The 91,221-nt window shown below is 34.4% G+C and carries 80 protein-coding genes, 2 pseudogenes, 2 CRISPR repeat arrays and 1 riboswitch; of the genes and pseudogenes, 15 read left to right on the forward strand and 67 right to left on the reverse strand.

Annotation, left to right across the window (positions count from 1 at the left end):
- Positions 1-279: 279 nt before the first annotated feature.
- Positions 280-414, reverse strand: a complete 135-nt coding sequence (locus tag CP370_RS01965; protein WP_232457440.1) for an alpha/beta hydrolase — start codon at positions 412-414, stop codon at positions 280-282.
- Positions 415-427: 13 nt separating this feature from the next.
- Between CP370_RS01965 and CP370_RS09940 the strand changes: the two genes are divergently transcribed.
- Positions 428-751 carry a hypothetical protein gene (locus CP370_RS09940; protein WP_232457439.1) on the forward strand — a complete coding sequence of 108 codons (324 nt, stop codon included), beginning with the start codon at positions 428-430 and terminating at the stop codon, positions 749-751.
- Between the two features lie 206 nt (positions 752-957).
- Here the strand turns inward: CP370_RS09940 and CP370_RS01975 are convergent, their stop codons facing one another.
- The 17 genes from CP370_RS01975 to CP370_RS02055 all read right to left on the reverse strand — a co-directional run bounded on the left by CP370_RS01975 (position 958) and on the right by CP370_RS02055 (position 18,162).
- Complete coding sequence (locus CP370_RS01975) at positions 958-1,989, reverse strand: YeiH family protein (protein ID WP_087712960.1); 1,032 nt, start codon at positions 1,987-1,989, stop codon at positions 958-960.
- Positions 1,990-2,183: 194 nt separating this feature from the next.
- A complete protein-coding gene (locus tag CP370_RS01980; protein WP_012846242.1) occupies positions 2,184-3,341 on the reverse strand; it encodes an RNA-guided endonuclease TnpB family protein in 1,158 nt (385 codons plus the stop codon).
- A 346-nt stretch (positions 3,342-3,687) separates the two neighbouring features.
- Entirely contained in the window at positions 3,688-4,149 is a 462-nt protein-coding gene (locus CP370_RS01985; protein WP_012846243.1) for a hypothetical protein, read from the reverse strand.
- Between the two features lie 267 nt (positions 4,150-4,416).
- Positions 4,417-4,980: a metal-dependent hydrolase gene (locus CP370_RS01990; protein ID WP_011161954.1), complete on the reverse strand. Its 564-nt coding sequence runs from the start codon at positions 4,978-4,980 to the stop codon at positions 4,417-4,419.
- Between the two features lie 151 nt (positions 4,981-5,131).
- Entirely contained in the window at positions 5,132-5,734 is a 603-nt protein-coding gene (locus CP370_RS01995) for a LysR substrate-binding domain-containing protein (protein ID WP_087713449.1), read from the reverse strand.
- A 60-nt stretch (positions 5,735-5,794) separates the two neighbouring features.
- Entirely contained in the window at positions 5,795-6,682 is an 888-nt protein-coding gene (locus tag CP370_RS02000; RefSeq protein ID WP_004894577.1) for an aldose 1-epimerase family protein, read from the reverse strand.
- A gap of 27 nt (positions 6,683-6,709) precedes the next feature.
- Positions 6,710-8,104, reverse strand: a complete 1,395-nt coding sequence (gene hslU, locus CP370_RS02005) for an ATP-dependent protease ATPase subunit HslU (RefSeq protein WP_004894575.1) — start codon at positions 8,102-8,104, stop codon at positions 6,710-6,712.
- A 10-nt stretch (positions 8,105-8,114) separates the two neighbouring features.
- Complete coding sequence (gene hslV, locus CP370_RS02010; RefSeq protein ID WP_004894572.1) at positions 8,115-8,639, reverse strand: ATP-dependent protease subunit HslV; 525 nt, start codon at positions 8,637-8,639, stop codon at positions 8,115-8,117.
- Positions 8,640-8,643: 4 nt separating this feature from the next.
- Positions 8,644-9,567, reverse strand: coding sequence for a tyrosine recombinase XerC (gene xerC, locus CP370_RS02015; protein ID WP_087712959.1), 924 nt, complete (start codon positions 9,565-9,567; stop codon positions 8,644-8,646).
- A gap of 2 nt (positions 9,568-9,569) precedes the next feature.
- Positions 9,570-10,886 (reverse strand): methylenetetrahydrofolate--tRNA-(uracil(54)-C(5))-methyltransferase (FADH(2)-oxidizing) TrmFO, encoded by a 1,317-nt coding sequence (gene trmFO, locus CP370_RS02020; RefSeq protein WP_004894568.1) that lies wholly within the window; start codon positions 10,884-10,886, stop codon positions 9,570-9,572.
- Between the two features lie 97 nt (positions 10,887-10,983).
- The gene (topA, locus tag CP370_RS02025; RefSeq protein ID WP_087712958.1) at positions 10,984-13,065 is read right to left on the reverse strand and encodes a type I DNA topoisomerase; all 2,082 of its coding nucleotides are present in this window, start codon (positions 13,063-13,065) and stop codon (positions 10,984-10,986) included.
- 65 nt (positions 13,066-13,130) lie between these two features.
- Positions 13,131-13,976 (reverse strand): DNA-processing protein DprA, encoded by an 846-nt coding sequence (gene dprA, locus CP370_RS02030; protein ID WP_004894562.1) that lies wholly within the window; start codon positions 13,974-13,976, stop codon positions 13,131-13,133.
- Positions 13,977-14,028: 52 nt separating this feature from the next.
- A complete protein-coding gene (locus CP370_RS02035; protein WP_087712957.1) occupies positions 14,029-14,781 on the reverse strand; it encodes a ribonuclease HII in 753 nt (250 codons plus the stop codon).
- Positions 14,778-15,617 (reverse strand): ribosome biogenesis GTPase YlqF, encoded by an 840-nt coding sequence (ylqF, locus tag CP370_RS02040; RefSeq protein ID WP_004894556.1) that lies wholly within the window; start codon positions 15,615-15,617, stop codon positions 14,778-14,780. The genes CP370_RS02035 and ylqF overlap by 4 nt, the downstream gene beginning before the upstream one ends.
- A 1-nt stretch (position 15,618) precedes the next feature.
- The gene (locus CP370_RS02045) at positions 15,619-17,070 is read right to left on the reverse strand and encodes a S41 family peptidase (protein WP_087712956.1); all 1,452 of its coding nucleotides are present in this window, start codon (positions 17,068-17,070) and stop codon (positions 15,619-15,621) included.
- A 7-nt stretch (positions 17,071-17,077) separates the two neighbouring features.
- On the reverse strand, positions 17,078-17,305 hold the full coding sequence (locus tag CP370_RS02050) for a YozE family protein (RefSeq protein WP_004894551.1): 228 nt from the start codon (positions 17,303-17,305) through the stop codon (positions 17,078-17,080).
- Positions 17,305-18,162, reverse strand: a complete 858-nt coding sequence (locus CP370_RS02055) for a DegV family protein (RefSeq protein WP_087712955.1) — start codon at positions 18,160-18,162, stop codon at positions 17,305-17,307. The genes CP370_RS02050 and CP370_RS02055 overlap by 1 nt, the downstream gene beginning before the upstream one ends.
- Positions 18,163-18,306: 144 nt before the next feature.
- On the opposite strand from CP370_RS02055, the gene CP370_RS02060 reads away from it, so the two are divergent.
- On the forward strand, positions 18,307-18,972 hold the full coding sequence (locus tag CP370_RS02060; protein WP_011161942.1) for a hemolysin III family protein: 666 nt from the start codon (positions 18,307-18,309) through the stop codon (positions 18,970-18,972).
- A gap of 46 nt (positions 18,973-19,018) precedes the next feature.
- On the opposite strand, the gene CP370_RS02065 is transcribed toward CP370_RS02060, so the two are convergent.
- The gene (locus tag CP370_RS02065; RefSeq protein WP_087712954.1) at positions 19,019-20,215 is read right to left on the reverse strand and encodes a CCA tRNA nucleotidyltransferase; all 1,197 of its coding nucleotides are present in this window, start codon (positions 20,213-20,215) and stop codon (positions 19,019-19,021) included.
- A 56-nt stretch (positions 20,216-20,271) separates the two neighbouring features.
- Here CP370_RS02065 and CP370_RS02070 point away from each other — a divergent pair, with 56 nt between their 5' ends.
- On the forward strand, positions 20,272-21,162 hold the full coding sequence (locus CP370_RS02070; RefSeq protein ID WP_087712953.1) for a YitT family protein: 891 nt from the start codon (positions 20,272-20,274) through the stop codon (positions 21,160-21,162).
- 169 nt (positions 21,163-21,331) lie between these two features.
- Positions 21,332-22,249, forward strand: a complete 918-nt coding sequence (locus CP370_RS02075) for a prenyltransferase (protein WP_087712952.1) — start codon at positions 21,332-21,334, stop codon at positions 22,247-22,249.
- A gap of 117 nt (positions 22,250-22,366) precedes the next feature.
- Here CP370_RS02075 and CP370_RS02080 read toward each other — a convergent pair whose 3' ends face one another.
- From CP370_RS02080 to CP370_RS02200, 24 genes are all read right to left on the reverse strand, one after another.
- A complete protein-coding gene (locus tag CP370_RS02080; protein ID WP_087712951.1) occupies positions 22,367-25,279 on the reverse strand; it encodes a DEAD/DEAH box helicase in 2,913 nt (970 codons plus the stop codon).
- Positions 25,269-25,694, reverse strand: a complete 426-nt coding sequence (locus tag CP370_RS02085) for a (deoxy)nucleoside triphosphate pyrophosphohydrolase (RefSeq protein WP_004894537.1) — start codon at positions 25,692-25,694, stop codon at positions 25,269-25,271. Before CP370_RS02085 ends, CP370_RS02080 begins: the two co-directional genes overlap by 11 nt.
- Positions 25,695-25,908: 214 nt before the next feature.
- Complete coding sequence (locus CP370_RS02090) at positions 25,909-26,601, reverse strand: hypothetical protein (protein WP_087712950.1); 693 nt, start codon at positions 26,599-26,601, stop codon at positions 25,909-25,911.
- Between the two features lie 356 nt (positions 26,602-26,957).
- Complete coding sequence (locus CP370_RS02095) at positions 26,958-29,858, reverse strand: SIR2 family protein (RefSeq protein ID WP_087712949.1); 2,901 nt, start codon at positions 29,856-29,858, stop codon at positions 26,958-26,960.
- Positions 29,859-30,116: 258 nt separating this feature from the next.
- Positions 30,117-31,622: a restriction endonuclease subunit S gene (locus tag CP370_RS02100; protein WP_087712948.1), complete on the reverse strand. Its 1,506-nt coding sequence runs from the start codon at positions 31,620-31,622 to the stop codon at positions 30,117-30,119.
- Positions 31,612-33,060, reverse strand: a complete 1,449-nt coding sequence (locus tag CP370_RS02105; protein ID WP_087712947.1) for an N-6 DNA methylase — start codon at positions 33,058-33,060, stop codon at positions 31,612-31,614. Before CP370_RS02105 ends, CP370_RS02100 begins: the two co-directional genes overlap by 11 nt.
- Positions 33,061-33,065: 5 nt before the next feature.
- Positions 33,066-33,482, reverse strand: a complete 417-nt coding sequence (locus CP370_RS02110; RefSeq protein ID WP_087730861.1) for a hypothetical protein — start codon at positions 33,480-33,482, stop codon at positions 33,066-33,068.
- Between the two features lie 36 nt (positions 33,483-33,518).
- Positions 33,519-36,725, reverse strand: a complete 3,207-nt coding sequence (gene hsdR / locus CP370_RS02115; RefSeq protein ID WP_087712945.1) for a type I restriction-modification system endonuclease — start codon at positions 36,723-36,725, stop codon at positions 33,519-33,521.
- Positions 36,726-36,876: 151 nt separating this feature from the next.
- Positions 36,877-38,136, reverse strand: coding sequence for a tetratricopeptide repeat protein (locus CP370_RS02120; protein WP_087712944.1), 1,260 nt, complete (start codon positions 38,134-38,136; stop codon positions 36,877-36,879).
- 100 nt (positions 38,137-38,236) lie between these two features.
- On the reverse strand, positions 38,237-38,512 hold the full coding sequence (locus tag CP370_RS02125) for an HU family DNA-binding protein (RefSeq protein WP_004894504.1): 276 nt from the start codon (positions 38,510-38,512) through the stop codon (positions 38,237-38,239).
- A gap of 165 nt (positions 38,513-38,677) precedes the next feature.
- Positions 38,678-39,985, reverse strand: a complete 1,308-nt coding sequence (der, locus tag CP370_RS02130) for a ribosome biogenesis GTPase Der (protein WP_004897434.1) — start codon at positions 39,983-39,985, stop codon at positions 38,678-38,680.
- A gap of 74 nt (positions 39,986-40,059) precedes the next feature.
- Positions 40,060-41,262: a 30S ribosomal protein S1 gene (rpsA, locus tag CP370_RS02135; RefSeq protein ID WP_012846263.1), complete on the reverse strand. Its 1,203-nt coding sequence runs from the start codon at positions 41,260-41,262 to the stop codon at positions 40,060-40,062.
- 62 nt (positions 41,263-41,324) lie between these two features.
- Positions 41,325-41,990, reverse strand: coding sequence for a (d)CMP kinase (gene cmk, locus CP370_RS02140; RefSeq protein WP_162879035.1), 666 nt, complete (start codon positions 41,988-41,990; stop codon positions 41,325-41,327).
- Between the two features lie 108 nt (positions 41,991-42,098).
- Positions 42,099-42,692: an ECF transporter S component gene (locus CP370_RS02145; RefSeq protein WP_087712942.1), complete on the reverse strand. Its 594-nt coding sequence runs from the start codon at positions 42,690-42,692 to the stop codon at positions 42,099-42,101.
- Between the two features lie 73 nt (positions 42,693-42,765).
- Positions 42,766-42,877: riboswitch (FMN riboswitch) on the reverse strand.
- Positions 42,878-42,947: 70 nt separating this feature from the next.
- Positions 42,948-43,715, reverse strand: a complete 768-nt coding sequence (locus CP370_RS02150) for a LysM domain-containing protein (RefSeq protein ID WP_012846266.1) — start codon at positions 43,713-43,715, stop codon at positions 42,948-42,950.
- Positions 43,716-43,775: 60 nt separating this feature from the next.
- Entirely contained in the window at positions 43,776-44,495 is a 720-nt protein-coding gene (locus tag CP370_RS02155) for a pseudouridine synthase (RefSeq protein ID WP_011161931.1), read from the reverse strand.
- 1 nt (position 44,496) lies between these two features.
- Positions 44,497-45,087 (reverse strand): SMC-Scp complex subunit ScpB, encoded by a 591-nt coding sequence (scpB, locus tag CP370_RS02160; protein ID WP_087712941.1) that lies wholly within the window; start codon positions 45,085-45,087, stop codon positions 44,497-44,499.
- A complete protein-coding gene (locus CP370_RS02165; RefSeq protein ID WP_087285229.1) occupies positions 45,077-45,820 on the reverse strand; it encodes a ScpA family protein in 744 nt (247 codons plus the stop codon). The genes scpB and CP370_RS02165 overlap by 11 nt, the downstream gene beginning before the upstream one ends.
- Entirely contained in the window at positions 45,813-46,175 is a 363-nt protein-coding gene (locus tag CP370_RS02170) for a reductase (protein WP_087712940.1), read from the reverse strand. Before CP370_RS02170 ends, CP370_RS02165 begins: the two co-directional genes overlap by 8 nt.
- Before the next feature lie 5 nt (positions 46,176-46,180).
- Positions 46,181-47,071 (reverse strand): site-specific tyrosine recombinase XerD, encoded by an 891-nt coding sequence (gene xerD, locus CP370_RS02175; RefSeq protein ID WP_004897449.1) that lies wholly within the window; start codon positions 47,069-47,071, stop codon positions 46,181-46,183.
- Positions 47,061-47,954, reverse strand: a complete 894-nt coding sequence (locus CP370_RS02180; protein WP_087712939.1) for a S1 RNA-binding domain-containing protein — start codon at positions 47,952-47,954, stop codon at positions 47,061-47,063. Before CP370_RS02180 ends, xerD begins: the two co-directional genes overlap by 11 nt.
- 112 nt (positions 47,955-48,066) lie before the next feature.
- Complete coding sequence (gene pyk, locus CP370_RS02185) at positions 48,067-49,836, reverse strand: pyruvate kinase (RefSeq protein ID WP_087712938.1); 1,770 nt, start codon at positions 49,834-49,836, stop codon at positions 48,067-48,069.
- Between the two features lie 34 nt (positions 49,837-49,870).
- A complete protein-coding gene (pfkA, locus tag CP370_RS02190; protein ID WP_004894473.1) occupies positions 49,871-50,830 on the reverse strand; it encodes a 6-phosphofructokinase in 960 nt (319 codons plus the stop codon).
- Positions 50,831-51,003: 173 nt separating this feature from the next.
- A complete protein-coding gene (locus CP370_RS02200; protein ID WP_087712937.1) occupies positions 51,004-54,120 on the reverse strand; it encodes a DNA polymerase III subunit alpha in 3,117 nt (1,038 codons plus the stop codon).
- Positions 54,121-54,222: 102 nt separating this feature from the next.
- Here CP370_RS02200 and CP370_RS02205 point away from each other — a divergent pair, with 102 nt between their 5' ends.
- Positions 54,223-54,423 carry a YjzD family protein gene (locus CP370_RS02205; protein ID WP_012846275.1) on the forward strand — a complete coding sequence of 67 codons (201 nt, stop codon included), beginning with the start codon at positions 54,223-54,225 and terminating at the stop codon, positions 54,421-54,423.
- Between the two features lie 57 nt (positions 54,424-54,480).
- Here CP370_RS02205 and CP370_RS02210 read toward each other — a convergent pair whose 3' ends face one another.
- The 8 genes from CP370_RS02210 to uvrC all read right to left on the reverse strand — a co-directional run bounded on the left by CP370_RS02210 (position 54,481) and on the right by uvrC (position 63,643).
- Complete coding sequence (locus CP370_RS02210; RefSeq protein WP_012846277.1) at positions 54,481-56,046, reverse strand: bifunctional UDP-sugar hydrolase/5'-nucleotidase; 1,566 nt, start codon at positions 56,044-56,046, stop codon at positions 54,481-54,483.
- A 59-nt stretch (positions 56,047-56,105) separates the two neighbouring features.
- Positions 56,106-56,297 (reverse strand): 50S ribosomal protein L32, encoded by a 192-nt coding sequence (gene rpmF / locus CP370_RS02215; protein WP_004894461.1) that lies wholly within the window; start codon positions 56,295-56,297, stop codon positions 56,106-56,108.
- A gap of 116 nt (positions 56,298-56,413) precedes the next feature.
- Positions 56,414-56,740, reverse strand: a complete 327-nt coding sequence (locus CP370_RS02220) for a lipopolysaccharide assembly protein LapA domain-containing protein (RefSeq protein ID WP_004897460.1) — start codon at positions 56,738-56,740, stop codon at positions 56,414-56,416.
- Positions 56,741-56,749: 9 nt separating this feature from the next.
- On the reverse strand, positions 56,750-57,544 hold the full coding sequence (locus CP370_RS02225; RefSeq protein WP_012846278.1) for an SDR family oxidoreductase: 795 nt from the start codon (positions 57,542-57,544) through the stop codon (positions 56,750-56,752).
- A gap of 4 nt (positions 57,545-57,548) precedes the next feature.
- Positions 57,549-58,478: a ribonuclease Z gene (gene rnz, locus CP370_RS02230; protein WP_012846279.1), complete on the reverse strand. Its 930-nt coding sequence runs from the start codon at positions 58,476-58,478 to the stop codon at positions 57,549-57,551.
- Between the two features lie 13 nt (positions 58,479-58,491).
- Entirely contained in the window at positions 58,492-60,417 is a 1,926-nt protein-coding gene (locus tag CP370_RS02235; RefSeq protein ID WP_087713448.1) for an acyltransferase family protein, read from the reverse strand.
- A gap of 29 nt (positions 60,418-60,446) precedes the next feature.
- Entirely contained in the window at positions 60,447-61,733 is a 1,287-nt protein-coding gene (obgE, locus tag CP370_RS02240) for a GTPase ObgE (protein WP_087285232.1), read from the reverse strand.
- A 107-nt stretch (positions 61,734-61,840) separates the two neighbouring features.
- Positions 61,841-63,643, reverse strand: a complete 1,803-nt coding sequence (gene uvrC, locus CP370_RS02245; protein WP_012846282.1) for an excinuclease ABC subunit UvrC — start codon at positions 63,641-63,643, stop codon at positions 61,841-61,843.
- A gap of 141 nt (positions 63,644-63,784) precedes the next feature.
- Between uvrC and CP370_RS02250 the strand changes: the two genes are divergently transcribed.
- The 3 genes from CP370_RS02250 (at position 63,785) to CP370_RS02260 (ending at position 66,235) form a co-directional block, all read left to right on the forward strand.
- Positions 63,785-64,711: a nucleoside hydrolase gene (locus tag CP370_RS02250; RefSeq protein WP_087712936.1), complete on the forward strand. Its 927-nt coding sequence runs from the start codon at positions 63,785-63,787 to the stop codon at positions 64,709-64,711.
- A gap of 8 nt (positions 64,712-64,719) precedes the next feature.
- A complete protein-coding gene (locus tag CP370_RS02255; RefSeq protein WP_087712935.1) occupies positions 64,720-65,331 on the forward strand; it encodes a DedA family protein in 612 nt (203 codons plus the stop codon).
- A gap of 106 nt (positions 65,332-65,437) precedes the next feature.
- Positions 65,438-66,235 (forward strand): site-specific integrase, encoded by a 798-nt coding sequence (locus CP370_RS02260; protein WP_012846285.1) that lies wholly within the window; start codon positions 65,438-65,440, stop codon positions 66,233-66,235.
- Between the two features lie 28 nt (positions 66,236-66,263).
- Here CP370_RS02260 and CP370_RS02265 read toward each other — a convergent pair whose 3' ends face one another.
- Positions 66,264-66,905 (reverse strand): SDR family oxidoreductase, encoded by a 642-nt coding sequence (locus CP370_RS02265; RefSeq protein ID WP_087712934.1) that lies wholly within the window; start codon positions 66,903-66,905, stop codon positions 66,264-66,266.
- Between the two features lie 75 nt (positions 66,906-66,980).
- On the opposite strand from CP370_RS02265, the pseudogene CP370_RS02270 reads away from it, so the two are divergent.
- Positions 66,981-68,206 (forward strand): annotated as a pseudogene (locus CP370_RS02270) (APC family permease); the annotation flags it as partial.
- Positions 68,207-68,301: 95 nt separating this feature from the next.
- Entirely contained in the window at positions 68,302-68,430 is a 129-nt protein-coding gene (locus CP370_RS10180; protein ID WP_004894434.1) for an SPJ_0845 family protein, read from the forward strand.
- Positions 68,431-68,474: 44 nt separating this feature from the next.
- On the opposite strand, the gene CP370_RS02275 is transcribed toward CP370_RS10180, so the two are convergent.
- From CP370_RS02275 to CP370_RS02285, 3 genes are all read right to left on the reverse strand, one after another.
- Positions 68,475-69,296, reverse strand: coding sequence for a Rib/alpha-like domain-containing protein (locus CP370_RS02275; RefSeq protein ID WP_087712933.1), 822 nt, complete (start codon positions 69,294-69,296; stop codon positions 68,475-68,477).
- Positions 69,297-69,518: 222 nt separating this feature from the next.
- Positions 69,519-69,899 (reverse strand): DUF1828 domain-containing protein, encoded by a 381-nt coding sequence (locus CP370_RS02280; RefSeq protein WP_004894431.1) that lies wholly within the window; start codon positions 69,897-69,899, stop codon positions 69,519-69,521.
- Positions 69,900-69,988: 89 nt separating this feature from the next.
- Positions 69,989-70,390 (reverse strand): hypothetical protein, encoded by a 402-nt coding sequence (locus CP370_RS02285; protein WP_012846291.1) that lies wholly within the window; start codon positions 70,388-70,390, stop codon positions 69,989-69,991.
- 204 nt (positions 70,391-70,594) lie between these two features.
- On the opposite strand from CP370_RS02285, the gene CP370_RS02290 reads away from it, so the two are divergent.
- Positions 70,595-71,254 (forward strand): hypothetical protein, encoded by a 660-nt coding sequence (locus CP370_RS02290; protein ID WP_087712932.1) that lies wholly within the window; start codon positions 70,595-70,597, stop codon positions 71,252-71,254.
- Between the two features lie 29 nt (positions 71,255-71,283).
- Here the strand turns inward: CP370_RS02290 and CP370_RS02295 are convergent, their stop codons facing one another.
- On the reverse strand, positions 71,284-71,724 hold the full coding sequence (locus CP370_RS02295; protein WP_087712931.1) for an 8-oxo-dGTP diphosphatase: 441 nt from the start codon (positions 71,722-71,724) through the stop codon (positions 71,284-71,286).
- Positions 71,725-71,875: 151 nt separating this feature from the next.
- Between CP370_RS02295 and CP370_RS02300 the strand changes: the two genes are divergently transcribed.
- Positions 71,876-72,721 carry a hypothetical protein gene (locus CP370_RS02300; protein ID WP_087712930.1) on the forward strand — a complete coding sequence of 282 codons (846 nt, stop codon included), beginning with the start codon at positions 71,876-71,878 and terminating at the stop codon, positions 72,719-72,721.
- A 64-nt stretch (positions 72,722-72,785) separates the two neighbouring features.
- Here CP370_RS02300 and CP370_RS02305 read toward each other — a convergent pair whose 3' ends face one another.
- The 4 genes from CP370_RS02305 to cas6e all read right to left on the reverse strand — a co-directional run bounded on the left by CP370_RS02305 (position 72,786) and on the right by cas6e (position 79,206).
- Entirely contained in the window at positions 72,786-73,556 is a 771-nt protein-coding gene (locus CP370_RS02305; RefSeq protein WP_087712929.1) for a hypothetical protein, read from the reverse strand.
- Between the two features lie 693 nt (positions 73,557-74,249).
- A CRISPR array of direct repeats spans positions 74,250-76,662; the repeat unit is 28 nt; unit sequence GGATCATCTCCACATACGTGGAGAATAC.
- A 71-nt stretch (positions 76,663-76,733) separates the two neighbouring features.
- The gene (gene cas2e / locus CP370_RS02315) at positions 76,734-77,612 is read right to left on the reverse strand and encodes a type I-E CRISPR-associated endoribonuclease Cas2e (protein ID WP_087712927.1); all 879 of its coding nucleotides are present in this window, start codon (positions 77,610-77,612) and stop codon (positions 76,734-76,736) included.
- Between the two features lie 5 nt (positions 77,613-77,617).
- Complete coding sequence (gene cas1e / locus CP370_RS02320; protein WP_087712926.1) at positions 77,618-78,556, reverse strand: type I-E CRISPR-associated endonuclease Cas1e; 939 nt, start codon at positions 78,554-78,556, stop codon at positions 77,618-77,620.
- Between the two features lie 2 nt (positions 78,557-78,558).
- The gene (gene cas6e, locus CP370_RS02325; protein ID WP_087712925.1) at positions 78,559-79,206 is read right to left on the reverse strand and encodes a type I-E CRISPR-associated protein Cas6/Cse3/CasE; all 648 of its coding nucleotides are present in this window, start codon (positions 79,204-79,206) and stop codon (positions 78,559-78,561) included.
- 79 nt (positions 79,207-79,285) lie between these two features.
- On the opposite strand from cas6e, the gene CP370_RS10265 reads away from it, so the two are divergent.
- On the forward strand, positions 79,286-79,414 hold the full coding sequence (locus CP370_RS10265; protein ID WP_369821748.1) for a hypothetical protein: 129 nt from the start codon (positions 79,286-79,288) through the stop codon (positions 79,412-79,414).
- Here the strand turns inward: CP370_RS10265 and cas5e are convergent.
- The 7 genes and pseudogenes from cas5e to CP370_RS02360 form a co-directional block, all read right to left on the reverse strand.
- A pseudogene (gene cas5e / locus CP370_RS02330) lies at positions 79,353-79,928 on the reverse strand (type I-E CRISPR-associated protein Cas5/CasD); the annotation flags it as partial. The gene CP370_RS10265 and the pseudogene cas5e sit on opposite strands and share 62 nt — an antisense overlap.
- Positions 79,909-81,030 (reverse strand): type I-E CRISPR-associated protein Cas7/Cse4/CasC, encoded by a 1,122-nt coding sequence (gene cas7e / locus CP370_RS02335; RefSeq protein WP_087712923.1) that lies wholly within the window; start codon positions 81,028-81,030, stop codon positions 79,909-79,911. The pseudogene cas5e and the gene cas7e, both read right to left, overlap by 20 nt.
- A gap of 2 nt (positions 81,031-81,032) precedes the next feature.
- Positions 81,033-81,620: a type I-E CRISPR-associated protein Cse2/CasB gene (gene casB, locus CP370_RS02340; RefSeq protein ID WP_157662328.1), complete on the reverse strand. Its 588-nt coding sequence runs from the start codon at positions 81,618-81,620 to the stop codon at positions 81,033-81,035.
- Positions 81,621-81,648: 28 nt separating this feature from the next.
- Complete coding sequence (locus CP370_RS02345) at positions 81,649-83,334, reverse strand: type I-E CRISPR-associated protein Cse1/CasA (protein ID WP_157662329.1); 1,686 nt, start codon at positions 83,332-83,334, stop codon at positions 81,649-81,651.
- The gene (locus CP370_RS02350; RefSeq protein WP_087712920.1) at positions 83,327-86,077 is read right to left on the reverse strand and encodes a CRISPR-associated helicase/endonuclease Cas3; all 2,751 of its coding nucleotides are present in this window, start codon (positions 86,075-86,077) and stop codon (positions 83,327-83,329) included. Before CP370_RS02350 ends, CP370_RS02345 begins: the two co-directional genes overlap by 8 nt.
- A 746-nt stretch (positions 86,078-86,823) precedes the next feature.
- Positions 86,824-88,622: a CRISPR direct-repeat array (repeat unit 28 nt; unit sequence GGATCATCTCCACATACGTGGAGATCAC).
- 147 nt (positions 88,623-88,769) lie between these two features.
- Entirely contained in the window at positions 88,770-89,687 is a 918-nt protein-coding gene (locus CP370_RS02355; protein ID WP_087712919.1) for a M48 family metallopeptidase, read from the reverse strand.
- A 213-nt stretch (positions 89,688-89,900) separates the two neighbouring features.
- Positions 89,901-90,326 carry an HIRAN domain-containing protein gene (locus CP370_RS02360; RefSeq protein ID WP_087712918.1) on the reverse strand — a complete coding sequence of 142 codons (426 nt, stop codon included), beginning with the start codon at positions 90,324-90,326 and terminating at the stop codon, positions 89,901-89,903.
- Between the two features lie 428 nt (positions 90,327-90,754).
- On the opposite strand from CP370_RS02360, the gene CP370_RS02365 reads away from it, so the two are divergent.
- Both CP370_RS02365 and CP370_RS02370 read left to right on the forward strand, forming a co-directional pair.
- Positions 90,755-90,940 (forward strand): hypothetical protein, encoded by a 186-nt coding sequence (locus CP370_RS02365; protein ID WP_087712917.1) that lies wholly within the window; start codon positions 90,755-90,757, stop codon positions 90,938-90,940.
- A 2-nt stretch (positions 90,941-90,942) separates the two neighbouring features.
- A complete protein-coding gene (locus CP370_RS02370; protein WP_087712916.1) occupies positions 90,943-91,200 on the forward strand; it encodes a hypothetical protein in 258 nt (85 codons plus the stop codon).
- Positions 91,201-91,221: the final 21 nt, after the last annotated feature.

A 91,221-nucleotide genomic window follows, 5' to 3' on the forward strand; every position in this document is an offset into this window, starting at 1 on the left:
ATTTGGTCATAAGAAAACCCCCGAAATCCGTGTCCGAATTTCGAGGGTCACTACACCTACTTAGACCACCGTACTCACCCTATTTTTACAAGAAAATTTGAATTTTAATTAATCATTTTTTTCACATAACTAAATAAAAATGGATAGGTTTCTTTCCCCTATCCATTTTTTAATATGGTTTAGTTTGCTAATTTAATTCTTTTATCGGCAACTTGTTCAATAAAATACTGGTCATGGTCAATTAAAAGCATTGCTGGTTTTATTGCTTGTATAAACACATCACTTATTCCACACAAACTTAATGAGAGCTTTATCAACTTGCGAATTTTCATGGAGCTTTGAATACTGTGCATTTTTGCCGTTAATCTTCAAAACACGACAAGTACTGTTACACCCACTAACAAGATACTGCAATGAAAGGTATGACTTGTTATCAACCCTACCATCACTACCATTTAATTTTCCTATTGAAGATCGTGATATTACCTCTACTTATTTAGGTACAGAATCCATGTCAGTTAACTTACCTACCGAATGTAAGCTTAATGAAAATTCAGAATTATCATTTAGAATGCTAAAAGGAAAAATGATTTTAAGCCCTGCTAACATCGGTTTTTGGACCCAGATTTATCATGATGAAATTCCTGATAGCAAAATAATCTTCCAAGATGAGTCAACAGATTATAGCGAAATCTTACAGTATTCCGTCCTCCCCTTCTTTACTATTAATTTAACTAGTTTAGATTCATAATGGGGTAATAATCTTCCTAATAACCGTTCCGCTCGTCCCTTATCAGATGAGGTGGCTCATCAAAAGTTCTATGCTTGCTACTTAAAGCAAAACCAAACTTGTCTTATGCCTTTAATTGAAAAATTGCAGGATCAATGGAGTAAATATGATCAAATGTAAAAAAGCCGATTGCTTGGTAGAGAAGCAATCGGCTTTTTATCATTAATTTAAAAGAATAACTTACTCATAATAATCATGAAGATCATCAAGCAAGTAGAACTAATTGCAGCAGCCCCAAATACGGTACCACCACGTTTGAAGATAACACTGAAGTTAACTGAAATACCTAAAGCGGCCATTGCCATCCCCAAAAAGACATATGCTGCTTGAACTAAGCCATCTAAAACTACTGGTGGGAATGGTAAGAAAGTACCTAAAATACTGGTTAAAACAAATCCGCCTAAGAACCAAGGAATTGGTAATTTCTTAGGTGCTTGTGTATGATCTTGCGCACTTTCTTTTACCAGTCTTCTTTGGTACCAGTATCCAATTATTAAAGCAACTGGTGCTAACAGTAAAACACGTGATAATTTCATAATTAACGCACTATCTAAACTTGCTTCACCAAAAGCACTACCAGCTGCAATAGCATGGGCAATTTCATGAAGAGATCCACCAGCAACAATACCAAATTGTGAATCTGTTAACCCAAGCATTGGTTTAATCACAATTTCTAAGAGTGTAAATACTGTTCCCATCACACAAACTACAGCAACAGCAAGTACCTCGTTTTCTCTTTTACGTTCTTCATCTCTACTCTCAATTTGAGGGGAAACGCCCATTACAGCAGCTGCTCCACAAATTCCGCAGCCACAAGCTGATAACACTGCTAGTTCATCTTCTGCCCCAAATTTTTTACTAAGCCAGTAAGTCAAAACAATCGTTCCACTTACCCCTAGCATTGCAACTAAAATTGTTTTAATACCAGCATCAGCTAGCTTAGTAAGATTAAGTCTAAAACCCAGTAAAATGATTCCTAATCTCAAAAACTTATTAGAAATAAAACCAATCCCTGGTGCTGCTTCTTCTCTTACCCCAACTGGTAAAACCTGCAGTGAAATTCCCAATAAAAGTGCAATTACCAACGCACCAATCAAGTTAACATAGGGTAATTTTGCTATAAAAATACCTGCCACGGAACAAATTAAAGTCATTGCAGCTGCAAGACCAAATGATTTACTCTTAACAATACTTATCAATAAAAATACCTGCTATACAAAACATGGAAATATGTAGAAGAATACGAATTTTCTACATATCAGAAAGATATATTTTTTCCTTTCTTTGTTTCATTTACTGTCGTCTTCACTAGTATTCTGATATTCCAATCTAGGAGTAATCACATTGACTAGCTCGTACAGCTTAAGGGCCTAGCCAGCCCTGTTTATTTTCTTTATTTTGCTAAAGCTAAAAGGTTTAAAACCGCATTTTCATCTCGATCATTACTATAGCCACACTCATAACAAATATACTCATTATGTTTTGTACCATGCTTTTTATTGCCTTGCAAAGTGATTTTTTCATCACCTTTTTTGACATAGCCGCACTCAGCACATCTTTGAGTTGATGGGTATGTTTTATCAGCCAAGATTAATTCTTTGCTATACCAATCACACTTATAAGTTAATATCTGCCTGAATTTGCTAAATAATGATCGTTGCATACCTTTTGAAGCTACATGCGTCATCATCATTTCTTTAACTGCTAAATCTTCAATTACAATTTGGTCGTAATCATCTACGAGGTTAGTAGTAAACTTCTGTAAAAGATCATTTTGAATATTAGCTACTTTGCGATAATCTCTTTGCAGTTTGGTTCTCACTACATAGTAATTATATGATTTTGTAGCTAACTTACCGTTAACTTCTCTTTTACGTGCTAACATTCTTTGATAATGTTTGATACGCTTATAAAGCTTTTGCAATTTAGCTGGCAAAACATTGATTTGTCCATCTGTGTAATTAAAGTGACCGACATTGACATCAACTGCTGTCTTTTGATGAGTTTTAGATTTATATTCAATCTTTTCTTCATAGGGAAGAGCCGCATAATAAGCGTTTTTTTCTTTGAAGATACTTACTACTTTAACTTCACTCATCTTTAAGGCCTCATAACTAGACAAATCAAACCAATCTTCTTTTGAGACACTTCTAGGTTTATCAAGTCGAAGTTTACCGTTCACAATCTTAGCTCTGTCAGTTTTAAAGCCTTGTCTGGGATCTTTCTTAGATTTAAAACTAGGCATTCCCCAATCAGGTTGTGACTTATTAAAGAAGTTCTTCCAAGCATTGGCTAAATCTTTAACAGTTAATTGCAAACATCTAGCAGATAAACCATATTGCCAATCTGCTTTATAAGCAACTAGTTCATCACGGACTCTGCGTTCATTGGGACTTGGATTATCTTGCTTGTTCAAGGTATATGCTTCATACATTAATTGCCAAGTTTCGAGCCCTTTATTCCAGCAATATCTGCGATAGTCGCATAAAGCATCGAGATGCTTTTGCATGGTCTTATTAACTTTTAGCTTAACTACTTGAGTTTTAATCATTGCTTCACCTCCTAAAATACAAACATAAGTTTATCTAAGGAAGGAAAGCAAAACAAGTAAGTATTGAATTAAAGCTTATTTTCCATGTTTAGCTTTCTAAATAAGCTAATTTTTCCATCTTCTTCTATAAATTTCTATATTTTGGTTAACAGTTAATCAGCTCCAGTTTAATTGCTTATTCCCACCCAGGAAAATTTACAGAATAAGCAATCATATAGTGTTTTAAAGTGATTCTTTCTCGAAAGCAAAATTCTTATATTACTATAATATCCAATCCAATAATTAAAGTAAAATAATATGCTCATAAAATCACAAATATTTTTATTGATATAAAAAGGATGAAAGCCTAAATTGTACTTTCATCCTTCAATTTTGTGATATTATTCATAAAATCTTTAAAATCAATTACAGTCTCAAATGTTAAGAAAAACAATAAAGCTTTAATCCAAGATCGACTAAGTAAAAAGAAAAAGCAAATTGCTAATGCTATCAGACCTATTCCCACAAACAAAGCTAAGGCAGTTAACTTTGCTCCAAATAAATTAACGACCTCCTTAAAACTGCTTGGCTCATTTTTAACTAATAAAGATAGGTCATGATATTGCTTACTAGTCCTTACTCGAAATGATAAAAAAGTAAATACGGTTCCAATAATAATTAAGCCGGCTCCAAGTAATTGAAATAAAAGACTCATTGGAGGCTGTCTAAACATTAAAATGCCTCCAAGAATTAGCAAGATGTCCGCAAGCAAATTATAACGTAAACGTTTATTTTCTAATTTAGTAAAAATTAATTCATTCGAATCCATACTTCATATCCTTTAATATTCTTCTTTCTACCAGTATACTGGTTAAACTAAAAATGACCAAGAGCAATTTTAACTCTTGGTCATCTAGGTCAATTAACGTCCTTTATGAACTGTGTCATTTTCAACTGGAATTGGCTGGGCTTTAAGCTCAACTGCACCATACAAAATACCGATTAAACCGGCTATTACTAATAATTGGGACATATTCAGGACTCCTCTCTTGGAATCTTCCCCCCAGTACCTATCTTACAGGCTTAAGTCTACTTTTCAAAACAAAAAGACTTGTGTCGCAGGTGTCAAAGAAAGCCAAATCCAATAAAAAGTCATCATAATTACTGCTAAATAAGACATCATAGTTAAAAAGTTCTCAAAGCAACCTCCAACCTTATAATGAATTGGTGATTTTCTCTTTTTCTTATAGAATGGCGCTAGCCACTCTACTCCTTGCTTACTGAAACTATCTTCAACTAGATGCAAAAAATAGCCAATTACTAGCCCAAACCAAAGCGCACTCCAATAATTCTGAGAAGTTAAGTTGTTGATATGAATAGGAATAAATTTATTCATTAAATAATATAGACCACCAGAAAAAATGGCCCAGCCAAGGAAAGAATGAGTAATCCCACGATGTTTAAGAAAAAGACTAAAATTGATCACTGACTTCTTGCTTGCAGAACTGTTATATTCATCAATATCAGGTAAAGAAGCGCCAATCGCAGTCGCAGCCAGAATAATAATGTTGTTAACTGGATCGATCAATAGACGATTAGTTAATAATAAGCTTAGTTCCACGATTGCAATACTGCAAATTCGATGTGACCTAGTTAGCACTTCTTTTCACCCTCTCTAGAACATATATTCTATTTTAACAAAATTCCCACCATAATGGGAACTTGTATACGCCAAGGTATAAAAAAACTCTAGTTTTGCACTAGAGTTTTTAAGTAATATTATTTCATAGCTTTACATAATTATTTTACTTTTAATTGCTATCTTCTTTTAATATTTTGCTCAATTCTTCTACTCGCTGATCTTCTGGTTTAGCAATAAAAGCATATTCTTCAGTGAATTGTTTTCCATCTCGCAACAAGAACAACTTTTGTACTTGGTCATTCTCAATATGGGTGGCTGTTTTTTCATTCATAATTAAGTAGCCAGATCCAGATTCAACCATTAAAATTGCTTCTCCTAAGGTTTCAACCGCAAGTAAATCACTATCAACTTGAAGAACATCTTTTAAATAGTGGTATTCACTCTTTTCTTCCTCTACTCCTGCTACCATAATGCAAGGCAAATTCTTTAAATCACTCACTTCAACAGTTTGTTGATATTTATTAAAATTACCCGCTTGCACCAGGGCCACTAAAGCAACCTCATCAACCGGATAAGTAGCTAGTTGCTGATAGATAGTATGCCTTGAATTAACTAAGACTGCATCTAACTCATTGTTTTGAATCTTAACTTCAATCTCATCATATGAAACAGGCTCTAAACTCACCTTTTCGTCTTTATGTAAAGTTTGCCATTTACCTGCTGCCTGTTCCAACTCATGTCTACCTAAATTTTTTAAATATCCAATCTTCATTTTTTCACCTGTATACAAAATAAGACTTTGATCTTTCAACCAAAGTCTTATTTATCTTAATTACTTAGCTTTATCATGAAACGCAATTGTAAAACCATTCTCCCAAACTTCACTTGGAGCAAGATGGTTCATGCCACGTTTATGTTCTAGTTTACCATCACTATCTAAAGTATCTGCAATGCCCCACCATGGTTCAATACAGATATAGTTGCCAGTCTTAGGATATTGTGACCACAAACCCACAAATGGTGCATTTTCCATTTTGACATTAATGTGATAGTCACTCTTATCAGTTCTAATAGAAATCTTGTTAGGTTGCTTTAATTCAAAGACCCAGGCATCATCCTTAAATAATTCATCACTAATTTCAAACATCGAATCAGTTGCGAGCAAAGAACGATTTTCCCAGTCAAGGTATGGTGCCTTTAAAGGAATCTTCACATGGTCCATTGAAGGATCAAACTTAAAGTAGTAATCATTCTTATTCAACCCATTATCAGTTGGTAAATTAAAACCTGGGTGGCCACCAATACCAAAGATCATTTCTTTAGTATCAGTATTAGTTACTGTAAAGTGTTCTTCCAGCAAATTATTCATTAAACTGTAAGATACTCTCAGTTCAAAATCAAATGGATACATTTTTTTAGTATCTTCATTAGAAGTTAGAAGAAAAACAATGTGCTTATCATCTTGTTCTTCAACAGTAAATTGTGCATCCCGAGCAAAACCATGTTGTCCCATATGGTAAGTTTTACCATCATAAGTATATTGATCATCCTTTAAACGTCCAACTACTGGGAATAAAACCGGAGCATGCCGTCCCCAAATTTCGGGATCTGCCTGCCACATGTATTCTCGACCACTATTTACATCTTTAACACTTTGAATTTCAGCACCCTTATCAGAAAGTGTTACTGTTAAAAAATTATTCTTTAATTGATAATCCATAATTTAACTTCTCTTTATCTACTAAAATTACAAAATAAATTTTGTTAAGTCTTTATTAATAATTATATCACTCAATTTTTGATCAACATACTTCTGAGTAATAGTGATTTCACCCATATTCATGTCTGGTCCTTCGTAAAGAACATCTTCAAGTAATTTTTCTAAAATAGTTGCTAAACGACGTGCACCAATATTGTCAGTTCCCTGATTTACTTCAAAAGCTATTTGAGCAATTCGATCAATTGCTTCTTGAGTAAAGACTAATTTAATACCATCAGCCTTAAGAAGTGCAATATATTGCTTCAAAAGTGAGTTTTGTGGATCCTTTAAGATCTTAACAAAGTCTTCTTGAGTCAAGGCATTTAATTCAACACGAATTGGGAAACGTCCTTGCAATTCTGGAATTAAATCGCTTGGCTTACTTTCGGCAAAAGCACCCGCTGCAATGAAGAGGATGTGGTCAGTAGATACAGGACCATACTTAGTTGAAACAGTTGAACCTTCAACAATTGGTAAGATATCTCTTTGTACACCTTCACGAGAAACTTCACCAGAGGTCTTCTTGTTACCAGCAGTGATCTTGTCAATTTCGTCGATAAAGATAATACCATTTTGTTGAGTACGCTCAATTGCACGTTGGTAGAGAGAATCGTAGTTAATTAACTTCTTTGATTCTTCTTGAATTAAAACTTCACGTGCATCTGATACTTTTAATGTACGCTTAACAGTCTTCTTAGGCATTAGGTCACCCATCAAACTTGACATGTCAATTCCCATTTGGCCCATCATATCGCCCATTGGGTTTACCTTTGGAGCTTGTTCTACTTCGATGGTAACTTCACGATTCTCAAGTAATCCCTTATTAAGTTGATCAGCTACGCTAAGACGTTCATTACGAATATCATCAGTTACTTCTTCATTATCTTGAGGTTGATTCATGTTGAAGTTACCGGAAAGCATTTGCATCATTTGTTGCATGGAATTTTCACGGTTTTCACGCTTAATTCCGGGCACAATTAACTTCACTAGACGATTATTAGCTTTCTTAGTAGCTTGCATTTTAACATGTTCAAATTGATCTTTTTCTTCCATTCGAACTGCTTCTTCAACTAGGTCACGAACCATTGATTCAACATCACGTCCAACGTAACCAACCTCAGTAAACTTAGTTGCTTCAACCTTTACAAAAGGTGCATCGACAATTTTAGCAAGTCGACGTGCAATTTCGGTCTTACCTACACCAGTAGGCCCTGCCATTAACATGTTTTTTGGCGTAATATCTTGTTGCATTTGTTTTGGTAGTTGCAATCTACGATAGCGATTATATAATGCAACAGCAACAGACTTTTTAGCTTCGTTTTGGCCAATAATATATTTATCAAGTAATTCTACAATTTGTTTTGGAGTTTTTTTCTCAGTCAAAATATTTCACCTAGATTTCATCAGTAGTAATGTGGTCATCTGTAAACACATCAATTCCAGAAGCAATCTTAACAGCTTCTTTAGCAATTTCACTTGCGCTCATCCCATTACTGTGGCGAGTCATGGCAATTGCAGCTGCTTGGGCAAAGTTACCACCAGAACCAATAGCTACCACGTCTTCATCTGGTTCAAGTACTTCACCATTACCAGAAATTAATAATAAGTCTTTATCATTAAAAGCAATTACCATAGCTTGTAATTTAGCTAAAGTTGGATCTTTACGCCAGCTTTGCGCCATTTCAACGGCAGCTCTACGTAAGTCACCAGAATAAGTTTCAAGCTTTCCTTCAAGCATATCTTGCAAGCTAACTGCATCTGCAACACCGCCAGCAAAGCCGATTACTACTTGATCATGATAAATTCTTCTAATCTTTTTAGCAGTTGCCTTAGCAATAACTTTTTCACCTAAGGTAACTTGACCATCACCAGCGATGGCGGTTTTATTGTTATATCTAACAGAACAAATTGTTGTCATATTATTATGCCTCGTCTTTCTTATCTTTTCTTGGGAAAAATTTTTGATAATCAGCTTGTAAATGCTTCATTGTGACATGAGTATAGATTTGCGTCGTTGACAAAGATTCATGGCCTAAAAGCTCCTGCACACTCCTTAGGTCTGCTCCATTATTAAGCATTTCAGTTGCAAAAGAGTGTCTAAGCATATGGGGATGAACCTTTCCACCAACTCCCGCTTTAATAAAAACTTGCTGCATAATGTATTCAATTCCGCGGCCAGTTAACTTTTGTCCCCGGTTATTTAAAAATACATAGCCTAGATCTTCATTTTTACCTAGTAGATCTAGTCGACTTTCATCACAATATTCTTTTAAAGCATTGGCCGCATCTTTTCCAAAGGGAACATAGCGGTCTTTATTACCCTTCCCATGAGCTAAGATAATCTTTAAATCAAAATCAATCTGATCTAGCTTTAAAGATGCTATCTCACTTAAACGCATCCCAGTCGCATAAAAAAGTTCAAACATTGCACGATTTCTTACTACCAACTTTTCATGACCAGCAAGACTATCAAAGACCTGCCGCATTTCTTTTTCATAGAAAAATTGTGGTAATTTCTTTTCGCCTAATCTTAAACTAATTGTCTGCATTGGATCATTATCTAGCACTTCTCGCTTAACGAGAAAGCGATAAAAAGATCTTAAACTAGACATTTTACGCGCTTGAGTAGTTCTTGACCTATTTTGAGTCGCTAAGTTTTGTAAGAAAATTTCAACATCGCGACTTTTGACTTGATCCCAGCCGCTAAAGCCTCCATTTTCTTTAAAAAACTCCTTAACTTCATTTAGGTCATTTAAGTAAGAGCTTACAGTATTTTTACTATAATTACGTTCATAGTTCAAGTAATCTTGAAATTGTTTGACTAATTTATCATTTTCTTTAGACATTATTAATCAAGCTTCTTCTCTTCCTTAAAGGCTTCAAGATCTTTCAATGCTCGCTTTGAAATTTCTAAGTGTCGTTCTTGTTTGTTTCTTACCTTGTAATCTAATTTTGGCAAGAGTGCATAGGAAGCATTCATTGGTTGGAAATGCTTTGCGCTAGTGGTTGTGATGTAGTTGGCCATAGAACCCAAGGCAGTTGACTTAGGAAAGACTAGCGTTTCTTCTCCTAAAGCTTCTCTAGCCGCATTAATTCCGGCAACTAACCCAGAACCGGCACTTTCAACATAACCTTCTACCCCTGTCATTTGTCCCGCAAAGAAGAGACCAGTTTGCTTTCTGGCTTCATAATTTGCATTCAAAACTTCAGGGCTAGCAATATAGGTGTTGCGGTGCATTTTACCATAGCGAACAAATTTTGCATTTTCAAGACCTGGAATCATTGAAAAGACTCTCTTTTGCTCACCATATTTTAGATGAGTTTGGAAACCAACGATGTTATACATTGTGCTAGCTGCATTATCTTGACGCAATTGCACAACTGCATAAGGAGTTTTTCCAGTCTTAGGATCTTCTAAACCAACTGGCTTGAGTGGACCAAAGAGCATTGTCTTTTCTCCTCTTTTGGCCATTACTTCAATTGGCATACATCCTTCAAAAACATTCTTATCTTCAAAGCCATGTAAGGTAGCTGTCTCGGCCCCAACTAAATTTTTGTAGAAATTATAAAACTCTTCTTTAGTCATTGGACAATTCAAATATGCAGCTTCACCCTTGTCATAACGTGATTTTTTATACACAATATCACGATTAATGGAACTAGCTGCCACAATTGGAGCAGCCGCATCAAAGAAATGAAGTGAGTCAGTACCACAAAACTCCTTAATTTGTTCTGCGAGTGTATCTGAGGTTAATGGACCAGTCGCAATGATCGTGATACCATCTTTTGGAATCTCAGTGATTTCTTCCTCATGAACATGAACATTTGGCAAGTCCTTCAAAGTTTTAGTTACAACTGCACTAAACTTATCTCTATCAACAGCTAGAGCTCCACCAGCAGGTACTGCAGTTTCATCCGCTGCTTTCATAATTAAGGAATCCAGCTGTCGCATTTCTTCTTTTAATAAACCAACAGCATTTGACAGTTGGTTAGATCTCATTGAGTTAGTACATACTAATTCTGCAAAGTTTGCAGTTTCATGAGCAGGCGTATTTTTCTTAGGTCGCATTTCATATAAATCTACTTCAATGCCACGCTTAGCTAATTGCCATGCAGCTTCACTCCCTGCAAGACCTCCGCCGATTACGGTTACATTCTTTACCATGCAATCTTTCCTTTCTGCTCGACTCTTTCAAGTCTATATAAAAATGATATCATTAAACCGCTTTCGTTTTAATGATATCATTGATTTTTATTATAATTTAATTTTCTTCTGGTTCTTCACGGTAATCACCATTTGGACAAAGGATTACTAGTCCTTTCTTGTTCTTCTTTTGAACTAAGAAATGACCATCGTTTGGACAATTACGACCAATTGGTTGATCCCATGAAACAAAGTCACAATCTGGGTAGCGTGAACAGCCGTAGAATTTACGGTTACGTTTTGATTTCTTTTCGATAACTTCGCCCTTACCACACTTAGGACAAGTTATGCCAATCTTCTTAACGATTGGTTTAGTATTACGACAATCTGGGAAGCGTGAGCAAGCATAGAACTTACCATAGCGTCCCATTTTGATAACCATTGGAGCTCCACAAATATCACAGTTAAAGCCTGCAGGTTCATCTTTAATTTGAACCTTTTCAATTTGTTGATCTGCTTTATCTAATTCTTTAGAAAATGGCTTGTAGTATTCATCAACTACTTTAATCCAATTCTTCTTCCCTACTTCAACCCCATCTAGGTCATTTTCAAGTTGAGCTGTAAAGTCAACATTAACAATATCAGGGAAAAATTCTTCAATTAACTTATCTACGATTTCACCTAATTCTGTAGGTACAATTGATCTACCTTCAAGTTTTACATAGTAACGTTTCTGAATGGTATCAATTGTTGGTGCATAAGTTGATGGACGACCAACGCCGTTTTCTTCAAGAGCACGAACTAAACTAGCTTCTGTATAACGTGCAGGTGGTTGAGTAAAGTGTTGACGATCATCAGTCTTCTTAAGCTTAACCTTATCGCCTTCATTTAACTCAGGAAGTTCATTACTCTTTTCTTTTTGGTTATCGTATACCTTCGTAAATCCAGCAAATTTAAGTTTTGAGCCAGTTGTTCTGAAGGTTACATCATTTTGCTCAATATCAGCTCTAACTGTATCGTAAACAGCTGGAGTCATTTGACTAGCAATAAATCTTGACCAAATTAAAGTATATAGTCGATATTCTTCGGTTGTTAAATACTCTTTTACAGAAGCTGGAGTTCTAAAAGCTGAAGTAGGACGAATTGCTTCATGGGCATCTTGAGCATCTGCATCATTTTTAAAATGTTGTGGCTTAACTGCTGCGTAATTTTCACCATATTCTTCATGAATAAATTTTGAAGCTTCGTGCTTTGCAACATTGGCAATACGCTTTGAGTCAGTACGCATGTAAGTGATCAAACCGACAGATCCCTTACCAAGGTTCACACCTTCATAAAGAGATTGAGCAATTCTCATTGTTCGACGAGTTCTGTAGCCTAAGCGCTTGTTTGCTTCTTGTTGCATAGTTGAAGTGGTAAAAGGAGCAGCCGGTTGACGTCTTCTTTCCTTTTTAACTACTTTTGTAACTTCAAAGTTTTTCCGCTTATCAATTCGCTTTAAAACATCTTGAACTGCTTCGTTATTTGGCAACTCTTGCTTTTTGCCCTTAATGCCATAAAAAGCACCTTTGAACTTTTCTGTGCCTTTTTCGAAATCAGCATCAATAGTCCAGTACTCTTCTGGCTTAAAGTTCTTGATTTCATTTTCACGATCAATTACTAACTTCAAGGCAATGGATTGAACACGTCCAGCTGACAAGCCTTTCTTTACCTTTTGCCACAAGATCGGACTAATTGAATAACCAACCAAACGATCTAGGACACGACGAGCTTGTTGAGCATCAACAATATCCATATCAATAGTTCTTGGATTCTTAAAGGCATTCTTAACAGCATCTTTAGTAATTTCGTTAAAAGCAACGCGGTTATGTTCTTTTGGATCTAAATTTAATGCATGAGCGACATGCCAAGCAATTGCTTCTCCTTCTCGATCCGGGTCGGAAGCAAGATAAACATATTTTGCTTTTTTAGCTTCGCTCTTTAATTCTTTAATCGTATCGCCTTTTCCACGAATGGAGATATATTTTGGTTCATAGCCATGTTCTACATCAACTCCCATTTGAGACTTGGGTAAATCACGAATATGGCCTTTTGAAGCGATAACATGATAATTTCTTCCTAAATATTTTTCAATTGTCTTAGCCTTATGAGGAGACTCAACAATAACTAAATTCTTTTTATTTTTTCGTTTAGTAGGCATAGAATGCCCCTTCCTTGCACAATTTTTACCAAATTCTAAAATACCAAAAATTTTACTCTTGTCAACTAAAGCAAATTTTTAAAATCAGCATTAACCAATGGATAAGCACCAGCGGCAATTAGCTCATTAGGGCCTTCTGACAGGGGACTTGAGACTGGTCCCGGAACTGCAAAAATATTGCGATTTTCTTCTAAAGCAATATTTGCAGTAATTAAAGAGCCCGATCTTTTTCTAGCTTCAGTCACAATAATATTTTTGCTTAAGCCCGCAAGTATTCTATTGCGCTCAGGAAATCTATAAGGTCTTGGAGGAGTATCCGGTAAATATTCACTGATCAATAGTCCCTTGGCCATAATTTCTTCCTGGAGCATTTTGTTTTCTTGCGGATAAAAATGGTTGAGTCCATTTCCAATTACGGCAATTGTCTTACCATTATTTTTTAATGTTTCTTGATGAGCAATTCCATCCACTCCGCGTGCTAAGCCACTAGCAATAACAAAATCTTGCTGTATCAGCTGTGGAATTAATTGTTTTAAGACAAAACGACTATAATTTGTCGGCTGTCTTGCGCCAACTATAACTGTAATCTCCTTTTTAAGCAAGGATAAATCCCCTCTAGTAAAAAGAAGTGTTGGTGCATTATACATTTCACGGAGTGCATTTGGATAGATTGTATCAAAAATAGTGATAACATCACACTGTAATTCAATTCTTTCAATCCAAGAATTAAACTTATCATTTTTCATTGCAGCTAAAACAAGATTTTGGATATTTGATTTTAATGATAAACTCTCTATTTTGTCAACTGTTACTTCTTCACCAGCAGTAAAATTTGCTACAATTTTTCCTATAGTAGTAATGCCAAGACCTTGCTGTAATTTTAACCTTAAACAAAATTCTTTCAAATTCATATAAATAAAACCTCCACTATCATGTACGCAAAAGTGAAGGTTTATTTTTTAATTATTTTTCGTATTCACTAACTGGAGCAAAAGATCTCCGATGAATCGGGGTTGGACCGTATTTTTTAAGAGCCTCCATGTGCTCACGGGTTCCGTAGCCTGCATTATGTTTAAAATCATATTCTGGATAGAGCTCACCATAAGCATCCATTAAGTTATCCCGAAACACCTTAGCTACAATACTAGCGGCAGCAATTGAGTTAGACTTAGCATCCCCATGAATTAATTTAACTTGGGGAATGTTTAAAGGTACATTCATCGCATCAACTAATAAGGCATCCGGCTTTACTTTTAGACCTTGAACAGCATGAGCCATTGCCACACGATCTGCTTCATAAATATTAATCTGATCAATTACATCATTATTAGCTAAGCCGACACTAACACTGACAGCTTTTTCTAGAATCTTTGGAAAAAGCGCCTGTCTCTTCTTAGGTGATAATTTTTTTGAGTCATTAACATCAATTAAGTCAAAATCATGTGGCAAAATAACCGCAGCTGTAACTACAGGGCCAGCAAGCGGTCCACGCCCTACTTCATCAACCCCAGCAACAAGTCGATCCTTTTGCCAAAATTCTTTTTCATAAGAAAAACGGGATTGAAATTGAGCTAATGCTTTAGCATATTTAGCTTGTCTTTTTTCATAGCTAATTAAGAGCTTTTGGACACCCTTTCGTTCATCAGCTTTTAATTCTTCTAACTGCTCTTTACTTACTTCTCCTTGAAGTAAGTTTTTTATTTCAGTAATCGTCATCTAAGATCGAACGTAATCCTTCCCAATTTTCCCTTGCGTAAACGTTGAAGCATAAAGAGTGAAAACTTATCATAGTCATCTCGCATACCGTATTTATTGGTCATTGCTAACAATAAATCTGGATTAGACATACTGTCCATCTCTTCACTTGAAATTCGTGCAAATTTAACAAGATCATCGCGATAATTTTGCTTCAAAAATTCAATCACAAATAAGGCAACGTCATCGGGATGAAAAATATCCGCCTTAATTGCCCCGCAAGCTGCTAATTTGTAACCTACTTCTTGATCAGAAAACTTAGGCCACAAAATCCCTGGTGTATCTAAAATCTGAACATTAGTCTTTGTCTTTAACCAACTCTGTCCACGTGTTACACCAGGCTTATCACCAACAATTGCAGCATTTCTACCAACCATACGATTAATAATAGTAGATTTACCACAGTTTGGAATTCCTGCAATAGCTACTCGAATCATTGGATTTGATGCACCTTTTGCAATTAATTTATCTGTCTTTTCCTTACCAGCCAACTTAATAATTTTAAATAGACTAGTCATATTTGTAGTATGCTGGGCATCCATCGAAATCACGAAGTTACCCTCATCTTGATAATAACGGGTCCATTTTTTAGTTTGAATTGGATCAGCCAAATCAGCCTTATTTAAAACAATAATATGCGGTTTCTTCTTTGTTAATTGTCCAATCATTGGGTTACGAGAAGAAACTGGTAAACGCGCATCTAAAACTTCAATTAAGACATCAATCAGGTCTAGATTATCTTCTAACTGATTTTTAGCCTTATTCATATGTCCTGGATACCATTGAATAGTTGCCATTTTAATCCTCCATATCCTTTAGATTCAAACTCATTGCCTTCTTTAAAGCAGAATTATCATCTTGCAGTTTTTGTGCAACTGCTAAATAAAGTTGAGCTTGTACTTGCCCATTTACTATACCATCTGCTGTCAAGCCATGGGCTTTTTGAAACTCAATAACCGCATTCTTAGTTTCATCATCAAAAACTCCTGTAACATACTTTGGCATATAACCTAAGGCAGTCAAGTATTGCTGCAGAGTTGCCACATCAACACCAGTCATCGATTTCTTCAAAATACTCATACTTTGGAATTGAGGTAGTTTAGCTAAAGAAGATTCAGGAACAGGATAGGTTGGCTTTAGCCCCTTTTGGTTGATCCAAGTTCCATTTGGAGTAAGCCACTTAGCAATTGTATATTTATATTCAGAATCTTGCGTCTGCCCTACTTCCTGCACTGTTCCCTTACCATAGCTTGTTTGACCGACAGAAACTGCCCGGTGATTTTGAACAAGAGCTGCGGTAAAGATTTCACTAGCACTAGCTGTATTTGCATTAATTAAAATAATTGGCTTTAGGTTTGTATGGTAGCCCCCAGAAAGTTTTTTATCAGAGCGAATAACTTCTTTTTGCTTGCGGTCCTGATATTGCATAATAATTTTATTATTTGGCAAGAAATATGATGCAGACTTCAAAGCAGCATCCATTGCGCCACCAGGATTATCCTGTAAGTCAATAATTAACTTAGGATATTTTTTAGTATTAATTGACTTTAAAGCACTCTTTAAATCTTTAGCGGTATTAACGTCAAATTGTGTAATTGTAATAATTGTTGCGTTACCTTCAGTTCGCTTAGTTAAGCTGGATTGGGAGATTTTAGCGCGCTTTAAGGTAACGTTGAAAGTAGAATTAGCACGTCTAAGTTTCAAGGTAACTTTTGTACCAATTTTTCCTCTAACTAAAGGAGCTATTTTACTAAACTGAGCTGCACTTACTTTTTTATTATTAACAGCAACAATCTCATCGCCAGGTTTAATAGTACTTTTTGAAGCTGGAGAATCAGCAACAATAGAGTCCACAACAACTTTATTGTTGCGTACTGCCATCTGAATACCTACTCCGCCAAAGCTCGAACCCTCTAAAATATTATTAACTTGTTCTTGGTTTGCCCCACTTAATCCCTCAGAAAAAGGATCATTAAGACTATTAAGCATCCCGTTAATTGCCCCTTGGCGCAACGTTTGCGGTGAGACTTTTTTATAATATGAACCTTGTAATTGCTCATACACTTTTTCAACTTGATAAAAAGGTGACTTTAGTTCCTTAACTTCCATAATTCCAAAGGTCAAACCTGCACCAATTGCCGCACCAGCTATACCAGTTAACAAAAATTGAGCATATTTGGGAAGATGCTTCTTTTTATTATTTGAAATTTCCTTATTTTGATGAGAATTATTTGGTTCTACTTCTGCCATATTAGCCTCAGTTCATATTATCTAAATATAATTGATATGCCTTGTCAAAAACGCTCATGCTTGGTAAATAGCCAGCATTTAATTCTAAATATTCTGACAATTTTTCATAGTCTTCTTCTTGTTTTGGAAAAGAACTGTCATGTTGAGCATTGTTAGCAAATTCAGCAATATCATCTAAAGAATCAGGATTTCTTTGAGTCATTAAAAAACGATAAAAGCTCTCACGATAAGCCATTAAAAGTCCTCCGTTGTGTAGAATACTGCATAAGCACCACTACCAGCATGAGTTGCAATAATTGGACTAGTAACACGAGTTAACACTTTAATATCAGGGTTAATTTCTTTAATTTTATTAGTCCAAACTTCCATATCTTCAGGCGTATCAACATAAGAAATTGCTACTTCTTTGATATCTTGTTTATGTTCTTCAATATCTTTTAAAATACGTTTATCAAAGTTCTTAGAAAACTTCTTTCCGCGGCCTTTCTTAGCAACGTCTAAATTTCCACCTGGCATATGCAATTCAATTCTAATATTTAGTAAAGTAGCAATTTTACCAGCTAATGGGCCAAGACGTCCACCTTTAATCAAGTTATTTAGGTTAACTACCATCATCTGTAATTTTTGCTTCTTTTTAAGGTCTTCAACATGATTTACAATTTCTTCAAGACTCTTGCCTGCTTGCGCATCCTTAGCAGCGGCCAGCACTTGATAAGCTTCTGCACGATCAGTTAGTTCAGAATCAATTAAAGTTACTTCTTTAGTCTTTCCAATTATGTCAGCAGCCTGTCTAGCAGCTTCAATTGTTCCGCTTAAAGAACGAGCAAGAAAAATTCCTACTACTTGGCTTCCATCGGCAGTTAATTCTTTAAATACTTTTTCAAAAATTCCAATTGATGGTTGACTTGTCTTTGGTAATTCTTCAGACGCATCCATCTTCTTTACAAATTCTTCTCGACTGATGTCAATGCCATCTGTGTAAGTCTTACCATCGATAGTAATAGTTAATGGAACGACTGTAATATCGTATTTATCAATTTCTTCAGGAGTTAATTGAACTGAGGAATCAGTTACTACTTTAATCTTAGCCATTCTAAGTGCTATCCCCTATTCTTCTATAATTATTATTCTATGTTAGAATTTATTAAGTACAATCTCAAGTATATCAAAAATACAAAAATGAGTTAAAATTTATTAAATAGATTATAAAGTTATTATATAAGGCGGAATAAATGAATGTCTTTTAAACAATTGTGGCAAGAACCTAAAAATCGGTCTAAAACCTATAACATTTTGAACAACATTTTTAGTGCTATTACTCATGGAATTGGCTTTGGACTGGCTGTTGCAGGATTGGTAGTTCTAATTGTGAAAGCTGCCCATACAGGAAGTGCCCTGAGGGTAACAGCCTTTACTCTTTATGGCTCTAGTTTGGTTATCCTTTATCTTTTTTCAACACTCTATCATAGTTTGATTTTTACTCGAGCTAGGCGAGTGTTTCAAATATTCGATCACTCTTCCATCTTTATTTTAATTACTGGAACCTACACTCCTTATACCTTAGTCGCAATTGGCGGGGTAAAGGGATGGGTAATGTTTGGTATTATTTTAGCCCTGGCCATTTTTGGTATTTTATTTTATATCTTTAATCAGGGAAAACATGTTGTTTTAGATACTATCCTTTACGTATTAATGGGCTGGATTGTAATTATTGCTTCCAGTACCCTTTACCCAGTTCTTGGGCCAACTGGATTTTGGCTCTTAGTCTGGGGCGGAATTGCCTATACTGTCGGTGCCATCTTATTTTCAATGCGCGGCGTCCCCTACATTCACGTGATTTGGCACATGTTTGTTTTATTAGGTTCAATCCTGATGTATTTTTCAATTCTATTTTATGTTTAAAAAAGAAGCAGACAGTGAAAACAATTATCACTGTCTGCTTTTTTAGTTAATGATTTAAAGAAATAAATTCAGTAATCGCTGCCTTGTTATTACTAATTACTCCCTCTAAAACGGCTTTTTTAATTTCTTCTAATAAAAGCCCAACTCTTGGTCCAGCTGGAATACCATTTTTTAATAAAAAGTGGCCATCTACTACTAGGTCACGATTATTCTTAATTGGTAATGCTTCGTAACTATCAACCAATGCACTCCCATTGATTGGTTGGCCCAAAATATGAGCTAAATCGATTGTTGAAACAATTGTTTCTAAACCAGCTTTATACAGATCATAATTATTTGGAGCATGCGAACTAATTAAGTCAAAGAAAGCAACAATATCAGCTACTTGACGCTCCATTGCATTAGAATTCTTCCACATCCGCATAAAGTGAGGAATCTTGTCATTTGGTAATTTTAGTAAAATAATCATCAAAGCCCATAGATTAGCTTCATTAGTAGGGCTAAAATTAAGTTGAGGATAAAGAGCTAAATTCTCTTTTTTACCCCTAAAACCAGGTACTTCTTCTGATAAACCAGTATCTAAAAAGATTTGGAATGCCTTTTGGCTGCCAAGAGCAATACCCATTTTTACGAATTCATCTCTGATACGTTCAACAGAAATTTTACTTAGTAACTCATGATTGTCACTAATTGCCTGTTCTGTTTCTGGTTCAAGCGTAAATTGCAATTGACTCATGAATCGAACTGCACGCATCATTCTTAAGGCATCTTCATGAAAACGATTCTCAGCTTTTCCAACGGCACGAATCAAATGCTTTTCTAAGTCACCTAGTCCGTCAAAGTGATCAATAATATTTCCATCCACGTCCATTGCTAGAGCATTAATAGTGAAATCACGCCGCTTTAAATCTTCTGATAAGTTTTGGACAAAAGTTACATGGTCGGGTCTACGGAAATCTTGGTAGCCAGATTCAGTTCTGAAAGTTGTAATCTCATAGCTTTCACCCTCATAAAGAACAGTGACGGTTCCGTGCTTAATTCCAGTATCAATTGTTTTCTTAAAAATTTGCTTAATTTCTATCGGATAGGCGCTAGTTGCAATATCGACATCATGAATGTGCCGATTTAAAAGCAAGTCCCGCACACTCCCGCCGACAAAATAGGCCTCATACCCCGCCTCATTAATCTCTTTTAAAACTGGAAGCGCGGCAGTAAAAACTTTCGGTAAATTATTAATCTTCATATATTCCCTATTCCCCTTAATTTTCACACTTCTTAATATAGAAAGAAGGAAGTAACATGACTAAATTATTCAATAAACAACTCTTTAAACAAATCTTCTTCATTACTCTAGGCTGCAGCATATATGCCTTTAGCTTAGATGCCATCAGCATCCCTAACAAACTTGCTGATGGCGGGATTAGTGGTATTGCCCTTTTACTTCGGTATTGGTTCCACATCAATCCAGGTTTATCTACGTTACTTCTAAATATCCCCCTAATTATAATCGGATATCGCTTTATGGGCAAACGGCTCCTTGCCTTGACAATCTGGGGTACACTTTGTCTATCCTTCTTCTTATCCTTTTGGCTTCATCTTCCTATTATAAACCAATTAAATTTAGACCATGATCTTTTTATTGCTGGTGTATTAGCAGGTTTATTTTCTGGTGTTGGGATCGGTATTGTATTTAAATACGGCGGAACCACGGGTGGAACAGATATTATTGCCAGAATCTTAGATTTAAAATTAGGGATTCCAGTTGGAAAATCTTTACTAGCTCTTGACGCTTTTGTCTTAACTATTTCTCTTAGTTACCTTGATATTAAACATATGATTTATACTTTGCTAGCTAGTTTTGTTTTAGCTAGAATTACTGATTCTATTCAAGCTGGTTCCTATGCTGCACAGGGATTGTTTATTATTTCTGATAAATATGAACAAATCGCTAAAATGATTGATGTTCAGCTAGATCGAGGATATACCTTCATAAATGCAGAGGGTGGATTTGATAGATCAGCTAAAAAAATCATTTACTGTGTAATTTCACCGCGTGAAATTAGTCAGGTTAAAGAATTAATCTTGCGTGAAGATCCTAATGCCTTTGTTTCAGTTATCGATGTTCATGAAGCCCTAGGTCAAGGCTTTACTTACGAAAGAAAAAAGAGACATATTTTCTTTAGAAGATAGTAATTTAAGGAAGAAACTAGTTGGTGCTAGTTTCTTTTTTTATCTTTAAAGGTAAAAAATTTGGAGTTAACTCCAAATTTTTGTCTGTCAACTATAGCGCCCTATTTTACATCAATTAAAAAATGAGTATTATAAATTAAGGATTTCATTTATAATATCGAGGAAAACAATGGAAAATAAAATTACTTGGGCAGCTTTCTACGAACTATCAGAAATTTATATTGCGCCTTTAAATCTAATTTGGTTTTTATTTGCCAGTGCAATTGCCTATCAAGACTTTCACTATCTAAACATTATCAATATTTTACTCTGCTTTTTAGATGTCTTTTTATTTGATCTAGCAGTTAATATTGCAGATGACTATTTTGATTATTTGCACGGCAAAGATCCGCATTTCTTAACTGTTACTAATACTATTGGTCGCATGAAACTTTCACTACCGGCAGTTAAAAAATTAATGGTCATTATGTATACTGTTTCAGCTATTCCAGGTCTAATTTTAGTATACCGAACTAACTATATCGTTTTAATATTAGGGATGATTGGCTATTTCTTCGGAATCTTTTACACGGCTGGTCCTAAGCCGCTTAATGCAACTAAATTTTGTGAATTAATTGTTAGTGGGATGATTTCAGTTTTTATTATTGAAGTCGGCGTGTATGTTGCGATTTGCGGACATTACACTTTTACCTGGACCACTTTCTTAACGACCCTACTTAAGTGTTTACCAATATTCTTCTTATTTTTTGCCACCCAACTAGCTAATAATACCTGCGATTTACGTGAAGATCTTATTAATGGTAGAAAGACCTTTGCGAGTTATCTTGGAACTCAAAAATCGATTTATTTATTGAAAATCCTTACCATTTTGGGCTTTCTTACTCCGATTCTTTTAGCAGCTATAAACCAAATTAGCTGGTTTAATACTCTGGTTGTGCTAATAACCCCATTTTTATGGAAAAATTTACAGACTTTCTTCAATAATCCGGACAAGCATAAAACCTATATGATTTTCATCAAAAATGAATCCCTATACTTTACAATTTACATTGGTCTATTTTTCACTTTGGCCTTAATAAGAAGATAGTAAAAAACTTCCGACTTTAAGTTAAATCGGAAGTTTTTATTTTTGCGCGCGTTTTTCGGTTGAAAAAACGGTCGATTAGCTAATCAACCGTTTTAATGGAATAAATTCATTTTTTACTTAATATTGGAGCTTAGTTAACATATAGTATCTATTTAATTCAACTGGTATTTTCAACTTAAGATTAAAAGAAACCACAGGTACCGTTTTCTCTTCCAATGATTTTTTATTGATGACTTTTTGATATTCTTGAACAAAACTATTCTCAATAGAACTACACTCACCAAGATAGATAAAGCTAACTCCATCATCATCAGATTTTTTTACAAATAAATGCAAATCAATATCTGGGTCTTTAAATTTAGCTATTTCATTACTATCTAATTTTCGATTAGTCTTTGAATAAATATTCATCAAACTGGGACTAATAAAGTGATCTGGATAATTAATCGAGTGACTTTTGCGCTTATCATATGTTACAAAAATTGGACAATTCTTTAAGTTATCATCAAAGCGATACCCACCAATATTTTGTCCTGAAACAATGTGTTTCCAATTTAATAATCGACATGCATCCGCACGAGTATACCTCTCACCAACTGTAAAACTTTGATTTGAATTATATCTTTTTGATCGTAGTATTCCAGTTTTAAGGGCATCTACAAATAAATCTTTAAAGAAAGTATTATTTAAACTTTCTTTTAAAACAGAATCAAGTTGATAAAAATTATCTTCATTGCTAATAAGTGATCGTCCACCATATGATTCTTTATTAGGAATTGCTTTTCCGTCGAAGAAGCTTAAAGACAAAATGCAATCTATAGATTCACTAGTTTTTTGATCAAAGTAACAATTATTTTTATTTAATATCTTACTATAATCTTCTTTACTTATTTTTTCTCTCTTTGATAATTCTTGTAAAAGCAATAGTTCATGTTGTCGTTTTCCATTAGCTAAGACAACAGTCAAAAATGTCAAGACTTTCTCTTGGTAAGTCTCTAATTTAGGTATCTCTTCTCCCATTTCAAGTAGAAACTTATAGTAATTCTTATATTTATCGGCAATTACTTGACAATCAATTGAATTAGCTTGCAGATCAGCCATCATAGGAATGCGACCAATTTTCTTTTTCTCATTCAAATACTCATTACGGAGCTTCCTTTTAACCGTTAAATTAGAATGATTAATCGATTCATATATTCTTTCTTTAGCAACATGAGTAAAATTAATAACCGATACACCATAAATAGGCTCTACATCAAGATCGTCTTTTAAATTATCTCGATTATGTGATTTATCGCCTGATAAAGCCATTGGAATCATGTAATTATTATCATATGCTCCAATAAAATCAATAACTGTTAAATAATCTTTACCCGGAAACTTACGTAGTCCACGACCTAATTGTTGTACAAAAACAATACTTGATTTAGTACTACGTAATAATACTATTTGATTAATACAAGGAATATCGATTCCCTCATTAAAAATATCAACTGTTACAATGTAATTAATCTTTCCTTTTTCTAGTTCTTCAACTACTTCGTCACGAGTTTCAACATCGTCTTTTCCTGATAGGGATTTTGCTTGTATCCCTTTTTGTCTGAGACTTTCAGCTAACTCCTCTGCTTCTTTATTTCTGCTACAAAAAATTAATCCATGAAGTATATCTCCGGAATAGCCGTAGTATTTCGTTTGTTCAATTATATAATCCACGCGCTCATCAGCCACTAGATCACTTAGAGAACTTGTATCACTGATAACATGATCTTCATAAACATAATCTTCAACCCCATAGTATTGAAAGGGAGCTAGCATTTTATTTTCTAAAGCATCTTGCAACCTGATTTCATATGCAATGTGATAATCAAATAGCTTAAATATATTAAAATCGTCTGTTCTCTCCGGAGTTGCAGTCATTCCTAAACAAAACTTAGGTTCAAAATAATTAAAAATTTTTAGATATTGACTTGCACCTAAGTGATGAGCCTCATCAAACATCACATAATCAAATTCATCCTTAGCAAATTGTTTCAAATTGATATCTTTTGATAAAGTTTGAGAAGTGGCAAAAACATATTTAGCTTTAATTCCACTTTGATCATTTCCACTGAATATCCCATATTCTTTTTTTGTTCCACCTATTACCTTATGAAAACTTTCTAATGCATCTTCTAAAATTTGCTCACGATGTACAACAAAAAGAAATCTTCTAGGTTTAAAATTTTTAACATCAAACGCACCTAAGTAAGTTTTTCCAGTACCAGTAGCAGAAATAATCAAAGCCTTATTAATGTCCTTTCGACGTAGATTTGCAATTTCTCCCAAGGCAGCCTTTTGCATTAAATTAGGCTCAATTATATTCTGATCTGCAATTTGATAATCATTTAGATGATCTAAGTTGTTTTTCTTTTTTATTTTTTTATATTCTAATTTATAAGCTTCATACCATTCTTTAGTTAAAGGAATTGCCTTATTCCATTCATTTTCAATTTGAAAAGTAAGTTCTTGAGTGATCTTTGCATTTGAAAGAGAATTGAGACGTAAATTCCACTCGTAATTACCAAAAATAGCACTAGAGGTTAAATTTGAACTTCCAATAATTGCAGAAGTATATTTATCATGGTCAAATAAGTATCCCTTAGCATGAAAAGGAAGAACCTCGTCATTATCATTTCGTTCATTAAATAACCGAATTTCAGCATTCTGAACCTCAAGTAAATCTCTAAAAATTGCCGGTTTATTAAAATATAAATAAGTTGAAGTTAGAATACGTCCCTTTATGCCACGCTTATAGAGATCATGTAATACTGTTTTTAATGATGCTAATCCTTGTTGGTTAATAAATGCAACAGCAAAAGTGAAAGACTTACAAGTAGCTAATTCCATTTTTAAAACACGATAAACATTAGTACCTTTTGATTGATTCAAAATCAAGCCAGCTGATAAATTACCAACCTCCAGATAGTCATCTTTATCAATAAAATTATTTTTTACTGTCTCTAGTAAGTCGCCTTTTATATTATCTTGCAAAATTTATATCCTCTAATTTTTGTTTTCCTAATTCTTCAACAATCTCTTCATCTGCTTTCGGCCAAGACAGATTAGCTAGTTCTTCTTCACTTACCCACTTAATTGAACTATGAGCAACTAATTTAAAATCATGTGTCTGAAGTTTAGCATAAAAAACTGTTAACTGAACTACTCCAAAATCATACTCAAATTCTGTACTTCTTCCAACTTGTGGACCTACTTCAATATTTACATTTAGTTCTTCCTTAATTTCTCTTTGAAGAGCTTGCTTTGGTGTTTCATTAGCTTCAATTTTACCACCAGGAAACTCCCACATATCATGCAATATCCGGTTTGAAGCTCTTTTAGCTACTAAGATTTTGTCTTGTTTTTGATTAAGAATTGCAGCACCAACAACTTTAATTTGTTTTTTCATTGTTAATCAACTTTCATCTTTAAAATCACAAAATAAGTATACCAAAAATCTGCCCTTAATCTTGATGTCGGAATCAGTATTCATAAGGATAGTTCTAAAAAAGTGAAGAAAGTAGCTGAGAGGATTTATAGTATTATTACCAGAAATCAAGATAAAAAAATAAGCCACTTTTTTCTTATTTGAAAAAGTAGCTATTTGTAAATTTGTTTAATTTTCAATTATTATCACTGGGTAAAACTCTATAGAACAGGCCTTTACCTGCAAAATACATGCCCCAGTAACCTTCATCCAGAGAATGCGCATTAATCTCATCACATAAGTATATATAACCTTGATTCATGAAAATTGATCCACCATCCCACCAATAGTATTCAGGATCTTCAAGTCTATTTTCATATTTCGGCTTTTCTTCAAACCATAATTCTATTTTTCTATTCCAATATGGGTCAAAAACTACATGAATTTCATCATTTTTAGCTTCAATATGCGCATCATGAAAGCTCAAGGCACTACTCATCAAATCATCGATATCTTTTTGAGCTTTTATTTTTATAATTTCTTGATAGCCATATTTTTTATCTATTTTGATACATTCTTCTAAATCTTGCGATGATATTTCTTCACAAATTTTTTCAGGATTATATTTCTTTAAAAAATCCATTGAACCGAAATATGCATTTTTAGGAGTCCAGTCAGAGGTATTACTGTCAATAGTCACAACATGCATAACTCCTGCCCTAGAATAGGTATCTACTTCTATCAAATTGGATTTAGAGTAATCTAGAGCTATGCAAAATTCATGCCATCCTTTTTCGTTTTCTGGCCAATCTCCACTATGCACTGCTCGGGCAAAAATCGGTGATAAGTATGGTTTACTCATATCTTTAGGTATAATCCAGGCATACATATTTATTCCTCAAAAATCTTTAATTTGTCCCATTCTTCTGATGTTAAGATTTTATTACTATGCGATTGCCCAATGCCTTTGATTTACTGAAGTAGATAATAAGTATTGTGTTTCGTGAGAAAATTGTTGATTTAAAGATCCGGTTTTGGGACTTTTGGTATGAGTTATTTTATCTGTTGGCATCATTCTATTCACTTTGAACTTTCTCTTTTACTAAATCTTACTTTAACTTCAAGATACTAGTTTTCATCTTCAAAAAAATCATCTAGTTCATAAGTAGTAATTACTTTTTTATTACACTAGCTCATACACGCATCACATATTTTACGTTTTCTGCATACTTTAATATTTATAAATTATGCGAAATAATAAAAATAGATTTCTTCCAATTCAGACGATAATTTATTGTTTTTAAAACTTTGAATTAATCTATTTTTTATCTCATTCTTAACAACCTTATTTGCAGAAATTTGTTTCAAAATATTACGATCACATCTTTTTAACCAATCTAGTTTAAACTTTTCGTAATTGAAATTTTTATAATTGATTAACCATCTATCTTCCGGCATAGCATATTTGCTAATAACATCTATCGTGTCCTTATCTATCTTTTCTTTCTTCTCTATACATACTTTAGTGAAACCATGAGTTATTTGTCGAATATCCTGAGAAAGCATATGTTCATCTTCTGCACGAGTATCCTTTGTTTTTAAGTAATTAAGTATATCATTCTCAATCTTTTCATCTAACTCAATAATGTCAAAGTTTGCAAGATCTATGTTTGTTTTTATTTCAATCTCTTTACTTTGAAATGATCTATTTTTAAAGTAAGTTGTTATTAGATCCTGTGTCCCCTTGTTTGAAAACTCATAAGTATAAATAAGAGCAATGTCATAATTATTCTTCATAGCTTCGTCAACTATTTTATTATAATCATACTCAGTATCTTCTTCGTTCAAATAATGGTTAAAAAAATAAATTATTGAGGATATGTTTTCTGCCTTACTTCTGATAACTATCATCATGACTTGAGTTGCGATTTTTTGTATTTGACTAATATTTTGATTATTAACTAAATTCTGATTTTTTATATTTATAAAAAACTGTCTAATAATGTCTCTATGCTCAATAGTATCTAAATCAACTAAATAGTCAGTAAAGTTTTCAATTATTAGATTTACTATATTTTTATTTAATTTTACAAAGCTACAAACACATAATACCCGCCAATAGATATCATTCCTCAATTCATCTTTGTAATGTGAAGAAAGAATATTTGGAATAATTTTTTCTAAATATTCAATTCCTTCGTTATCTAAATCAATAAAAGATAGCGATTGATACCTTTCAAATAATTTATATACATCACTTGAGCTGGAAAAATATCTAACTATAGTAAATAAATCAAAATTATCTAAATAATCTTTTTTTATATTTCCTGTATGAATCAATGGATCAAAAGAATTTATTTTTTCTTCTGATGTAATCGAAGCAAGGATAGTTCGAATATACAATTTATAATTATCACTAATATCTTTATATTTATCTAATAATAGGTGATTTTTGGAAACAAAATTAAATAAATCAAGAGCTTTATGCGCCGCTCCTTCGTAAGCAGGAACCCCCTGAAAAAGCATATAATCAGTATTTGCCTGTTCAAAACTTTCAAGATTTAAATCATATAGATCTTGAAAAATAGTATAGGAATAATTCCACCCATTAATATCTCTAATCAAAGTTCCTTTATCAGTTGTTTCGATGGATCTATCTAACATTTGATTAATATCAATATCATTTTCTTCTCTAATTAACTCAATAACAGATGTATCAACGTTTAGTCTATATGAACTGTCGATTATAATTTTTCTTATCCATTTCCTATTGACTTGTGAAATGTAGTATAAGCCGTATGACCGTTCTCTGAATAACGCTAGCCCAGCTCGTTTTAAATAATTGTAGGTGGATAAGTAATCGCCTAAATAGTAGGATATACTAGCCTGTTGTAAAAGAAGATTCCCATTATTTTCACCTAACTGAGTTCCATTTTTATCTCTTAATTCATTGAGTTTTTGCCAATTAAAAGTAAATACATACTCTTCAATTTCATCTTTTTTTAACTCCTCAGAAAATTCTTTTATCTGTCTTTCACTCTTAATTCCTCTAATCATACTTTTATGTAAGATTTGTATAATCTTTTTTACCTTCATTTTTTCAACAGGGTCAGATATATGATCTAAATCAGAACAAAGTAAATTCAAAGTTTTTTGTATTTTTTGATTATCTGGATTTGCACATAAAAATAAATTATTAGATATATACAAACTATATTTACTCAAAATATTGTTCAAATATTTAATAGTGAGATATGCAAATTCATCATACTCTTTTAATTCAGTATATATATTATCAACTAAATCTAAATTATTATTTGAGCCAAGCAAATAGTCCAAAACATTGTTAAGATTGTTGGAAATATTAGTTGAAACATTGAAATTTTGATTTAATTGACTTGCATATATAATTTGTATTCCTAGCTTTTTATAATACTGCTCTTCATTTTCATCGTATTCACTATCAGCATTAATTAAATATGAAATACGCATATCCTCGCCAACAATATTTTTCACCCAATTAAAAATTTGTTTTAAATCAGGATCATTAAATGAATATCCAATAAACAAAAGAACTTTTGAGCCGATAATTGACTTAATATAGTTCTCAATTAATTTAAAATTATTGGAATAATTCAAATAATCTTCCTCTTTTAGTACGAAATTATCATGAATGAAATCTCCATGCATCTTTATTAGTTCTTTATTATATTTACGATACGGTATATCAATATCTTGAGAGATTGTCTGTCTAATTTCTCCATGTTCTTCCGATGCACGTTCAATGAGATCATCATAATTCGTGGTAATAATAGTCCGTGGATCGAATCTTAATATTTTACGATGGATGTCAGAAACTGGAAGTTTTATACCATCTTTAAATATTTCACGCATTAAACTATTGTAGGCTTGTTTTCCATGCGAATTATAGTAGTACTGAGGGATTTTCAAATAATCACTATTATCAATCTCACTAATTCCAAGTAAATTTCCTATTTGTTCTACTGCATCTTTCCAACTAGGCATACCCGAATTTATAGATACACCTGCTCCAACAAATAAAACTAATTGGTCATCTTTTTTAGCTTCTTGAATAAGTCTTTTTGCTTCTACATATGAATTAGGAATAGAATTTGTTTTATTCATGGTAAGTTGTTTCAATCCTCTCTATCAAACACTTTAATACTCTGTTAAGTATAGTTATTTTTATTAGTTCTATAATTTTACTCTGGGTATTTATAAGAGGAAGAACTAAGAGGTTTCTTTTATCTTTTTAAGAGAAAAAAACTTTGATTTCTACCCCTCTTTAACTTTAAGTTATACACTTGCAGTTTCACCGCTTAGATCTTTTTTAATCAACTTTCCGCGCATGATCAAGTCTAACACCTTTAATTTCAACCAAGCTTAAAGATTTTCATATTGTTGAGTAGAAGATTCATCCTTGCAAAATAAAGAAAATATCATTTCTATTTTATCAACGATTCCACTTTGTTCAGCAAGTGGTGGAAGTGGAATAATTAAATTTGAAAGTTTAGTTTTATTTAATATTGGAAGTGTAGTGGCGGATGCATAATTATACATTGAAGATATAAAAAATGAACTTAACATAAAATAATGCAATAAACTACTACTAACTATTAACGGAGAAATTCCATTAATTTGCTGATTATAGGCGACTTTCCTATTAATAATGTTATTTCTTCCCAAATTTCCAATACATGTAACTAAAATATCATTTTTATATGCAAGTCGTCCCTTTTGTTCTCCCTTTTCAGAAAGGAAATCCTTCGTATTATAATTAATAATCAAATTTTGAATATCAGCGGGTTTAATAAAGGGAGTAGCTCCACCGTAAAAATCACTATTATTTTTCGTAGGAGTATTTCCTGTAGCTATTAATCCAACATCCCCCAACCTTACCCATTCCCAACTATCAGGAATCTCAAACGGCTTCTCTTCATCGCTAATCTGCGGAAGTGGCTTACTCTTTTTGATCTTCTTTTCTTTAATCAACTGTTCCTTCTCAGCCTTAATCTTCTCAAGCAATACACTTGCTGGCTCATCGTTTGGATCTTGCTTAACCAATTTTCCGCGCATAGCTAAATCTAACACCTTCGACTTCAGCAAAGTCTGAAGTTCTGCGTATTGTTGAGTAAAAGATTCGACTTTGCGAAGCAAAGCGAATAGCTGCGCTATTTTAGCAGCGATTCGACTTTGCTCTGAAACGGGTGGAAGTGGAATATTTATCTTTAATATGTTGGTTAACCCTAATTCTTTTTGTTTAGTAGTTCCTGTTAAATAATCTCCTAAATTTTTTTGAATTTGAGGTGAACGTAAAAAATAATAGATATAATCTGAATCTATGAATTGGTTCATTCTCATAAGAGTAACGTGAGAATCCACAGGAACATGACTATAGTTATCTTTTACAATGTTTAATCTACCAACAGTACCTGTACCCGTAGAATTCCAAAGGATATCATTTTTTTGAATAAAACGATAAGGTTCTAATTTTTTGAAAAAATCTTCTGTTATATGTTTAGCATCTTCAATATTAATTGAGTTCCACTGAACACATTTTTGAGAAATTATAGGATGATCTAAAGATTCTTTATCATATTTTGGAGATCTTCCTCGTTGAATATAATTTCCAATTTCCCCCAATCTAACCCATTTCCAACTATCGGGGATGTCAAACGGCTTTTCTTCATCAGTAATTTCAGGAAGGGCCTTACTCTTCTTAATCTTGCCCTCTTTAACAAGTTCTGCTTTTTCAGCCTTAATCTTTTCAAGCAATACACTTGCTGGCTCATCGTTTGGATCTTGCTTAACCAACTTTCCGCGCATGGCCAAGTCCAAAATTTTCTCTCTTAAAGCCTGTGCATCAAAATCTAAACTATTAGTCTTCATCGTCAATTCCTTCTAATGCCTTGTTAAGTTCTGCAATTGCATCCCTAATTGCTTGAGACTTCTCATTCATTTCTTTCAAGATTTCACTAAGTGAGCGATCATCATGATCTTCTTCTTCACTCATCCAAGAAATGTCCAAGCTCGTATTAGGACGCTTCATAATTTCATCAATGCTAAACTTGCGCCAACGTCCATTTGGATTCTTTTCCTTATCCCAAGTTTCTTTTCTCTTGGAATGATCATCAACGCAGTATAATTTTTCAAAGTCTTCAAAATCCTTGTCATTCAAAGGATTACGCTTACCAAATGACCGCATTTGGTGACGCATATCATAAATCCAAGTTTCCTTCGTATTATCCTTATCACTTTCACCGCGAGTGAAGAACAAGACATTAGTTTGTACACCTTGAGCGTAGAAAATCCCAGTAGGCAATCTCAAAATAGTATGTAAATTACACTTATTTAATAAGTCTTGACGGATCTTTTCACCAACACCATCTGCAAATAAAACATTATCAGGAACTACAACTGCAGCGCGAGCTTTACCATCAGTCTTAAGTGAATTATAGATTGTTTGTAAGAAGTTAAGTTGCTTGTTACTCGTTTCATAGGTTAAATCATCACGAGTTGCACGTTCTCCACCCTTTTTAGTACCAAAAGGGGGGTTAGTTAAAACTATATCAAAGCCCTTCATCCACTTACCATTTGCAGATAAAGAATCTCCCTGATCAAGACGTCCATCCATTCCATGTAAATATTCATTCATCATAGCCAAACGATGAGTATTTGGAACTAATTCCATTCCAGAAAAGGCGTCTTCTACTTGGAAATCGTATTGTTCTGGAGTTAATGTAGAGTAACCATCAGTTTGATCTTTTAAGTATTGATCAGCTGCCACCATGAAGCCAAAAGTACCTGCAGCTGGGTCATTACAACGATCGCCAATTTCAGGTTTCGTCATTTTTACCATCATATTAATCAAAACACGTGGGGTAAAGTATTGACCGGCACCTGACTTAACTTCACTAGCGTTCTTTTCCATTAAACCTTCGTAAAGATCACCCAAACCCTCTTCCCGGGCTGAGAACCAATCAAGTTCATCGATATCTTTAATAATCTTCTCTAAGTTAGCTGGTTCATCAATTGCAGTTGATGCATTTGCATAAATAGCGTTAATTCGTTCACTTTTTACTATTTCTGGGTTACCTAAATCAAGAAGTAATTGACGATAGAAATTCTTAAGTTCAAGTCCTTCCTTTGAAACCAAATTATCCCATTGATACTTCTCTGGAATATCATCTTCTTGTCCTTGTTCTTTACTCATTTTTAAGAACAAGATATAAGTTAATTCAGTAATATAGTCTTGATAACTAACCCCATCATCACGTAAAACATTACATTCATTCCAAAGTTTTTGAACTATTTCTTGATTACTCACTTACTCTACTCCTTCTTTTGTTTTAAATTCTCTGCTCTTTCTTCATTGAGAGCCTTCATCATGATTCTAGTGAAAGCCATTCTTATAAAACCAAGATTTTCACCAACCTTTATTGGTTTTTCCTCTTGAATCCATTGATTAATATTTTGAATATTTTGTTGTTCATCTAATAAAAAAGAAAAATATTTCAACCAATATTTTCTTAGAATAATTTTTCTTTCTTCTTCAGTTTGATTTCTAGAACAATAATCAAGCGGCCACTTTTCTACTTTTTTATGTTTTAAATAGTAGTTAACACAATTTTGAAACTTTCTTGCAGTCGTTAGCTTATCCTTAAAAGTTGGTTCGAGATAATAAACTGTAAATGTATCAGCAAAATAATTTCTTGTTTCTGCGGTCACTTCGGTCAAATTTTTCATCATTGTTCCATGCCAAAATATAATTTCAATAACTCTTTTTTAGACATACAAATTTTCATTCAAAACATAAATAATTTGATCTGCATTATCTGAGAAAATTTTTCTCATCTGCTTATAGCCACCTTGCCGCTTGAAATAATTACTGCTAAACGCTGTCTCAGCATTTGGTCCTAACACAGTTGAAGAAAGCAATTGATTTTCAATTTTCTTAAGCCAACTCTTTTGCACCATATTCCAATCAGCCATACCATATACCTTTTGCATTGCATTATGGATACGAACATTATGATCAACTAATTCAGATCCAACAGCAGCCTGACGAATGAAACTAATAATATCTGCGGTTGTCTGAACTTGATTTGCATTCTTCCATGCGGTTTGCAGGTCATTTTCTTTAAAGCCCTTCTTTTCAAGTTCTAACTTAATTTTCTTTAGTTCATCGTAAGTTAGATCTTTTGGTCTAGTTGCCACAATCTGCAGAGCAGGAATTTCATTCACATTCTCTTTAATAAATTTATTAAAGCTCTCAATATAATCTTCTGGATTTGAGTTTCCTTGACCATAACCTCTTTCAATGCCCAAATATTCATCTGGTTCATTTGAAATGTACTGCTTTTGACTACCGGTAGACAATCTATCTAATTGCTCAAAGTTTTTCCATTCTTTTAAAAATTCTTGATTATTTAAGCGAGGTAGATCTCTTGCCCATTGATCAATTGAATTAATTTCAGTTAAACGTTCAAATTCTTTTCGTTTTGAATCATTCATTCGTTTAATCTTTCGATCAATAGCAGCTGTCATATCAATTTGATATTGCTTAAAGTTATCATTAATCTCAAATTGATGCTTTTGATCAATAAAGTAATGAACATCGTGACTTACATTCTTAACCACTGGCTTCATGTTCGTCACTTTATTCATTGCGTCATAAATTCCAACAGCATCATAGATATTAAAGACAGATTTATGAATTTCAGGACATAGTCTAGTCGCACGTCCAAGCATCTGTTCATAAAGAATTCTTGACTGTACCCGTCTCAAGAAAACTAAATTAGTAATCTCAGGAACATCTACACCAGTAGTTAATAGGTCTACAGTTACCGCAATATTAGGATTCTTTTCATTCTTAAAAAGCTTAATTTCATTATTTGGATGTCTAATTGATCCTGTAATTTTCTCAATTGCATCATCGTCGACAGGATTCCCAGCATTCTTAAATGATTCTTTTAATAATCTCACTACCATATCAGCATGTGAGTCAGTCGCAGCAAAAATCAGTGTCTTTCCTAATTCTGGATCATTAGGATTCAAACAATTTTGAGCTAAATAATCACATACTACTCTATTAAAACTCTCAGTAATTACTCGCTTATTAAAGTCTTTTACCTCAAAGTTCATATTATCTGGTAGCTTTTCACTTTTAATTGATTCACTTGATTGATCAAACAAATCAATCTCAGCACCCTTCTTAAAATGAATTCCTTCCTGAGATAGTTTAGTTTTAATAATTGTTGGAGCATCATGATCAACTAAATAATTATCTAAAACTGCCTGCTGATAACTGTAAGAATATACTGGTTTACCAAAGATATCAGTGGTTTGAAGAGCTGGAGTTGCTGTCATTCCAATTGCTGTAGCATCAAAATAGTCAACTACTCTCCGGTATTGGCTAACATAATCATTTTGATCGTAAAAATGATATTCTTTTTCACTAAGTTCTTTATCTTCAGCATATCCACGATGTGCTTCATCTACAATGATAAAATCATATTGACCAACTGATGGTTTCTCTTCTTTATCATCATTATAAAAAAGCCGCTTGATCATCCCTTGAACTGTCGCAATTTGAATCTTAGTTGAAGCATCTGGTAATTTATCTTTAAGTTCCTTAACACCATAAATACTTGCAATCGAAAGATTACCAATTTTGTTATCTTTTATTGCATCAGCCGTTTGCTGCCCTAAAGAATTACGGTCAACTAGATACAGAATACGACGCGCACGCTTATGCTTTAATAAGCGATACATCAAGGCAATCGCGGTTCTAGTTTTACCCGTTCCAGTTGCCATAGCAAGTAAAATACGCTTTTTACCATCTTTAATGGCTTCTTCGATACTTTTAATTGCTTCAACTTGGTAATCACGATCTGCAAATTTAGGAAAATCTTGATCGTCTACTAAATCTTGATCTGCTAACTCAGGATTCTGAGAAGTTAATTTCAAAGCTAAGTCTTCTGGATGATGGAACTCTTCCAAAGCGTATGCACTTTCTTTAGGATTTCGTGCATCCCAGAACCAAATCCCCGATTTTTCCTTATATTGCTTTAAATATGGTCTCCCATTTGCAGTATAAATAAAGGGCACCTTGTATTCACCCATATCATTATCAACTAATAGATAATCTGATCTGAACGGAACTTCACGAGAGTACTCTTTGGGTTGCGCCATTTGACCTGCAATATCTTGATCCCATTTTTTAGCTTCTACAATGCCATAAAATTCTAGGCCCTTAAATAAAGCATAATCAGCGCGCTGACCATTTGGAAGAACCCATTCAGCAATCGCCATATTATGACCCTTTTGAGGAGCAGTTTTATACTTCCAATTATTCAGATTCTCACTATCTGCTTCCCAACCTGCTTGTTGAAGTTGCCGATCAATTAATTGACGAGTTTCTGCTTCAGTAAGTTGATGTTTTTTAGCAAATTGAACACTAATTTTGTGACGTTTAGCTTGAAGTTCTTTAGATACTTCTACTGGCTTTTGAGCTTTTCGAGCTTCTTCAAGCTCTTTCTTTAGCTGTTCAATTTGTTCTTGTTGAAGTTGGAAAATATTAGCTTGATCTATTGGCGTTTTATATTCCTTTACTTCATCTTGCGAATATACTTCTAAAAAGTAGTTCCAAATAATATAGGCTTTTTTATCAACTTCAAGTGCCTGCTTTTTAGAAACGATAAATTGATGATCATGATCGGCTAGATTTCTAATATGACGAATATCATCTAAATATTTTGTAACAATTGGTGGATAGTCACCACGATATTTAAGTTCATTTATACGATCTATCTGTTTTAGATTCCAGTCTCCAAAACCTTCAAGATGCATAATTTCACGAGTTAATTGTTCAGAAAAATTACCAAAAACTGCAACACTACTTTTAGGGTCAGAATAAATTAAACTCTCCGCACTAGTGGCTAATTTTGCATATTGTCGATATTCTTCTTCAGTTGTTTGAAAATTAGACATCCTACAATCCTCATTCTTCATAATTCTCTGCTTCTATTTTACTCTGAATGCCCATTTAACAACAAGATCATTAAGAAAATACGTTCAATATATTTTACATAATAAAAAATATGAACCAAACAAAAAGCTGGCCAACAAGCCAGCTTTTTTACTATTCTTCACTATTCAATTCATCTAACATATCTTGCATATCAAGATCATCTGGTTGAACTTGCAAGTACTTCTTAACCAATTCCTTAGTTGTCGGAATTTCACGCAATTCATAGAACAAGCTAATCATCTGTCTTAAGAAGCTTGCATTATTTTGAAAGGCTGGATAGGCAAGCAAGAACTCACTCTTAGCCTTATCGTAATCTTCAAGTCTTTGGTAAGAAACAGCCAAATTCCAGTGAGCTTGTGGCTCTAACTCTTCATCGTCAAGATCCTTGAACAAGCTAACATTAGTCTCATCTTGATGCTGGTGAAGGTATAAGTTCGATAGCTGCAAGCGCAAATCACTATTGTCAGGAGCAACCTCAAGCCCCTTTTTAAGCAAGCGTTCTGCTTCATCCAATTGGTTCAGGTTAGCAGCAGCTTTGGCACCCAAACTATACAAAACTTCATCCAATTCATTATAAGATAGACCAGTTTGCGCAGTTCTGAGTACTTCCTCATTATTATCTTCTGCGGCATAAGCTTGGGCAAGAAGTGGATAAGCATTTACATAATCAGGTTGAGTTTCAATTACCTGGTCTAAATACTTAATTGCAGCCTTATTATCGTTAGCAGAAAGCATAATTAAGCCAGCTTCATAAAGAGCATCAATACTTAAAATATCATTTTCATGACTCTTAATTTCATTTGCTGCTTCTTCATACTCACCTAATTTAGCAAGACAAGCTGCAATTCTTTGGCTTAAAACTACTTCACCGAAAGTCTTATTATTTTTAGCTAATTCACGATATAAGTCTAAGGCTTCGCTGTAGTCACCGCTAAGATAGTCTAATTCAGCCAAGCCAAAGTTAATGGCATCTTCATCAGGAGCTAGTTTATGGGCTTCTAAGAGTTTTTGATGGGCTGTTTCAATTAACCCATTACTTTGATAGTAATCAGCTAAATCAAGCAAACTTTCAAGGTAAGCATCACTATCTGTCTTTACATCATAAAGTAGCTGTAAGCCATCGTCTTCATCCCCATCATTTAACAAAATTTCAGCTAAATAGACCTTAAACAAGTCCTCTTTAGGAAATTGTCCAATCAAAAAACGGTAAACTTCTTTAGAAAGATCAGTAAAACCAAGATCAGTTAAGTTTTCAGCTAAAGAAGCAAGGATTTCTGGGTCATCATTATCCAAAGCCTTTTTCAAGAGAATTCGATTATCAGAAAAATCATGATTTTGAATTGCATCTAATAGTTGTTCAGAATAAGTCATTTTTTCACTCTTTTCATTTATGCTCTCACAATAATTGTACACAAAAAACGTGCCAAGCTATACAACTTAGCACGTTTTTATTTTGCTAGTAACTGAACAATTACTTAACAGCATCCTTAAGAGCCTTACCTGGCTTGAATGCAGGAACCTTAGAAGCTGGGATTTCGATTTCAGCCCCAGTTTGTGGGTTACGACCCTTACGAGCTGCACGGTGACGTACTTCAAAAGTACCGAAACCGATCAATTGAACTTTTTCACCCTTAGCAAGATCTTCTTGAATAGAGTTAAAGATTGCATCAACTGCAGCAGCAACTTCTTTCTTGGTTAAGTCAGTTTTAGCAGCAACTTCAGAAACTAATTCTGCCTTGTTTGCCATTCCACTTCACCTCCCAAAATGAACTAATAATATTTTTAAACAAAAACCTTTGAAAATAAGAAAAATGAGTTATTCATTTATTCCCTGCAATAAAATTAGCACACTAAGACGCTTAGTTGCAAGCTTTTTCGTAGATATATCCCTATTTTTTTTGAAATTTAAGGCTTATTTACGTTTTCTAGCTAAGATTTTAATTGGTGTTCCCACAAAATCAAAGTTTTGTCTTAATTGATTAATTAAAAATCTTTGGTATGAGAAGTGAAGCAACTCCGGATCATTTACAAAGACAACAAATGTTGGCGGAGTTACAGCAACCTGGGTCATGTAGTAGATTCTTAATCTCTTTCCATTAACAAGTGGAGTTGGTGTAATTCTAGTTGCTTCAAGAAGTAAATCGTTCAAGACACTAGACTGAATTCGACGAGTTTGATTTTCATGAACTTCTTTAACAAGCTTCAAGATATCTGGAACTCTTTGACCAGTTTTAGCAGACACAAAAATAATTGGAGCATAGTCTAAGTATTGGAACTCTCTTCGGATTGTATCTTCAAAGTCCTTCATACTTCTACTATCTTTTTTAGGTAGATCCCACTTATTTACAACAATAATTACACCGCGGCCTGCGTCATGAGCGTATCCAGCTACGTGCTTATCTTGTTCACGAATACCCGTGCTTGCATCTAAGACTAAAAGTGTAATATCACTTTCTTCAATAGCACTGATCGCTCTTAAGACAGAATACTTCTCGGTCTTCTCATAAACCTTGCCACGCCGTCTGATGCCGGCTGTATCAACGATAGTATACTTTTGCCCATCATTGGTAAAAGTCGTGTCAATGGCGTCTCTAGTCGTTCCTTCGATATTAGAAACAATTACACGTTGTTCACCTAAAATAGTATTTACAAGTGAAGATTTACCGACATTTGGGCGTCCAATCACACTAAAGCGAATTGAACCATCTTCATGTTGGTTAGCCTTGTCTCCAAATTCACCAACAATAGCATCTAGTAAATCTCCCATTCCAGTTCCATGACTACCAGAAACTGGGATGGGGTCGCCTAGTCCTAAGCTGTAAAAGTCATAAATATCTGTTCTTTGCTCAGGATTATCAGCCTTATTAATGGCTAAAATAACTGGTTTCTTAGTTCGATAAAGCATTTTAGCAATTGTTTCATCCATGTTAGTCATATGTTGAGTAACATCCCCTAACATCACAATTACATCTGCTTCATCAATGGCAATTTCAGCTTGTGCCTTAATTTGTTCTTCAATTTCACCAGAGTCTAGAGTAATACCACCAGTATCAATTAGGATAAATTCATGACCCATCCATTCAGCACGGGCATAAATTCTATCTCTAGTAACTCCAGCCTTATCTTCAACAATAGCTACACGAGAATTAATAATTCTGTTAAAAATAGTTGACTTACCAACATTTGGACGTCCAACTAATGCAACTACGGGTAATGACATATTATTTCTACCCCTTTCTATCTAATGAAATAAAAAAAGCTGACCGGAGTCAGCTTTTTTTAGACTAATGACGATTAATCTTTATCTTTAAGTTGATCACCAATAATGTCACCTAAAGCAAAACCGTTGTCATTGTCATTCATGTACTTATCAGCTACAGAATCTTGACGACGACGTGGACGTGAGTTGTTTTCACTCTTAGCAGCATTAGGATCAGCTTGCTTGATTGACAATGAGATTCTTCTGTCACTTGGGTCAACACTTAAAACTTTAACTTTAACAGTTTGACCAACCTTTAAAACATCACTTGGCTTATCAACGTGCTTGTTAGCAATTTCTGAAACGTGTACTAAGCCTTGAATTCCATCAGCTACTTCGATGAATGCACCGAATGAAGTTAAAGTCTTAACTTCACCTTCAATGATGTCGCCTTCATGTAAGCCTTCAGTAGCTTCTTCAAATGGGGATGGTAAAGTTTGCTTAATTGACAGGGAGATTCTGTGTTTATCGTCATCAATACCGATAACTTTAACCTTAACATCTTGACCAGCCTTCAATACATCGCTTGGCTTATCAATATGCTTGTAAGAAATTTCTGAAATGTGAACTAAACCGTCCACACCACCAACGTCAACAAAGGCACCAAAACCAGTTAAACGTGATACTTTACCTTCAACAGTGTCACCTACAACTAATTGTGAAGCAACGTTTTCGAAAGCTTCTTCACGTTCTTGTTCGATTAAGTCTTTTCTTGAAAGAATTAATCTGTTCTTGTTAGGATCAATTTCAGTGATCTTCAAGTTCATCTTCTTGCCAATGTAAGGCTTCAAGTCAGAAACGTAACGGTTAGAAATTAATGAAGCTGGTAAGAATCCACGTGTACCAACATCAACTAATAAACCACCGCGAACAGCACCAGTTACAGTACCTTCAACAGTCTTGCCTTCTTCGAAGACCTTTTCTAATTCCTTGTAAGCTTCTCTTTCCTTCAAACGAGTAACTGAGAAGAAGAATTCACCGTTTTCCTTGTCGCCACCAGCTCTTCTAAGAACTAAAGCTTCAAACTTATCACCAGGTTTTACCAATTGTTTCAAATCTGCATCACGGTCGTTAGTGAATTCGCGCTTAGTGATTACACCTTCAACACCTGCATTTTCAACACCAACAGCGATTTGTCCATCTTCAACACTTAAAACTTCAACGTTAACAATGTTGCCGACTTCAACTCCCTGCATTTCTTTTAGAGCATCTAAGAATTGATTACTATTATCTGTCATAATTACCTCCCAATATCATACTTTATTTTAAAGTACTTGATATCTTTTTTCCACACTTTTGTTTAATTTTTTTGCTTTTTTTGAATTATCTCGGTTATTTTGGCTACAACTTCATCAATTGTTAAGCTTGTAGTATCTAATTCAATTGCATCATCTGCTTTTTTCAATGGAGAAATTTCACGATGCGAATCTTTATAGTCTCTAACTTCAATATCATGTTCGATATCTTTTAAGTCTTGATGAATGCCTTTTTCTTGAAAATCTAAGAAGCGTCTCTTAGCTCTTGATGCAACACTAGCGATTAAGAAAATTTTTACCTCTGCATCTGGTAAAACTGTCGTTCCAATATCACGACCATCCATAATAACATCGTGCTTGCCCGCCATTTCGCGCTGTAATTCAACCATCTTTTCACGAATTGATCTTAAGGCAGAAACTTGAGAAACGTTCTCTGTAATTTCAGGTGTTCTGATGTCAATTGACACATCCTTACCATTTACATAAACCTTTTGTTCTCCATCTTCTTGCTTAAAATCAATTGTACTATGGTCAATTAAGTTCAAAATTGCCTTTTCATCCCCATAGTCAACGTTATTATCGTGTGCAATTAATGTACATGCTCGATACATTGCACCAGTATCGATATAAATATAGCCCAAATTATGTGCGATAATTTTAGCAACTGTACTCTTCCCCGCTGATGCAGGACCATCAATAGCTACTTGCATTAAATAATTTAGTCCTTTCTTTTTCATTCAAATTAAATTCTACCATAAAACAAAAAAACAGAGGTCAAATGACCCCTGCTAAATAAAATTATTTTTACTATTTAAACTTTAAAAGTTACGTCTTACAAATTTTTCTAACACTGGCAATAAGATCTTAGCCAATAATAAAACGACAATACTGTTAATTATCCCTTTAACTAGGTTAAATGGCACAATTGCTGAAACAATATAAGTTAAAAGCGATGAATTAAGCTTAAAGCCCATTAAAGAAATATACATTGGAGTTAAAACGAAGTAGTTTGCTAAAGACATTACTACCGTTAAAGCAATTGTTCCGACTGCTAATCCCAAAATTTGGTATTGTACTTTGTCTTCATACTTTTTACTAATGAAGTAGAATGGCAAAATATAAGCTAAGCTTGCTAAAAATGCAGCCAATTGACCAATCATTGAAATTGGGTTAAATCCCGAAATAAAGAGGCTCAACAATGATTTAAAAAGCGCAATCATTGTCCCGCCCAAAGGACCAAAAACCAAAGTACTTAAAGCTACTAATGAATCAGAAAAATCCATCTTTAAGTAATCAAAGCCAGGAATAATTGGAATTTCAATCTTCATAATCAAAAATGCCAATGCACCAATCATTGCCCAAGCGAGCCAATAGGCTAATCTTACATGACTTAAACTTGTTTTTCTTTGCATGATAGTTCCTCCATAACATACAAAAGGTCTGTCGCTTCAGCAACAGACCTTATTAATCATGTTTAATTCTTTGGTCTGTCTTCTTCCATCTAGACTATAACTATCGGTACCTGAGGTTCAACTACATGTGTAGCTCGCGGACTCTAACCGCCGGTCGGGAATTTCGCCCTGCCCTGAAGACAACATCCTTGTATTTACTTTTTACAAGTAAATAATAATACTTCTTGGTAGAATTGTAAACATTATTGTTTTTTATTATCTTAATTTTATTGATTGGCCAATACTAATACTATCAGCTGACTCTAAATCATTAATTTGCTCTAAGTGGTGCACTGAAGTATTATTTTCACGGGCAATCTTTGATAAAGAATCTCCCTCTTGCACAGTGTAAGATCTTGGTGCCTCATATTCTGAAGAACTGCTTCCACCATTGTTTTGCCAAGTATTTTGATTAGTTTGAGTCGAGTTTTGCGTTGATTGTTGGCTTTGATCTTGAGTAGTAGTTTGACTAGCACTAGATTCATAAGATTGGGTGCTACTGCTTTGACTAACCTGACTACTTTGAGATTCTGACTGACTAACAACAGCTGGTGTTGTGTCTTGAGATTGACTTGAAGAACTTTCTTCTTCTCTTCTCACACTGCTACTCTTAGACTTACTCTTCTTAGAAGAGCTGTGCTTACTCTTTTTATTTTTAGCCTTGTGAGACTTAGAAGATGAGCTTTTTGAAACCTTAACGCTCTTTTCAGCTAAGTTATTAGAGTTTGCGTGCAATCTTGAAGAAACAATCGGAATTAATGCAATGATAATTATTGCAACAATAATCAATCCAGCCCAGAGCTGACTATGATGTGGACCTTTTGGACTGCCTTCTGATTGAGTAGATTTTCTAGAAGTAACTTCTGGCTCTGCCTCTGGTTCTGACTCCCGATGATGCATTGCACTTCTAGATGTTTTAGGACGCTCAAAATGCTTGTAAGGGCCTTTTGGTTCTTTATTGTCCTGAGATTTATTTTCCTTCATTCAAAAGTCCTCCAAATTATAGATTATTAGTTTTATTTTATCATAGCTTTTAATAAAGCGTTAGTCAGCTAAGTGATTTAAACGAAAGACTTCTTCATTCGTTAATTCACGATACTCGCCCGAATTTAATGACTTTAAAGTTAAAAAGGCATACTTTTCACGAGCTAATTTTTCTACAAAGTGATGTACTGCTTCAAACATTCTCTTAACTTGGTGGTAGTGACCTTCATGGATAGTCAATTGAACAATTTGAGTCTTCTTTTTCTCATCAGTCTTTAAAATCTTTAACTTAGCTGGTGCACTCTTTCGTCCATCAATACGCACACCATGAGTAAGAGAGCGAATCTCTTCTGGAGAAAGAATTCCCTTAATCTTTGCTACATAAACCTTTGGTACTTCGTTACGTGGGTGCATTAACTTATTTGCTAATTCACCATCATTTGTCATTAATAATAAGCCCGATGTATCGTAATCAAGACGCCCTACAGGATAAAGGCGATATGGTACATCTTCAAAGAAATCAACTACTGTCTTTCTTCCTTTGTCATCGCTTACTGAAGAAATCACACCACGTGGCTTATAAAATAAGTATGTGTGGAGGGCTTCTTTTTCAATTGGAACTCCATTTACTTCAATCTTGTCGCTAGGTTCAACTTTTGTTCCTAGTTCAGTAACTTTTTTACCATTAACAGTTACTTGTCCTGCACTAATCATTTTTTCAGCCTTACGTCTTGAGGCAACACCTGCCTGCGCAATTACTTTTTGTAATCTTTCAGCCATTTTACTCACCCTCATCAAAATTAATTTCTTTATTTCTACTATCATCCTGATTAAATAGGTTCACAGGATTATCATCTGCTTCAAATTCTTCAATTACCGGTAAATCAGCCAAACTTTCATAGTTAAAGTACTGTAAAAAATAATCGGTCGTTACATATAAGTTAGGATGTCCTGGGACATCCTTTTTTCCATCTACTTTGATTAATCCGCGCCAAACCAAAGTTTGCAGCGCACCTGCTGAGTTAACCCCTCTTAAGTCATCAATTTCAACTCGAGTAATCGGTTGTCGATACGCAATAATCGACAGGATTTCAAGTGCTGACTGACTTAAATTCTTAGATAGATCTTTTTGGAAAAATTTAGAAATAATATCTCCGCATTTCGGACTAGTGGTTAATTTATAAATTTGATTGATGCAAATTAACTGCAAACCTGAATTTTCATCATTTTTCAATCGGTCCTTAAGATGATTAGCTAATTCTATTAGGGCAGCTGGAGAAATTTCTAACAACTGTAGCAAATTCTCAGTTTCTAAACCATCATCCCCCGCTGCATAAAGTAAGGCTTCTAATTCTGCTTCTTTACTTGCCATTAATCTCAACTTTCTCTAACTCTAGATCACCAAAATCTCTATTTTGCTTTACCAAAATTTTATGATCACGACATAATTCTAAAACTGCTAGGAATAAACCAATTACTTGATCAAGATCTTGAAAGTTTTTAATACAATCAAAAAAACTAGTCGATCTTTTCTTTTGTAACCTATTTTTTAAAAAGCTTGTCATTTCTTCAATTGAAGTCTCGTGAACCTCAATTTTTCCAACTTGTGGCTTTCTTAGTTTGAATCGCTCTAAAACTACTTTAAAAGTATCTGCAAGCTCATCACTTGTAATTTCTCCTAAAGGAAGTGGTTCAATCTCTTTTTTAGGGGAAACAGATGGATCCTTTGCCACTGTAATTGGCATTTCTTCATCTCTTTTTTTAAAGTATTCGGCAATTCTTTGAAAGACTGAGTACTGAACTAATTGCTCAACAAGTTCAGTACGTGGATCTTCTTGATACTGATCTTCCTCAATAAAGTCATTTTTAGGAAGTAAATATTGAGACTTAATTCTAAGTAATGTTGACGCCATCACAAAATACTCTCCAGCAATTTGTAAGTCCAAAGTTTGCCAGCGAGCTAAATTAGCTAAATATTGTCCCGTAATTTTTGCAATTGGAATATCATAGATATCTATTTTTTGCGACCTAATTAAGTGTAAAAGTAAATCTAATGGTCCCGTAAAATTAGGAAGATCTAAAGTTAATTCATCAACATTATTCATCAGTTTTATTTTCCTTTAAATAATTTAATAAAGATGTCCAATTAGGTAAGGCAGTAATCATTTTATCAGGATAAAGATGCTTTAGGTCATTCATTACCAATTGCTTTGTTTTTTCATCACGCATTGTTGGATCAAGAGATAAATAGCGAATAATAATAAACTCTTTCTCTTCTTGAATACCGACAATACCGCGAGCATTACCATCTTGTTGATAGATAAGAACCTCGAATTGATTGGAATCACTAGTATACAGTTTCATCTCTTCTTGCAGATTCTTAATATTTTTAAAATCTGGGAGATAAGATAAATATCCCATTACAGTTTTTTCGTAATCTTTTTTATATTTGCTGATCATAATAGTTAGGCACGTGGATGTGCTTGATTGTAAACCTCCAAAATATGTTTCTGCGTCAAATTAGTATAAATCTGCGTAGTTGTAATATCACTATGGCCCAAGATTTCTTGAACCACTCTTAAATCCGCCCCATTTTCTAATAAATGAGTCGCAAAAGTATGTCTAAGAGTATGTGGTGTAACATTTTTGGTTATTCCGATAAGTTGACAATATTTTTTTATCTTTTGCCAAACAGCTTGTCTCGTCAATTGATGACCATGATTATTTAGGAAAATCACATCGGTAAATTGACCGCTTTTTAAGACTTGATTCTCTCGGACATCTTTTTGATATTTCTCTAACCATGATAAAGCAACTTCGGTAATCGGAACAAGACGTTCTTTTGATCCTTTACCAAGAACTCTAATAATTTTTAACTCACTGTGAATATCGCCAGTACGTAAATTAATTAACTCACTAACCCGCATTCCAGTTGCATAGAGCACTTCAAGCATAGCCCGATCTCTAATCCCCAAACGAGTATTAGTATCAGGAGCATCCAACAATTTAGTAACTTCTTCCTCACTAAGAGCTGTCGGCAATCTACGTTCACTTTTAGGTGAATCAATTTTAACTAAAGGATCACGTTCAATTATATCTTGCCGCAAAAGCCATTGATAAAATTTTCGTAAGCTAGAGATCATTCTACTGATTGAAGTTGTGGCTTTTCCCTTATCTTTTTGTGTTGCAAGAAAAGCATCAACTACTAGATAATCAACTTCCCAACTTGTCTCATTCTGATCTTCTAAATAACTTAAATATTCTTCTAAATCAGTTCGGTAAGAAACAATTGTATTGGGACTTAAGCCACGTTCTACTTGACTAAATCGTAAATAATCTTCTAAATTATCCTTCATTATCTGTGTCTGAGTCATCTTTTTCTACCAAGCTAATTGTTCCTGCATCTTTATCTTCAGTAATTAACCCATCCTTTAATAAATGTCCCAAGGCACGTTTAAAAGCTGATTTAGAAATACCAAAGTGATTTTTAATCTCTTGGACATCACTCTTATCGTAAAATGGTAGAGTTTTTGTAGCTTCACGACGTAAACTTACTAAGATCATTTGTGCGTCATCGTCAATTTCTTCAAATCCACGAGGAAGAACACTTAAGTTCAATCTACCATATTGACTAACTCCAATTACACGTCCCTTAATCTTTTGACCTAGTCGTAATGGACGAAACATTTCAGACTTATGAACAAAGGCTAAGTAGTACTGATCAGTAATTACAAAGGAACCTACTTCATAATTTCTATAAACAGTTCCGGACATATTTTTATTCTCTAAATGTGCTGGGAAATTAGCAGCTAATTGCTCAAAGACGTTTTCTTCAGCCATTTTAGCCCAAATACGCTCTTTTTCATCAGTTTCAAGACGTACTAGTAAGCGATCGTCTTTCTTTGGCCATTGATCCTTTTCAAGTGGAAGATCATCTAAAGATACGACAACATCTTTGTCGTTCAAACCAATATCTAAGAAAACACCCAAGTCACGGCGCACTTCTGTTACAGTTGCCCAACCATACTGATCTTTTTGAGCAAAAGGATAAAATTGTGTCATTTCTTTCTTTTTATCCTTATTTTCATAAATAAAGCCTTGTACTTCATCACCTAAATGGATTGGTTCATCTTGTGTAATTTCTATTTTCTTTAATTCAAAAGTTACCCCTTCAACCTGCACATAAAAAGCAGATTCATTTTCATCAGTAACTTTTCCTTTTCTTATTTCACCTAACATAATAGCGCCTCAATCATTTTATTTTGTCTATCATCTTATAGTATAAGGAAAAAAAGACAAAAATAAAATAGCCAGCTTTCGCTGACTATTTTAATAAGCTATTTAATTCAGATTAAAGGTTAGCTGCTTCGCCTTGGTAAACAGCACCGCGACGAGCATCAACAGTAATCTTAGAACCATCCTTGATCTTTTCTACTGCATCAGTAGCACCAACGATAACTGGGATACCAAGTGAAAGACCAACAACAGCTGCGTGGCTAGTTAAACCAGAAGCTTCAACTACCATACCTGAAGCCTTCTTGATTGCTGGTAAGTAATCCTTATCAGTAGTCTTAGCAACTAAGATGTCACCATCTTGAACTTTGCTGTTAGCTTCTTCAGCAGAAGTTGCAACTACAGCTTTACCAATAACTGATTGTTCACCAACACCTAAACCTTTAACAAGTTGGGTACCGATTAATTGTAACTTCATCAAGTTAGTAGTACCAGTTTCGCCCAAAGGAACACCAGCAACGATAATTACTAAGTCGCCGTCTTTTGCAAGACCAGTTTCTTTAGCAAGTTCAGCTGCCTTTTCAAACATTTCTTCAGTAGACTTAGGCTTTTCAGTCAACATTGGCTTTACACCCCAAACAACACCTAATGAGTGTTGAATCTTGTCGTTGAAAGTCATAGCAATAATATCAGCGTTTGGACGGTACTTAGAAATCATACGTGCAGTGTAACCAGATTCAGTTGCTGCAATAATAGTCTTAACGCCCAATTCTTCAGCAGTTCTAACAACTGATTCACCGATAGCTTCAGTAACGTTTGAACCCTTGTATTCTTCGAATCTTTGAAGAGCTAACTTGTTACGCTTAGCAAGTTGCTTTTCAGTACGCATGTCGATTTCAGCCATAGCCTTAACAGCTTTAACTGGGTAAAGACCGTTTGCAGATTCACCTGAAAGCATAGTTGCGTCAGTACCATCAAGAACAGCATTTGCAACGTCAGTAACTTCGGCACGAGTAGGACGTGGGTTTTCTTGCATTGAGTCAAGCATTTGAGTAGCAGTAATAACTGGCTTACCTAAAGCGTTACATCTCTTGATCAATTCTTTTTGTACAAATGGAACATTGATAAATGGAATTTCAACACCCATGTCACCACGAGCAACCATTAAACCATCAGAAACCTTTAAGATTTCGTCGATGTTGTCAATACCTTCTTGTGATTCAATCTTAGGGAAGATCTTTACGTATTCACAATGTGCTTCTTCAAGCAATTGACGAATGTCAAGAACATCTTGTGCTTTACGAACGAATGAAGCAAAGATGAAGTTGATACCTTCCTTCAAACCGAACTTAATATCGTTAGTATCTTTTTCAGTGATACCTGGGAGGCGGATTTCAACGCCAGGAGCGTTAACACCCTTCTTAGAACCGATTAAACCAGTGTTTTGAGCTTCACAAACTAATTCTCTCTTAGCGTCATCTTTGTCCTTAATCAAAAGGTCAACTAAACCATCATCGATTAATACGTGACCACCAACGTGAGTATCGTCGTAAAGACCATCGTAGGTAACGTGGATCATGTCCTTGTTACCCTTCTTAGTGTCGTCCATAGAAATACGGATAGTGTCACCAGTGTTAATAGTGAACTTGCCGCCTTCTTGTTCAGTAGTTCTAATTTCGGCACCCTTAGTATCAAGAGCAATGCCAAGAAGTTTACCAGTCTTCTTTTCAACCTCACGAACCATGTTCATACGTGCACGGTGTTCTTCGTGGTCACCGTGTGAGAAGTTGAAACGGAATACGTTTGCACCTGCTTCAGCTAATTTAGTAATAGTCTCAACATCGTTTGAGGCTGGCCCTAAAGTACTAACAATTTTAGTTTTCTTCATCTTGAAAAAATCTCCTATAATACAAAATCAAAAACTACTTGGCTAAGTCTTTGTTTAATGAGTATAACGCATAATTACCGTGGTGTTTTGCATCAAACAAATCAAGAATATCATGGTGAGTAAGCTTGTTGTTTTCCATACCAACAGCTAAGCCGCCCTTACCTTCAAGTAATAACTTAACAGCGTAGGCACCCATTTCACTTGCTATTACACGGTCACGCATTGTTGGGCTTCCGCCACGTTGCATATGGCCCAATACATTAGCACGAGCGTCAAAGTCACCATATTTAAGAAGTTCATCCTTAAATTTTTCAGCGTCCATAACACCTTCAGCTAAAACAACGATTCCATGTTTCTTACCATTAGCAAATCCTTGCTTCAAGTTTTCAGCAATTTCCTTAATGTCATAAGGTTCTTCTGGAATAACAATTGCGTCAGCACCGGTAGCAACACCAACGTGCATTGCGATATCCCCACAATCACGACCCATAACATTTACAACAAATACACGTTGGTGACTTGTTGCAGTGTCACGAATCTTATCAATGGCTTCCATTGCAGTACTACATGCAGTGTCAAAACCAATTGTATAATCAGTATAAGGAATATCGTTGTCAATTGAACCAGGAAGACCAATAGCATTATAGCCATGTCTTGTAAGCTTCAATGCACCGTGGTAAGAACCGTCACCACCAATGACAACTAAAGCATCGATTCCGTGCTTCTTTAATTGTTCGATTCCCTTAAGTTGAACTTCTTCTTCCTTAAATTCTGGGAAACGAGCTGAATAAAGAAAAGTACCGCCGCGGCTAATTTTATCCGCAACTGTTTCAGAAGTCATTTGGAAAATATCACCAGCAACTAAACCAGCATATCCATAACGAATTCCGCAAACTTCGATACCGTTTGCCAAAGCTGTACGAGTAACAGCTCTAATGGCAGCGTTCATACCAGGGGCATCTCCACCACTAGTTAAAATACCAATCCGTTTCATGAATTCACCTCTACGATTTTCTGTGTTTTACTCACATCGGTTTTATCGTACCATTTTTTTTACTCAATGTCTTCAAAAAAAAGCCTATTTTTTCACTAATAATCCTTATAAAATAAATGTTTTCGCTTTCAACCTTATTATGCTCTCTTTTGCTTGCTTTCAAAAAAATTGAATTAATCTTTAAAATTAACTTGCCGAGCATTAGAAAGTAGAAATTGAATTTTGTTAGGGTTAAAACGATCACTTTGGGTTCTCACTTGAAGTAAATATATCTCACCAATCTTCAAGTTCTCACCTACTTTTTCCCAGACTTGAGGAAAAATGGTAAAGTCTTTTTCGCCACTAGTATCACTAAAAACGGCAAAAGCCATATTATCACCTTTTTTTGTGGTAATTGGTTTAACCTTCATTAACTTTCCAACTGCAATTCCTTGTTCATTACTCTCAAAAACTTGTAATCGTTTTGCATTAAACTTTCGAGCATATTTTTGAACCGCAATAATCGGATTAATGCCAGTACTAAAACCCATAGCTTCAACTTCCATCGCTGATTTTTCAGCTGCAGTTGGCATTTTTTCTTCTTCTACTTTAGGCTCTAATGTTTCGAATAACGATAAATTTGAGCCTGCCATTTTTACACTCTCAACTAAATCTTTATTTATTTTTAACAGCTCATTTCTATTAGGAGCTAGTCGATCAAAAGTTCCTGCCTTGATTAAATTTTCGACCGCACCTGCACTCAGCAAATTATTATCTATTTTCCAGAGAAAATCGGTCATCGACTTAATTGGACGCTTAATTTCTAAAATTTGCTTTAATAAGTCGCTTCTTAATCCTCGAATTGCCTTTAATCCGACTAAAATTTTTCCATTCTCTAATGAAAAATCTGCCTTACTATTTTCAATATCAGGTGGCAAAATCTTAATTCCAGCTTCTTGAGCTTGCATTAGGTATTGAGCAATTTTATTTCGATTACCCATATTGCTGTTTAACAAAGCTAAATAAAAGGCTCCTGGATAATGCACTTTAAAATAAGCAAGCCAAAAAGCAATCTTACTGTAGGCAACGGCATGAGAACGATTAAATCCATAATTAGCAAACTGTGCAATGTAGTCATAAACTTTTTCAGCGGTTTCCTTTTTACGGCCTAATTTAATTGCACCTTCAATAAACTTAGCTCGTTCACGTTGAATTACCTCTGCATTTTTCTTAGACATTGCACGTCTTAAAAGATCAGCCTCTCCTAAAGAAAAACCTGCTAGAACTTGAGCTGTCTGCATAACTTGCTCTTGATAAACTAAAACTCCATAGGTAGTACCTAAAATTTTCTTTAAACTAGGGTCAGGATATTGAACCCTTTCTTTTCCATGCTTTCTATTGATGAAATGATCAATATTATTTATTGGACCGGGCCGGTATAAGGCATTAACTGCAACAATATCTTCAAAACTATCTGGATGAAGTTGTTCAAGGACACGTTTAATTCCATCAGATTCAAACTGGAACACTGCATCCGTGTCCCCGCGTTGAAACAAGGCAAGTGTTTCTTGATCATCTAAGGGAATTTGGTTAGGATCGATGTCAATTCCATCCGCTCTTAAAGCTGCAACAATATTCCCTAAAATCGTTAAATTTCTTAATCCCAAGAAGTCAATCTTTAACAAACCTAGTGATTCAACATTAAATTTTGTCTGTTGAGTTACGGGAATTCCTAGGGGACCTGCTTGAAGTCCTACGATTTCAGCCAGGGAATCATCAGTAATTACTAAACCAGCCGCATGAATTGAATAGTGCCTTGGTAAATTTTCTAAATGCTCGGCGGTCGCAAATAAAATTTTACTCAATTCATTCGTATTCACTAATAGCTGCAATTCTTTTGATTTTTGATAGGCCTCAGCTAAGGTGATTTTTCCCTTAGAGTGCGGAATGGCATCTAACCAACGATAGGTTTCGACCTTATTTAATCCAAAAACACGACAAACATCTTTTAAAACCTGCTTTGCCGCTAAAGTACCAAACGTTAAAATCTGTGCCGCATGATTCATCCCGTACTTTTCAAACATGTACTTAATTACTTCATCCCGACGATTGTCTGGAATATCTAAGTCAATATCAGGCATTTGCTGCCGGGCCGGATTTAAGAAACGTTCAAACAGCAAATTATATTCAATTGGATCCACTTCAGTAATTCTAAGGGCATAAGAAACAAGAGATCCAGCTGCTGATCCTCTCCCCGGTCCTGTTGTAATATGGACACTATGTGCAAAATTCATTACATCCCACACAATAAGAAAATAATCATCAAATCCCATTTCATTAATTACTTGTAATTCATAATCAAGTCTTTTTTGATATTGAGCGGGAATTTGATTATTAAATCTTTTTGCAAGACCCTCTTGAGCTAAAGCATGCAAATATTCTTTTGAAGTAGGAAACTTATTTTGTTTAAATTTGGGTAATTGCGGATCTTGAAATTTGATTTCTGCAGTACAGATTTTTCCAATTTTTTCTGCATTCTCCAATGCATCTTCAATATCAAACTTCCGATAACTTACCTGCAATTCTTCACTATTTTTCAAATAGTGTGAGCCAGCTTGTTTAGCTAGCTGTTCTATATTTTCTAAATGAGTATTAGTTTTAATTGCTTGGAGTGTACGTCTTAAAAATTGCTCATTACGGTTAAGGTACTGTCCATCTTCTACAGCAGTTAGAGGTAAGCTAAATTGTGTAGCCAGTGAGCGAATATAATTTATATATTCTTGCTGTCCCGAATCCGCATAGACTCCCAAATACATGGAAGATGAGCTCGGAAGAGAATCTTGCAGCTTTCGTAAATAATTTGCTCCCATTTTAGGATTATTAGTTTGCAACATTTTTAGTTCACTATGTAGATTGCTTGGAGTAATTAGAATTAAATGGCCGAGATATTTTTTTAAATCCTCGAAAGTTAAAACATTTTCTTTTTCGCCATTTTCAGTTAAAAGATTAACTGCACTAGATAAACGTAAAATATTTTTATATCCCTGGTCATCTTTTGCAATTACAATGAGATCATACTTATTAGCTTCATCAATTAAACCATTAATTCTAAGTTGCATCCCTAGTAAAGGTTTAATTCCGGTATCTTTTGCTGCCTTATAAAAATCGACTAGGCCATAAGTAATATTGATATCGGTTAAAGCAATCGCAGAATAGCCTTTTTTCTTAGCATTTTCAGCTAAATTTTTAACTTTAGTTGGACTCTCAAGTAGAGTAAAACTGCTTAAATTTTGTAAACTAACCGCTCCCATATACTCACCCTTTCTGATAATTTAAGTATAGCAAATTCTACTATCTTCGCTTGCTAAAACATCTTATTTTTGCTAAGATACCTAGCGAAAGAAGGAGAAATTATGCGCTACATTATTACAGTGATTTGGTCATGCATTTTTTGCGAAATTATTGGTTTTATTGCTGCATCTCTAACTCAGATGCAATTTAATCCTATGCAATCTTTGATTATTGGCGCAGTCTTTGGCTTGCTCTTCGCAATTATTATTCCTGCCATTACTGCCAAAAGTTACAAAGATAAAAGTAAGTATAGCAAACTATAATTGAATTAAATTTGAATATTATAAAAAGCTGTTTCTTAATTGAAACAGCTTTTTTTCTTAGTAAAATTTATAATTCTTACTTGTATCTACTTTAATATCGTCATGAGTTAAGTACTCACTAAACATTTGAACATAATCTTGGTCAAAAATCTTTTCAATTTTATCCATACTGTAAGCTGGATAGAAACCTCCACCTAGAGCACGATAATTGTTTACGGCCAACTTATAAACCTTGTCATCTTCAAGATCTTTACCATCTAAAGTCACCTTAGTCAATCTTTGACCCACTGGCTTAGATAAATCAGCTTCGTACTTAACAGGATAGAAAAGATCAAAATGATATAACATTGGCTTAGGTGTAATCCAACGATCAATAAATTTAATTTTACCGTCTTTATCTTTTTCTAAGAAACCAGCTGAATATTCAATGATCTCCTTTAATTCTTTTCCGGTAAGGTTAACAATGCAAAGCTGATTTGCGTATGGATAATTAAGCAAAACTTCTCTCATGGTAACATTCTTTGAAAATCCATGAGCTGATTCTGACATAATTGCAGTAGCTGAAACATCTGCACCAGTAAACCAAAGCTGCATTTGCTGGATAAGGTTAATGAATGGAGCTCCCTCAATTCTACCCTTAATGGCATCCTCAATTGGAGCAGGCTCAGATAAGTGAGCAATTGGTTGATCTAACCACTTTTGCGTCTCTTCATCAAGGCTCTTAACAATCTTTTCAATAGCTGGATCAGGAGCATAGTCTTTACTGTCAATTAATTCAGTAGTCATCTCATTAATCTTGACCTTGCCTTTTTCATCTTTGTCAAAATCGATAACTACTTTACCAACAGCTTCTCCTCGATATCCGGGTTGAACAATTGCAGTATCGCGAGTAACTAAGTTTAAGCGACGATGTTGGTGTCCAGTTAAAAAGACATCAATTTCAGGAATTTCAGTTAAAATCTTGTAGCCTTCATTCTCGCCAGTATGTGGTTCAGTTGCTTCTCCAGTCAAAGGATCACTTTCAAAGCCACCATGATACATAGCACAAAGAATATCAACTTGTGGACGTAATTTCTTAGCTAATTTAGAAAGTACATCATAGCCAGAGACAAACTTTAATCCTTTGATATGATCTTCTGATTCCCAGTGAGAAATATATTGGGTAGTAATCCCCATAATTCCTATTTTCAGACCGGCCTTTTCAATAATAGTGTATTCCTTACCAAAAAATGGCACATTAGTTTCTGCATCTAAAACATTATCATTAATAAATGGCGCACGGTTATTATCAACGTAATATGACAAGTAGTCTAATCCATAATTAAAATCATGATTACCCAATGCACGTGCATCATAGCCTACTTCGTTATAAGCTTCAGTAAATTTACGTAATCCTTCTTCTTCAGGAAGTTTTTGTGTAAAGCTAGCCAAAGGAGATCCTTGCAAACAATCTCCACTGTCTGTAACTAACACATTATCTGCGCCATACTTTTCTTTTTCACTTTTTACAACACTACTTACCCGGCTAAGTGAAATTGGTGCATCATAATTGTTTTTATCTTGATAATCAGTTGGCATTAAAAAGCCATGCGTATCACTTGAGTGTAAAATAACTAATTTCATTAATACCTATTCCTTTAATCAAAAATTATATAAAAAAAGACACCCCACGGTGTCTTTAATTAATCGTTATTTTGTTGCTTGTTTTCGTTAGCAACTTGACGGCCTTTGTAAAAGCCCTTTGGTGAAACGCGGTGGCTTAAACGGTATTCACCAGTAGTAGCATCGTAATGCATTGCTGGTGTGGTTAATTTAATATGACCACGACGTGAACGTTTCTTTTGCTTAGAAGTTTTTCTTGCAGGAACTGCCATTAGTTAGATCTCCTTTTTTATAGAATTGAGACTTGCGAACCTTTAAATAAACAAATTCACTAAATACTCACGTATTTCAATGATACAATCTAAGAGCTGATAAATCAAGTCCAATCTTATTTTGTAGCTTCAGAATTATTAACTTTTTTTAATTCAGCTATTTGTTTATCTCTAGATTCAATTTCACTCCGATATTTATTATCTAATTCTTTCTTCTGTTTTGCTAGTGCTTTTTTGACATCAGGAGAAACTTTTTCACCTTTACCAATCAAAAGTGATACTAATGCACCTAATAGAAGCATAATCACTAAGACGATGATTAAAGGCATTTTAGGTTGGAAAAAGCCAAAATTAATCGCTACTGGTTCAGTATTGAGGCATGCAAAAATCACAAGCACTAAAACGATAATTAGTCCAATTACTAAATTTCTTTGCTTATTCATCATTCTTCCCTACTTTCTGCTAGCAAACTTTAGACTTGCCCAGTCACCAATACGAGGGAAAATTTGGTAAAGCTTTGCTAAGGTAGCTAAGCTTAGAGGTAGATTCAATTCACGACGGTTAGAACCAAAGAAGTGGACTACTTGCCAAGCTACATCATCTGGATCAAGCATGAAACGTTGAACATTATTCACGTAAGAACCACTTTCATCAGCAATATTAAAGAAATTAGTATAAACTGGTCCAGGATTTACTGTCATGACCTTAACGCCAAAAGGTTTCAATTCTAGACGTAAAACATTTGAAAATTGAATAATAGCCGCCTTATTAGCACTGTAAACTGCAGTCTTAGTAGTTGGTACAATTCCAGCAATTGAGCCAAAATTAATAATTTGCCCTTGCTTTTGATCGATCATGACACGCGCAACAAGACGAGTGAAATACATCAAACCTAAAACATTGGTTTGAAACATTTCAGTCATCACTTGAGGTGAAGTCTCTAAAAATTCTTTAAAGACACCAAAACCTGCTGCATTGACAAGATAATCAATATGGTCAACATGACTAACAATTTCATTAAAGGCACGATCAATTTGATCAGCTTTGCTAATATCTGTTGGAAATACATATACTTCATTTCCAGAAAGCTGACGTGCTTCGTTGGCAATTTCTTCTAACTTATCTTGATGACGTGCCATCAAAATAACTGTTGCACCACGACTTGCACTTTCTAAAGCAATTGAGCGTCCAATACCACTAGAAGCTCCTGTAACTACTACGACTTTATCCCTCAATGAATTACTCATATTATTATCCCCTCAATGTGATTTCAAAATTATCTAGATCATTAGCTAAGTGAGTATGTTTAAAAATCTTTCTAGCATCATGTTCTAATTGTCTACCCGCTCTTCCAGTATAGCGAGCAGAAATGTGAGTTAAATAAAGCTCTCCAACATTATGATCTCGAGCAACTCGAGCTGCATCCAAGCAAGTTGAATGGAAGTAGCGATGGGCCATTTTTTCTTCTCCACCATCAAATGTTGATTCATGAACTAGAACATCGGCGTTATCTGCTAATTCACCAATATTTTTTGTTGGCCGAGTATCATAAATAATTGTCACAATTCGTCCTGGACGCTCTTCTCCAAGAAAATCACGTCCATCTAGTTTTTGACCATCACTTAATGTGATTGTTTTTCCGGCCTTTAATTGACCAAGAAGCGGTCCATTAGGCACATTGTATTCTGCCACTTTATCCATTAATAATTCACCTGGACGTGGCTTTTCAACTACACGAAAGCCAAAACTCGGTACTCGGTGATCTAAACGAGCTGTGTAGACCGCAAAAATATCATTTTCAAAAATTAAGCCATTTTCTTTTAAAACCACATACTTAATCGGATATGATACGCGAGTTTTAGAAACTCTTAGAGAAGTTTGTACAAATTGTTCAATACCAGCTGGTCCATAAATTGTTAGTGGACCACCATCGCCTTGAAAAGAACGAGATGAGAGAAAACCTGGAAGTCCAAAAATATGGTCACCATGAGTATGTGAAATAAAGATTCGCGTTACTTTTCTAGGTCTAATGTTAGTCTTTAAAATTTGATGCTGCGTTGCTTCTCCCACATCAAATAGCCATACTTCATTTAATTCATCTAATAACTTTAGTGCGGTACAAGAAACATTTCTACTTTTTGATGGTTGCCCCGCACTTGTTCCTAAAAATTGTATTTCCATGAAAACCCTATTTCTAATATTTACCTTCAGTAACTAAAACTTTAGTTATATAGGCACTATAAAATTTCGATCCTTCTGGAGTTGGATGTGTATGATCATCGTAGAACCAATCTGGATGACTACCAGCAAACTCATGCCACTTAATAATCGTTAAGTTTGGATATTTTTTCGTTGCTGCATCTAGTTCACCATTAACTTGATCTTGCCAATCACGCGTTGGCACATGAGTATTAACCCAAAAAACATGTCTCTTTGGACCAATAATTTGCATTAAGTGATCAAGTTCTTTTGGTTCAAAGGCTCCGTTTGTTCCTAAGCCAATTAACACATTCTCATTTAAAGCACCCTTTGCTTTGTATTGTTCAAAAAGTGGAATAGTATCACCCAATTGTCTAGAAATAGCTGCATCAATAATTAAATGTGGCATCAATTTTTGTAAGTTTTGGCTAGATCCAGCCATTACTGAGTCTCCAATTGCAGTCACCTGAATTTTTTGTGCTAGTTGTAAATCAACTTGAGAAATTCCGTATTTTTCAAAGTCTTTGTTTACTGGTTTGGTATCTGCTGCTTTCTTAGCTTGTTTTATAAGATCAGCTTTTGAAGTTGGTGCTGTTTTCTTTCTAGACTGAGCTTCCTTAATTAATTTTTTATTACTCTTTAGCTGCTTACTCCGATTTGATTTAATTTGCTTAGCTAGTTGAGAATGATTTGGATTTTCCGTTTTGACAGTTGGCGCTTTTAAAATTCCAAAACTACCTAGAATAAAAACTATTATCCCTGTTGCAAAAAGTATCTTTGCTTGATAGTGCTTTGCACGTAAATTTAAGGCCTTAGTTAAGAATTGACGAACTTTTTCCCAATCAATTCGACCAAATGGTTTTTCAATAAAGCGATAACTAAGTTCAGCAATTATCAAAATTAAAATAACTTCGATTGAATGATATAAAACCACATGATCGGCAATATCTTTAACCTTATCTTCAAAGAAAATCATTACTGGAAATTGATACAAGTAAATTCCATATGAACGTGACCCAATCCATTTAAATACTGGATTAGTTAACCACTTGTTCCAGCTACTGCCTGGATGAGCAATGATTCCAACAAAAATCGTTGTTACTAGTGAAAATAAGAGCATCCCTCCACGATAAGCAAATGCTTTTTGTGGATTGAAAATTGGACTCGTTGCCATTAGTAAGATAGCTACTAATGATATAGCTCCCACAATATTTAAGAGCCAATGACTTCTTTTTTCTAGATTTGCATTTAACTTCCAAGTTGGCCAAAAAACTGCTAGCATTGCCCCCAAACCTAGAGAGAAGAATCTTGTATCCGTCCCATAGTAAATTCTACTTGTATCAACACCTGGTTTAAATAAAAATGCCATCTCTAAAGCAGAAAATAAAGTTAAGGCTGTAATAATCCAAAAAATTGTTTTTTTATTTTTAGCGAACTTAACTAGCAAAAAGATTATTAGGGGCCAAATAATGTAAAATTGACCTTCAATTGACATAGTCCATAAATGAACAAATGGTGATTCATTAGCTGCAAATCGTTCAAAATAACTTTGTCCATTCTTTATCTGCCAAAAGTTATAGACGTTCAGTAAATTAGTAACGACTATTTGATTCAACTTAGCTAGAAGATTCTGCTGAAAAAGTAAGATATAGGCACTACATCCCCACAACAGTGTAATCATTTGAGGATATAATTTTTTGATTCGTCTAATGTAGAAAGATTTGAAATTATACTCTCCCCGCTCCTCATAGGCATGAAACATATGGTCTGTAACTAAATAACCCGATAATACTAAAAATATTGGTACTCCTAAATATCCACCCATGAACTGGTTTGGATTAAGGTGATATAGAATTACTCCAATAACAGCTAGAGCACGAAGTCCGGCATAACCTGTAATAAAGCGGTTCTTTTTATTCAAAAGTCTTACTCCCAACTTTTTCAAATTTTCTAATCTACAAATTCAAACGTAAAGTCAGCTATTGAAACATCGTCGCCAGTTACTGCTCCATTTTCTCTTAAAGCTTCATCTACACCCAAGCGCTTTAATTTACGAGCTAGAAGCATAATTCCATCAGTATGGTCAAGGTTAGTTCTTTGAACAAGACGCTCTAACTTATTGCCTGTAACAACAAAGCTGTGTTCGCCTGTTCTTTCAACCTTAAAGCCTTCATCTTCTGGTTTCTTATAAACATATTCTTTTTCGGCAACTTTAATTTCTGCTGGTTTTTCAGCTTCTTCTTTAGCAACTTCTTCAACAAGATCTGCGGTCTTACCCATTAGTTCACTAACACCTTTATGGGTAACACTAGAAATAGGATAGACAGTTTTATCTCCTAGTTTCTTCTTAAATTCCGCAAATTTTTCTTCACTACCAGGAATATCCATTTGTGTTGCTACAATAATTTCTTTCTTGGTAGTTAAATCCTTAGTGTAGCCTGCTAATTCCTTACGAATTGTCTCATAGTCTTCATAAGCATCACGGCCATTGTTTGGATCCATTGAAACTAAGTGTAAGATTACTTTTGTACGTTCAACATGACGCAAGAATTGAATTCCAAGTCCAACACCTTTTGAAGCACCTTCAATTAATCCTGGTAGGTCAGCCATTGAAAAATCACGACTATCTGGAAGAACAACCATTCCTAAGTTAGGAGTTAAAGTTGTAAATTCATAAGCGGCAATCTTTGGCTTAGCCTTAGTTACAACGGATAACAAGGTTGACTTGCCAACAGATGGGAATCCTACTAGCCCTACATCAGCTAAGACCTTTAATTCCAAGCGTAAAGTACGGAATTCTCCCGGTTCACCATTTTCGGCAATTTCTGGAGCGGTTCTTGTTGGAGTGGCAAAGTGAATATTACCTCTACCGCCTTTTCCTCCGTGAGCTACTACCAATTCTTGACCATTTTCAACTAAGTCGCCCAAAAGCTCGCCAGTATTAAAATCATAGACACTTGTTCCCATCGGAACTTTTAATCTTACGTCTTTAGCTCCGCGGCCATATTGTGATTTAATACGACCATTTTCACCGTTATCTGCCTTAAACTTACGTCTAAAGCGGAAATCCATTAAGGTTCTTAAGCCGGAGTCAGCAACTAAAATAATACTGCCTCCGCGGCCTCCGTCTCCACCGGCTGGTCCACCAAGTGGAACATATTTTTCATGTCGAAAAGCAACGGCACCGTCGCCGCCCTTTCCTGCTTGTACATCTATTTTTGTTTGGTCGACAAACATTATGTGCGCCTCCTTTGTATATCAATTTATAATTAAAAATTTCCTTAAAGTTTCTTAACTATAATACCATATCAAGCCCCATTAAATCAGGTCTTTTATTGGTTAATTTATAAACTCAATTTTACAGTTTGTGCTTGCGGAAGAGTTAGACCAGCTTCTCTTAATTCATCCACTGATGCTTCTTTAATTTTCTTTAAAGAACCAAACTTTCTTAGGAGCTTATTTCTAGATTTTGGCCCAATACCCTTAATTTCATCTAATTTACTTGAAAGAGCATTTTTGGCATGAGTTCTTCTATGAAAAGTAATTGCAAAGCGGTGAACTTCATCCTGAATTCTGGTCATTAAGTAAAATCCCTCAGATTTTGGATCTAAAGGAATTAACTTTAATTCTTCTCCCTTCGTAGGATCACCAAAAATCAAGTGATTAGTTCGGTGATGATCATCCTTTACCATTCCGGCAACAGGAATGTTTACATTCAATTCATTTCTTAACACATCCAAACAAGCTTCAACTTGAATCTGACCACCATCCATTAAAATAAGATCTGGCATTTTTTTATGTTCTTTTAAAAGTCGACTGTATCGTCTTCTAACTACTTCACGGGTGTTTCCTACCTCATCAGCCGCATTTTGATGTTCAACTTCACCCTTTAATTTGTATTTACGATATTCATGTTTATCAGCTTCACCATCAGTAAATACTACCAAAGCAGAAACAGGGTCAGCTCCCTGAATATGAGAGTGGTCAAAACTTTCAATTCGATGTCCATACGGCAGCCCTAAAGCGTCAAAAATTTCTTTTTGTGCCCCCTTAGTTTTACGATTGCCTAGTTCTAAGAGGCGGAATTTTTCATCTAATTTCAACTTAGCATTGTCATGAGCCATTTCTAACAAGGCTTTCTTTTGACCACGTTGTGGTGTTCTTACTGGTACCTTTAGTACTTCAGATAAAGATTCATTATCAATTCCAGCCGGTACTAAAACTTCTTTTGGTAAAACACGATTACGCTGTCCATAAAATTGAGCAATGAAGGAAACAAAGGCATCTTGTGGATCATTAGTATCAGTTAAAGGAAATAGTCTTGTTTCACGACGTAATAACTTAGCCTGTCTTAAAAAGAAAATTTGGATTGAAATCCAAGATTTATCAACGTAAAAATTAAAGATATCCCGTTGAGTATGATCATTAGAAATAATCTTTTGTTTCTCAACAGTTTGTTCAATATATTTCAATTGATCCCTAATTTCAGCAGCACGTTCAAATTCTAGATCCATTGAAGCTTGTGTCATTTTTTCTGTCAGATCTTGCTTAACCTGGGCGATGTCTCCATTTAAAAATCGCTTTATCTTTCTAATCTGAGCATCATAAGTACTCTTTGGCACCTCCTTAAAGCAAGCTCCCAAACATTGTCCCATGTGATAGTAAAGACAGGGACGTCCTTGATGACCGGTACATCTTCTTAGGGGCCAGACTTTTTGAATAAATTTCAAAGTTGCTTGCGCCGCATAAACATTTGGATAAGGTCCAAAATAGTAACCGTGATCCTTATGAACAATTGATGTCAAACGTGTTTGCGGATCACGTTCATTAGTAATTTCAATGTAAGGATAGCCTGTGCCTTGCTTTAATTGGACATTATAGTAAGGCTGATATTTTTTGATTAGTGTAATTTCTAACAAAAAAGATTCCTTATCGGATGAGACAGTAATGATATCAAAATCACGTATTTCACGTACAAGTTCAGCACGTCTCCCCACCTGTTTACTTTTAAAATAGGAACGAACGCGGTTCTTTAAGTTTTTAGACTTTCCCACATAAATCACATTGCCATTAATATCTTTCATTAAGTAGCAGCCTGGCTTATCGGGCAAAAGTTTTAATTTATTTTCAATATGTTCCGTTGCCATAAATTATTTTTCCTTCCCATTGAAATTCCCATAGTATTTTATCACGTTCCTTCTTAAAACCAAGTAAGATGACTTTTTTGTTTACTCAATCCTTCATTTTCTTATAGAATAGTAAATAGCCAAAAAGAAAGGTCGCAAATAATGAAAAATATTTATTTTAATCATGATGGAAACATCGATGATTTAGTTTCACTCCTTTTACTCTTGCAAGCGCCTGATATTAAGCTCATTGGAATTAGTGCCATTGATGGCGATGGATATATCGATCCCTCAGTAGAAGCTTGTCGGAAAATGGTCGATAGATTCAATTTACGTGGTGATAAATTAGAAGTTGCTCGCTCTAATTCACGTGCTGTTCATCAATTTCCAAAAGAGTGGCGGATGGCAACATACTCATTTAACTACTTTCCAATCTTAAATGAGAGCGGTGAAATTAAAACCCCAGAAGCTGCGTTGCCTGCTCACCTAGATATGATTGATAAAATTAAAAAAGCAGATGGTCCCGTTACCTTAGTAATGACTGGTCCAATCACGGATTTAGCTCGAGCATTAGATGAAGATGCTTCAATTCAATCAAAAATTGAAAAAGTCTACTGGATGGGTGGCTCTCTAGACGGACATGGAAACGTAGTTAGCGTTGATGCTGACGGCACTCAAGAATGGAATGCCTTTTGGGATCCAGATGCAGTGAAACATGTTCTAGACTCAGATCTTAAAATTCAAATGGTTGGCTTAGAAAGTACTGAAGAACTTCCCTTAACTGATGAACTTCGTCAGCACTGGGCTAGTTTAAGAAAGTATCCAGCTATTGACTTAGTTGGTTTAGGATACAGCTTAATTATTTCTGTTCCAAATGCAGAACTATATTTGTGGGACGTTTTAACCACTATGTCAGCTCTCTACCCTGAACTTGTTGAGACACGTCAGGTAAAAGCAAATGTTATTACATCAGGGTTAGCAAGTGGTCGCATGTTTATCGACCCTAATGGAAAAGAAATTACTGAAGTAACAAAAGCAGATAAAGATTTATTCTTTAAGAAAGTAGATAAAATTTTAGAAAGACAATAAAAATATAAATGACAATTTGGTTAACACACTTTATCGAAAATTTCGGCTATCTTGCCATTATTCTTTTAATTGCCGTTGAAAATATTTTTCCACCTATTCCTTCAGAGGTAATTTTGACCCTTGGAGGATTCCTAGTTAGTGGAACTAAATTAACTCTAATCGGTGTTATCCTAGCTTCAACTTTAGGATCAATTATTGGTGCGATTATTTTATTTTCAATAAGTCGTAATCTAACACTGCCACGACTTGAAAAATTACTTGAAACTAAGTTATTTAAACTTTTAGGATTTAAAAAAGATGATGCTCAAAAAGCCATTGATTGGTTCGACAAACATGGAATTAGCGCCATTTTTTATGGACGTTGCATCCCTGTTGTTAGAAGTTTAATCTCAATTCCCGCAGGTATTGCCCATGTCGGCTGGACTAAATTTCTAGTCTTGACTACTTTAGGTAGTTTAGTTTGGAATAGTGTACTAGTTGGTTTAGGACACTATATGGGAAAGAATTGGCAAGTCGTAGTTAGAATCTTTGATGATTACACAATCGTAATTATTATCCTTTTACTAATTCTATTTATTTACTTTGGAATTAAATGGTACAAATCTCGAATTAAGAAGTAAAATTTTGCTGTAGACTGGTTGGCGGACTGGAAGTTCGCCAACCTTTTTTGTTATAATCAAGTATATGTTAAAGTAACAATTACATTTTTGTTAATGAGGTATAAAAATGTTATTTCCCTACGAAAAAAATTTTAATCAATGGTGCAGTAGTCAAAATCTTGCTCCGCGAACAATTACTTCAATTAATCAATCGATCTATTATTTTTGGAACTATTTTTTACAAAATTCAAATTCAGAACCTAAAGTTAGTAATGTTTCTGCTCAAGATATCCGCGCCTTTATTGACCACTTAGAGCAAGATCAAAATAAAACAATTAGTACGATTAATAAGTATGTTACCCATTTAAAAAAATATTTTTCTTTTCTCTATGACCACCAATTAGTTAAAAATTATCTTTTTACCGATTTACATGGCTATACTTTTGATCGAACCCCTCATATTTGCATTGACTGGATTGATCAGATTGATGAAATTATAACTTGGCCTGAAATTAGTCTTGATTGCAAAAAAGTTCTAATTTTGATTGCTCACGGCTTTGACCCAAAACAATTTCTTAATTTGAGTAAGGCTAATATTTCAAGTATTAACAATTCAAGTTATCGCTCTATTCTCCTGACTAATACTGAAGAGAATCCTCTTATTTTCCAAACAAAGACCGGTAAACAAATCTCTGCCTTAACCTCTTTAACTAGAAAAATTGCTCCAGACAAGGATATTTTAAATTTTGATCTTACCCCAGGAAAACTTCGCCTTTCTTACATTTACTATAAAGTAAATGACCCTAGCCTCTCTGACTTGAAATTAATGGAAATCCTACATTGTAATCGTAAGAGTTTAACTTATTATCGCAATCAACTAGATAAGCTTAAACTTGCTCCCTTTACACCAAAAAGAACGGTTTAAAAACCGTTCTTTTTTCTTATTATTAAATTTAATACCAGGCTGGCCTATCACCGTCAGTTCCAGGCTTATCTAAACCAACATTGCTCTTAAGATCTTCTGCTGGATTTTCAATTATATTAACTATATAGTCTGCTACACTCAAGCGAGACACTTCGGTTCCTTTAAATGGAGTTTGAGCACCAACAGTCTTTTCATAACTTACTTCATCTTTATTAGTTAACCAAGCTGGTCTAATAATGGTGTAATCTAAATCACTTTCTGTAATTTTATCAGCTGCTGCTCTATAAGTAGTTAAGTAAGAACCTAAAATATTCTTATTCCATTCACCAAATTTTCCCGGTACTTCATCATAGATTCCTAGAGAAGAAACCCAAATTAAGCGCTTAATGCCATTTGTATCCATTGCTTTAACAACAGTTTCGGCTTGATCTTCAATGTTCGCCCCAGCTAAGTTTGCGTAAACTAGGTCAACACTTGCTAATGCTGCCTTTAATTCATTAAAGTTGCTTGCATCACCCTTGATTATCTCTTCTCGACTTTCATCAACTTGATGTAATTTATTAGGATGACGCAAATATAAAACCATATCTACATCCGTCTTCTTTAATATCATTGGTTCAACTAATTGAGCAATTTGACCAGCGGCACCTAAAATAGCAATCTTTGTCATTTTTATTTTCCTCGCATCACAAAATCAATAATTTTAATGAAAAGTTCTACATAGTTATTTGACTACAGTGCAAATTTGAATCTAACAGCTATTCTTGTTCTTCTCTGTACTGCTGTCACTGTCAGCATGATTGCTTTATGCTATGCTGACTTATCCAGCCGTTTCACACAATCAGGAGCCGCTTAGCTTTATTCATATAATGCTTTTGGGCGTTTTTCGGGTTATGAACTAGGTATTTTTACTTAGTTTTTAGGATGTACAACTCTTTCTACTGAATTAGTTGCTTTATTAACCATCTTAAAGAGTTTTTTACCTATTTTTAAAAATAATGCAGTCTACATTAGTGGAGTTATCTTCTTAATTTTACTGTTTTCAATTATTAATTTCTTTGGTATATCTTGGGTAAAAATTGTTAATAATATTTCAGCTGCAGCTAAGATTATTACATTACTTGTCTTCATTATTGTTGGAGCCTTCTTTATTAAGAAAGCTCACTTTACTCCGGTAATTCCACATGCAGCTTTAACCGGTGTTGGACCATTCTTTAAACATTTGGGGAATGCCTTCACACCAATTTTTTACTTATTTACTGGATTTTCCTTTATTCTAATTGCAGCAAAGCAAACGAATAATCCAGAAAAGAATATTCCACGGGTTTTAATTGCAGTAATGCCTAGTGTAACAATTCTAGATTGCTTGATGCTTTTAGTTGCAATTGGTTTAAACTAGGAAGTTATTCTAATCCATTAGCGAGTGCCCTAAAGACTGGTGTTGGCCAATGGGGTTTTGCTTTTATGATTGTCGTAATGTTAATTTCAATCTTTGGAGTTGCTTTTAGTGCTTCATTTAATACTCCTTCACTTATTGCATCCCTTGCTACCGAACATGGGATGCTTCCGAAATGGATTGGTAAGAAAAATAAACATGATGCTCCTTATGTTGGTATTATTTTTACTGCTGTTCTTTCAGGAGCCTTAGCTACTCAAAGTTACCTATTTCTTGTCTCATGTACGGTTTTAGCATCCTTTGTTCAATATGTGCCATCAATTTTAGCAGTCATTAAATTTAAGCATAGTAATGAATATCCAACACACGGTTTTTTACTACCTGGAAAATACACTATTCCAATTATTGCTTTGATTATTTCTTGTTATATGATTACTAACTTTACTCCTAAGACCCTACTCTTAGGGGCTGTAGTTGCAGTGATTGCCACTGCCTGCTACTTCTTTATTGATAAGGATGAAAAGTTAGAAAAAGAACATGAAGACTTTTTAGTTAAATTAAGACGTAAAAACTAAAAAAGTAAGCTACTTATAAGATGCAGCTTACTTTTTTTAGTTAAAATTATAGGGTATAATTCACTTATCTTAATTCAAAGGAGCTAAAGATAGATATGGGTTTAACTTTTGAAAAAAATAATCAATTGGAAAAAATGCTTGATAAATTTGCTATCTTGCCAGATGATCCTAAAAAGAAAAAAGCTCAAAATAGCAAAGATAAGGACAAAAATAAAGATAAATAAAATAAGAGGTCGAAACAATTAGTTTCGACCTCTTTTATTATCTATTAATTTCTCTTCTTTAATTTCTTACTCCAAATTACTGCACCACTTACGGCTGCAATTAATGCACCGCAAATTATTACAAATGGATTCGTAGCCTTAGCTACAGTTTCTGGTAAGCGAGTAGCAACAGAAATTGGATTTGAACTCTTGTCCTTATCCTTTGAGTTACTTACAACACTAGCATTTTTTTCAGTAACAGTAGTTGATCCTAGATCCTTTACAACTACATCTTTGTTAGCTTTAGAACTGGATTTTGCTGATTGATCTTTATCAGCTTTATCTACAGTAGTTGTCTTTTCAGTATCATTATCAGTGTCTTTGGCAGAAGTCTTAGCTTCACCTTCTACTTGTGAGCTCTTAACAGGTGACTTTGATGCTACCGCAGCTGAAGAGCTTTTATCTGAAGAAGTAGTGTTTGTATTCTCACTACTTTGACTAGCTGCACCATCTTTAACCGTTACGTAAACTGCTAATCTTGATCTAGATCCATCTGGGAAAGTAACATAAACTGTTCCGTAACTAGTTCCGGCCTTATTAACTTCAGGCTTATTATCCCAAGCGGCTACTGTTCCAGCTGGAACCTGACTCCAATTAGAAATACCACTTGTTGCATCAGGCAAAACACCCTTAGTAGTAGTTAAAGCTTGGACAGTTAATGGATTAGTATAAGCTTGTAAATTCTTATGTTCTTCAAGTTGAGTTTGATAATTCTTGGCTTGATCAGTACTTGCTGCAAAAGCAGTTCCACCTACACTCAAAGATGCTAACATTGCAACTGCACCCAAACTTGTAATGATACTTCTCTTCTTAACTTTTCTCATCATAATTCACGCTCCTCAGCAAGGTAAGCTATACTTAAGCTTGCTGTTTTATTTACTTTTATTATACCGTAATTTTACAAAAATGTTACAAATTAAGATATTTTTTACATTCTTTGTAATATTTTAAGAAATACGCGTTATTAGCGCTTTCACAATTATTTATATCATAGGCTTTTTAAAAACAAAAAACATATGCTTAAAAACTTAATTATGATGGGAAAGTTATCAGCTGGCTAAATAAGTCAAAGCAACCTGTAATTGAGTCAGATCGTTAAGTGTAGCTGGGATATAGTCTTGATCTACCACTTGGTAAATTTCTAAAGTCTCTTCATCAAATTCAAAACCAGCTCCAATTACAATATCCATTGCTTCTTCAAGTAAATCCATATTTTCTTGACCAGGATCAAGCTTAAATAAAGTTCCCCCATCATCAGTAATGCGGTAGTAATCATCTTCTTTTTCAATCCAGCAATATACTAAGTCCCCATATGCACCAATTAAGGGTGTTGCTACCTCAATATCTGAACCGGCTTTTATAAAATGAATATTTTCTTTTAACCAATTCATGGCATTTTGCCCAATTAACTCTATTTCAGAATCTTTCATAGTTCTCTCCTTGTTTTTATTCAAATTATAACTTAATTAGGCAAAAAAAAAAGAAGCTTCTGCTTTCAGCTTCTTCTCTTGTAATTAAATTATCTATGGATTTGGGCAAATTCAACTACACGATTTAATAATTGAGTAAAGTTGTTCACTTCATTTCTAAGATCGCGAATATTAATATAGTCACGTGTTAGTTCTCCGCGGTCATCTAATAATACACCAAATTCACTAGCTAAACGTGCCACATCACTGGCAATACTTGCGAAACTCCCGATATTATCATCAATCATTTGTGCCGTAAATACGCGATCATTCAAGGCATAGGTTCCGTTAGGATAAACAACTAAATAAAAGTGAATAGTATCGTTCAAGCCATCAACCACATTAGTTGAAACACGATATTCATTATCATCAACCGGTTCAATTGAAAATGCCGAACTAATGCCATTATCTTCTCTAAAAGATTTCATTAAAACGTCTTCAAGATCATACATAGAAACTGACCTCTAACATCTTTATCTAAAAATAAATTTAACAAATTAATTCACTACATATCTATTATATCTTTTCTAGAAAAAATATGTTCTTTGAACTCCCAAACTTGAAAAATAATATATTAATTTTCAAATCCCTTCCTATTAGTACTTAATTTTACTGTTTTATATTAATAATTTTGGTTATAATAAAAGAAATTTTAAATGGAGGAAATTAATTTGAAAAAGTTAATCGTTGGTGCTTTAAGTTGTAGTCTCTTATTACTTACAGGTTGTCGTAACAACTTGGTTGAGCCAAAACATAAATCTTCTGCAGCAGACTATGCCATTATTCAGTCTTCTCATAAGCAATCTCATAAAAAAGTTGAAAAAGAGAAACCTAAAAATAAAGACGATAAAAAAGAAAAATCAGACAAGACTGAGCAGAAAAAAGATGAAGACATTAAGATGGATGATCAACTAGATAGTCTCCAAAATAGAGAAGAGCAATCTAGTTCTGAAAGCCAAAGTTCTAGTTCATCAAGTATTTCTACACCTATTCAACGTAATGAACATAAAGCAAGCAGTACCCTACCAAAATCCAACTTTGGTACCTCTTTCTATACTGTTCCACGTCGCAATTATAGTTATTATAATCCTCAACCTAACTATTACTTTGATAACAGCTGGACTACTAACAGTAATGCAAATGCAACTACTCAAAGTTCTGCTACAAGTAGTTCAAACTCTGAGAATTCAAACACTTCATCATCTTCTACTGCTTCATCTGAGTCTTCTTCAAGTTCAAGTAAGGAAACAGAAACGCCAGCTAGTCAAAATAATGAATCTGAATCAACTAGCTCAACTGAAAATACTCAAGAATAATAAAAAAGACATTCGATCGAATGTCTTTTTTAATAAGTTTGATCTCTATCTCCATCTAAGATATGTTCACTTAACTTTTCATCGAAAAAGATTGGTAAATCATGATCAAAGTTATATGCTAATTTTGATTTTTCTATTTCTTCCCTTGTCATCCAAGTTAAATCTCCTTCATCAGAAGCTTTTAACATACCAGTAAACTTAGTAGCCATATAGAAAAAGACAAGATAGCGTTCATCATTATGGTCAAAAAATTGCTTTACTCCAACTAAACGCGGATCCTTAATTTCTAATCCCGTCTCCTCTTTTATTTCTCTAACCACTGAATCATGAAAAGCTTCATGAGATTCGACGTGGCCACCTGGAAAAGTTAAACCGGGCCAAACTGGATCAGTTCTATTTAGAACCAAAATTTTATCCTTATCTTTTATCATACACATATTAGTTAAAGTTACATTTTCTGATCTTTTCATTTCTTCTCCATTTTACATAATTTTAATTATATTATTTATATAGTTTATAATTGTTTAAGTTTTATTTTACTGCTGTTAATTAATTTCTCTAAGTAAATTTTATTAGTATAATTGAATTAAATAGACTAAAGTTTTTCAAAGGAATTTAGATATGACATTACAAATCAATACCAGAGTAGACTCAATTACCTGGCCTCTTAATCAGAATTTGACCAATCAAGAAATAATCTCTCAATTGGAACTTACAGTTACAGAAAATGGCCATTTTATTTCAAATGATAATCTTAGTATAAATAAAAAGGCCGTTAACCGATCTGAAGCAGGAGTATATCCTGTAATTATCACAGCGATTGGCACTAATAACGAATATGCGACCAAGAAAATTCAAGCCTGGGTAACAGATAAAAATAATATGGTTGATTCTTCCCCTACTCCTCAACCAGCTCCAGTAAAAACAGCACAATATACTTCTTCTCCTAATAAAGCTGCTAGTCCTAAAAAGAAAGGCAAGAAAAGGATAGTATATATTGTTCTTGGAGTGCTTGTTTTATTAATTGCCATCATCTTTGGTATTTCAGCTTGTCAGGCTCATAATGATACGGTTCAAAATGAGCAAGCTCAAAGTAATGCCCTCAATAATACTAACAGTAAATTAGATAATCTGTCTGAACAAAACAGGCAATTAATGCAACAAAATAAAGAGTTGCAAAGTGCTATCAATACCTATAAGCAGGATCAAAATAAAGAAGAATTACAAAACCAATTAAACCAAATCAAAACTGAAAATGAACAATTGAAAAATAATGCTGCTAATAATCAAGCCTTACAAAATCAAATTGATCAATTGGGCTCTACTATCGACCAAATCAAACAAAATCCAAATCAGGCCGATTCATTATTAGATCAAATGAAAAATAATCAAAACGAATTTATGCAGAATTTAAATGCAACTTTTCAAAAACTAGTTAGCGATTTCCAGCAACTAATTGGACAATAATACCACCTAATAAAAAACTGAGAATTATGAATACCCTCATAGTTCTCAGTTTTTTAATATTTAATTAGTCATCTGTATCAGCATCACTGCTTGTATCGGCACTTGAATTTGTGTCTGTACTTTCGTCAGAATTTGAATTGCTATTTGCACTATCGCTAGATTTCTTAATGGTCTTAGACTCATAAACTTTTACAGTTAATGATTTACCAAATTTAGAATCGTGAGGTTCGAATACATAATGGGTTGCATTAGTTTTAGCTCCATTTGCAGGATCTAATTTATATACTATAACAAAATTACTGGTCATATTAGGCTCAACCTTCTTACGACCTTCCTTAATCTGGTTTCCCCAAGGTGTTAATTCATTTTCAATGTCTGTGGTGACCAAAACAAGGTCATGAGTAGCTTTGCCAACTTTCTCCATTACTTTTAAGTGGTTACTAAAGAAAGATGTTGGATCAACGCTTTCTTTATCATTATTAGTGAAAATTCCTTTCACTAGAGCATAGTGGCCATCGTCATTAGAACTCTTAACAGTGACGTTGGTTACACTACCGATAGCGATATATCCCTTACTATCTTGGAAATTTCCGCCATAAGCTTTTCCATCGTTACTATTGCTATTATTATCTTGAGTGTCAGCTCCTGTACTTAAATCTTTTCTAGAGCGTTTTGTACTTTCACTACTATTTTCATCGGTCTTTTCGATAGACTTCTTTGACTTACTAGTAGTTGTTTGTTTGCTGCCACTATTGTTTGTTTGACTAGAGCAAGCACTTGTTCCTAATCCCAGAAGTACTAAACCTAATGCTCCTAAAAGATATCTTTTTTTCATCAAAAAACCTCCCTATTTGAATACATCAATAATTCTAGCATTTTTAGTTAGAAAATTATACAGATTATATAACGAATTGAGTTTTTAAATTACGGATTAGCCTACTTCGGGAGTAAGCTACAAACCTTCTTTACGTGCTGATTTTTCCTTGCACAACAAGTAGAAACAGCTTGATGTCATAACAAGTAGAGTTAATGTATTTAGGGATGATGATTTGAATTATCTTTATTAAATATTTAAGTCCTATCCTTGAGAAAAAACCAAAAAATAAAAACGACACTCGTTTGAGTATCGTTTTCTTTAAGACAAGCAAGGCGATATTTGCATCCACACCTATCTGACTACTATGCGCGTCCACCTAACTATCTCCTACTTTCATAGTAGACTCGTGAATCGCTTTTTTAGCATAGTGCCATTGTTCTTCTTTCTAATAAACTACGTTCACTTGTCCCTTCATTTATTGTAGCAAATCCTATTGGCCTTTAGTCAATTGATGGTGTCATATTTTTTCTCTCTTGATATTTTTTATATAAATCAACTAATATGAACTATCAAGTCATTCAACTGATTAACATAGGATTGTATAGATATAGTATGTTTTGAATGATGTGGCATTTTTTATTTACTGGATAATACGAGTTAGTAATTTTGCCAACACCAAGGCGCTGCAAAATCTTCATACTTGGGGGCATCAGAAGCAGCTCCACATACGTGGAGAATACATAAAACGCAAACATACTGTATGACAAGGTATAGGATCATCTCCACATACGTGGAGAATACACTCTAGGATAAGAGTTCGCTTTATTGTGTTCAGGATCATCTCCACATACGTGGAGAATACTGGCTTTACGAATATTGCCCTTCAAGCCATTCAGGATCATCTCCACATACGTGGAGAATACCTTATACTTGAACGGTAGTTTTCAAGGTGTATAGGATCATCTCCACATACGTGGAGAATACCTTTTTCAGGAATTGTTACTGTATTTCAGGATAGGATCATCTCCACATACGTGGAGAATACCTTTTGCCTTCTTTTTTAACAGCGTTAATTTTAGGATCATCTCCACATACGTGGAGAATACCTCTGAAACATAATTTCGGACGTGTGCCTTTCAGGATCATCTCCACATACGTGGAGAATACTCATTATTCCATTGTTCCCAAATACTATTCTTGGGATCATCTCCACATACGTGGAGAATACTAGAACTTTTAAATTTCAGAAAAGATGTTTTAAGGATCATCTCCACATACGTGGAGAATACAGTCATGTCTCCAAGATCTAAATCAGGCACAAGGGATCATCTCCACATACGTGGAGAATACGACGTACTGTATTGCCAGGCAACGTCTCTTTTAGGATCATCTCCACATACGTGGAGAATACAACACATCAGCATATCAATTCGCTGATCGTTCAGGATCATCTCCACATACGTGGAGAATACCAGCTAAGACGCAGACCTACTTTGAACATGCAAGGATCATCTCCACATACGTGGAGAATACTCTTTTTCAGCATTCAACTTCGTAAGTCGCTTAGGATCATCTCCACATACGTGGAGAATACATCGTGCTGATCAGGAAGAACTATCAGATATTAGGATCATCTCCACATACGTGGAGAATACGAAGTTGGTCTATAGTGTGAATTGGTTTTTCTGGGATCATCTCCACATACGTGGAGAATACAATTACCTTATAAAGTAGAGTTCATCAGTTCCAGGATCATCTCCACATACGTGGAGAATACACTAAACCACCAATTCCGTATTCAGCCTCTGCTTGAGGATCATCTCCACATACGTGGAGAATACAATTACCATTATTCCGCTTAGACCCAGATGAAAGGATCATCTCCACATACGTGGAGAATACTCTACTTACCTCCTACTTCTTTACTTCTCTTAAGGATCATCTCCACATACGTGGAGAATACTTAAAGTCTTAATAAGTTTGTTCACGTTTTCTAGGATCATCTCCACATACGTGGAGAATACTTTTGTCTACACAACTTAACAAAATCAAATTCAGGATCATCTCCACATACGTGGAGAATACTCTACTGTATCTGCAATAGCTTGAGCTTGTTTCAGGATCATCTCCACATACGTGGAGAATACCAAATGCAAAACGTGAATCGAGTTTCTGGGCTGGGATCATCTCCACATACGTGGAGAATACAAACTACACCTATAAAAAATCCTGATAAGGATAGGATCATCTCCACATACGTGGAGAATACTCCTTGAACATCTGTCCAAGTCTTAGGAGTTGGGGATCATCTCCACATACGTGGAGAATACCCACCAAAAGCCTCACCATAACTATCATTTAAAGGATCATCTCCACATACGTGGAGAATACTATAAAGAGTAGATATAAAGTATCCAAAACTAAGGATCATCTCCACATACGTGGAGAATACTATTTTAATAATTAATAATAAGGAGAAGAATAAGGATCATCTCCACATACGTGGAGAATACTGGCAGTGCGACACAAACAAAAAAGAAAAAATAGGATCATCTCCACATACGTGGAGAATACATTCTCTAGAAATCAAAAGGAATAGCGTTGATAGGATCATCTCCACATACGTGGAGAATACAATTTACCTATGTAAGTCCATCAAAGGCATTTAGGATCATCTCCACATACGTGGAGAATACTGATCAAATTTATTAGTACGAGTTCAGATGATGAGGATCATCTCCACATACGTGGAGAATACTGGTGGTGGCGATCCTGCTGTTGAAGCTAATTAGGATCATCTCCACATACGTGGAGAATACAAGGGACTATTCCCCAATTTCAAAACGATGGTAGGATCATCTCCACATACGTGGAGAATACCGGTTACTACTATGAAACAGACTAAGAATGCTGGGATCATCTCCACATACGTGGAGAATACGAACTAAATTACTACCTTATGGTTTGAGATTTAGGATCATCTCCACATACGTGGAGAATACTCCTTTTTCTGATCTTCTAACGCAGATAATCTAGGATCATCTCCACATACGTGGAGAATACTTAACTTTAAGTGATCCTAGCTTTGAATTTAGAGGATCATCTCCACATACGTGGAGAATACACTAAAAGAATCCTATGATAGCAGCATTTTAAAAAGATGCAATCGTCCAAATACATTACTTTTACCAAACTTTAAAGCTTTAATTTTCCCTCATTAATCAACTTCAAGGCCAATTGATACGTACATTTTGCATCAAAATCTGCATGATGTGGATTTTGATTTTCAATTTTATATTCAGACAATACTGTACTCAACTTATAATTATCAAGAAATTTATTATTCTTTTTAATTATCGGAAGTAAATCTTTAGAAGTATTAATTAACCCAGAAATCTTATTTCTTTTATAGGCTATATCCAAAAAACTAATATCAAATGTTAAATTGTAACCTAATAAAATTCGATCTCCAAGAAAGTCTTTTAGCATTTTTAAAACTTCGATTAAATTACTTCCTTTCGATTTTAATATCTTCATATTCAAACCTGTTAATTCACTTACATCGGCCGGAATACAGTTTACATCCCTAATTAATTTATAAAATACATCAACTTTTCCATTCTTCAAATACTTAACAGCACCAATAGAAAGAATCTCGCTTTTATTGGGAGCTAAGCCTGTAGTTTCGATATCAATTACTGCAAACTTTAACAAAGTTGAATTATGCAACACAGATCGTGAACATACCTTAGCTTTATGGTATTTTGCAGCATTACTAAATCCTAATTTCAAATTTGGCGTTACATTAACATGTTTTAACAGAGGAATACCATCAAAATCTACTATTTTTCTGTCTAATCGAGTGGTTCGAAAAGTATATCCAAGTTCATTATTCGTATTATAAACTAGAGTAGCTTCTCCTTGACCAATATTTTTTTGAACTCGTTCCCATAATAAGTCTCTAACTTTCGCATTAACACTTCCAACATAGATTCCAGTTTGAATTTCTTGACACCATTTTGTTAAATCACCACGTAAGGAAGCTGGTGTTTTGGATAAAGTAATTACAATCATTAAAACTACTCCTCAGGCTCATGGTACTGGACTCCAAATTTTTGAAGCCCTTTTTTATTGTCCCAAAGACTCATTACTGCATGCACTTCGTCTTGATTTTTAATATCTAATAAATATTTGAGATCTTTGACCATTTTTTCTATTAATTTTCCATCTTTAAAAGCATCCCTCATTGCATGTCTTGTATGGACTGCAATGTCATCTTTTCCATATTCCTTAACCATTTCAAAGGCAATAGGAATTGAATAATCCGCCTTATACAGATCAGAAAAATCATATACAAAGGATAAATCATGGCCAGTATGAATAAAACCTAGTCCAGCGGATGCACCTAAAGCAACAATTACACTATAGCTTAATCCATAGAGAGCTTGATGAGCTGCTGTTAGAGCTTGATTAATTGGAGTACTTGATTCAAAATCATCGACCTTGTATTCTCTCCGTGACCAGGCAACTCCTGTTTTCTGAGATTGGTCTTGATAAACTCTTCTAATACGGGCTCCCTCTTTACCACGCAATTGTTGCATAGTTAACCCAGAAACATCCATTCCTGGGAAACGCATTTGATACATTTTTCGAGCAACCGCTAAGCGTGTCCTCGTGTTAGAAACTAATTTAGCTTGTGCTTGAAGTAAGATCGATGAATGATTTAGTGAACGCCCATGAGCATATTGTCTTACTCCATCTTCACCTACCCACACTACTGCCATTCCGGCATCTCCCATTAGTTCCATTGCACGATGTGTTACATCAATACCAGGCCCAAGAAGTAAAACACTAATAATTGCAGCTGGAATATATACCGTTCCTGTACTATCGGCTACGCTAATTGCGCTATCAATCCGATTTAACTTTGCATGTTCTAAGTATAAAAAAGTTATTCTGTCACTAACCTTACTTAGTTCGCTAATTTCTGGTTTTTTTGCCCCAAATTTTCTCTGCATGATTACATTGGGATAACTGTTAGTAATCCCATCCCATACGCTTTCTCTCTTCCAATACCGCTTATCATTGCATTTTTAAATTTTTTCAAATCGGTTATTTTTAAAATCCCTTCAAAAGTGACACAACTAAGTCTAGCTGTTCCACTTCCTTTATGACGCAATAATTTCCACTCACGGTTAACAATATCAAATTCTGGATAATTTTCTTGAGTTTTTACTATTTTGAATCCGTTACTTTCGGTCCGATCTAAAAACCACTTTTTTTGCTGATCAATAGTAATATGTGGCATAATTCGGCCCTGTCTTTGACCAGGAACACTTATTTTTCGACTAGGATTTGCTGTTAAACGAAATCGCAATCTTTCTCCGTCATATAATTTATCCAGGAAATCATCATACTTTTTCGTAATCGCTGTTCCTAAAACTCCATACTTAGTTAGTTTTTCTAAATCTGGTTTCTGTTCACTTAAAACTAACAAGTAGCTTTTTCCATTTAAAACATCTATGCGCCATAGGTTTCTGGGACGATTATCTTTATCTTGATATTTTGGAAAACATGATTCAACCCAATTGTGATAAGCACCCAAATGCGATAAATCGCTTATTTTTCGTCTATTCTTTAAATCAATTTCAACTCTTGATAAATACATTATTAACCTCTTTATATATTCGATATTATGTCATGCGTTGTTTCAGCATGCGCATTTATTTGATTCTTCATTGGTATATATGTACTTACCACTTCACGGTAATCATGGTATCGATTTCTTTGGTCAAATGAACCCACTTTATCCTTCACTTGAAATACAAAATGGTCTCTTGCTCCAAGATTGGCATCATAAACAAGTTCAGCACTAAAATTAGGATGTTTTCTTTGATACCATTTGGCTGCTTGCCAATCCATTGACTTTAAGACATTTAATGGATTTTGATTATTAAACATTTCAATTTCAAGTGGACCAGCTGGAGGACATGAACGTCTACCTAAAAACAATGGAAATTTTGGATGCTGCAAAGCGTAATGAATTTTTTCTATTAGCTCCTCATTTTCCGATCCAATCGCTACCATAAATATTGCATCCTGCAAATAATAGCGATAGGTTAATTTCTTTGCTTTTTTTGTAGCACTTTTTGCATATTCAACGATTTGAAAGTCATTTACTACTTGCCCTGGTTGATCACTTCTTACTGCAAACGACAAATTATTCAATTCTAAGATTCTTTTATCATTACGACCATATCCTAAGGACGCAGAAATCATTCCAATTACCGCACTTTTAGTGGGATAAGGATTGGTAGTACGTCTACCAAAAGTAGCCTCATTACCATAAGCTTGAAGTGGCGCCTTTAACTTAATCGTTAGTGTTTTCATTTTCTACCCTCTTAGCCACTATAGTAGAAACATCATCTAGTAATTTATTAATATTTTGTTCTTTTTCTCCCACAGTTGTTTCAAATTCTTTATTTGCATGAACAAAACTAGCAATCGGCTCACCAATCCATCCACTAATATTATCAAATTCGGTTTCTAGGCGCTCAATTGACTTTTTAGTATAACCCCTATTACTTTGCACAGATGCTTCAAACGCAGAAACTAAGTTTACGGGAGTATCTTCTCTAATAGTTACCAAAATATATTGAGGTAATGTTTTATTTGCATATGAGTTCTGATGTCCTGTAGGCATTGTTAAAGCAAAATTTTTAATAAACTCTTTTAATCCAATTTGAGCTAAATCCACACCTAAGTTATGAATTAATTCCTTCATATTAATATTTGCATATCGATATAAAGTAGAAGAATTGTATTCAATAGTCCCAAGCATAGCAGAACCTGATTCTTCCGAGGTTTTAGCATCATCTACTGCTGTAAAGAAGTCAAATTCTGGCACAACTTCATGAGTTGAAATAGCATGTGCTACTTGAGAGGAAGCTTCAACGTTTAGCTCTGGATCATCGGCTACCATCCTACCAAAGAGTGCTAAATCTAATGATTGATTTTCAGTCAAAAGTTTCTTTGCTTCTTTTTTATCAATTTCGTTATTATTTAATACATATTCTGCCAATTTTCTTAATTGCCCCGGGCTAAAGAAAAGTAAAACCTTGGTTTCAAAATCTTTATCATTATTTTTATCAGTTTTCTTTGACTTATCAAATTTCAATCCCATATTAGATAAGACTTCTTTAGCTTTTTTGCGTGCATCATCAAAACTTAAAGAAGCATCTTGTTTCATTAACTCATTAGCCAATAATGTAGCTGTTCGTTTAGTACGAAAGCCTCGAAGCCAATCATGTTCTTTACTATCTTTTTTAAATCCTTCTCTAATCGCTTTTTTCCAGCTTTGTGATGACACACGTGATCGAGTGGTTCCACCATATACAGCAGTTTTAGGTGCGCCCGTGTCATCTCTATTAATATTTGAAGATGGAACAGTTTGTAATACATGAATATCTACGTATAAGTTATTTTGTGTCATTTTTAATCCTCATTACTTTCTTTATTGTCATTAATCCAAAAATATTCTCTTCCCCATTTAATGGCTACTTTTCTAGCTGGTTCAAAACCTAATTGAAAATTATATATATCATTTGCTAATTCAGGATAATTAATACTTGCTGCTGGATTATTAGCTTTTATAATTTTAGTTAAACTGACTAATGATATAGTAACAACTTCTGCATTAGTTGTACTTAACACAGCTCGCACCCGTCTATCTAAAGCTTCTCGAAGCTGTTCGTCTTTACGCAAAAACGATAGACTTCTAAATAATGACATTGCATTTTCATTATCATATTCTCGATCTCTTTCAACATCATTACCTTGCTCAAAAACAGCATAACATCGTAAGGCTGTAAAAATTGCTCGTTCTGAAGTTGTTTGCCTACTATTTTCACCAAAGGTATCTTTTTCTTTAATGTATTCAAATAACAGCGGCCAAACAATAGTAGCTTGACGGCTTAGAATAGAATTAGAACGTCTAAGAGCAGACAAAATTGCTTTATCATTACCCTCTCGTTCATGCAATTTCTTTATAATTTTATTGGTATTTCTCTCAATCTTTGTCACCAAAATAATCATCCCTCCTTAAAATTTATTATTTAATATGACGAAATACATTTAATTTATACCAGTTAAAAATAGTAAAAATATTATTTATTCCGCTTCCTTCTTCTTTCGAACTTTCTTGTCCAATGATATCTCTTGGAGAAGCATTTTTTAGAACTTCCTCAGCTTTTGTTATAGAAATCTTCTTTAATATTTCTTTCCATTCAATTGTCTTGTTAGCTCGTTCTTGATCATTTCTTAAACTTGCTAGCCAAGTAAGAAATGGAAGGTTTAAACTTTCATAAAATTTAATAGTCGAATTATCAGCAAAATCTGTTCCATTTAAACCTCTTAATTTACTAATATTATTAGTAAAAATCCAAAAATCTTTTCCTACTTGCTGAGTCAAATCAATCATATTTTCAATGTCTTCTGGCCAATAGTCTTTTTTATTTTTATCAAAAAGTACATTTGCTTTAATCTTAAAGCAATCATTAACCTCAAATGCTGGTAACTGAGAAGAAGATTTACCATCACTAATTAATGTTGTAGTTCGCAAAGTTAAGGAAGTGTCTGTAGGAAGATATTCATTATTTTGTACCTTTCTCAGCCATTTAATTATTTCTGGTTCATGCATATCTTCTAATTCATCGGGGTCTGTAGTTCTAACATATTGCCCAAAATTTCTCCACATTGCTTTTGTTAGATCAGTCAAATGCTTAGTAGCAGGATAAACCTCTCCTGTTTTTTTGTTTTTACGCCAAGTAGTCATTGGCTCAATAAAGGCTTCCGCACTATCCAATTTTGGCAAACCTGCAGTAAAAATAATAGGTTTTTCATTTATCCATTCAATATGCAGCATTCTTGACCATAACGTATATAAAGTACTAATTGAAAGATCGCGAGCGAAAGGCTCATCTTTTAGGAACTCAATATATTCAAATGCGTTTTCAAATTCCCAAAAAGGTTTTTCTTCTTTATATTCTTCTGAAAATACCAAGTTCAACATTAAAGTCTGAAATAAGTTTTCACCTTGAGCAAATACGGGATTTAAACCATATAGCCAACCGCTAGATACCGGTTTATTAATTAGCTTTGTTTTATCAGTTACTCCTGTAAAGCTTTGATAAGTCAGGATCCAGCGCACTAATTGAGCTAAGTTTATCTCATTTTTAGTCTGTCTTGTTTTAGGTGAAAAAATTGATAGACTATTATTACTTTCAGAAATAGTTCTGTTTATTTGTTTAACATCAACCGTTCCTTTTGGATTTTTGATGTTAACTTTTTTATTAGCCGGTACCTCCTGATCATAAACTTCCTTATTAACCTGATAGAATGGATCATCCCCAAAAAAATCAAACTTAGAACTATTTTCTTTTAAATATTGGAGAACCGACTTAGAGAATTGTCCATTTTTATATAAAAATTGCCACGTGTTTACTAAATCATCGTACTCATAATCTTCTTCCTCTGCTTCTTTAAGATGCATTTTTTCATCAAGAGTTAACCATTCATAATTTTTTCCATTTGCATCAATTCGAGAGTATACAGTAGTTAAAATAGCAACAAGTAAGCGTAATATTACTAAATCTTGACTCGCCATATCACCAGCTAAGCGCTGGTAACTAGCAGCATTTTCAAAAACTTCTAATAATGAAACTTCCTTGGGATTTCCATCTTTGTCCAAGACTTGAATCCAAGGCTCAGTGACAAGATTAAAACTTTTTTTATCCATCTTCCTCCTCCTTTTCATACATTAATCCTAATTTCGAAGAATATTTTAAGTTAAATCCGTTTAAAGTCGTTAAATTATTTTCATTAAGTTCTAGAACTAAGGCGCCACGTAACCAAATATCCTCTTTCCATTTATTATGTAAAGATTGCATATTAGTCTCCAATTCTCTAATTGTTTTATCAATTAGATCTTTAATTTTTGAACTATTTACTATTGCAAATGGTAATCGAATAGTTTGACCAGCTATTTCCTCACTGCTTACTTCTTCAATATTACGACCATCCATCAAAAAGGTTCCTTCACTAGTAGTTCTTAAAAGAATCACTTCAATAGTTTCTTTTATATCTCGAACACAAGCAGCGGCATGATTGTCATCGTTAACATTAATTTGTCCATCACTTAACCAACCAAATAAATTATTTCTGTCTTTTTCATTCGGATTTCCTATTTGAAATACTTGTGCTTTCTTCTTAGATTTTTTTAAATCCTTTTCAAACTTTGCCTCCGCTTCAGCAATATCTTTAATATCTTTATCTATCTTAGGATCATATACCTTTTGTACTAATGGAGATACATCGTCAGGAATATTAATCTTATTTTTTAGAAAATGATCGGTTTTCATTAATAAGTATTTTTCATAGATAAATTCATTTCCTTTCCCATAATCACCGTAACCATTTATTCCTGTAATATACACTGTCGGCTTCGCTAAAGTTATAGGTCGGGAAATTTTATGACGATGTAGTCTACCAATTCGCTGAATAATTAAATCTACTGGTGCAATATCAGTAAAAAGCACATCAAAATCAATATCTAGAGATTGCTCTAAAACTTGCGTTCCGATAACTATCATTTTTTGGGGACGCATGCCACCCTTTCCAATTTTCGCTTGAAGTCTTTCTTCAATTTTTTCACGCTCTGGTGCTAAATAAGCAGAATGTAAAAGTAATACTTCAATGTTTTCAGGGACTAATCTTGCTAAGTCTTGAGCTCGTTTAACGGTATTAACAACTATTCCAGCTATTCCGCCATCCTCTATTTCGGCAACTGCTTTATTAATAATTTCTTCTTCATTTCCATTAAAACGAACAACATTAATCGTTCTATTTTCATCATTCGCAATCGAAAACTCACTTACTTGTTCTAATTTGTTTCCATCCAGAATACTAAGTAAGGGATAGCCTTCATTAACTTTCCAATTATCATTGGCTTTTATTTTTATACTGCCATATTTTCCTTTCAGATAAGCTTTTAACAAATCATTTCTTTTTTTCTTAGGTAAAGTTGCGGACAAAGCAATTACTGGTACATGATATGCTCCTAACCATTTAATAGCTTTCTCTAAATATGAACTCATATAAGAATCGTACGCGTGAAGTTCGTCAATTATTACCACTTTATCACTAAAGCCTAAGTGTCTTAGAAAAAGATGTTTTTGCTTTAAGGCAGTGAGTAAGAGATGATCAATTGTTCCAACTGCAAAATGGGATAAACTCGACTTTTTTCCCGCAAACCAACTATTAATTACTACCGCTCCATCTGTATCATCATAAATATTCTCGGCATAAGGTAATTTAGTATAGGGTTTATTAAATTTTGCTTTACCTTGGAGCAATTTCACATCAGGATGTGCAGCTTGTTCTTTTGCTATACTATCAAGCCACTCTTTAACTCTTGAAAACATTGCGTTAGTTGTTGCTTGAGTTGGTAAACCCATATATAAGCCGGATTTTCCTTGCTTAAAGGCTAGTTGTTCGGCTGCTGTCAATGCTAGCTCGGTTTTGCCAATTCCAGTCGGTGCCTCAATAATAACTAAGCCTGGATCATTAGCTTGAGAAATTATTTCTGACATTTCTTTTTGCACTGGACGAGGAATAAAATTAAACCTTAAGCGATATTGTTCATTAACAGAAGCAATCTTTTCTGGCATCCATCGATCACTAATATCCCATTTTTTAATTGCTTGATGATAACGTTCTTCCATATTCAATTCATCAAAATTTTCTTCTAACGAAATCAAGGGAAATAATGATATATTGCTATAATTAGTTAATTTTTCGCTAGAGGCAAGCCAGTCAGCCATGATTAACATTCCCTCTAAAATTACTGCTTGTGGCAAAGTAACCTCTGGAACATCTTTAATATCATTATAACCACACAATGCTAGTCCATATTTAAAAAGATTATTTTGAACAAACTTCCACTCATCTTGAATTTTAGTATCTGTGTCTCGGCCCCAAAGATTCGAAGCATAGATATTCAGTTGTTTAAAAGTGACATCTTTTTTTGGAGGTAGACCGTGATGGCCACCAATAATTGAGCCTATTGATTCATTTAATCCAAAAGATTCCAGTAAAGTTTCACCAGCAATGGGATGAGGTGACTTATGGACTCTATAGTTATCCATGGAGATGGAAGAAAAACCTGCTCTTCTTAAATTTTCATTTATATCCTCATCCAAATCTTTATTCCTTGGAAAGGACTGTTTATATTGAAAAGCTGGCGTGGCCTTACCAAAATCATGATAAAATCCCAAAAATCCTACCAGCTTTTGAGTATCTTCAGGATACAAATTTTGTTGTAAAATTTTTCTAGTGCCTTCGCTAATCCAATTATTATAAAGCCACTGCATTACATTTTTAGTATCAATTAAATGTGCAACTAGAGGAAGCCAAAATTCTTGATCGTCATGAACAGCTTTCTTTCCCCATAAAGCCTTTGTGGCTGGGAATAAGTTTACCATTAATTTTCATCTTCTTTTTTTGAATTCGATTTCATTATAGCACAGTTAATTAACTTTACACAATATTATTATTTATTTTTGTCAAAACTCCACATACGTGGAGAATACTTTCCGAACTATACACTATATTCGGATCACCTTCACTCGTGTGAAGAACAATACCTTTTCTAATTATACTCCATTATTAAATGTAACTAACTTTTTTTAGATTATCTATCAGTAGCGATAAGTCCATTACAAAACAAAAAGCGCTACCAGAGCGCTTAATGAATGAGATAAAACTTTTAAGTTCGCTGAATTAGGTTCGACATTCTTTTCGGAACAGAGATTAAAGGCTTGATTTTTGCACTATACAATTTTTAAATTCAGAATTATCGTACACTACTTTTCCCAAAAGGGCCTAGCTTAATTACTTTAGCATCAACGTTATATAGTTCTAATCGTAGCTTCCTCTTAATAAGTTTAATGGGCCAATAATACAGTTGATTTTCTTCCTTTACCATTTCGATAATTTTGTTTTACACAATATAGTAAGTACTCTAATTAAAAATCAAAAAGGTCACTTATAGAGTGATTAATTTTTAACTCTTCTCATGATCTTTATGGCCAGTAAACCATATGACTACTACTTATCGCGTCATTTTGATAAAAAGCACTCAAATATAAATTATTTTTGCTAATATCCTAGGTTATATTCTCTTACGTGGAAAACACTTGGCTACTTCATCAGCCAAGTTAGAGGAATAGGATCACCTCCACTTACGTGGAGAATACGGAGTGACATCTGGTAAATATAGAAAACGATTAGGATCATCTCCACTTACGTGGAGAATACTAAATTCCTAATCTTCTAAGTTTCTCTCGATTGGGGATCATCTCCACTTACGTGGAGAATACTTATCTGATATAGTTTGGCTTGTTTCTTGCTTGGGATCATCTCCACTTACGTGGAGAATACACTTCTTTACTAGTATTAATGTTTCTCGTATTAGGATCATCTCCACATACGTGGAGATCACTTCTTGCTGATCCAACAGAACAACGCTGCACTAGGATCATCTCCACTTACGTGGAGATCACAATGTTCACCCAACGCAAAAGCCAGTAGACTTAGGATCATCTCCACATACGTGGAGATCACCAAATAAAAAAATAAAAATTGTTTATATAATTAGGATCATCTCCACATACGTGGAGATCACACAACAATTATCATTTAATGCAGCTTTGAAGAAGGATCATCTCCACATACGTGGAGATCACGTATCAAAAATTTCAGTACCAACGTCAACGACAGGATCATCTCCACATACGTGGAGATCACTAAAAGGTACTGTGACAAGCACACTAATTATTAGGATCATCTCCACATACGTGGAGATCACTTGAATGCTGAGAAAGATGAAGAGATACGTGAAGGATCATCTCCACATACGTGGAGATCACTTGATTTCAACGATTGGAAGCAGTCCAAACGGGGGATCATCTCCACATACGTGGAGATCACGTGTATTACGCACTGCTCTTGATAACTTAAATAGGATCATCTCCACATACGTGGAGATCACGCTCAAAGCTTTACAAGACCTATTTGCCACAAAGGATCATCTCCACATACGTGGAGATCACACTTAACCACTGACCCTGCTGGTAATGTAGTAAGGATCATCTCCACATACGTGGAGATCACTCAACCCACATCACCTCGCTTACTACCGCATCAGGATCATCTCCACATACGTGGAGATCACAGAGCATGACCACTGTATGGATGCTGACAGATAGGATCATCTCCACATACGTGGAGATCACTACCAAGAGAATCAAGAGACTTTCTGACGATAAGGATCATCTCCACATACGTGGAGATCACTTGGAGACATTCATAGAGCCAACGCAATGTATGGGATCATCTCCACATACGTGGAGATCACTCTTTTCTAGTACGCATGGAAAGGACTTTTTTAGGATCATCTCCACATACGTGGAGATCACAAAGAGGCAGAATATTTACACGCTAAAGGCATGGGATCATCTCCACATACGTGGAGATCACCTCATCGAATGCAATTTCACCGTACTTGTCAAAGGATCATCTCCACATACGTGGAGATCACTTATTTGGTAAAGTTTCGCTTGTTTCTTGTTTGGGATCATCTCCACATACGTGGAGATCACTCCCAGCTTTTAACTTGTCTCAACGTTTAGAGAGGATCATCTCCACATACGTGGAGATCACTCTGTATCGGAATAAATATAATCGTCTCCAATAGGATCATCTCCACATACGTGGAGATCACCAAAAGAATTTCTGACAACCCTACTGGATCGTATGGATCATCTCCACATACGTGGAGATCACTATACATTATTCGTGTTCTTCAACTTTAATTGGGGATCATCTCCACATACGTGGAGATCACAAAAAGATCCTTTAAGAAGTGCTGATAATCGTAGGATCATCTCCACATACGTGGAGATCACATGTTGATGGAAGACCTGTATCACAACCAGTAAGGATCATCTCCACATACGTGGAGATCACACTAAAAGATCCTTGCTGTGATGCCGTTCTCTAGTTAGAATAATATCATTTTTAATCAGTTTCTATCAACAAAAAATCGAATGCTGCACCACACCTTAGCCAAACCAAAGACTAAATACCATCTCATGATATTTGGTCATACTTATCTTATTTTATCTGATTACTATTTTCTAAACGCTCAATTCTTTTATCCAAAGGTGGATGATCGGAGAAAAGGCGGCTAATCCAACTATGAGCACTCGGGAAATTAAAATACAAATGTTGTAGGGTTAAATCTTGCGAGACAATTTGTGGAGTACTCTCTCCTTCTTCTAGCTTTTCAAGTTTAGATAATGCAGAAATTAAGCCACTTGGTTCACGTGTCAAATCAACTGAACCAATATCCGCTAAATATTCTCTCTGACGTGATACTAGTAAAAATAGCAACTTTGCTATAGGAATTCCAATAATAGAAATAATTCCACCTACAATAATCAAAAATAAGGAAAAAAATTTGATGAGAAGACCTAACAAACCTTTACTCTCACTAGTTAATACACCCCATCCAAATACAACGATTCCTATACCAGTCATTGTAATTAAACTAGTTAGCGCACTGGCTAAAACTGTAATACGAGTATCATAGTTTCGAATATGAGAAAGTTCATGGCCAATGACACCTTGAACTTCTTTTTTATTCATCATATTCAATAGTCCTTGCGTTAAAGCTAAACTTGCATGTTGTGGATCACGTCCGGTAGCAAAAGCATTCGGCGCCTGATCAGGAGTAATATATAATTTTGGAACTGGCAACCCACCGGCTAAACAGAGTTCTTCAACTAATTCATAAATTTGGGGCTCTGTTTCTTTAGTAATTTCAACAGCATTTGTTACTTTCATAAGATGGCGAGTTGCATCAAAGTATACGTGTGCAATGTAAATTAAACCTATAATAAAGAAAGCTCCTCCAATATAAACTGTAAAAAGCATCCCAAGAAAAATACTTATTATTAGTATCAACAAGGTGTATAAACCTAAAATAATCCAAGTATTTCGTTTATTCTGTTCAATTTGTTTATAAAGCATTCTGTTCACTCCAAGTACTATTCAGAGTCATTTTACCTCTTTTAAAAATAAATTAATAGGCACATTTATTCTTATTATTTTGTTTCTTAGTCTACCCTCCCATAGCTAAGGAAGTCATAAAATCCTAACTAAGCACATTAACATTTCTTCATAATTATCCATATTAAAAAGATAGTCCACTGAACAAAAGGACTATCTTTTTATCTACAAATATTAACCTGCCAAATAAACCTTAATTACTAATTCCAAATTTTTGCCATCCCAATGAAAAGTTTTTACACGACCAAATAGAAGATTTCCTGCATCAATTAGGCGACTAAATATCAAATTATGTTCGTGTGGAACATAGCCCAGTTTTAGGCCAGAAGGCGTAGTAACAGAAATTGCATTCTTATCGTATCTATTATCTGCTTCACGTATTAGTAAAACTGGGTCGTTTTCCTTTAAGCGAGGAACTATTTTATCTTCTAAATGCAAGTAGTCCGAGCCACGTACCTCACATCCATATAGAAACGTACTATGACTTTCTCCAGATTGTTTATAGTATATCTTTTTCAATTCAGTCATTTGATTTTCCAAATTACTAATTCGATCCATCAAATCTGTAATTAAAACATCATCATTCCTGTACATACTCATTACATTTACTCTTCTATTGAACAATTTTAGGTTTAGTTTGCTGGTTCTTTGAAATGCGGTTTATTTTTTTCTATACTTATATTCTACAAAAAGGATATGCCTAAATTCTATGATTTTAATAATATCATTGGTTTATCTTTATTATCTTTTCTACATGATTAATAGAGCAAGCAAAACTATGACTCATCCAACAAGATGAAAATACATAACTACCTCATAACTATCTAAAATAGAGAAAATATTCCACACCTTACTATTTCATATAAACAACACTTTAAATTATCAATTATGCATGTTTTCAGTCCATCCAATACTCATATAGGTACTCCTAAAGGCATCAGTTTTATATTAAAGTTTATCAAGATAGTTATTAATTTAAGTGCACTCAATGCAGGATTATAGATAAAATATAGTGTGAGGTGGTCAATATGATAGCAATACCTAAAGAGTTAAATAATATGCTAACTTTTCCTAAAGATGAACCAGTACCAATATTGAAGAAAGGCGCAAATAACACGCAAAAAATAATCTATGCCGATTTCATAACTGAACTCCTATCTGATAAAACATGTTGCAGATATGAAGACGATTTTTTTCAACCACATAAAGGCTAAGTATGGTAACAATTATATTAGTATCAAATTCAAATAAAGCAGTTATCTATAAATTTTTAGACGGTAATGATAATTATAAGGGACAAATAACCGTCAATAAGGCTGATTTATCTTATAAATTAAAAGATAAAGAAAAATTTACTAATTCATATGAAATCCAAGCGTATAGATTAGTTAAGCGATGTATTGAACTAAATAAATATCCTCCAATAGCATCAAAAGGTTGTGTAGTGACCCACAAAAATTGGACACTTTATTAATATTAAGCGACTAAGGATTGA

The organism is Lactobacillus sp. UMNPBX19 (assembly GCF_002553805.1).
Taxonomy (GTDB): domain Bacteria; phylum Bacillota; class Bacilli; order Lactobacillales; family Lactobacillaceae; genus Lactobacillus.

Excerpts from the sequence above, each read along its gene's own strand:
- CP370_RS01985 (WP_012846243.1), bottom strand. The coding sequence starts at position 4,149 with ATGGATTCGAATGAATTAATTTTTACTAAATTAGAAAATAAACGTTTA.
- obgE (WP_087285232.1), bottom strand. The coding sequence starts at position 61,733 with ATGTTTGTCGACCAAACAAAAATAGATGTACAAGCAGGAAAGGGCGGC.
- CP370_RS02155 (WP_011161931.1), bottom strand. The coding sequence starts at position 44,495 with ATGGCTGAAAGATTACAAAAAGTAATTGCGCAGGCAGGTGTTGCCTCA.
- CP370_RS10180 (WP_004894434.1), top strand. The coding sequence starts at position 68,302 with ATGGGTTTAACTTTTGAAAAAAATAATCAATTGGAAAAAATGCTTGAT.
- pyk (WP_087712938.1), bottom strand. The coding sequence starts at position 49,836 with ATGAAGAAAACTAAAATTGTTAGTACTTTAGGGCCAGCCTCAAACGAT.
- CP370_RS02345 (WP_157662329.1), bottom strand. The coding sequence starts at position 83,334 with ATGGATAAAAAAAGTTTTAATCTTGTCACTGAGCCTTGGATTCAAGTC.
- rpsA (WP_012846263.1), bottom strand. The coding sequence starts at position 41,262 with ATGACAGATAATAGTAATCAATTCTTAGATGCTCTAAAAGAAATGCAG.
- CP370_RS10265 (WP_369821748.1), top strand. The coding sequence starts at position 79,286 with ATGTACTTACCACTTCACGGTAATCATGGTATCGATTTCTTTGGTCAA.
- CP370_RS02350 (WP_087712920.1), bottom strand. The coding sequence starts at position 86,077 with ATGGTAAACTTATTCCCAGCCACAAAGGCTTTATGGGGAAAGAAAGCT.
- CP370_RS02305 (WP_087712929.1), bottom strand. The coding sequence starts at position 73,556 with ATGAAAAAAAGATATCTTTTAGGAGCATTAGGTTTAGTACTTCTGGGA.
- xerC (WP_087712959.1), bottom strand. The coding sequence starts at position 9,567 with ATGTCTAAAGAAAATGATAAATTAGTCAAACAATTTCAAGATTACTTG.
- cmk (WP_162879035.1), bottom strand. The coding sequence starts at position 41,990 with ATGCAAGTAGCTATTGATGGTCCTGCATCAGCGGGGAAGAGTACAGTT.
- CP370_RS02165 (WP_087285229.1), bottom strand. The coding sequence starts at position 45,820 with ATGAATAATGTTGATGAATTAACTTTAGATCTTCCTAATTTTACGGGA.
- CP370_RS02220 (WP_004897460.1), bottom strand. The coding sequence starts at position 56,740 with ATGAATAAGCAAAGAAATTTAGTAATTGGACTAATTATCGTTTTAGTG.
- CP370_RS02360 (WP_087712918.1), bottom strand. The coding sequence starts at position 90,326 with ATGAGTATGTACAGGAATGATGATGTTTTAATTACAGATTTGATGGAT.
- trmFO (WP_004894568.1), bottom strand. The coding sequence starts at position 10,886 with ATGGTAAAGAATGTAACCGTAATCGGCGGAGGTCTTGCAGGGAGTGAA.
- rpmF (WP_004894461.1), bottom strand. The coding sequence starts at position 56,297 with ATGGCAGTTCCTGCAAGAAAAACTTCTAAGCAAAAGAAACGTTCACGT.
- CP370_RS02290 (WP_087712932.1), top strand. The coding sequence starts at position 70,595 with ATGGAGGAAATTAATTTGAAAAAGTTAATCGTTGGTGCTTTAAGTTGT.
- CP370_RS02370 (WP_087712916.1), top strand. The coding sequence starts at position 90,943 with ATGGTAACAATTATATTAGTATCAAATTCAAATAAAGCAGTTATCTAT.
- CP370_RS02125 (WP_004894504.1), bottom strand. The coding sequence starts at position 38,512 with ATGGCAAACAAGGCAGAATTAGTTTCTGAAGTTGCTGCTAAAACTGAC.
- CP370_RS02085 (WP_004894537.1), bottom strand. The coding sequence starts at position 25,694 with ATGAAAAAACAAATTAAAGTTGTTGGTGCTGCAATTCTTAATCAAAAA.
- CP370_RS02065 (WP_087712954.1), bottom strand. The coding sequence starts at position 20,215 with ATGAAGATTAATAATTTACCGAAAGTTTTTACTGCCGCGCTTCCAGTT.
- CP370_RS02055 (WP_087712955.1), bottom strand. The coding sequence starts at position 18,162 with ATGGCTAAGATTAAAGTAGTAACTGATTCCTCAGTTCAATTAACTCCT.
- CP370_RS02255 (WP_087712935.1), top strand. The coding sequence starts at position 64,720 with ATGACAATTTGGTTAACACACTTTATCGAAAATTTCGGCTATCTTGCC.
- CP370_RS02265 (WP_087712934.1), bottom strand. The coding sequence starts at position 66,905 with ATGACAAAGATTGCTATTTTAGGTGCCGCTGGTCAAATTGCTCAATTA.
- CP370_RS02285 (WP_012846291.1), bottom strand. The coding sequence starts at position 70,390 with ATGTATGATCTTGAAGACGTTTTAATGAAATCTTTTAGAGAAGATAAT.
- CP370_RS02225 (WP_012846278.1), bottom strand. The coding sequence starts at position 57,544 with ATGAGTAATTCATTGAGGGATAAAGTCGTAGTAGTTACAGGAGCTTCT.
- ylqF (WP_004894556.1), bottom strand. The coding sequence starts at position 15,617 with ATGGCAACTATTCAATGGTATCCAGGACATATGAATAAGGCTAAAAAT.
- CP370_RS02095 (WP_087712949.1), bottom strand. The coding sequence starts at position 29,858 with ATGAATAAAACAAATTCTATTCCTAATTCATATGTAGAAGCAAAAAGA.
- CP370_RS02100 (WP_087712948.1), bottom strand. The coding sequence starts at position 31,622 with ATGAAGACTAATAGTTTAGATTTTGATGCACAGGCTTTAAGAGAGAAA.
- CP370_RS02145 (WP_087712942.1), bottom strand. The coding sequence starts at position 42,692 with ATGCAAAGAAAAACAAGTTTAAGTCATGTAAGATTAGCCTATTGGCTC.
- CP370_RS02295 (WP_087712931.1), bottom strand. The coding sequence starts at position 71,724 with ATGAAAAGATCAGAAAATGTAACTTTAACTAATATGTGTATGATAAAA.
- dprA (WP_004894562.1), bottom strand. The coding sequence starts at position 13,976 with ATGAATTTGAAAGAATTTTGTTTAAGGTTAAAATTACAGCAAGGTCTT.
- hsdR (WP_087712945.1), bottom strand. The coding sequence starts at position 36,725 with ATGTCTAATTTTCAAACAACTGAAGAAGAATATCGACAATATGCAAAA.
- der (WP_004897434.1), bottom strand. The coding sequence starts at position 39,985 with ATGTCATTACCCGTAGTTGCATTAGTTGGACGTCCAAATGTTGGTAAG.
- uvrC (WP_012846282.1), bottom strand. The coding sequence starts at position 63,643 with ATGGCAACGGAACATATTGAAAATAAATTAAAACTTTTGCCCGATAAG.
- xerD (WP_004897449.1), bottom strand. The coding sequence starts at position 47,071 with ATGAAGGATAATTTAGAAGATTATTTACGATTTAGTCAAGTAGAACGT.
- CP370_RS02280 (WP_004894431.1), bottom strand. The coding sequence starts at position 69,899 with ATGAAAGATTCTGAAATAGAGTTAATTGGGCAAAATGCCATGAATTGG.
- CP370_RS02275 (WP_087712933.1), bottom strand. The coding sequence starts at position 69,296 with ATGATGAGAAAAGTTAAGAAGAGAAGTATCATTACAAGTTTGGGTGCA.
- CP370_RS02260 (WP_012846285.1), top strand. The coding sequence starts at position 65,438 with ATGTTATTTCCCTACGAAAAAAATTTTAATCAATGGTGCAGTAGTCAA.
- CP370_RS02200 (WP_087712937.1), bottom strand. The coding sequence starts at position 54,120 with ATGGGAGCGGTTAGTTTACAAAATTTAAGCAGTTTTACTCTACTTGAG.
- CP370_RS01980 (WP_012846242.1), bottom strand. The coding sequence starts at position 3,341 with ATGATTAAAACTCAAGTAGTTAAGCTAAAAGTTAATAAGACCATGCAA.
- CP370_RS02355 (WP_087712919.1), bottom strand. The coding sequence starts at position 89,687 with ATGCTTTATAAACAAATTGAACAGAATAAACGAAATACTTGGATTATT.
- CP370_RS02300 (WP_087712930.1), top strand. The coding sequence starts at position 71,876 with ATGACATTACAAATCAATACCAGAGTAGACTCAATTACCTGGCCTCTT.
- cas7e (WP_087712923.1), bottom strand. The coding sequence starts at position 81,030 with ATGACACAAAATAACTTATACGTAGATATTCATGTATTACAAACTGTT.
- CP370_RS02210 (WP_012846277.1), bottom strand. The coding sequence starts at position 56,046 with ATGAAATTAGTTATTTTACACTCAAGTGATACGCATGGCTTTTTAATG.
- CP370_RS02150 (WP_012846266.1), bottom strand. The coding sequence starts at position 43,715 with ATGAAGGAAAATAAATCTCAGGACAATAAAGAACCAAAAGGCCCTTAC.
- CP370_RS02060 (WP_011161942.1), top strand. The coding sequence starts at position 18,307 with ATGTCTTTTAAACAATTGTGGCAAGAACCTAAAAATCGGTCTAAAACC.
- CP370_RS02365 (WP_087712917.1), top strand. The coding sequence starts at position 90,755 with ATGATAGCAATACCTAAAGAGTTAAATAATATGCTAACTTTTCCTAAA.
- CP370_RS02170 (WP_087712940.1), bottom strand. The coding sequence starts at position 46,175 with ATGATCAGCAAATATAAAAAAGATTACGAAAAAACTGTAATGGGATAT.
- CP370_RS02120 (WP_087712944.1), bottom strand. The coding sequence starts at position 38,136 with ATGACTTATTCTGAACAACTATTAGATGCAATTCAAAATCATGATTTT.
- rnz (WP_012846279.1), bottom strand. The coding sequence starts at position 58,478 with ATGGAAATACAATTTTTAGGAACAAGTGCGGGGCAACCATCAAAAAGT.
- CP370_RS02090 (WP_087712950.1), bottom strand. The coding sequence starts at position 26,601 with ATGTATGCCTGGATTATACCTAAAGATATGAGTAAACCATACTTATCA.
- hslV (WP_004894572.1), bottom strand. The coding sequence starts at position 8,639 with ATGACAACAATTTGTTCTGTTAGATATAACAATAAAACCGCCATCGCT.
- cas2e (WP_087712927.1), bottom strand. The coding sequence starts at position 77,612 with ATGATTGTAATTACTTTATCCAAAACACCAGCTTCCTTACGTGGTGAT.
- pfkA (WP_004894473.1), bottom strand. The coding sequence starts at position 50,830 with ATGAAACGGATTGGTATTTTAACTAGTGGTGGAGATGCCCCTGGTATG.
- CP370_RS02180 (WP_087712939.1), bottom strand. The coding sequence starts at position 47,954 with ATGTTAGGTGAAATAAGAAAAGGAAAAGTTACTGATGAAAATGAATCT.
- CP370_RS02110 (WP_087730861.1), bottom strand. The coding sequence starts at position 33,482 with ATGATGAAAAATTTGACCGAAGTGACCGCAGAAACAAGAAATTATTTT.
- CP370_RS02035 (WP_087712957.1), bottom strand. The coding sequence starts at position 14,781 with ATGACGATTACTGAAATAAAAAACTTACTTCAAGGAGAAGTAAGTAAA.
- CP370_RS02045 (WP_087712956.1), bottom strand. The coding sequence starts at position 17,070 with ATGGCAGAAGTAGAACCAAATAATTCTCATCAAAATAAGGAAATTTCA.
- topA (WP_087712958.1), bottom strand. The coding sequence starts at position 13,065 with ATGCCTACTAAACGAAAAAATAAAAAGAATTTAGTTATTGTTGAGTCT.
- cas6e (WP_087712925.1), bottom strand. The coding sequence starts at position 79,206 with ATGTATTTATCAAGAGTTGAAATTGATTTAAAGAATAGACGAAAAATA.
- CP370_RS02070 (WP_087712953.1), top strand. The coding sequence starts at position 20,272 with ATGACTAAATTATTCAATAAACAACTCTTTAAACAAATCTTCTTCATT.
- CP370_RS02075 (WP_087712952.1), top strand. The coding sequence starts at position 21,332 with ATGGAAAATAAAATTACTTGGGCAGCTTTCTACGAACTATCAGAAATT.
- cas1e (WP_087712926.1), bottom strand. The coding sequence starts at position 78,556 with ATGCAGAGAAAATTTGGGGCAAAAAAACCAGAAATTAGCGAACTAAGT.
- CP370_RS02000 (WP_004894577.1), bottom strand. The coding sequence starts at position 6,682 with ATGGATTATCAATTAAAGAATAATTTTTTAACAGTAACACTTTCTGAT.
- CP370_RS02205 (WP_012846275.1), top strand. The coding sequence starts at position 54,223 with ATGCGCTACATTATTACAGTGATTTGGTCATGCATTTTTTGCGAAATT.
- CP370_RS01995 (WP_087713449.1), bottom strand. The coding sequence starts at position 5,734 with ATGAAGATTGGATATTTAAAAAATTTAGGTAGACATGAGTTGGAACAG.
- CP370_RS02250 (WP_087712936.1), top strand. The coding sequence starts at position 63,785 with ATGAAAAATATTTATTTTAATCATGATGGAAACATCGATGATTTAGTT.
- CP370_RS02050 (WP_004894551.1), bottom strand. The coding sequence starts at position 17,305 with ATGGCTTATCGTGAGAGCTTTTATCGTTTTTTAATGACTCAAAGAAAT.
- scpB (WP_087712941.1), bottom strand. The coding sequence starts at position 45,087 with ATGGCAAGTAAAGAAGCAGAATTAGAAGCCTTACTTTATGCAGCGGGG.